This is a genomic window from Variovorax sp. HW608, assembly GCF_900090195.1.
Taxonomy (GTDB): domain Bacteria; phylum Pseudomonadota; class Gammaproteobacteria; order Burkholderiales; family Burkholderiaceae_C; genus Variovorax.
The window spans coordinates 1,335,965-1,446,122 of sequence record NZ_LT607803.1 but is presented as its reverse complement, the minus strand read 5'-3'; the positions used below and the strand labels follow the sequence as shown (position 1 = coordinate 1,446,122).

The 110,158-nt window shown below is 64.8% G+C and carries 113 protein-coding genes, 3 pseudogenes and 1 other annotated feature (2 of these 117 cut by a window edge); of the genes and pseudogenes, 57 read left to right on the top strand and 59 right to left on the bottom strand.

Translation table 11 applies throughout. The features are described 5' to 3' along the window. The 4 genes from VAR608DRAFT_RS06710 to VAR608DRAFT_RS06695 all read left to right on the top strand — a co-directional run. A protein-coding gene (locus VAR608DRAFT_RS06710; RefSeq protein WP_088953350.1) for an NAD(P)/FAD-dependent oxidoreductase crosses the window boundary here: on the top strand, positions 1-416 show its final stretch. It extends 985 nt beyond the left edge of the window; only the last 416 of its 1,401 coding nucleotides appear in the window; the start codon falls outside the window, past its left edge; its stop codon occupies positions 414-416. Positions 417-555: 139 nt separating this feature from the next. After that, positions 556-1,497 carry an ABC transporter permease gene (locus VAR608DRAFT_RS06705; protein ID WP_088953349.1) on the top strand — a complete coding sequence of 314 codons (942 nt, stop codon included), beginning with the start codon at positions 556-558 and terminating at the stop codon, positions 1,495-1,497. Further along, positions 1,494-2,375 (top strand): ABC transporter permease, encoded by an 882-nt coding sequence (locus VAR608DRAFT_RS06700; RefSeq protein ID WP_088953348.1) that lies wholly within the window; start codon positions 1,494-1,496, stop codon positions 2,373-2,375. The genes VAR608DRAFT_RS06705 and VAR608DRAFT_RS06700 overlap by 4 nt, the downstream gene beginning before the upstream one ends. Continuing rightward, a complete protein-coding gene (locus VAR608DRAFT_RS06695; protein ID WP_231973289.1) occupies positions 2,372-4,270 on the top strand; it encodes an ABC transporter ATP-binding protein in 1,899 nt (632 codons plus the stop codon). The genes VAR608DRAFT_RS06700 and VAR608DRAFT_RS06695 overlap by 4 nt, the downstream gene beginning before the upstream one ends. Positions 4,271-4,332: 62 nt before the next feature. Here VAR608DRAFT_RS06695 and VAR608DRAFT_RS06690 read toward each other — a convergent pair whose 3' ends face one another. From VAR608DRAFT_RS06690 to VAR608DRAFT_RS06680, 3 genes are read right to left on the bottom strand one after another with little or no spacing between them, the layout of a single operon-like run. Further along, positions 4,333-4,920, bottom strand: a complete 588-nt coding sequence (locus VAR608DRAFT_RS06690; RefSeq protein ID WP_088953347.1) for a TetR/AcrR family transcriptional regulator — start codon at positions 4,918-4,920, stop codon at positions 4,333-4,335. 57 nt (positions 4,921-4,977) lie between these two features. Continuing rightward, the gene (locus VAR608DRAFT_RS06685) at positions 4,978-5,292 is read right to left on the bottom strand and encodes a hypothetical protein (protein ID WP_088953346.1); all 315 of its coding nucleotides are present in this window, start codon (positions 5,290-5,292) and stop codon (positions 4,978-4,980) included. Beyond that, on the bottom strand, positions 5,258-6,388 hold the full coding sequence (locus VAR608DRAFT_RS06680) for an IS630 family transposase (protein ID WP_088953345.1): 1,131 nt from the start codon (positions 6,386-6,388) through the stop codon (positions 5,258-5,260). The genes VAR608DRAFT_RS06685 and VAR608DRAFT_RS06680 overlap by 35 nt, the downstream gene beginning before the upstream one ends. 215 nt (positions 6,389-6,603) lie before the next feature. Here VAR608DRAFT_RS06680 and VAR608DRAFT_RS06675 point away from each other — a divergent pair, with 215 nt between their 5' ends. Together VAR608DRAFT_RS06675 and VAR608DRAFT_RS06670 are read left to right on the top strand one after the other, a co-directional pair. Continuing rightward, positions 6,604-7,356, top strand: coding sequence for an SDR family NAD(P)-dependent oxidoreductase (locus VAR608DRAFT_RS06675; protein ID WP_088953344.1), 753 nt, complete (start codon positions 6,604-6,606; stop codon positions 7,354-7,356). Between the two features lie 181 nt (positions 7,357-7,537). Continuing rightward, positions 7,538-8,470, top strand: coding sequence for an MBL fold metallo-hydrolase (locus tag VAR608DRAFT_RS06670; protein WP_088953343.1), 933 nt, complete (start codon positions 7,538-7,540; stop codon positions 8,468-8,470). Between the two features lie 135 nt (positions 8,471-8,605). On the opposite strand, the gene VAR608DRAFT_RS06665 is transcribed toward VAR608DRAFT_RS06670, so the two are convergent. The 5 genes from VAR608DRAFT_RS06665 to prpC form a co-directional block, all read right to left on the bottom strand. Beyond that, a complete protein-coding gene (locus tag VAR608DRAFT_RS06665; RefSeq protein WP_088953342.1) occupies positions 8,606-9,463 on the bottom strand; it encodes an MqnA/MqnD/SBP family protein in 858 nt (285 codons plus the stop codon). A gap of 265 nt (positions 9,464-9,728) precedes the next feature. Further along, a complete protein-coding gene (locus VAR608DRAFT_RS06660; protein WP_088958651.1) occupies positions 9,729-10,589 on the bottom strand; it encodes an isocitrate lyase/PEP mutase family protein in 861 nt (286 codons plus the stop codon). 20 nt (positions 10,590-10,609) lie between these two features. Beyond that, positions 10,610-11,803 (bottom strand): 2-methylaconitate cis-trans isomerase PrpF, encoded by a 1,194-nt coding sequence (gene prpF, locus VAR608DRAFT_RS06655; protein WP_088953341.1) that lies wholly within the window; start codon positions 11,801-11,803, stop codon positions 10,610-10,612. Between the two features lie 14 nt (positions 11,804-11,817). Beyond that, positions 11,818-14,448 (bottom strand): Fe/S-dependent 2-methylisocitrate dehydratase AcnD, encoded by a 2,631-nt coding sequence (acnD, locus tag VAR608DRAFT_RS06650; RefSeq protein WP_088953340.1) that lies wholly within the window; start codon positions 14,446-14,448, stop codon positions 11,818-11,820. Positions 14,449-14,454: 6 nt separating this feature from the next. Continuing rightward, entirely contained in the window at positions 14,455-15,612 is a 1,158-nt protein-coding gene (prpC, locus tag VAR608DRAFT_RS06645; protein ID WP_088953339.1) for a bifunctional 2-methylcitrate synthase/citrate synthase, read from the bottom strand. A gap of 133 nt (positions 15,613-15,745) precedes the next feature. Between prpC and VAR608DRAFT_RS06640 the strand changes: the two genes are divergently transcribed. Next, positions 15,746-17,227 (top strand): short-chain fatty acyl-CoA regulator family protein, encoded by a 1,482-nt coding sequence (locus VAR608DRAFT_RS06640; RefSeq protein ID WP_088953338.1) that lies wholly within the window; start codon positions 15,746-15,748, stop codon positions 17,225-17,227. A gap of 49 nt (positions 17,228-17,276) precedes the next feature. Here VAR608DRAFT_RS06640 and VAR608DRAFT_RS36810 read toward each other — a convergent pair whose 3' ends face one another. The 6 genes from VAR608DRAFT_RS36810 to VAR608DRAFT_RS06615 form a co-directional block, all read right to left on the bottom strand. Then, the gene (locus VAR608DRAFT_RS36810) at positions 17,277-17,462 is read right to left on the bottom strand and encodes a hypothetical protein (RefSeq protein ID WP_157730685.1); all 186 of its coding nucleotides are present in this window, start codon (positions 17,460-17,462) and stop codon (positions 17,277-17,279) included. A 179-nt stretch (positions 17,463-17,641) separates the two neighbouring features. Beyond that, complete coding sequence (locus tag VAR608DRAFT_RS06635) at positions 17,642-18,265, bottom strand: nitroreductase family protein (protein ID WP_157730683.1); 624 nt, start codon at positions 18,263-18,265, stop codon at positions 17,642-17,644. Between the two features lie 116 nt (positions 18,266-18,381). Then, complete coding sequence (gene moaA / locus VAR608DRAFT_RS06630) at positions 18,382-19,419, bottom strand: GTP 3',8-cyclase MoaA (protein ID WP_088953336.1); 1,038 nt, start codon at positions 19,417-19,419, stop codon at positions 18,382-18,384. After that, positions 19,413-20,756 carry an FAD-dependent oxidoreductase gene (locus VAR608DRAFT_RS06625; protein WP_088953335.1) on the bottom strand — a complete coding sequence of 448 codons (1,344 nt, stop codon included), beginning with the start codon at positions 20,754-20,756 and terminating at the stop codon, positions 19,413-19,415. Before VAR608DRAFT_RS06625 ends, moaA begins: the two co-directional genes overlap by 7 nt. Further along, a complete protein-coding gene (locus VAR608DRAFT_RS06620; RefSeq protein ID WP_088953334.1) occupies positions 20,753-21,058 on the bottom strand; it encodes a ferredoxin family protein in 306 nt (101 codons plus the stop codon). The genes VAR608DRAFT_RS06625 and VAR608DRAFT_RS06620 overlap by 4 nt, the downstream gene beginning before the upstream one ends. A 37-nt stretch (positions 21,059-21,095) precedes the next feature. Next, entirely contained in the window at positions 21,096-23,222 is a 2,127-nt protein-coding gene (locus VAR608DRAFT_RS06615; protein WP_088953333.1) for a molybdopterin-containing oxidoreductase family protein, read from the bottom strand. Between the two features lie 169 nt (positions 23,223-23,391). Between VAR608DRAFT_RS06615 and VAR608DRAFT_RS06610 the strand changes: the two genes are divergently transcribed. The 5 genes from VAR608DRAFT_RS06610 to VAR608DRAFT_RS06590 all read left to right on the top strand — a co-directional run bounded on the left by VAR608DRAFT_RS06610 (position 23,392) and on the right by VAR608DRAFT_RS06590 (position 30,042). Further along, positions 23,392-24,276: an AraC family transcriptional regulator gene (locus VAR608DRAFT_RS06610; RefSeq protein ID WP_088953332.1), complete on the top strand. Its 885-nt coding sequence runs from the start codon at positions 23,392-23,394 to the stop codon at positions 24,274-24,276. Between the two features lie 159 nt (positions 24,277-24,435). Continuing rightward, on the top strand, positions 24,436-25,692 hold the full coding sequence (locus VAR608DRAFT_RS06605; RefSeq protein WP_088953331.1) for a helix-turn-helix domain-containing protein: 1,257 nt from the start codon (positions 24,436-24,438) through the stop codon (positions 25,690-25,692). Positions 25,693-25,872: 180 nt separating this feature from the next. Continuing rightward, entirely contained in the window at positions 25,873-27,381 is a 1,509-nt protein-coding gene (locus VAR608DRAFT_RS06600) for an aldehyde dehydrogenase family protein (protein WP_088953330.1), read from the top strand. Between the two features lie 95 nt (positions 27,382-27,476). Next, positions 27,477-28,319: a cupin domain-containing protein gene (locus tag VAR608DRAFT_RS06595; RefSeq protein WP_088953329.1), complete on the top strand. Its 843-nt coding sequence runs from the start codon at positions 27,477-27,479 to the stop codon at positions 28,317-28,319. A 25-nt stretch (positions 28,320-28,344) separates the two neighbouring features. Beyond that, a complete protein-coding gene (locus VAR608DRAFT_RS06590; protein ID WP_088953328.1) occupies positions 28,345-30,042 on the top strand; it encodes an AMP-binding protein in 1,698 nt (565 codons plus the stop codon). Positions 30,043-30,237: 195 nt separating this feature from the next. On the opposite strand, the gene VAR608DRAFT_RS06585 is transcribed toward VAR608DRAFT_RS06590, so the two are convergent. After that, entirely contained in the window at positions 30,238-31,179 is a 942-nt protein-coding gene (locus VAR608DRAFT_RS06585) for a LysR family transcriptional regulator (protein WP_088958650.1), read from the bottom strand. A gap of 112 nt (positions 31,180-31,291) precedes the next feature. Between VAR608DRAFT_RS06585 and VAR608DRAFT_RS06580 the strand changes: the two genes are divergently transcribed. Continuing rightward, positions 31,292-32,824, top strand: coding sequence for a CoA-acylating methylmalonate-semialdehyde dehydrogenase (locus VAR608DRAFT_RS06580; protein WP_088953327.1), 1,533 nt, complete (start codon positions 31,292-31,294; stop codon positions 32,822-32,824). A 59-nt stretch (positions 32,825-32,883) separates the two neighbouring features. On the opposite strand, the gene VAR608DRAFT_RS06575 is transcribed toward VAR608DRAFT_RS06580, so the two are convergent. The 17 genes and pseudogenes from VAR608DRAFT_RS06575 to VAR608DRAFT_RS06495 all read right to left on the bottom strand — a co-directional run bounded on the left by VAR608DRAFT_RS06575 (position 32,884) and on the right by VAR608DRAFT_RS06495 (position 48,418). Beyond that, positions 32,884-33,639, bottom strand: a complete 756-nt coding sequence (locus VAR608DRAFT_RS06575) for a sulfite exporter TauE/SafE family protein (RefSeq protein WP_088953326.1) — start codon at positions 33,637-33,639, stop codon at positions 32,884-32,886. A 77-nt stretch (positions 33,640-33,716) separates the two neighbouring features. Continuing rightward, a complete protein-coding gene (locus tag VAR608DRAFT_RS06570; RefSeq protein WP_088953325.1) occupies positions 33,717-34,715 on the bottom strand; it encodes a Bug family tripartite tricarboxylate transporter substrate binding protein in 999 nt (332 codons plus the stop codon). Positions 34,716-34,831: 116 nt separating this feature from the next. Continuing rightward, on the bottom strand, positions 34,832-35,746 hold the full coding sequence (locus VAR608DRAFT_RS06565) for a LysR family transcriptional regulator (RefSeq protein ID WP_088953324.1): 915 nt from the start codon (positions 35,744-35,746) through the stop codon (positions 34,832-34,834). Positions 35,747-35,795: 49 nt separating this feature from the next. Beyond that, positions 35,796-36,629 carry an amidohydrolase family protein gene (locus tag VAR608DRAFT_RS06560; RefSeq protein ID WP_088953323.1) on the bottom strand — a complete coding sequence of 278 codons (834 nt, stop codon included), beginning with the start codon at positions 36,627-36,629 and terminating at the stop codon, positions 35,796-35,798. A 66-nt stretch (positions 36,630-36,695) separates the two neighbouring features. Then, positions 36,696-37,376, bottom strand: a complete 681-nt coding sequence (locus VAR608DRAFT_RS06555; RefSeq protein WP_088953322.1) for a fumarate hydratase C-terminal domain-containing protein — start codon at positions 37,374-37,376, stop codon at positions 36,696-36,698. Continuing rightward, positions 37,370-38,305: a fumarate hydratase gene (locus VAR608DRAFT_RS06550; RefSeq protein ID WP_088953321.1), complete on the bottom strand. Its 936-nt coding sequence runs from the start codon at positions 38,303-38,305 to the stop codon at positions 37,370-37,372. The genes VAR608DRAFT_RS06555 and VAR608DRAFT_RS06550 overlap by 7 nt, the downstream gene beginning before the upstream one ends. Before the next feature lie 12 nt (positions 38,306-38,317). Next, positions 38,318-40,057 carry an L-aspartate oxidase gene (locus tag VAR608DRAFT_RS06545; RefSeq protein ID WP_088953320.1) on the bottom strand — a complete coding sequence of 580 codons (1,740 nt, stop codon included), beginning with the start codon at positions 40,055-40,057 and terminating at the stop codon, positions 38,318-38,320. A gap of 1 nt (position 40,058) precedes the next feature. After that, positions 40,059-40,403 carry a succinate dehydrogenase gene (locus VAR608DRAFT_RS06540; protein WP_088953319.1) on the bottom strand — a complete coding sequence of 115 codons (345 nt, stop codon included), beginning with the start codon at positions 40,401-40,403 and terminating at the stop codon, positions 40,059-40,061. Further along, positions 40,400-40,735 (bottom strand): succinate dehydrogenase, encoded by a 336-nt coding sequence (locus VAR608DRAFT_RS06535; protein WP_088953318.1) that lies wholly within the window; start codon positions 40,733-40,735, stop codon positions 40,400-40,402. The genes VAR608DRAFT_RS06540 and VAR608DRAFT_RS06535 overlap by 4 nt, the downstream gene beginning before the upstream one ends. Position 40,736: 1 nt before the next feature. Beyond that, on the bottom strand, positions 40,737-41,471 hold the full coding sequence (locus VAR608DRAFT_RS06530; protein ID WP_088953317.1) for a succinate dehydrogenase/fumarate reductase iron-sulfur subunit: 735 nt from the start codon (positions 41,469-41,471) through the stop codon (positions 40,737-40,739). 262 nt (positions 41,472-41,733) lie between these two features. Next, the gene (locus VAR608DRAFT_RS06525) at positions 41,734-42,654 is read right to left on the bottom strand and encodes a LysR substrate-binding domain-containing protein (RefSeq protein ID WP_088958649.1); all 921 of its coding nucleotides are present in this window, start codon (positions 42,652-42,654) and stop codon (positions 41,734-41,736) included. A 319-nt stretch (positions 42,655-42,973) separates the two neighbouring features. Then, positions 42,974-43,636 (bottom strand): SorB family sulfite dehydrogenase c-type cytochrome subunit, encoded by a 663-nt coding sequence (gene sorB / locus VAR608DRAFT_RS06520; protein WP_088953316.1) that lies wholly within the window; start codon positions 43,634-43,636, stop codon positions 42,974-42,976. A gap of 12 nt (positions 43,637-43,648) precedes the next feature. Then, positions 43,649-44,221, bottom strand: coding sequence for an Ig-like domain-containing protein (locus VAR608DRAFT_RS06515; RefSeq protein WP_088953315.1), 573 nt, complete (start codon positions 44,219-44,221; stop codon positions 43,649-43,651). A gap of 22 nt (positions 44,222-44,243) precedes the next feature. Further along, positions 44,244-45,445, bottom strand: a protein-coding gene (locus VAR608DRAFT_RS06510) for an IS3 family transposase (protein WP_088953314.1) whose coding sequence is annotated in 2 segments (ribosomal slippage) — positions 44,244-45,178 and positions 45,178-45,445 — 1,203 coding nt in all. Because the reading frame shifts where the segments join, the coding sequence is not laid out codon by codon here. Between the two features lie 54 nt (positions 45,446-45,499). Continuing rightward, positions 45,500-46,267: pseudogene (locus VAR608DRAFT_RS06505) on the bottom strand (molybdopterin-dependent oxidoreductase); the annotation flags it as partial. 100 nt (positions 46,268-46,367) lie between these two features. Next, positions 46,368-47,222, bottom strand: a pseudogene (locus tag VAR608DRAFT_RS38470) (sulfurtransferase). Positions 47,223-47,362: 140 nt separating this feature from the next. Beyond that, a complete protein-coding gene (locus VAR608DRAFT_RS06495) occupies positions 47,363-48,418 on the bottom strand; it encodes a YeiH family protein (RefSeq protein WP_088953312.1) in 1,056 nt (351 codons plus the stop codon). Between the two features lie 83 nt (positions 48,419-48,501). Here VAR608DRAFT_RS06495 and VAR608DRAFT_RS06490 point away from each other — a divergent pair, with 83 nt between their 5' ends. Then, entirely contained in the window at positions 48,502-48,828 is a 327-nt protein-coding gene (locus VAR608DRAFT_RS06490; RefSeq protein WP_088953311.1) for a hypothetical protein, read from the top strand. Between the two features lie 62 nt (positions 48,829-48,890). Here VAR608DRAFT_RS06490 and VAR608DRAFT_RS06485 read toward each other — a convergent pair whose 3' ends face one another. Beyond that, positions 48,891-49,097, bottom strand: coding sequence for a hypothetical protein (locus VAR608DRAFT_RS06485; protein WP_088953310.1), 207 nt, complete (start codon positions 49,095-49,097; stop codon positions 48,891-48,893). Between the two features lie 96 nt (positions 49,098-49,193). On the opposite strand from VAR608DRAFT_RS06485, the gene VAR608DRAFT_RS06480 reads away from it, so the two are divergent. The 5 genes from VAR608DRAFT_RS06480 to VAR608DRAFT_RS38225 all read left to right on the top strand — a co-directional run bounded on the left by VAR608DRAFT_RS06480 (position 49,194) and on the right by VAR608DRAFT_RS38225 (position 54,397). Beyond that, a protein-coding gene (locus tag VAR608DRAFT_RS06480; protein WP_443082920.1) for an IS3 family transposase occupies positions 49,194-50,452 on the top strand; the annotation gives its coding sequence in 2 pieces (ribosomal slippage) (positions 49,194-49,476 and positions 49,476-50,452; 1,260 coding nt in all). After that, positions 49,472-49,588 (top strand) — a sequence feature (AL1L pseudoknot). It overlaps the preceding gene by 117 nt. Before the next feature lie 1,483 nt (positions 50,453-51,935). After that, positions 51,936-52,151, top strand: coding sequence for a hypothetical protein (locus tag VAR608DRAFT_RS36800; RefSeq protein ID WP_157730682.1), 216 nt, complete (start codon positions 51,936-51,938; stop codon positions 52,149-52,151). 788 nt (positions 52,152-52,939) lie between these two features. Continuing rightward, the gene (locus VAR608DRAFT_RS36795; protein WP_157730680.1) at positions 52,940-53,113 is read left to right on the top strand and encodes a hypothetical protein; all 174 of its coding nucleotides are present in this window, start codon (positions 52,940-52,942) and stop codon (positions 53,111-53,113) included. Between the two features lie 102 nt (positions 53,114-53,215). After that, a complete protein-coding gene (locus tag VAR608DRAFT_RS06465) occupies positions 53,216-53,962 on the top strand; it encodes a hypothetical protein (RefSeq protein WP_088953306.1) in 747 nt (248 codons plus the stop codon). A 306-nt stretch (positions 53,963-54,268) separates the two neighbouring features. Further along, entirely contained in the window at positions 54,269-54,397 is a 129-nt protein-coding gene (locus tag VAR608DRAFT_RS38225; RefSeq protein ID WP_269458537.1) for a hypothetical protein, read from the top strand. Between the two features lie 265 nt (positions 54,398-54,662). On the opposite strand, the gene VAR608DRAFT_RS06460 is transcribed toward VAR608DRAFT_RS38225, so the two are convergent. Both VAR608DRAFT_RS06460 and VAR608DRAFT_RS06455 read right to left on the bottom strand, forming a co-directional pair. Beyond that, positions 54,663-55,487, bottom strand: coding sequence for a DNA adenine methylase (locus tag VAR608DRAFT_RS06460; RefSeq protein WP_088953305.1), 825 nt, complete (start codon positions 55,485-55,487; stop codon positions 54,663-54,665). A gap of 165 nt (positions 55,488-55,652) precedes the next feature. Next, positions 55,653-56,354 carry a hypothetical protein gene (locus VAR608DRAFT_RS06455; protein ID WP_088953304.1) on the bottom strand — a complete coding sequence of 234 codons (702 nt, stop codon included), beginning with the start codon at positions 56,352-56,354 and terminating at the stop codon, positions 55,653-55,655. A 1,870-nt stretch (positions 56,355-58,224) separates the two neighbouring features. On the opposite strand from VAR608DRAFT_RS06455, the gene VAR608DRAFT_RS36790 reads away from it, so the two are divergent. From VAR608DRAFT_RS36790 to VAR608DRAFT_RS06420, 8 genes and pseudogenes are all read left to right on the top strand, one after another. Beyond that, positions 58,225-58,899, top strand: a complete 675-nt coding sequence (locus VAR608DRAFT_RS36790) for a hypothetical protein (protein WP_157730678.1) — start codon at positions 58,225-58,227, stop codon at positions 58,897-58,899. A 321-nt stretch (positions 58,900-59,220) separates the two neighbouring features. Next, a complete protein-coding gene (locus VAR608DRAFT_RS36785; protein ID WP_157730676.1) occupies positions 59,221-59,742 on the top strand; it encodes a hypothetical protein in 522 nt (173 codons plus the stop codon). Between the two features lie 166 nt (positions 59,743-59,908). Further along, positions 59,909-60,577, top strand: a complete 669-nt coding sequence (locus VAR608DRAFT_RS06445; protein ID WP_088953302.1) for a hypothetical protein — start codon at positions 59,909-59,911, stop codon at positions 60,575-60,577. 192 nt (positions 60,578-60,769) lie between these two features. Further along, positions 60,770-61,123, top strand: coding sequence for a hypothetical protein (locus VAR608DRAFT_RS06440; protein ID WP_157730674.1), 354 nt, complete (start codon positions 60,770-60,772; stop codon positions 61,121-61,123). A 129-nt stretch (positions 61,124-61,252) separates the two neighbouring features. After that, positions 61,253-61,936 carry a TniQ family protein gene (locus VAR608DRAFT_RS06435; RefSeq protein ID WP_088953300.1) on the top strand — a complete coding sequence of 228 codons (684 nt, stop codon included), beginning with the start codon at positions 61,253-61,255 and terminating at the stop codon, positions 61,934-61,936. A gap of 566 nt (positions 61,937-62,502) precedes the next feature. Next, positions 62,503-62,655: pseudogene (locus tag VAR608DRAFT_RS38465) on the top strand (LacI family DNA-binding transcriptional regulator); the annotation flags it as partial. Between the two features lie 213 nt (positions 62,656-62,868). Beyond that, positions 62,869-63,456 (top strand): hypothetical protein, encoded by a 588-nt coding sequence (locus tag VAR608DRAFT_RS37830; protein WP_231973281.1) that lies wholly within the window; start codon positions 62,869-62,871, stop codon positions 63,454-63,456. A 511-nt stretch (positions 63,457-63,967) separates the two neighbouring features. After that, positions 63,968-64,867 carry an amino acid ABC transporter substrate-binding protein gene (locus tag VAR608DRAFT_RS06420; RefSeq protein ID WP_197700483.1) on the top strand — a complete coding sequence of 300 codons (900 nt, stop codon included), beginning with the start codon at positions 63,968-63,970 and terminating at the stop codon, positions 64,865-64,867. Positions 64,868-65,057: 190 nt separating this feature from the next. Here VAR608DRAFT_RS06420 and VAR608DRAFT_RS06415 read toward each other — a convergent pair whose 3' ends face one another. Continuing rightward, positions 65,058-65,435 carry a hypothetical protein gene (locus tag VAR608DRAFT_RS06415; protein WP_088953297.1) on the bottom strand — a complete coding sequence of 126 codons (378 nt, stop codon included), beginning with the start codon at positions 65,433-65,435 and terminating at the stop codon, positions 65,058-65,060. 115 nt (positions 65,436-65,550) lie between these two features. Continuing rightward, positions 65,551-66,636: an IS630 family transposase gene (locus VAR608DRAFT_RS06410; protein ID WP_088952391.1), complete on the bottom strand. Its 1,086-nt coding sequence runs from the start codon at positions 66,634-66,636 to the stop codon at positions 65,551-65,553. A 452-nt stretch (positions 66,637-67,088) separates the two neighbouring features. Here VAR608DRAFT_RS06410 and VAR608DRAFT_RS06405 point away from each other — a divergent pair, with 452 nt between their 5' ends. Beyond that, entirely contained in the window at positions 67,089-68,729 is a 1,641-nt protein-coding gene (locus VAR608DRAFT_RS06405) for a PEP-utilizing enzyme (protein ID WP_157730672.1), read from the top strand. Then, a complete protein-coding gene (locus VAR608DRAFT_RS06400) occupies positions 68,726-69,982 on the top strand; it encodes a PEP/pyruvate-binding domain-containing protein (protein ID WP_088953295.1) in 1,257 nt (418 codons plus the stop codon). The genes VAR608DRAFT_RS06405 and VAR608DRAFT_RS06400 overlap by 4 nt, the downstream gene beginning before the upstream one ends. A gap of 118 nt (positions 69,983-70,100) precedes the next feature. On the opposite strand, the gene VAR608DRAFT_RS06395 is transcribed toward VAR608DRAFT_RS06400, so the two are convergent. Then, positions 70,101-70,580 carry an Lrp/AsnC family transcriptional regulator gene (locus tag VAR608DRAFT_RS06395; protein WP_088953294.1) on the bottom strand — a complete coding sequence of 160 codons (480 nt, stop codon included), beginning with the start codon at positions 70,578-70,580 and terminating at the stop codon, positions 70,101-70,103. 130 nt (positions 70,581-70,710) lie between these two features. Between VAR608DRAFT_RS06395 and hppD the strand changes: the two genes are divergently transcribed. The 5 genes from hppD to VAR608DRAFT_RS06370 are packed head-to-tail and all read left to right on the top strand — an operon-like array spanning position 70,711 to position 75,113. Further along, a complete protein-coding gene (gene hppD, locus VAR608DRAFT_RS06390; protein WP_088953293.1) occupies positions 70,711-71,817 on the top strand; it encodes a 4-hydroxyphenylpyruvate dioxygenase in 1,107 nt (368 codons plus the stop codon). After that, entirely contained in the window at positions 71,814-72,122 is a 309-nt protein-coding gene (locus VAR608DRAFT_RS06385) for a 4a-hydroxytetrahydrobiopterin dehydratase (RefSeq protein ID WP_088953292.1), read from the top strand. The genes hppD and VAR608DRAFT_RS06385 overlap by 4 nt, the downstream gene beginning before the upstream one ends. 9 nt (positions 72,123-72,131) lie before the next feature. After that, on the top strand, positions 72,132-73,031 hold the full coding sequence (gene phhA, locus VAR608DRAFT_RS06380) for a phenylalanine 4-monooxygenase (protein WP_088953291.1): 900 nt from the start codon (positions 72,132-72,134) through the stop codon (positions 73,029-73,031). After that, positions 73,028-73,729 (top strand): SDR family NAD(P)-dependent oxidoreductase, encoded by a 702-nt coding sequence (locus VAR608DRAFT_RS06375; RefSeq protein ID WP_088953290.1) that lies wholly within the window; start codon positions 73,028-73,030, stop codon positions 73,727-73,729. The genes phhA and VAR608DRAFT_RS06375 overlap by 4 nt, the downstream gene beginning before the upstream one ends. A gap of 28 nt (positions 73,730-73,757) precedes the next feature. Then, positions 73,758-75,113 carry a class II 3-deoxy-7-phosphoheptulonate synthase gene (locus tag VAR608DRAFT_RS06370; RefSeq protein WP_088953289.1) on the top strand — a complete coding sequence of 452 codons (1,356 nt, stop codon included), beginning with the start codon at positions 73,758-73,760 and terminating at the stop codon, positions 75,111-75,113. A 33-nt stretch (positions 75,114-75,146) separates the two neighbouring features. Here the strand turns inward: VAR608DRAFT_RS06370 and VAR608DRAFT_RS06365 are convergent, their stop codons facing one another. From VAR608DRAFT_RS06365 to VAR608DRAFT_RS06285, 16 genes are all read right to left on the bottom strand, one after another. Continuing rightward, positions 75,147-75,356 (bottom strand): hypothetical protein, encoded by a 210-nt coding sequence (locus tag VAR608DRAFT_RS06365; protein WP_088953288.1) that lies wholly within the window; start codon positions 75,354-75,356, stop codon positions 75,147-75,149. Between the two features lie 932 nt (positions 75,357-76,288). Continuing rightward, positions 76,289-77,086, bottom strand: a complete 798-nt coding sequence (locus VAR608DRAFT_RS06355; protein WP_088953286.1) for an IclR family transcriptional regulator — start codon at positions 77,084-77,086, stop codon at positions 76,289-76,291. A gap of 50 nt (positions 77,087-77,136) precedes the next feature. Beyond that, positions 77,137-77,463 (bottom strand): (2Fe-2S) ferredoxin domain-containing protein, encoded by a 327-nt coding sequence (locus tag VAR608DRAFT_RS06350; protein ID WP_088953285.1) that lies wholly within the window; start codon positions 77,461-77,463, stop codon positions 77,137-77,139. Positions 77,464-77,501: 38 nt separating this feature from the next. After that, positions 77,502-77,801: a ferredoxin family protein gene (locus tag VAR608DRAFT_RS06345; protein WP_088953284.1), complete on the bottom strand. Its 300-nt coding sequence runs from the start codon at positions 77,799-77,801 to the stop codon at positions 77,502-77,504. After that, positions 77,798-79,108, bottom strand: a complete 1,311-nt coding sequence (locus tag VAR608DRAFT_RS06340; RefSeq protein ID WP_088953283.1) for an FAD-dependent oxidoreductase — start codon at positions 79,106-79,108, stop codon at positions 77,798-77,800. Before VAR608DRAFT_RS06340 ends, VAR608DRAFT_RS06345 begins: the two co-directional genes overlap by 4 nt. A gap of 19 nt (positions 79,109-79,127) precedes the next feature. After that, entirely contained in the window at positions 79,128-80,252 is a 1,125-nt protein-coding gene (locus VAR608DRAFT_RS06335) for an electron transfer flavoprotein subunit alpha/FixB family protein (RefSeq protein WP_088953282.1), read from the bottom strand. Continuing rightward, the gene (locus VAR608DRAFT_RS06330) at positions 80,249-81,097 is read right to left on the bottom strand and encodes an electron transfer flavoprotein subunit beta/FixA family protein (RefSeq protein WP_088953281.1); all 849 of its coding nucleotides are present in this window, start codon (positions 81,095-81,097) and stop codon (positions 80,249-80,251) included. Before VAR608DRAFT_RS06330 ends, VAR608DRAFT_RS06335 begins: the two co-directional genes overlap by 4 nt. Positions 81,098-81,110: 13 nt before the next feature. After that, a complete protein-coding gene (gene nifW / locus VAR608DRAFT_RS06325; RefSeq protein WP_088953280.1) occupies positions 81,111-81,449 on the bottom strand; it encodes a nitrogenase stabilizing/protective protein NifW in 339 nt (112 codons plus the stop codon). Positions 81,450-81,454: 5 nt separating this feature from the next. Then, complete coding sequence (cysE, locus tag VAR608DRAFT_RS06320) at positions 81,455-82,261, bottom strand: serine O-acetyltransferase (RefSeq protein WP_088953279.1); 807 nt, start codon at positions 82,259-82,261, stop codon at positions 81,455-81,457. Positions 82,262-82,269: 8 nt separating this feature from the next. After that, the gene (gene nifV, locus VAR608DRAFT_RS06315) at positions 82,270-83,427 is read right to left on the bottom strand and encodes a homocitrate synthase (RefSeq protein WP_088953278.1); all 1,158 of its coding nucleotides are present in this window, start codon (positions 83,425-83,427) and stop codon (positions 82,270-82,272) included. A gap of 276 nt (positions 83,428-83,703) precedes the next feature. Continuing rightward, positions 83,704-84,039, bottom strand: coding sequence for a 2Fe-2S iron-sulfur cluster-binding protein (locus VAR608DRAFT_RS06310; protein ID WP_088953277.1), 336 nt, complete (start codon positions 84,037-84,039; stop codon positions 83,704-83,706). 14 nt (positions 84,040-84,053) lie between these two features. Then, positions 84,054-85,943 (bottom strand): Fe-S protein assembly chaperone HscA, encoded by a 1,890-nt coding sequence (gene hscA, locus VAR608DRAFT_RS06305; RefSeq protein ID WP_088953276.1) that lies wholly within the window; start codon positions 85,941-85,943, stop codon positions 84,054-84,056. Between the two features lie 31 nt (positions 85,944-85,974). Continuing rightward, entirely contained in the window at positions 85,975-86,298 is a 324-nt protein-coding gene (gene iscA / locus VAR608DRAFT_RS06300) for an iron-sulfur cluster assembly protein IscA (protein ID WP_088953275.1), read from the bottom strand. A gap of 11 nt (positions 86,299-86,309) precedes the next feature. Continuing rightward, a complete protein-coding gene (erpA, locus tag VAR608DRAFT_RS06295; RefSeq protein ID WP_088953274.1) occupies positions 86,310-86,690 on the bottom strand; it encodes an iron-sulfur cluster insertion protein ErpA in 381 nt (126 codons plus the stop codon). A 50-nt stretch (positions 86,691-86,740) separates the two neighbouring features. Beyond that, a complete protein-coding gene (gene iscU / locus VAR608DRAFT_RS06290) occupies positions 86,741-87,196 on the bottom strand; it encodes a Fe-S cluster assembly scaffold IscU (RefSeq protein ID WP_088953273.1) in 456 nt (151 codons plus the stop codon). Positions 87,197-87,238: 42 nt separating this feature from the next. Then, a complete protein-coding gene (locus VAR608DRAFT_RS06285; RefSeq protein WP_088953272.1) occupies positions 87,239-88,474 on the bottom strand; it encodes an IscS subfamily cysteine desulfurase in 1,236 nt (411 codons plus the stop codon). Between the two features lie 370 nt (positions 88,475-88,844). On the opposite strand from VAR608DRAFT_RS06285, the gene nifA reads away from it, so the two are divergent. From nifA to VAR608DRAFT_RS06205, 16 genes are all read left to right on the top strand, one after another. Next, positions 88,845-90,551 carry a nif-specific transcriptional activator NifA gene (gene nifA / locus VAR608DRAFT_RS06280; protein ID WP_088953271.1) on the top strand — a complete coding sequence of 569 codons (1,707 nt, stop codon included), beginning with the start codon at positions 88,845-88,847 and terminating at the stop codon, positions 90,549-90,551. Between the two features lie 188 nt (positions 90,552-90,739). Next, complete coding sequence (gene nifB / locus VAR608DRAFT_RS06275) at positions 90,740-92,344, top strand: nitrogenase cofactor biosynthesis protein NifB (RefSeq protein WP_088953270.1); 1,605 nt, start codon at positions 90,740-90,742, stop codon at positions 92,342-92,344. Between the two features lie 51 nt (positions 92,345-92,395). Then, complete coding sequence (locus VAR608DRAFT_RS06270; RefSeq protein ID WP_088953269.1) at positions 92,396-92,590, top strand: 4Fe-4S binding protein; 195 nt, start codon at positions 92,396-92,398, stop codon at positions 92,588-92,590. A gap of 32 nt (positions 92,591-92,622) precedes the next feature. Next, positions 92,623-93,033, top strand: coding sequence for a HesB/IscA family protein (locus VAR608DRAFT_RS06265; RefSeq protein WP_088953268.1), 411 nt, complete (start codon positions 92,623-92,625; stop codon positions 93,031-93,033). Positions 93,034-93,077: 44 nt separating this feature from the next. Further along, positions 93,078-93,920, top strand: a complete 843-nt coding sequence (locus tag VAR608DRAFT_RS06260; protein ID WP_088958647.1) for a 4Fe4S-binding leucine-rich repeat protein — start codon at positions 93,078-93,080, stop codon at positions 93,918-93,920. Further along, positions 93,913-94,281 (top strand): nitrogen fixation protein NifZ, encoded by a 369-nt coding sequence (locus VAR608DRAFT_RS06255; protein WP_088953267.1) that lies wholly within the window; start codon positions 93,913-93,915, stop codon positions 94,279-94,281. The genes VAR608DRAFT_RS06260 and VAR608DRAFT_RS06255 overlap by 8 nt, the downstream gene beginning before the upstream one ends. Further along, entirely contained in the window at positions 94,278-94,565 is a 288-nt protein-coding gene (locus VAR608DRAFT_RS06250; protein WP_088953266.1) for a nitrogen fixation protein NifZ, read from the top strand. The genes VAR608DRAFT_RS06255 and VAR608DRAFT_RS06250 overlap by 4 nt, the downstream gene beginning before the upstream one ends. Then, positions 94,562-94,957: a DUF3024 domain-containing protein gene (locus VAR608DRAFT_RS06245; protein WP_231973279.1), complete on the top strand. Its 396-nt coding sequence runs from the start codon at positions 94,562-94,564 to the stop codon at positions 94,955-94,957. The genes VAR608DRAFT_RS06250 and VAR608DRAFT_RS06245 overlap by 4 nt, the downstream gene beginning before the upstream one ends. A 12-nt stretch (positions 94,958-94,969) precedes the next feature. Then, a complete protein-coding gene (locus tag VAR608DRAFT_RS06240; protein WP_088953265.1) occupies positions 94,970-96,118 on the top strand; it encodes a cysteine desulfurase family protein in 1,149 nt (382 codons plus the stop codon). Beyond that, complete coding sequence (gene nifT, locus VAR608DRAFT_RS06235) at positions 96,115-96,333, top strand: putative nitrogen fixation protein NifT (RefSeq protein ID WP_088953264.1); 219 nt, start codon at positions 96,115-96,117, stop codon at positions 96,331-96,333. The genes VAR608DRAFT_RS06240 and nifT overlap by 4 nt, the downstream gene beginning before the upstream one ends. 15 nt (positions 96,334-96,348) lie before the next feature. After that, positions 96,349-96,609 carry a hypothetical protein gene (locus tag VAR608DRAFT_RS06230; RefSeq protein WP_088953263.1) on the top strand — a complete coding sequence of 87 codons (261 nt, stop codon included), beginning with the start codon at positions 96,349-96,351 and terminating at the stop codon, positions 96,607-96,609. Positions 96,610-96,620: 11 nt separating this feature from the next. Further along, on the top strand, positions 96,621-97,784 hold the full coding sequence (locus tag VAR608DRAFT_RS06225) for a DegT/DnrJ/EryC1/StrS family aminotransferase (RefSeq protein ID WP_088953262.1): 1,164 nt from the start codon (positions 96,621-96,623) through the stop codon (positions 97,782-97,784). 17 nt (positions 97,785-97,801) lie between these two features. Continuing rightward, positions 97,802-98,647, top strand: coding sequence for an SIR2 family NAD-dependent protein deacylase (locus VAR608DRAFT_RS06220; protein WP_088953261.1), 846 nt, complete (start codon positions 97,802-97,804; stop codon positions 98,645-98,647). A 52-nt stretch (positions 98,648-98,699) separates the two neighbouring features. After that, entirely contained in the window at positions 98,700-99,020 is a 321-nt protein-coding gene (locus VAR608DRAFT_RS06215; RefSeq protein ID WP_088953260.1) for a 2Fe-2S iron-sulfur cluster-binding protein, read from the top strand. Positions 99,021-99,033: 13 nt separating this feature from the next. Next, entirely contained in the window at positions 99,034-100,644 is a 1,611-nt protein-coding gene (locus VAR608DRAFT_RS06210) for a flavin monoamine oxidase family protein (RefSeq protein WP_197700482.1), read from the top strand. 8 nt (positions 100,645-100,652) lie between these two features. Beyond that, positions 100,653-101,027, top strand: coding sequence for a hypothetical protein (locus tag VAR608DRAFT_RS06205; protein WP_088953259.1), 375 nt, complete (start codon positions 100,653-100,655; stop codon positions 101,025-101,027). A gap of 48 nt (positions 101,028-101,075) precedes the next feature. On the opposite strand, the gene VAR608DRAFT_RS06200 is transcribed toward VAR608DRAFT_RS06205, so the two are convergent. From VAR608DRAFT_RS06200 to VAR608DRAFT_RS06180, 5 genes are read right to left on the bottom strand one after another with little or no spacing between them, the layout of a single operon-like run. Then, complete coding sequence (locus VAR608DRAFT_RS06200; RefSeq protein WP_088953258.1) at positions 101,076-101,312, bottom strand: FmdB family zinc ribbon protein; 237 nt, start codon at positions 101,310-101,312, stop codon at positions 101,076-101,078. Positions 101,313-101,332: 20 nt separating this feature from the next. Continuing rightward, a complete protein-coding gene (locus tag VAR608DRAFT_RS06195) occupies positions 101,333-101,701 on the bottom strand; it encodes a thiosulfate sulfurtransferase GlpE (RefSeq protein WP_088953257.1) in 369 nt (122 codons plus the stop codon). A gap of 9 nt (positions 101,702-101,710) precedes the next feature. Continuing rightward, on the bottom strand, positions 101,711-102,250 hold the full coding sequence (locus VAR608DRAFT_RS06190) for an ankyrin repeat domain-containing protein (protein ID WP_088953256.1): 540 nt from the start codon (positions 102,248-102,250) through the stop codon (positions 101,711-101,713). 24 nt (positions 102,251-102,274) lie between these two features. Further along, a complete protein-coding gene (locus VAR608DRAFT_RS06185; RefSeq protein ID WP_088953255.1) occupies positions 102,275-102,883 on the bottom strand; it encodes a hypothetical protein in 609 nt (202 codons plus the stop codon). Then, a complete protein-coding gene (locus VAR608DRAFT_RS06180; RefSeq protein WP_088953254.1) occupies positions 102,880-103,359 on the bottom strand; it encodes a group II truncated hemoglobin in 480 nt (159 codons plus the stop codon). Before VAR608DRAFT_RS06180 ends, VAR608DRAFT_RS06185 begins: the two co-directional genes overlap by 4 nt. Before the next feature lie 400 nt (positions 103,360-103,759). Here VAR608DRAFT_RS06180 and nifH point away from each other — a divergent pair, with 400 nt between their 5' ends. The 7 genes from nifH to nifE all read left to right on the top strand — a co-directional run. Continuing rightward, positions 103,760-104,641, top strand: coding sequence for a nitrogenase iron protein (nifH, locus tag VAR608DRAFT_RS06175; RefSeq protein WP_088953253.1), 882 nt, complete (start codon positions 103,760-103,762; stop codon positions 104,639-104,641). Between the two features lie 89 nt (positions 104,642-104,730). Continuing rightward, the gene (gene nifD, locus VAR608DRAFT_RS06170) at positions 104,731-106,194 is read left to right on the top strand and encodes a nitrogenase molybdenum-iron protein alpha chain (RefSeq protein ID WP_088953252.1); all 1,464 of its coding nucleotides are present in this window, start codon (positions 104,731-104,733) and stop codon (positions 106,192-106,194) included. A gap of 45 nt (positions 106,195-106,239) precedes the next feature. Continuing rightward, entirely contained in the window at positions 106,240-107,799 is a 1,560-nt protein-coding gene (gene nifK / locus VAR608DRAFT_RS06165; protein ID WP_088953251.1) for a nitrogenase molybdenum-iron protein subunit beta, read from the top strand. A gap of 16 nt (positions 107,800-107,815) precedes the next feature. Further along, positions 107,816-108,136, top strand: coding sequence for a hypothetical protein (locus tag VAR608DRAFT_RS06160; RefSeq protein ID WP_088953250.1), 321 nt, complete (start codon positions 107,816-107,818; stop codon positions 108,134-108,136). A 43-nt stretch (positions 108,137-108,179) separates the two neighbouring features. Continuing rightward, positions 108,180-108,665 (top strand): hypothetical protein, encoded by a 486-nt coding sequence (locus VAR608DRAFT_RS06155; RefSeq protein WP_088953249.1) that lies wholly within the window; start codon positions 108,180-108,182, stop codon positions 108,663-108,665. 106 nt (positions 108,666-108,771) lie between these two features. Further along, complete coding sequence (locus tag VAR608DRAFT_RS06150) at positions 108,772-109,590, top strand: tRNA nucleotidyltransferase (RefSeq protein WP_088953248.1); 819 nt, start codon at positions 108,772-108,774, stop codon at positions 109,588-109,590. 146 nt (positions 109,591-109,736) lie between these two features. Further along, positions 109,737-110,158, top strand: partial view of a nitrogenase iron-molybdenum cofactor biosynthesis protein NifE gene (gene nifE, locus VAR608DRAFT_RS06145; protein WP_088953247.1) — the start only. Its footprint extends 1,039 nt past the window's final position; only the first 422 of its 1,461 coding nucleotides appear in the window; it begins with the start codon at positions 109,737-109,739; the stop codon falls past the right edge of the window.

The following is a 110,158-nucleotide window of genomic DNA, read 5'->3' as shown; positions in this document are numbered from 1 at the left end:
TGCGTGCTGGAAAACTCACACCAGAATCGGCGGCGGCGCTGGCTATCGCGTCTAGGGAAAAACTGAAGGCGCTGCTGCGTCTGCGGCCCATGCTCGATGCGCTGTATCCACCACGCGCGGCGATCTTCTCTCCGTCCGATGACACCGTCATCTGTCGATGCGAGGAAGTGACTGCGGGCGATATCCGCAAAGTCGCACGACTTGCGGAGCTGGGGCCGAACCAAGTCAAGGCCTACACGCGTGCCGGAATGGGCCCATGCCAGGGCCGCCAATGCGGCTACACGGTCGCCCACATCCTTGCCGAAATGCAACAGCGGCCTGTCTCGGAGGTGGGCTTCCACCGCATCCGACCACCTCTGAAGCCGCTGACCCTGGGTGAGCTGGCCTCTTTGGATATCCAGAAGGAAGACGTATGAAACCGAAAACAGGACGGCGGCGGATCGACATCATGCGGCAGCGCGCCGGCCGTCTTCTCACTCGCGCAGGCAGCTGGGTTGGACGCGGCTCATATGACGGTACGGCTATCGCGTCCGATTGGATGCGGGAGCAAGCGGCATGATGGGATACACCTTCAAACGGCTGCTGCTCGCGATACCGACGCTGCTGGCCATGTTGACGGCGGTATTCGTTCTGGTGCGCCTGGTGCCCGGCGATCCTGCGGCGGTGATGCTCGGGGACCAAGCCAGTGCGGAAGCGTTGAATGCGCTGCGCTCGCGATTGGGGCTGGACCAGCCCGCGCACGTCCAGTATCTGCATTTCCTGCGCGACATGCTGACCGGCAATCTTGGGGTGTCGATGGCCACCGGCAGATCGGTGCTGCAGGAAGTTGCACTCGTCTTGCCTTGGACCATACAGCTCACCTTGGCCTCGATACTGATCGGGGTTGTGTTCGGCCTGCCGCTTGGGATATGGGCTGCGCTGCGGCGCAACTCCTGGCCTGACTACCTGGGGCGTTTGCTGTCGTTGACGGGGCTGTCGTTCCCGGCATTCGTGTCGGCCATTCTCATGCTGTTGGTGTTTGCGGTGGAACTGCGCTGGTTCCCGGTCATCGGCAGCGCCAGCGGTGCCGACTGGCTCGAACAGCTGCGCGCGCTTGTGCTGCCGGCGTTCAATCTCGGATTCATCATGACCGCCTATGTCATGCGAGTCACGCGTTCGTCCATGCTGGGCGTGATGAGTGAGGACTACATCCGCACCGCCAGGGCGAAGGGGGTGCGGCCGCTGCGTCTGGTGCTGCGGCACGGCTTGCGCAATGCGCTCATTCCCATCGTCACGGTGGTTGGCCTGTATTTCGGAACGCTGATCGGAAACTCGGTGCTGACCGAGATCGTCTTTAACCGCCCTGGTCTCGGCAAGCTGATCCTGGGCGCTCTCAACGCACGTGACTACACCCTGCTGCAGGGGCTGATGGTGGTGTTCGCTGCCTGCGTCATCGTTGTCAATCTGCTGACCGACCTAGTCTACGGGTTGGTCGATCCTAGAGTGAAATTCAAATGAGCGCACCAGCCGCAACGGCCGCCCCTGTGGCCGCAAGTCCGAATGCCCTTTGGCAGGCCTTGCGCAAGAACCAGCTGTCCTGGATCGGAATCGGCCTGCTGGCCCTGATCGTATCGATCGCGGTATTCGCGCCATGGCTCGCACCCCAAGACCCATTGCAGCAGAACATCGCCTACCGATTGGAGCCGCCGTCCGCGGAATTCTGGCTGGGTACGGACACCTACGGCCGCGATGTGTTGTCCCGGCTGATCTACGGCGCGCGGGTCTCCCTGCTGGTGGGCTTTGTCGCCGTGTTGATCGCCATGATCATCGGCTCGTCGTTAGGTATTCTGGCCGGGTACGTCGGAGGCACCGTGGACCGGATGATCATGGGCTTGGTGGACGTCCTTCTGTCGTTCCCGACGCTCCTGCTGGGGCTGATGGTCGCCGCCATGCTGGGGGCGAGCCTGGAGAACCTGATCATTGCGATCGCCATCACAGAGATCGCGCCGTTCGTGCGTGTGGCACGTGCACCCACGATCGCCTTGAAGCAGCGGGACTTCGTTGACGCGGGCCGCGCGCTTGGATACGGCCCCATGCGGCTCATGGGTGTGCACATCCTGCCCAACATGGTTTCCGATGTTGTCGTGCTGGGATCTCTGTGGATGGCGTCGGCCATACGGACGGAGGCCTCGCTGAGTTTCATTGGCCTCGGAGTGCCGCCCCCCGCCGCCACCTGGGGCAGCATGATTCGGGAAGGCTTCGAGAACATCCTCGATGCATGGTGGCTGATGGTGTTCCCAAGCCTGGCAATCCTCCTAACCGTGCTGGCGCTGAACCTGCTGGGCGACGCCTTGCGCGACGCCATCGATCCCAAGACTCGTTCGGAGCGTTCATGAGTGCCGACCCCAAGCTTCAGCACCCCACGGAAAGCCAAAACTTCATGAACACCCCCGCCGTAGCGCCCACACAGTCACCCGATGTACAGGAGCCAGTGCTCGACGTAACCGGGCTCAAGGTATCGTTCCGCCGAGGCAAGGCGTGGAGCCCGGTCGTCAACGGTCTGGACTTCTCGGTGTCCCGCGGCCAAACCCTCGCGATCGTCGGTGAATCAGGGTCCGGTAAGAGCGTATCGGCCATGTCCATCATGGGGCTGCTACCACCGAACTCCAGTCGCGTGGAAGGCAGCATCCGGCTGCACGGCCGCGAACTGCTGGCGCTGTCCGAAGAGGACATGTCCGCCGTCCGCGGCAACGAGATCGCCATGATCTTTCAGGAGCCGATGACATCGTTGAATCCGGTGATGAGCATCGGCGAGCAGATCGCGGAACCGCTGCGCCAGCATCGCCGCCTGGACCGCGCTCAGGCGCGGGCCGAAGCGCTGCGACTGATGGACCGGGTGCACATCCCCGCTGCGCATCAGCGATTTGCCGACTATCCGCATCAGTTCTCGGGCGGCATGCGCCAACGCGTCATGATTGCGATGGCGCTGGCCTGCAACCCGGCCGTGCTGATCGCTGACGAGCCGACGACCGCGCTGGACGTCACCATCCAGGCGCAGATTCTTGCACTGATCCGGGAGCTGCAAACGCAGGAACGCATGGCCGTCGTTTTCATCACGCACGATATGGGCGTGGTTGCAGAAGTCGCTGATCGCACGCTTGTCATGTATCGGGGCGATCTGGTCGAGGAAGGCGCTACGACTGAAGTTTTCGCGCGGCCCTGTCAGCCGTATACGAAAGCGTTGCTGTCGGCAGTACCGGAGCTCGGGTCAATGAATGAGCATCCGCTGCCGCTGCGCTTTCCCATCTACAACATCGATACCGGAACCGCCTTGCAGCCAACCGAGGTGCGCGATAGCGTTCAGCGCACCACGCCGCCACTGCTGGACGTTTCGGGCTTGAGCGTGCGCTTCGATGTTCGTTCGACCGTGCTGCGGCGCGTGACCGGCCGGGTTCACGCCGTCGAGAACGTCAGCTTCAGCCTCCGGCGAGGTGAGACGCTGGCCATCGTCGGCGAGTCCGGGTGCGGGAAGTCGACCACCGGTCGCATGATCACCGGTCTCTTGCCGGCATCGGATGGTCGGATCCTGCTTGAGGGTGAGGAGGTGCGAGCGATCGCCCCGCTGAAGCGGGCGCGCAAGATCCAGACGGTCTTCCAAGATCCGTACTCGAGCCTGAATCCGCGCCAGACCGTGGGCGAGGCATTGAGCGAGCCGTTGCGTGTACATGGGTTGGCCAACAACCGCGACTGCAATGATGTGGTGGCGAAGCTGCTGCGACAGGTCGGCCTGCCCGGCGATGCCGCGTCCCGGTACCCGCACGAGTTCTCGGGTGGACAACGTCAGCGCATCTGCATCGCCCGCGCGTTGGCGCTTCAGCCCGGAACCATCGTCGCCGACGAGGCGGTCTCGGCACTCGACGTGTTGGTCAAAGTCCAGATCGTCAATCTGCTGCTCGAACTGCAAGAGCAGCTGGGTCTGGGCTTCATTTTCATCAGCCACGACATGGCTGTGGTCGAGAGGGTGAGCCATCGCGTGGCGGTCATGTACATGGGAGAGATCGTCGAGATTGGACCCCGGGCGGAAGTTTTCAGTAACCCTCGGCATCCCTACACGCGTCGACTGCTCGACGCAGTGCCTATGCCTGATCCGGCTCGCCGCAAGGTTCGACGGCTTTCGGTCAGGGAGCTGCAGACCCCGTTCAAGCCCCGCGACTACACACCTCCAGCGCGGACCTATCACCGGGCAACGGAGGATCACCTCTACATGGAGGCGGGTGCCGAATGGAACTGACACAAGCAAGAGCGCAGTCCCGTAGCGCGATGCCGCCAGTCGGGAGCCCTCCCATGCCCGATTCACCGCTTCGCGCCAAAACGCAGCCCGTCGAGAAACAGACCCACTAGCCTTCGGGCCTCGGGTGGATCGGGGCAATCGAGTGGTGAGCAAAGTGCACCCACGGCGCACAAGAGCTCGTCGGGCTTGACCCCGCCGCGGATTTCGCCTGCAGCGGTCGCTGCGTCCAGGAGACTCTGGACTACAGGTCGGAGTCGCTGGAGAAAATACGGGGGCAGGCCCTCGAAAGCTGGATCGCCTGATGTCAGGGCGCCGGCAAGTCCTCGCCGCGTTGTCACGAACTCGACATAGCGTTCGACCCATTCCACCAGCGCCTCGCCAGCACCATGTTGGGCGGCCAGTTCGGCCCCTGCGTCCGCGCAAGCATCCACTTCGCTGCGCAGTGCGGCCACGATGAGGTCGGCGCGCCGAGGAAAGTGACGATAGATCGTGCCGATCCCTACGCCGGCCTTCTCGGCGATCTCGCGGACGGGAGCATCGACTCCCGATGAGTCGAAAACTGCCAGCGCCGTCCGCAGAAGCGTCTCTATGTTGCGTTGCGCGTCGGAGCGTACCGGGCGCTGCGCAGCCGCGCTCGTGGACTTGCTCATTCTGACTGTCAATTGATCTCCTTCCATGACACCTAGTACAACATCCCGTAAATAGCTTTATGTAATAGGCTCGAAGTAGGGACCGAGCAGAGAGACGACCAAGTCGGCAACCGTGGCGAGGTCCCCCATGGCGGGCAAGGGCTCCCAGCGGCCAGTGTGGCTGCGGAATGCGGCGGAGTAGGAGTTGCGCGCGAGCTCGGTGAGGCGCGCGATGGTGTCAGCGCTGTCGTCAGCGTCGTCACCGCCCTCTCTGTGCATCTGGATCAGCAGATGCTTGCCGTAGGGCTTGACGCGGGCGCGCTGATGACCGGTGAGCTTGGCGAGTTGGCCCTCGAGCTCAGCGGCCTTTCTTTGTACTTCGAACGTTGGCATGGTGTTTGAACCTCAGGGGTTCGCCGGTTTGTAGCTCAAAGCCGGCGAATGTCCATTTGAACGGCTGGGGCGCCTGGTTGCGCTGCGCCATGAAGGCTTCGGTGCGCTCGCGCAATTGCGCGATGGACGAATGACTGGCGTGGCGCAGGACGCGGCGCGAGTAGATGCCGAACAGCAGTTCGATCTGATTGACCCAACTCGCATGCAGGGGCGTGAAGTGAAAGACAAACCGGTTGCCGTGTCGGGCGTTGAAATCGTCCCACACGGCCTGGGCGCGGTGGGTGTTCAGGTTGTCCCACACGATATGAACTCGCCCCTTCGGGTGAGCAAGCGCGACCTGCTCCATGAAGGCCACGAGATCGGCCTGGGTGCGTCGATCCGAGCAACTGCCGATCACGCGCCCCGTGTGCACGTCCAGCGCGGCAATGAGGGCCTGTGTGCCATGACGGATGTACTCGAACTCGCGCCGACGCGCTCGACCGGGCTGGGGCTCGCGGTCCGCGTGTTTGCGCTCGATGGCCTGGATTCCGGTCTTCTCGTCAATGGACAGCACGACCGACCCCTTGGGTGCCCGGCGGTACAAGGCGCAGATCTCATTGACCTTCTGGCGGAATTGCGGGTCGGGGCTGTGCAGCCACTGTCGCACGCGGTGCGGGCGCAGGTCGCCCGCTTGCAGAATGCGTTGCAGGTGGCTGCGGCTGATCTGCTGGACCACGCCGCGCTGGACGGCACGATCCACCAACTCGTCCAGCGTGGGCGTCGCACGTCCCTGCAGTTCGGCCGGCTCGCAGGCCAGGGCCAGCAGTTCCAGCCGTTGCGTCTCACCGATACGCCGGGGGCGACCAGGACGGGGCACCTCCTGCAATCCTTGAACGCCCTTGCGGGCCAGCCGCGAGCGCCAATGCGACACGGTCTGCACGGAAACGCCAACTGCCTCTGCGATCGCCGTCGTCGACGCCCCTGCGTGGCACATCAACGCGATCTGCGCTCGAACCACTTGGCGTTGCTCGGCGGTGCCTCGACGGGTCAATAACTCAAGGGACTTGCGATCTTCTCGCGACAGCTTGATCGCTTGCGCTTGTCGTCCTCGACTCATGCCCCCGAGACTACCTCACTTCCAATATCAATGAAAGCTATTTACAGGATGTTGTACTAGCCCGCAAAAGCCTCTGAACTCCGCGTGAGCGTTGAGCCCTGCACCCCTTGCAAAGCGGAACATTGTTCCGTATAGTGCGAAATCGGATCGATGTTCCGGTTTGATTCTACCTTGCCCCGCATCGGTTCTTCCCGTCGTCTTTTCAAGGAGCAAATATGCATAGCACCCCCATCGCGCTGGTCACTGGCGCAAACAAGGGCATCGGTCTTCAGATTGCCAAGGATCTGGCGTCGAAAGGCTTCAAGGTACTCGTCGGAGCACGCAAGCTGGAAGCGGGCGTGGCCGCGGCGAGGACCGTCGGGAAAGATGCCCAGGCGATCCAACTCGATGTGACAGATCCGGCTTCGATTGCCGCAGCAGCCAAGCAGATCGAAGTGACGCTCGGGCGCCTCGATGTCCTGATTAACAACGCCGGGATTTCGCATCCAGTACCACCGGGCGCACCTCTGGAAGAAATGAGGGAGTCGGGCAAGATGACCCGCATCTCAATCGACGACATGCGGGTCGTGTATGAGACAAACGTTTTTGGCGTTGTCGCCGTGACGCACGCGATGCTTCCGCTGCTGCGCAAGGCGCCGGCTGGACGCATCGTGAATATTTCGAGCTCGGGCGGATCCCTCACGTTAAAGGAAAACCCGTCGAGTTACTCACGAAGCTATGTCGGGGTCTATCAGACCTCGAAAGCCACGCTCAATGCGGTCACGCAAGCATTCGCCATTGAGCTGGAAGGAACCAACATCAAGGTCAACGCAGCATGTCCGGGATTCACCGCGACCGACCAGACTAAGTTCGCAGAGGGAGCAGGATCGGTCGAGGATGCTGCACGAGAACCGGTCCGCTTGGCTCTCCTCGATGCCAACGGGCCCAGCGGCACCTTCTCAAATGCGCAAGGTCCCCTTCCTTGGTAAGGCGGCTTGGTAAGGCGGCTTGGTAAGGCGGCCCCCACATCGCAAAAATCAAACTTAGAGCAGCTCCTGCAGCATCCGCTGAGAGCTGCAACGAGGTGCGGCTCCAAGCAAATCAGCTCAATTTTTGAATTGATCGACCTCGCTCGCTTCGTAAGACCCTCAACTACATTGATGAATTTTCATGTTCAGAAAAGCAGTGCTCTTGTTCATCGTCGCCGCGCTTTCTGCGTGTGCGCAATCGACCCATGAATCGGTGCCGGCGGCCCTCGGAAAGCCGATCAGCTCGGCGGCCATGGAGGCCGTGATCGATACCCCGGGACCGATTGATCTCAAGACGGTCGCCAGCGCAGAATATGTCGCCGATCTTTCTGGACTGCTCAATCTGAAAGATCCAAAAGCCGTAGAAGCGGGGCTAAGCGATCATGAGGAGCCGATTCAGATCTATACGCATCTCTTACGGCACCCTACGCAGGGGTTCTTCATGGTCGACACAGGCGTCTCAAGACGACTGGTGGAAGATCCCGCGGGAGTGGGAGTCGGACTGGTGGTGAGGAAGTTTGGAAAGATTGAAAGGATGCAGATCAGAGAAGATGCGTCGTCGGCCATGAAATCGGAAGGGGAGCCCCTCAAAGGGGTCTTTCTGACCCATCTCCATCTAGATCACATCTCCGGGATGCCAGACATTCCGAAGGACGTTCCCTTTTACACAGGTCCCGGTGAGGCTGCTGAGTCGAAGTTCGAGAACCTTTTCGTCCAGGGGATGGAAGATCGCTTCTTTGAAGGCCGGCCCGCAATTCAGGAGCTTCAGTTCAAGAAGGATCCGGACGAGAAATTCGAAGCGGTGATCGACGTCTTCGGTGACCGCTCACTGTTTGCAATCCTGACGCCGGGACATACTGAGGGCCACGTCTCCTATCTCGCCCGCACACCGACAGGGCCGGTGCTCCTCACCGGCGATGCTTGCCACACGCGCTGGGGTTGGGAGCATGGTGTCGAACCCGGAAGTTACACGTTCGATCGGGAACGCGAGCGCAAGAGTTTGCTCGCATTGAAGGCTTTGAGTGAGCGTCATCCGAAGATGGTCGTCAAATTGGGTCATCAGCCCTCGGTTTGAAGAAGCCGAGCGGCAGACCTGCCGTACGTCCACGGCGATTCCAAGGTCGTCGGTGAGCGTGACAACCCGCGCGGCCTCACGCGCGCGAGGCCGCAAGAACAGTCCTTGCGCCGTCGAGGCTGGCATGCGCTTGGCTCACTTTCGCGTTCCCAGGCCCACTTGCTCTTCCTCGACTTCAGGCAACACCAGGCTTTGATGATGCGCGATGTCGAAGCCTTCGACTCGTCTAGGAAGTATCGCGCGCATCCGATCGAGCCCGTAGGAGGCCTCTTCCTGCAGTTCGTACTCGAAGTTGCGGTGCAAGGCGACGATTTCTTCGATCGTTGAAGTCCACCTGAAGCGAGTGCGATGGGACGTCACTGCTGCCAAAGGGTCGGCTCGGTAGCGAGCCATCGAGTCTGCGAGCAATTGGCGCATCGCCTCCACGTCGCTCGGATCCACTGAGGCGTGATAGACCCACACCGCCGTCACCACCGGGGTGCCCTGCCATTCGTGCCATTCCCGACCAAGGTCGTATACGTAAGGGAACCGCTTCCGAGCGCGCTCCTCGACAGCTTCGTTTTGGATGAGGAGGCGAGGTGTTGTCGCTTCGTGGACGTTGACGTTGCGTCGCCAGGGACCGATTCCGAGGCCGTACTTCCCCTTTAGAAGTGCCTGAAGGATTCGAACCGAGGATGTCGTTTGGTCACAAATGGCGATCTCGGCCAGGTGGAGATCCTCGATCGGCCGCGGAGAGAACAGACACACGCTCTCAGCCTTCTCGCGAAAGGAGATGCCCCAATTGTCTAAGCGGCGCCACGAATCACCCATATCGAACCAATCGGCCACAGCCATGGGCGTGATGTCGACGCGTCCCTGAAGGGCAAGCTCGCGCACGCCGCTCGATTCGCAGCGTAGCAGCGAGACCGGCCAGGCATCGGCTCCGGTGTAGTTGGGAATCCAGGGCACACTGGCGAAGTGCCCGACGGCAACAGGAAGCCTTTGCTTGAGCATGTTTTTGGATGGTATCCAAAAACCGCGTGGCGTTGCCTGCTTCGACGATCTCCAGCTCCTTTGGGCGCGTGGCCGATGAAGTAGAAGCGGCACGAGACCATCGAACCACGGACATCATGTCAGATGCTCGCGCGCAAAAGGGCCGTCGCCGTGCTGCTTCGATACCTGGCGGAGGAGTATCGGCGTACGATGGACGTCGTCCCGGTCCGCCTCGGACCGCGCGGCATTTCCAAGCACATCTATCTCGGCGGCGCGCCCGCCGCCGTCACGCGTAGCGCTTTTCGAGCGCGTCCCATTCCGGCTTGCCGACCAGCCGCTGCCGTTCGGCAAAGGGTGCGACGAGCCCGCTCGATTCCTGCACTTCCTTCTCGTCGCGTAGCACGGTCAGTGCCTTCTGCATGCCGGCCACCGCACCTTGCAAGGCGGCGTTGGCATAGAGAACGATGCCGTAGCCGAGCTCGCCGAGCTGCTCGGCATTGAAGATCGGCGTGCGACCACCGATGACCATGTTCATCAACTGAGGCTTGCCCAGACGCCGGGGCAATGCGCGAACTTCCTCAGCCGTGGTCACGGCCTCCACGAACAGGATGTCGGCGCCGGCCTCGGCGAACTTCTGAGCGCGTTCGACGGCCGCTTCGAAGCCGTGAACGGCTGCCGCATCGGTGCGGGCCATGATCATGAGATCTGAGTCCTGGCGCGCATCGACGGCCGCCTTGATCTTGCTTACGGCTTCCTCTGTCGAGATCACCTCCTTGCCCGAGAAATGACCGCAACGCTTGGGCGCAACCTGATCCTCGAGTTGAATACAGTCGGCGCCGGCGCGCTCCAGCACGCGCACGGTGTGGCGCACGTTCAATGCATTGCCAAAGCCGGTATCGGCGTCGACGATCAGTGGCAACGCGACCGCATCACGGATGCGCGCGGCGTGATCGGCGATTTCCGCCAGCCCCATGAAGCCTTGGTCGGGCATGCCGAACCACATGTTGGTGACGCCGGCGCCGGTGACGTAGATTGCCTCGAAGCCGAGGTCCTCGATCACCTTGGCCGAGAGCGCGTTGAAGGCACCCGGCACCAGCGCGCCACGGCGCGCTTCGGCGAGGGATTTGAGTTGCTTGCGGGTAGACATGGACATACGTGAACTTCCAATCAGAAACTGTCGCCGGGCACGCGCACCCAGCCTTCCATCAACACACGGGCGCTTCGGCTCATGACGGCCTTGGTCACTTGCCACTGCCCATCGGCCCGCATGGCTTCGGCGCCCACGCGCAGCGTGCCCGAGGGATGGCCGAAGCGCACGGCGTTGCGCTCGCCGCCGCCCGCAGCGAGATTGACGAGCGTGCCGGGAATCGCCGCCGCGGTGCCGATCGCCACGGCCGCCGTGCCCATCATCGCGTGGTGCAGCTTGCCCATGGAGAGGGCGCGCACCAGCAGATCGACGTCCGCCGCCCGTACGGCCTTGCCGCTGGAGGCCACGTAATCCGCAGGCGGCGCGACGAAGGCGACCTTCGGCGTGTGCTGGCGCTTCGCCGCCTCGCCGATCTCCTTGATCAGGCCCATCTTCACGGCGCCCCACGCACGGATGGCCTCGAAGCGCGCCAGCGCCTGAGCATCGCCGTTGATCGCATCCTGCAGCTCGGTGCCCGTGTAGCCGATGTCGCTCGCATTCACGAAGACGGTCGGGATGCCGGCATTGATCAGCGTGGCCTTGAACGTTCCCACGCCCGGCACTTCCAGCTCGTCGACCAAGCGGCCGGTCGGGAACATGGTTGTGCCGCCTTCGCCTTCACCCTCGTCCGCCGGATCGAGGAATTCGAGCTGCACCTCGGCGGCCGGGAAGGTCACGCCATCGAGCTCGAAGTCGCCCGTCTCCTGCACCTGCCCGCCGGTGATCGGCACATGGGCGACGATGGTCTTGCCGATGTTGGCCTGCCAGATGCGAACGGTGCAGATGCCGTCCTGCGGAATGCGCTCGGCCGGCAGCAGGCCGTTGCCGATCGCAAAAGGTCCGACCGCCGCCGACAGGTTGCCGCAGTTGCCCGACCAGTCGACGAAGGCGCTGTCGATGGACACCTGGCCGAACAGGTAGTCCACCTCATGGTCCGGGCGACTGGAGGCCGACAGGATGACGGCCTTGGAAGTCGACGAGGTGGCGCCGCCCATGCCGTCGATCTGCTTGCCATAGGGATCGGGGCTGCCGACCACGCGCTGCAGCAAACGGTCGCGGGCGGGGCCCGGTTGCTGAGCCGAGTCGGGCAGGTCCTGCAGGCGGAAGAACACGCCCTTGCTGGTGCCGCCGCGCATGTAGGTGGCGGGAATTCTGATCTGGGGTGCTGCGTTCATGGGGCCGATTGTGGTCACGCGACGCACTCCTGTCCGGCCAGGAAGTCCTGCGCAAAGCGCTGCAGCACGCCGCCGGCCTCGTAGATCGAGACTTCCTCGGCCGTGTCGAGACGGCAGGTCACGGGCACATGCAGCGTCTCGCCGCTCTTGCGATGGATGACAAGGGCCAGACTCGCGCGCGGCGTGCGCTTGCCGATGACGTCGTAGGTCTCTGTGCCGTCGAGCCGGAGCGTCAGGCGGTTCGTGCCCGGCTTGAATTCCAGCGGCAGCACACCCATGCCGATGAGGTTGGTGCGGTGGATGCGCTCGAAGCCCTCGGCCACCACCGTTTCCACGCCGGCCAGGCGCACACCCTTGGCTGCCCAGTCGCGGCTCGATCCCTGGCCGTAGTCCGCGCCCGCGATCACGATGAGCGGCTGCCGGCGAACGAGATAGGTCTCGATCGCTTCCCACATGCGAACGACCTTGCCTTCCGGCTCGATACGGGCCAGCGAGCCCGCCTTCACGCTGCCGTCGGCGTTGCGCACCATCTCGTTCTTCAGCGTCGGGTTTGCGAAGGTCGCGCGCATCGCGGTCAGGTGGTCGCCGCGGTGGGTCGCGTACGAGTTGAAGTCCTCTTCGGGCAGGCCCATCCGGTGCAGGTATTCGCCGGCGGCGGAATTCATCAGGATGGCGTTGGACGGTGAGAGGTGGTCGGTCGTGATGTTGTCCGGCAGAAGCGCCAGCGGTCGCATGCCCTTGAGCGTGCGCGGGTTGGCCGCGAGCGCGCCCACGCCATCCGTGTCCCAGTAGGGCGGGCGGCGGATGTAGGTCGATTGCGGCCGCCAGTCGTATTGCGGACTTGCCCGTCCACCGTCATCCGCCCGGATCGCGAACATCGGCTCGTAGACCTGGCGGAAGTGATCGGGCTTGACGCTGGCGGCGACGATCGCGTCGATCTCCTCGTCGCTCGGCCAGATGTCCTTGAGCCGCACCTGCTTGCCTTGCGCATCGATGCCCAGCACATCCCGCTCGATGTCGAAGCGGATGGTGCCGGCGATCGCATAGGCCACCACCAGCGGCGGTGAGGCCAGGAAGGCCTGCTTGGCATAGGGATGGATGCGCCCGTCGAAGTTGCGATTGCCCGAGAGCACGGCCGTGGCGTAGAGGTCGCGATCGATGATCTCCTGCTGGATCTTCGGATCCAGCGCGCCGCTCATGCCATTGCAGGTGGTGCACGCAAAGGCGACGATGCCGAAACCCAGCTGCTCCAGGTCGCCGAGCAGATCCGCTTCCTTGAGATAAAGCTCCACCGCCTTCGAACCGGGCGCGAGCGATGTCTTGACCCAGGGCTTGCGCGTGAGGCCTCGCGCATTCGCATTGCGCGCCAGCAGCGCCGCCGCGATCACGTTGCGCGGATTGCTGGTGTTGGTGCAACTCGTGATGGCCGCGATGATCACGGCGCCATCGGGCATCAGGCCCTGTGCTTCTTCGGCACGGGCCTTGTCGAGATCGATCGCGATGCCGCGCGCCTGCAGCGCGGAGGTCGGCAGCCGTCGGTGCGGATTCGAGGGCCCGGCCATGTTTCGCACGACGGCGGACAGGTCGAACTTCAGCACGCGCTCGTACTGCGCGCTCTCCAGCTCGCTGGCCCAGAAGCCGGCCGTCTTCGCGTAGTGCTCGACGAGCTTCACCTGCTCGTCGTCACGGCCGGTGAGCTTCAGGTAGTCGATCGTTTGCTGGTCGATGTAGAAGAGAGCAGCAGTCGCACCGTACTCCGGGCACATGTTGGAGATGGTGGCGCGGTCCCCGATGGTCAGGCCGCGCGCGCCCTCGCCGAAGAACTCCAGGTAGGCGCCGACAACCTTTTCATTGCGCAGGAACTCGGTGAGCGCGAGCACGATGTCGGTGGCGGTGATACCCGGCTGGCGCTGTCCGGTCAGCTCCACGCCCACGATGTCGGGCAGGCGCATCCACGACGCGCGGCCCAGCATGACGTTCTCCGCCTCCAGTCCACCTACACCCACGGCGATCACGCCCAGCGCATCGACATGCGGCGTGTGGCTGTCGGTGCCCACGCAGGTGTCGGGGAAGGCCACGCCGTCCTGTACGTAGACCACCGGCGACATCTTCTCCAGGTTGATCTGATGCATGATCCCGTTGCCTGCGGGGATCACGTCGACGTTGGCGAAGGCCCGCTTCGTCCATTCGATGAAGTGGAAGCGGTCTTCGTTTCGACGGTCCTCGATCGCGCGGTTCTTGGCGAAGGCGTCGGGGTCGAAGCCGCCGCACTCCACGGCCAGCGAGTGGTCCACGATGAGCTGCACCGGCACCACCGGATTCACCTGCGCCGGATCGCCGCCCTCGGCCGCGATCGCATCGCGTAAGCCCGCCAGGTCGACCAGAGCCGTCTGGCCCAGGATGTCGTGGCAAACCACGCGGACGGGAAACCACGGAAAGTCGCGGTCGCGGCGACGTTCAATGATCTGCGTAAGGCATTCGTCGAGGATCGCGGGTTCGCAGCGGCGCACCAGGTTTTCGGCATGCACGCGCGCGGTGTAGGGCAGGGTGTTCCAGGCCCCGGGTCGAATGGCGTCCACCGCGGCTTTTGCGTCGAAGAACTCCAGGGTCGTGCCCTGCAACCGCTTTCTGTATTTCGTATTCATGGATTCTTACCCGCGCTCGCCGATCGGCACGTACTTCAGGTCCTCGGGCCCGACGTAGTTCGCGCTCGGGCGGATGATCTTGTTGTCCACGCGCTGCTCGATCACGTGCGCGGCCCAGCCGCTGGTGCGCGCGATCACGAACAGCGGCGTGAACATCGCAGTCGGCACGCCCATCATGTGGTAGCTCACGGCGCTGAACCAGTCGAGGTTGGGGAACATTTTTTTGGCCTCCCACATCACTGATTCAATCCGCTCGGCGATGTCGAACATCTTGGTGGATCCGGCCTCGACCGACAGGCGCTTTGCCACGCCCTTGATGACGACGTTGCGCGGATCGCTCACCGTGTAGACCGGATGGCCGAAGCCGATCACGACCTCCTTGGCCTCCACGCGGCTCCGGATGTCGGCCTCGGCCTCATCCGGGGTGTCGTAGCGTTTCTGGGTCTCGAAGGCCACCTCGTTCGCGCCGCCGTGCTTTGGCCCGCGCAACGCGCCGATCGCGCCGGCGATGGCCGAGTACATGTCGCTGCCGGTCCCCGCGATCACGCGTGCCGTGAAAGTGGAGGCGTTGAACTCATGCTCCGCGTACAGGTTCAAGGAGGTGTGCATCGCACGCACCCAGGCATCGGAGGGCTTCTCGCCATGCAGCAAGTGGAGGAAATGCCCGCCGATGGAGTCGTCGTCCGTCTCCACGTCGATCCGCTTGCCCTGTGTGCTCCAGTGATACCAGTAGAGCAGCATCGATCCGAGCGAGGCCATCAGCCGATCGGCAATGTCGCGCGCGCCAGGCAGGTTGTGGTCATCCTTCTCGGGCAGGATGCAACCCAGCGCCGAGACGCCGGTGCGCATCACGTCCATCGGGTGCGCGCCGGCGGGCAGTCGCTCCAGCGCTTCCTTCACGCTCGCGGGCAGGCCGCGCATGGCGCGCAACTTCGTCTTGTAGGCCCTGAGTTCGGCGCGCGTGGGCAGCTTGCCGTGCACCAGCAGGTGTGCGATCTCCTCAAACTCGCACACTTCGGCGATATCCAGGATGTCGTAGCCGCGGTAGTGCAGGTCGTTGCCTGTGCGGCCGACGGTGCATAGCGCGGTGTTGCCGGCGGTGACGCCTGAAAGGGCAACCGATTTTTTCGGCTTGAAGGATGCAGCGGTGGCTTGTGTCGTCATCGCGAGGTTCACTTTCGATAAGGTGCCAGGTTGTGTTTGCAATCTTCGCAATGGACAATCTCCTTGCCTAGGGCTGAAGTGGCGAATGTTTGCGAAGCCCTAGCCATCAATTTGCAATGTTTGCGAAGTACCGATGCACAAGACCTACATGGGCGTGAGACTGAAGACCCTGCGCGAACAGCGCGGGATCACGCAGGCCGCACTGGCGCAGGCCCTCAAGCTGTCGCCAAGCTACTTGAATCAGCTTGAGAACAACCAGAGGCCCCTCACGGTGCCGGTGTTGCTGCGGCTGCAATCGACGATGGGCGTCGACCTTCAGTTCTTCTCGGAAGACGAGGAGGCGCGGCTCCTCTCCGAACTGCGCGAAGTGGTTGCCGAGGCGGCTGGGCAAGACCTGGTACCGAACTCGGAGGTTCAAGCGTTGGTCGCTCAGCTTCCGGCGATTGCCCAGGTGTTGACGCGGCTTCACAAGCGCTGCAGGAGCGCCGAGGAGCGCTTGGCGCTCCTGGCGGGTGGCTTGGACGGAGATCGCAATCCTTCGTTTTTCGCTGCGCCTCTGCAGCCTTTCGAAGAGGTGCGGGATTATTTCTATGAACGCCACAACCACATGGCAGTACTCGACGAGCGGGCTGAGGAACTGTTCGAGAAACTGCGTCGCGACGAGGCCAGGCGGCGCAAGACAAACCCGGACGACGTGACTGCCGTGGGCGGCGACTTGGTGCCTCTTCTCGAGAGACACCTGGCAGCAGTGCACGGAGTCGCGACCCTGAAGACACGTCGCTTCGGCAACAACGCCGATGTCGTACGCGGATTCAATCCAACGGATCGCACCTTGAGCCTCTCGGCCGACCTCGAGCCCGGGCAAAGGGCCTTTCAACTCGCAACCCAGATCGCACGCCTTGACGCTGAAGACCTGATCGAGTCGTTTGCGAACCATGCGAGCTTTGGCAGCGATGAGGCACGTGCGCTGGCCCGCATTGGCTTTGCGAGCTACTTCGCGGGCGCTCTGTTGTTGCCCTACCGGAGATTTCTGGCAGAGGCCGAGGCCCTCCGGTATGACATCGAACTGCTCAGCCAACACTTCAGCGTCAGCTTCGAGACCGTGTGTCATCGACTCTCGACGATGCAGCGACCCGACGCGAAGGGCATTCCATTCTTCTTCGTGCGGGTTGATCGAGCGGGCAACATCTCGAAGCGCCAATCGGCCACGGACTTCCACTTCTCGCGCACCGGTGGTACCTGTCCGCTGTGGAACGTGTATGAGGCCTTCGCCCAGCCGGGCAAGATCTTGACGCAGCTCGCGAGCATGCCGGATGGCCGTACCTACCTCTGGATCGCGCGGTGCATTTCACGGCGACGCGGGGGGTTTGGTGCACCTGCGCGCACTTTTGCGGTGGCTTTGGGGTGTGACGTACGACACGCTCATCGGCTTGTCTACGCCACAGGGATCGATTTAAGCAATCCGGATGCAGCTACGCCGATCGGTGCTGGCTGCAAGATATGTGATCGCGAGAACTGTGCTCAGAGAGCGTTTCCGGCTGTCGGCCGGGAACTGCAGGTAAACGAAAATCTTCGACAGTTCGCTCCGTACGCGAGCGCCATCCTTCCGCAGTAGTCGTCGTCGTCGCCGCTGTCAGATCCGCAGCCGACAGGCCCTCAAACGGTCAGCGACCTGCCAGTTCTCGGCAGATTCCCCGCCAATGAGGCCGCCGATCGCTGCCGGCCAGCATGCACGCTAAATGCAGAGCGATACGTCCGCCGCGTGTTGTGGCGAGCCTGCCCGATATGTTGATCAGGATTGGATGGTCGATGAGATAGTTCATTGCTGTCATTGAGTTGGCGAATTTCATCGATGTGCCAAGGTTGCTTCGGCACCATTTGCGGCGCGCCTGCACCGCAGCCCGCTCGCGGCATGGGCCGCCATTGGCGTGACGAGAAGGTTCGCTGCATCCGTGAGGAACAACGCGGCGTGCGCTGCATTGGGGAAGTGGCCTGAAACCGACATGGGTCATGTCTGAACCGTCCCGGATCAGCGATCGAACGCGCGGGTGCCGAGGCAACCGTGGGGTGGCACCCAACTCTCAATGCGTACGTCGCCCTCGTCTCCCCGTTTGGCCCTCGGCACCTGCCCCGTTGTCCCCGCAATCACCCAAGTCAGCAGTGTCTCGCCCTCCGCGCAGAACGCTGCCCGGATTGCCGCATCGCGCACTGAAGGCCCACTGACGGCCTTTGCACCAAATCCCACCAGGTGCAGCGCGTTGAGAAAGTTCATCAACGCCGCCCCGCAGCACATCCATTGCTCCTGCACCGGCACGTCGTCGACGCCTTCGCGGAAGCGGCCGATCAGTGCCGCGAGGCCCGGTCCGTTGTAGGCGCGCTGTCGGGCACGCTCGACGTCTGCGGGCGACTGGCCGCGGCGCAGTGCGTCTTGCGCGAAGAGTTCGCTGAGCCGCGCGCGATGCTCATCACCGACGATCACAAACCGGAAGGGCCGCAGGTGGCCGTGGTCGGGGGCGCGAGCGGCGATGCGGGCGGCCTCGGCCCATTGCGCGTCGCTGGGCGCGGGCGACGCGAGCATCCTGGCACCGATCGAGTGGCGCGAGGCGAGCGCGGCAAGCGCTTCGTGCGCGTGTGGTGGTCGGGTCGTGCCCATCGCAACCGTCCAACCGCGTACACCACAGCCTGCTGCATGCGCGAGCTGAGGCTCAGCTTGCGCAGGATGTCTCGCGCATTGGGGCAGGCGCAAGGCAAGCGAGGACGAAGCCATGACTACCCGCCAGTCGCGGACATGTGGCGGACCAGCTTGACCGGCATGACGCGTCCCTGAAGCGAGAAGTCGTGGCCTTCGGGCTTGTGCGCGATGGCGCCGCCGATGGCCTGGTGCAGCCGCGCATCGCTCGCCCCGGTGCGCATCGGTTCCCGGAGATCGACGCCGTCTTCGTGTCCGAGGCAGGTATAGAGCATGCCGGCGGCCGTCACCCGCACGCGATTGCAGTCGCCGCAGAAGTGCTGGGTGAGCGGCGTGATGAAACCGAGCAGGCCACCGGTCTGCTCGACCCTGGCGTAGCGCGCGGGGCCGCCGCTGCGGTCCGCCACGTCAGAGAGGGTCCAGCGCCTGCCGATCTCGCGGCGCAGCGCGTCCAGGCCCAGGAACTGTTCCGTGCGGTCGAAGCCGGTCTCGCCCAGGGGCATGGTTTCGATCAGGGTCAGGGTCATGCCGCGGCCGTGCGCGAACCCGATCAGCTCATGGATCTCCAGGTCGGTGACGCCGCGCAAGGCCACGGCGTTGAGCTTCACGGCCATGCCTGCGTCCTGCGCCGCTGCGATGCCTTCCAGCACCTTGTCCAGCGCGCCGCCGCGCGTGATCTGCGCGAAGCGCTGCGGATCGAGCGTGTCCAGCGAAACGTTCACCCGCCGCACGCCTGCCGCCGCGAGGTCCTGCGCGAAGTGCGCGAGCCGCAGGCCGTTGGTCGTCAAGGTCAACTCGCGCAGGGAGCCATCTTTCAAGCAGCCGGACAGTGACCGGAACAGCTCGATGACACCCTTGCGCACCAGCGGCTCGCCGCCGGTGATGCGCAGCTTCTTCACCCCACGCGCAATGAAGAGGCGTGCGAGGCGGTCGAGCTCCTCGATCGTGAGCAGGTCCGGGCGGGAATGAAACTGCATGTTCTCCGACATGCAGTAGACGCAGCGCAGGTTGCAGCGGTCGGTCACCGACAGGCGCAGGTAGCTGATCTGCCGCTCGAAGCTGTCGACCAGCGGCGCCACCGATACCACCGGTGCAGTTCGGCGCAGGTCCATCAGCATGGAAGCTCCTCGCGCGCCGCCGCATACAGATGCTCGAGCGAGACGAACTTCTCCCTCGGCTTGCCGAGCGCGGCACCGCGCGCCACCTCGGCAGCGTCGATGCGCGCCCAGTCCTGGAAGTCGAGGTACTTCCCGACGTACTGCGCGGGCCTGGCGCCGCGCAGGGGGTGTTCAACCGCCGGCGTGCGATGCGCGAGGGCCGGCAGGTCGGCCAGCACCGCCTCGGCGGTTTCGTAGCTGCAGGCGCGGTTGGTGCCGATGGTGCCCTGGGGCCCGCGCTTGCTCCAGCCGCACACATAGAGGCCGCTCACGAGCCTTCCGCCGTCGATGACGCGGCCGTTGAGATTCGCATGCGTGCCGCGGCCCGCGTCGTAGGGAACACCCGCGATCGAGCACGACCGGCGTCCGATGCTGGAGAACACCAGGCCGCATTCGAGCTCGACGGATTCCGGGCCCGCCGGCAAGCCGTGCGGCCTCCCGAAACGAATACGCTCGATCGACGTGGCGCCTTCGATGCCCTGCGGCTCCAGGTGAAAGCGGAAGACGCAGCGTTTTTCCTTGGCAGCGCGAACGACTGCCAGGCGCTCCAGCATCGCGATGGCCGCCGCCTTCTCCGCATCGGTTCCGGCGGGCACCGCGAAGCTTTCGGCGCGGAGGTCGGCAGCGTCCACCAGCGTGTCGCACGAAGGCAGCTCGCCGATCTCGTGCAGTTCCTTGGGCGAGAAGCGGACATCCGCAGGACCGCGGCGCCCGACGATGTACACCTCGCGCACGCGGCTACGCGCCAGGGCGTCCAGCGCCTGGGCCGCGATGTCGGTACGGCGCAGCGCGTCCACGCCCTTCAGCAGGATACGCGCCACGTCGAGCGAGACATTGCCCTGGCCGACGATCACCGCGCGTTCGCACGACAGGTCGAAGTGGCAGTCCTTCTGGTCCGGGTGGCCGTTGTACCAGCCGACGAAATCGCTGGCCAGGTGGCTGCCGGGCAGGTCTTCGCCGGGGATGCCCATGGGCCGGCCCAGCGGTGCGCCTGTGGCCAGGATGACCGCGTGGTAGCTCGCCAGCAGCGCGTCGACCGAGACGTCCGCGCCGAGGTCGACGCCGCCGACGAAGCGAAAGCCGGGCATCGCCGCGATTCGGTCGAAGACGGCGGTCACCTGCTTGAGCTTGGGGTGGTCGGGCGCGACGCCGTAGCGCACGAGGCCATAGGGCACGGGCAGCCGCTCCAGCAGGTCGACGCGCATGGGCAGCGCCGAGCGCAGCAGGGCCTCGGCGGCGTAGAAGCCGCTGGGCCCCGCGCCTACGACGGCCACCCTGAACGGCGAGGCGTCGCTCATAGGCCCAGCTCCATGCGCCGCGCTTCGGCGGTGGGCAAGGGCGGCAGGCGTTCGGCGATCACCGGCGTCTCGGCCGACCGGAGCCTGTTGATCTCGATCCACGGCGCCTTGTCGGCGGGAAGAAGGAACGAAGCCTGGATGGCGCCCACCGGGCATGCGGTGGCACAGCCTCCGCAGTCGATGCAGTTCTCCGGATCGATGTAGGTCATCCGCTCGTCCATGTGGAAGCAGGTGACGGGGCAGACGGTGACGCATTCGGTGTAGCGGCAGCCGGTACAGAGGTCGGTGACGACGTAGGCCATGTTCGTGAAGGGGAAAAGGTTGGGGAGAGGCGCGGGCTCAGAGGGCGACGACCTGCACCAGCGTGTCGGAAAAGGTGGGCGCGCGGCCCAGGTCCGCGAAGGCCAGGGGCGTGAGCGCGTGCACCGTCGGGCCGGCGCGGTTCGACCGGTGCCAGTAGCCCGAGGGCGCCATCACCAGCCCCGGCGACACGTCGGCCGAGAGCGTGGCCTTGGCCTCGAAGGCGCCGCGGTCGTTGAAGACGCGGATCGGCGTTCCGGCGGCAATGCCGCGGGCGCTCGCGTCATCGGGATGCAGCAGCACCATCTGCTCCTCGCCCGCCTGAGCACGTTGGGCCGGCAGGTTCCCGTAGTTGGAATTGAGGAAGGCATGGCTCTTGGGCGAGATCAGGCTCAAGGGATAGCGCTGCGCCAGCGCGGTCGCAGTGGCCGGGCTTTCGTTGGGTGCGACGTAGTGCGGCAGCGGGTCCACCGGCTCGCCCGCCTGCTGGCCGCCATAGCCCTGCCTGAAGAGTGGCACCACGAAGTTGCCGCCCTCTGCCATGGATGACTTGAATTCGCACTTGCCGGACGGCGTCGGGAAGTTGCCTTCACGGTGCGGCGCCCAGTCGTCAGCCACGGGCATGTTCAGGCGCATGAAGCCCTTGCGCCTCAGTTCCTCCAGGGTGATGCCTTCGAGCACCGGGCTGCTCCAGTCCAGCGATGCTTCGATCATCTCGTCGTCCGAGCGATGGAAGAAAGGATCCTCGATGCCCATCGCCCGCGCCAGGCGGCGGAACAGCTCGGTGTTGGGCACCGCTTCGCCGAGCGGCTCGATGGCCGGGTTGTTGTAGGACAGGTACAGGTGCCCCCACGAGAACATGATGTCCTTCTGCTCCAACTGCGTCGTGGCCGGCAGCAGGATGTCCGCGAAGCGCGCCGTGTCGGTCATGAAATGCTCGCTGCACACGGTGAAGAGGTCTTCGCGCGCGAGGCCCCGTTCGATCCTGTCCTGGTCGCTGACCATGGCCATCGGGTTGGCGTTGTAGACGAACAGCGAGCGGATCGGCGGATCCAGCGACGTCTCGCCCGTGAGCGCCGGGCCCAGGCGCCAGGAGTTGATCACCCGCATCGATTCCGGCTGGAGGTCCGGCCGCATCAGCCCCGGCCAGTTCACCGGAAAGGCCCAGATCGGCAGCTGCAGCAGGCCGCCACCCACGTGCTTCCACGCGCCGATGAGCGCGGGCAGGCAGGCGATCGCCCGCACGGTCTGCCCGCCGCCCGCATGGCGCTCCACCGCGACGCCGATGCGCACCACGGCGGGTGGTGTCGAGGCGTATTCCCGCGTGAGCTTGAGGATGTCCTCCACCGGGATGCCGGTCTGCTCTGCGGCGAATTCCGGCGTGTACGCCTTCACCCGCTCGGCCAGCTCGTCGAAGCCCAGCGTGTGCCGGTCGATGTAGTCGCGGTCAATGAGGCCGTCCCGGATGAGGATGTGTGCCATCGCCAGGGCCAGCGCGCCGTCGGTGCCCGGCCGGATGGGGATGTGCCAGTCCGCCAGCCGCGCTGTGCGCGTGCGCACCGGGTCGATCACCACCAGCTTGGCGCCGTTCTTGCGCGCCTGCTCGATGAAGGGCCAGTGGTGCGAGTTGGTGCTCAGCGTGTTGCAGGCCCACAGCACGATGTACCTGGAGTGCACGAAGCTCTCGGGGTCCGCGCCCGGCGTGTGGCCGATGGTCATCATGTAGGCGGTGCACGAGGCCGAGTCGCAGAAGGTGCGCTCGCACACCGTGGCGCCCAGCTTGTTGAACAGCGGGTCGCCTACATTCAGGCCGTTGAGGATGCCCTGCGTTCCGAGGTAGCTGTAGGGCAGGATGGACTGCGGACCCTCCGTGGCAATGAGCGCCTTCCAGCGGCTGGCGATTTCGGCCAGCGCCTCGTCCCACGAGATGCGCTCGAACTGCCCGCTGCCCTTGGGCCCGCTGCGGCGCATCGGGAAGAGCAGCCGCTGGTCGCTGTAGGTCCGGTCCTGGTAGTTGTTGACCTTCACGCACAGCCGGCCGCGGGTGAAGGGGTGATCAGGATTGCCGCGCACCGCCACCGCCTTGCCGTCCTCGACGGTGGTCAGGATCGAGCAGGTATCGGGGCAATCGTGCGGGCAGGCGCCCACGACAACGTGTCGGGCCATAGGGGGTCCTTTCTCTCCAGTGCTTCACGTGGTGAGGCAAGTCTGGCGAGACCGGAGGCCAAAGCCCTTCTCCCAAAGCGACATTTACTTTTCCTGCCGTGCGGATGATGATTCGGCACGCTTCGTGCACCACGCCATCTGCAATCAATCCCATAGCCGGTCAAGCACCATGTTCGGGCATTCGTTGGACAAGTACGTCAACAGCACGATGCGCCAGACCTCCAGCGCGCTGGGCTGGTCGGCCATCCTGGCCGAGCGTTGGAGCCACGCGGCCGGGGAACTGCCCCGGCTGGTGCCGCGTGAAACCGAGGTCGCCATTCAACTGAGCGGGAAGACGCTGGTCGACCGCGCAGGCGGGGGCCGGCGAGAGCACACGCATGGCCATCGGGGAACCATCTGGCTGTGCCCCGCGGGCATCGAGGAGGAGTACATCAACGTGGTCGAGCCCATGGCCGACTGCCTGCACTTGTTCCTGCCCGGCCAACCGTTCTCCGAGACCGTCCAGCGCGAGTTCGACATCGATCCGGCCCGGGCCGGCCTGCGTTATCAGGCGATCGATCACGACCCCTTCGTGAGCATGATCGCGGACCAGATCGTGGGCGAGCTGTCCAACGAGACGGGGGTCGGGCGGCTGTTCGTCGAAAGCCTCTCGGTGGCGCTCAGCGCCCACCTCCTCAAGAACTATTCGGAACTGGGACTGGCCCGGCCGCTGGCCGACAAGATGCCCAAGCCGCTGGACAGCCGGCGCCTGTCACGCGTGGTCGACTTCATCGATGGCCATCTCGACCAGGACTTCACAGTGCTTGAGCTCGCGGGCATCGCCTGCATGAGCGTGGGCCACTTCACTCGCAGCTTCAGGGCTGCGACAGGTCGAGCGCCGCATGCCTTCGTGGCTGAGCGGCGGCTCATGCTGGCCAAGCGTCGTCTGCGCGACGAATGTTGCTCGATCGAGGAGATCGCGTTTTCGGCCGGCTTCTCCTCGCTGGCCAACTTCTCCAAGGCGTTCCGCCATTCGACCGGTTTGTCGCCCAGCCAGTTCAGGGCCCGTTCCTGAACCATCGCTCGCGGCTTTCGTCCGCATATCGCGGAATAGAGCGAATTGACATTGCGCCGGCGTGGCCATACAAGCGTGATCCTGCGCACGTAGGCGTAACGCGCGCTTGTCTGCCGGTCGCCGGCGAAGGACAAGGCGCATCGTCCCTGGATTCCCCGCATGGCCCAGTCCCAGCTCTTCTTTGGCACACCCGAGCAGCGCGCTGCGCTGGCCCGCGAGCGCTTCTTTGAATCAGGCGAGCGGCCGTCCGGCCTCGTCAGCGAGGCGGTCATCCAGTCCTGGTATCGCTGCGTGACGTCGGGTCGCAGCGCACGCGAGCCTCTGGTGCTTGACGCGGTCAGCAAGCTGAACATTGCAGCCGCGCTGCGCACCAGCCAGCAACTGCGGGAAGCCTCCGCGCCAGGCTTGAGCCGGCTCGAAACGGTACTGGCTGACACGCCCTGCCAGATCATCCTGACCAACCGCGACGGGATCGTGGTGTATGCGAGCCGCTGTCGGGACACGCACGAAGAGTTGCTGATGAAGGGGATCGCGCGGGTCGGTGTCGATCTTTCCGAACCCGCGCTCGGCACCACCGCACCTGGCATCGTGATGAAGACCGGGCAGGCCTGTGCCGTGCGCTGGGGAGAGCACTTCAACGAGGAGATCACCAACGTGCGGTGCACCGCGGCGCCGATTCACGACCTGGATGCCCAATTGGCCGGTGTACTGAATATTTCGGTCGAAGGGCGTTCGTTCGGCTTCGATGCCGCGACCCTGATCAGCACCTACGCAGGGATGATCGAATACCACCTCGTCGCGCGGCAGTCGCGCGGCATGTTGTTGTTGGCGTTCCAGGTCGAGCCCGGTTTGCTATCTCCGCCGCAGGCGGGATTGATGGTGGTCGACGAGAAGGGTCATCTAAAGTGGCTCAACGAAGTCGCCAGGCGCTTGACGGATGGCGCGATCGGGCAAGCGGTCGAGAGCGTACTCGGCTGGCCGATGCATACGCTGTGTGCGCTTCGCGAAGATCAACCGAAGCATCTGTGTCTGCCGAATGGACTGCGGGTTTGGGCGCTGGCGCATTGGCACCCGGACGATCGTACCGGTACCGGGCGAGCCGTTGCCGATACCGTCGGTGGCAGGACTGCCAGCCTCCCGGGCGACCGGACCGGCGGCTCGGTGAGCCATTCAACTTGCAAGTCGTCCGCAGATTTCGTCGCGACGTCCGCATTGCCGGATGATCCAGCGGCATCGCAGTCAGAACAGGCCGAGGCAGAAGATGCAGCGAACGCGGCACCGTCCACCCTGCGCGCGAGCCGGGACGAAAGGATCGCGCGTGCGCTTGCAGAAAGCGGCGGAAACGTGGCGCGTGCGGCACGCCTGCTCGGCGTCTCGCGCGGCCTGATCTATCGCCACCGCAAGGCGGCGGACTGAGCACGATCTTTCTGCGCAGTTCGCGCCGCGCCCGGAAAGTGTTCCGCGCTGGAACACTTTCCCGTCAGGGATTGTCCTGATCCAGTCGTGCGCCCAACGTCTCCCTACAGTGCCTCCAGGCCGTCGGAACACGGCCATTCCGACACGCATATCGCGTTCGGAAAATCATCTGGAGGCGGCATGGATCTTTCCGATATCCAACATTTCATATCCGAGCGCACGGCGGGCTTTCTCAAGCGCGGAACGCACCAACTGCTGATTGATGGCGAGTGGGTGTCTGCCGCGAACGGCGCGACCTTCGAGACGCGCAATCCGGCCACCGAGAAAGTCATCGCCAAGGTTGCGGCGGCCGGGGCGGAAGACATCGACCGCGCGGTGCGCGCCGCGCGCAAGGCCTTCGAAGAAGGCCCCTGGTCCGGCATGCGCCCGGTCGAACGTGAGCGGCTGATTTTGCGGCTCGCGGATCTTGTCGAGGAGCACGCGCAGGCGCTGGCCGAGATCGAGTCGATCGACAACGGCAAGGCTGTCGCGATCGCGCGCGCAGTGGACCTGGCGATGACCGTGGATTTCCTGCGCTACATGGCCGGCTGGGCCACCAAGATCGAAGGCTCGACGCAAGAGCACTCGGTGCCCTATGCGCTGAAGGCCGAGTTCGTGACCTATACGCGGCGCGAAGCAGTCGGCGTGGTCGGTGCCATCGTGCCTTGGAATTTCCCGTTGATGGTGGCAGTCTGGAAGCTCGGTCCCGCGCTTGCCGCCGGCTGTACCGTTGTGCTCAAGCCGGCAGAACAGACGCCGTTGAGCGCGCTGTACCTCGGCGAGTTGATCCGAGAGGCTGGTTTCCCGCCGGGCGTTGTCAACATCGTGACCGGCGACGGGCTGGGCGCGGGCGCACCGCTGGCACGCCATCCGGGCGTGAACAAGATCAGCTTCACGGGCTCCACCGAAGTCGGCAAGCTGATCGGTCATGCCTCCGTTGACAACATGACTCGCTTCACGCTCGAACTTGGCGGCAAGTCGCCGGTGATCGTTCTCGATGATTGCGACCCGGAAGCCGCAGCAGCCGGCGCGGCCAACGCGATCTTCTTCAACCACGGCCAGGTCTGCTGCGCGGGCTCGCGGCTGTACGTGCACAAGAAGATGTACGAGCGCGTGGTTGGCGAGATCGGCAAGATCGCCGATCGGATGACACTTGGCAGTGGCTTCGATGCGTCCGCACAGATGGGGCCGCTGGTCTCACAGGAGCAGCTCGACCGGGTTTGCAGTTACATCGAGGCGGGACGCGCCTCGGGTGCGGAGATCGTCGCGGGCGGGGAGCGGCAGCCGGGCGCGGGCTACTTCGTGCGTCCGACGGTGCTCGCGAATGTGAGCCAAAACGCACGAGTGGTGCAGGAGGAAATTTTCGGTCCGGTGCTGACGGCGCTGCCGTACGACTCGATCGAGGAAGTTGCCGCCTGGGCGAACGATTCACCCTATGGGCTCGGTGCGAGCATCTGGTCGAACAATCTTTCGAAGGTGCATCGCCTGATTCCGAAGATCAAGGCCGGCACGGTCTGGGTCAACTGCCACAGCGCGCTCGATCCTTCTATGCCCTTCGGGGGCTACAAGCAGTCCGGCATCGGCCGCGACTTGGGACGGAACGCGCTCGATGCGTATCTGGAAACCAAGTCGGTTTTCATCGCCGTCTAGCCAGCCGTTTCGCGCGGTTCGTTTCGACTCGTTCTTCATCGTCTCTGCCGCGAGGGGCTTTCACCAAGAGACGATTCAACACAGGAGCAGCAAGCATGACCAGCATCGTCAAGGACACCGTGCATGGCGGTACACAGAACCCGCAGCCGGAGCAATGGCATCCGTTTGAATGGGAGGAGCCACGCTTGGGCAAGCAGGTTCACGGAGAGATTGCGGTGATCCGTTCCGGCGGCACGTCCGGCTCTTTGCAGGCAGGCCTCTGGCGCACCGGGTCGAACTCGCGCGGCGCGGCCGCGAGTGGCGCGCATCGCCTGACCTATTCGTCGCCGCTTGGCGACGAAACAGCGGTGGTGCTCGAAGGCTCGGCCGTCATTACCGTCAAGGCCACTGGCAAGCAGTACCTCGTCGAGCCCGGCTCCGTCATCAGTCACCCGAAGGGCCTCGAAGTGGAATGGGACATCCGCGCGCCATACTTCAAGAAGTATTGGGTGATCTGGAACGGGTCGCAGGCCACGCGGAGTCCGCCGCAGGACTTCCAGGTCACGAACGTCAGCGACAACCCATCCGATTGGCAGGAGTATCACTTCACCGAGCCCAAGGAAGGCGCGCAGGTGGCCGGTGAACTGTTCTTCATCCGGACGGGTGGGTCGACGGGCACCTTTCTGAGCGGCATCTGGCGTTCAGGCAAGGGCATTGCCGGCACCAACGTCGATGCCAAGGGCACGTTGGTGACGCCCTATACGGGAACGCTCGGTGACGAAACGATCCTGCTGCTCGAAGGAGAGGTCGAAGTCGTCGAGACCGCGAGCGGGAAGAAGCAGAACTTCCGCGCAGGCGACATCATCGGGCTGTCGTCGGGGCAGCACATCACCTGGACCTCGAAGGGGCCGTTCACCAAGAAGCTTTGGGTGATCACCAAGGACGAACTGCCGTCCTGATTGGCAACAACCAGGAGACAAGGTCATGTCGAACCATATCAACAGCGACACCTTCGCAACCTTTGTCGCTGCGCGCGACTTCCTGCAGGCGCATCGCATCGACTACGAGGCGGCGTGCAAAGGGTTTGTCTGGCCGCGGCTGGAAACCTTCAACTGGGCGCTCGACTACTTTGACTACATCGCCGCTGGCAACGGGTCGCCGGCCCTGTGGATCGTCGAGGAGGACGGCCGCGAGGAGATCTGCTCTTTCTCCCAGATGAGCACACGTTCTTCCAGCGCCGCCAACTGGCTGCGGGCGCAAGGCGTGCGTCGCGGCGACCGCCTGTTGCTGATGATGGGAAACGAGCGCTGCCTGTGGGAGGCGATGCTGGCGGCGATGAAAGTCGGCGCGGTCGTGATTCCCGCGACCACGCTGTTGTCACACGAAGACCTGTTGGATCGCTTCGAGCGTGGCCAGGTGCGGCATGTCATCGCGTCGGCCGAATACACGGCCAAGTTCGATGACATTCCCGGTGGGTACACGCGCATCGCCGCCGCCGGAGCAGCCGATGGCTGGCTGCGCTTCGAAGATGCCTACGCCGCACCGACGCATTTCACGCCCGAGCAGCCGACTCGCGTCACGGATCCGCTGCTGCTGTACTTCACCTCGGGCACCACATCCAAGCCCAAGCTGGTGTTGCACAGCCATCAGAGCTACCCGATCGGCCACCTGTCCACCATGTACTGGCTGGGGCTCATGCCGGGCGACGTGCACCTGAACATCTCTTCGCCCGGATGGGCCAAGCATGCCTGGAGCTGCTTCTTCGCGCCGTGGAACGCGCAGGCCTGCGTCATGGTCTACAACTACCAGCGCTTTCAGGCGCGCGCCTTGCTGGACATTCTGCAAGCCCGGCCCGTCGCCACGCTGTGCGCGCCGCCGACTGTCTACCGGCTGCTGATGCAGGAGGATCTTTCGCGCACCCAGGTTCATCTGCGAGAGCTGATCGGCGCGGGCGAGCCGATGAACCCTGAGGTGATTGCGCGATTCCAGGAGGCTTGGGGCATCACCTTGCGCGACGGATTTGGCCAGACCGAAACCACCTGCCAAATCGGCAACACGCCTGGCCAGCCGCTCAGGCCGGGTAGCATGGGGCGGCCCTTGCCTGGCTACCGGGTGAACCTGCTCGATGTCGATGACCAGTCTGCGGCGGAAGGCGAGATCAGCCTGGACCTCGCCTCGGGGCCCATGGGCCTGATGGTCGGCTACGCCGATGATGCTGAACGCACCGCCGACGTGATGCGTAATGGTCACTACCATACCGGCGATCTCGCCAGCCGGGACGCGGACGGCTACATCACTTACGTTGGTCGCGCCGACGACGTCTTCAAGGCATCGGACTACCGCATCAGCCCCTTTGAGTTGGAGTCGGTGCTGATCGAGCATCCTGCCGTGGCCGAGGGGGCCGTGATCCCCAGCTTCGACCCAGTGCGCCTGGCCGTGCCCAAGGCCATCGTGACGTTGACTGCTGGGCGGGCGCCCACGGCCGATCTGGCCCAGGACATCCTGCGCTTTTGTAGCGAGCGCCTCGGGCCGTACAAGCGAATCCGCAAGATCGAGTTCGCCGACTTGCCCAAGACCATCTCGGGCAAGACCCGTCGCGCTGAACTACGGAAGCGCGAGGCCGGTCTGGATGCGTCGCCAGACGGACGCTGTCTTGAATATCCAGAGCAGTCAACGGCCTGAGCCATCCGAAGAATGCGCCACTCGGACTGACCACACATGTTGGGGCAATCAGGAAGGCTGAGGCCAAGCCATTGACTATTTCGCTGATCCTCTTCGGCTGGCTGGTCGTAGGAGGCGCATGCTCAACCAGGTTGTACTGATGTGGGCTGCCTGAAGGTCTATGGGCGGCGTCCGCGCTCAGGCTTCATCGAACGTTCAGTGACTCGGAGCGATTCCAGAGGAAAGCGCCTCCCTCAAGAAGACCGTGAACGCAGTCACAGTTCTCGGTACATGAGTTGTGTAGGGCCGAACCAGGTAGAGACGGTCGGCAAACCCGCCTACGATTCGCCATTGAGGCAGCACTGGTACCAAGGCGCCTGCCTGCAACTCTGACCTTGCGCTGAAGTCAGGGAGCAGGGCGATTCCTAGGTCACCGAGCGCGGCCTGCCTGAGCACCTCGCTGTTATTTGCCGCGAAGTTGCCACGTACGGCAACGATGAACTCCTCCGTCACCGCGCCTTCGCGTTCAAACGTCCAGCTCACTGATTCCGAGCGCCGGAAGTAGTGCAGACAACTATGCCGGCGAAGGTCAGACGGGTGCTCTGGTGTCCCATGCTTGCCCAGGTATTCGGGCGTCGCCACAAGGACGGAGCGGGTCTCACACAGGATCGAGGCAACGTGCGTCTCTGGCACTTCCGACACGTGTCGAATCGCGACATCAAACCCCTCGTTTGCAAGCGATGCGAGCCGGTCGCTCAATTCCATTTGAATCTGCACCTCGGGGTGGCGCGCCAGAAACTTCGGAATGAGGGGAGCAATGATTTGTCGCCCGAAGGCGACCGGCGCGGTCAAGCTGAGAACGCCTCGCGGGTGTTCGGAGAGATCCTTCACCCCAGTGAATATCTGTTCAATTCTTCCGAAGGCGTCTGCGGTGCCGTCCACCAACCGTTGGCCCGCCTCCGTGAGACGGACGCTTCGCGTTGTACGTCGAACCAGCGGAATCCCAGCGGCCGCTTCGAGTTCAGCTATTCGCTGGCTGACCGATGCTTTGCTGATGTGCAGGCGACTTGCGGCCGCGGTGAAGGTCCCACTTCTTGCGAGGATCGCCAGGCAGTGGATGTGGGACCACAGATCGTCCAGTCGTCTTGCTTTGGTCAAGATAGCCTCACTGTTCGATATCCTGAACACTGAATCTGAGCATCTCGTCTCGACGTGGCCCGGCAAAGCGGCGATATTTCCTTCGACACTTCAGCAACCTTCGGAGAGACATATGACCGCTCGAGAGCCATTTACCGATACACAAGATGCCTGCCACTTCATTCAAGGCAAAGTGACGCCGGGAACGGGAATGGGGCGCCAGCCGATCTTCAATCCGGCCACGGGGGAAGTCTCGCGTCACGTTGTCTTGGCCAGCGTCGACGACGTTGGCGCTGCAGTCGCTTCCGCTCAAGCAGCCTTTCCAAAGTGGGCTGACACGCCGCCGATCCGGCGTGCGCGGGTGATGTTCAAATTCCTGGAGCTGCTCAACCAGCACCGTGACGAACTGGCTCACATGATCACTGCCGAGCACGGCAAGGTGTTTACGGATGCACAGGGCGAAGTTGCCCGTGGCATCGACATCGTGGAGTTCGCCTGCGGCATTCCGCAACTGCTCAAGGGCGACCACACCGACCAGGTCTCCACAGGCATCGACAACTGGACGCTGCGCCAGCCGCTCGGCGTGGTGGCGGGCATCACGCCGTTCAACTTCCCGGTCATGGTGCCGATGTGGATGTTCCCGGTGGCGATCGCGGCGGGCAACTGCTTCGTGCTGAAACCGAGCCCGACCGATCCGAGCCCGTCGCTGCGCATCGCCGAGCTGCTCAAGGAAGCGGGGCTGCCCGACGGCGTGTTCAACGTGGTGCAGGGCGACAAGGAAGCGGTCGATGCGCTGCTCGAACACCCGGACGTCAGGGCGATCTCCTTCGTCGGCTCGACGCCGATCGCCAACTACATCTACGAGACCGGCGCGCGCCACGGCAAGCGCGTGCAGGCGCTCGGCGGTGCCAAGAACCACATGGTGGTGATGCCCGATGCGGACATCGAGCAGGCGGTGGATGCGCTGATCGGCGCCGGCTACGGCTCGGCCGGCGAGCGCTGCATGGCAATCAGCGTGGCGTTGCTCGTTGGCGATGTGGCCGACAGGCTGCTGCCCAGGTTGGTCGAGCGCACCAAGGCGCTGAAGGTGCTCGATGGCGAGAACCTCGCGGCCGAGATGGGTCCGATCGTCACTCGAGCGGCGCACCAGCGCATCACTGGCTACATCGAGCAGGGTGTGCAGGAGGGCGCCAAACTGCTGGTCGACGGCCGTTCGTTCGATGCAAGTGCTGCCGGTCCCGATTGCGGCGAAGGCTTCTGGATGGGTGGCACCCTGTTCGATCATGTCTCGCCGGACATGCGCATCTACAAGGAAGAGATCTTCGGCCCTGTCCTCGCTTGCGTGCGCGTGCACGATCTGGCACAGGCGGTGGACCTGATCAATGCGCACGAGTTTGGCAATGGCGTGGCCTGCTTTACTCGCGACGGCAACGTGGCGCGTGAATTCTCGCGCCGCATCCAGGTGGGCATGGTGGGCATCAACGTGCCGATCCCGGTACCGATGGCCTGGCATGGCTTCGGCGGCTGGAAGAAATCGCTCTTCGGCGACATGCATGCCTACGGCGAGGAAGGCGTTCGCTTCTACACCAAGCAGAAGTCGGTGATGCAGCGCTGGCCAGAGAGCATCGGCAAGGGGGCCGAGTTCGTGATGCCGACTGCGAAATAGTCCAGGCTGCGGGGCGAGGTCGGCTTGCCCGGTCGCCTCGTCCAAAGGGGCCTCACGGGTCATATTGTGGCAACCAGTCCACGATAGATGGCACCGAGGCCGGCGACAGACAAGAGCAGCAAGACCAGGCGCTTCAAGAAGATGGCCGAAAATCTGGTCCTGGCCCGCGAACCGACGAAAAGGCCAAGCAGGGACATTGGGAGGAGGACGATGGCCAATTCGAGGATCGAATCCTTGCCGTAGAGGCCTGCGGCTCCGAACGCTACAGCCCGGCTGATTCCACTCAGAAGGATTACGACCGCGATCGTCGCTCGAAAGCGATTCACGTCGGACAACCGCCTGGATAGATAGATGGTGTAGATCGGGCCACCAGTGCCAAAAAGCGCGCTGAAGACGCCGCCGGCCATCCCGAAGGGCAACGACCACGACTTGGGAATCTGGACATTTTTCGTCGAGTTGTCGACTACCAAGTTGCGGACGCTAACGCCTAGCACGAAGACGCCAAATCCAACCAAGGGCCACCTCGGCCCTACGTTGTGAAGCAGGACCACCCCTATTGCGATGCCGATGAGCATGGAAGGAAGAAGGCACTTCAGCTCGAGTTTGGCGACGCTACTCCAGTTCTTTCCGCCAACCAATGCTGTGGTAACAAGGTCGAAGAGGACTACGAGCGGCACCGCGACCTGGAGGGGGACGACCTGTACCAGCATCGGCATAGCCACCATCGCCGCACCGAACCCCGTCATGCCAAACACGGCGTACGCGACGAATATGATGGGCGCCGAGATGGCGAGAAGTTCAGGTGAGGGTGACATCGCTCTATCGCATTCGAAAAGAAAAGGACCGGGCTGCGCTCCCACGCACCCGGCCAATCAAAGGGAGTGCTGAAGTTCTAGTTGGCCGAGAGCTTCTTCTTCTCGACAAGCAATTTCCACTTGCTCGCTTCGCTGGCAATTTCCACCTTTAGAGGCTCCGGCGGAACGACGGCTGCCGACATTCCTTGGTCGGCCAGGTAGCGCTTCATCCCGGGCTCGTTGACTGCGGCTTTCACTTCAGCAATCAGACGATCGATGGCTGGCTTCGGCGTCCCGGCGGGCGCGACGAGAGCGAACCACGCCATGTATTCGAAGCCAGGAACACCGTCCTCAGCCGTTGTGGGAACGTTCGGAAGCAGCGGACTGCGCTCCTTCCCCGTCACCGAAAGCGCGCGAAGGCGGCCACCCTTGAGAAGCGGCGACATGGCATTGATGTTGGCGACAGCCAACTGAACCGTGCCGCCCATCAGATCCGCATAGGCGGGCCCTTCGCCCTTGTAAGGCACGTGCAGCAATTCCAGGCCTGCGGCGTCTGCCAAAGATTCGCCTGCCATGTGCGTCTGGCTGCCTACCCCGGCGGAAGCGAAGCTGACCTTTGCCGGGCGTTCCTTGATGTAGGCGATAAGCTCTTTTGTGTTCTTCACCGGGAGGTCAGAGTTCACCGTCACCACCATCGGTCCGCTGGCCACCTTGCTGATGAGAGCGAAGTTGTTCAAGGTGTAGCCCGGCTTGGCATAGATGAACTGATTGACCGTGAACATGCTTCCCGACGCGAGCAGCAGCGTGTAGCCATCGGGTGGCGACATGGCAACCTGTTGGGCGCCGAGATTGCCGCCTGCGCCAGGCCTGTTGTCTACGATCACGTTTTGCTTCAAGCTCTTGGTCAGCTCGAAGGCAAGCGCACGCCCGAGTGAATCAGTGGCGCCGCCCGCCGCAAAGGGAACCACCATCCGAATCGTCTTGTCCGCCGGCCAGTCGGCCAAAGCGGTCCCGGCAAATAGCGGGCCGCCAAGCAGTGCGCATGCGAGATGCAGAGCCCGGCGACGTGTTGGCTTTGATCTGAGCGAGATTCTCATCGTTAGTCTCCTTAGGTGATTGACTTGGTTGCTTGCGACGGGCTACCTACGAGCGGGCAATGGTTCGCCCTCAAGCCCATAGGCTCGATTCAGTGCGTGAAAAGTGGGAGGTGGCTTTAGAGGGTGGCCAAGGCGGAGCCGACCCTTCGCACCAACTCGTCAGGACCGGTGGTGACGGCCTGCAGCGCTTCCAGAAGTAGCTGGCACAGATGTGATCTCGGATTCTCCTTCGGAACCAGCATTCCCAATCGACGAGTCACCGTCGGATTTCCAAAGGGAATCACCCGAACTGTGGGCGGGAATTCGTTCCTCACCCCACGGGCTGGAACGACGGATGCGCCGAGGCCATTTGCGACCATGGCGATAACACCTTCGAGGTTGTCAATCTCCATGGTCGAGCGAACCGTGATCTGTCGGCGCATGATCTCCTCTTGGACAATATTGCCCACGCGGGCCGATCGATTGAACCGGACGTACGGTGTGCTCTCCAGCACCTCCTGGTCGCTAGACCCTTTGACGGACTTGTGGGCGATGACAACGAGCGCCTCTTCGACAAAGGGGAGAAAGTCGAGGCCACTTCTTGGAAGCTCCGGTTCGGTCACCAAGGCCACATCAAGCTGACGGTGGTAGACAGCCCTCTCCAGGTCGTGCGTCAGGCCAGTCGTCACGTGCACTTCAAGCCCATGGCCCTGTCGCTGCAGGTGGTGCAGCGCCAACGGCAATACCCCGGAGGCCACGGTGTGAACGCTCCCGAGTTTCAGCAGCCCGACGGACGTGCCCTTCTTGAGCGATGCGCTCATGCTCTCCCAATGAGAGATCAGGTCGCGTGCGCGGTGGACCAGCGCGAGACCTGCATCGGTCAGGACTGGTGGTCGACGGCTACGGTCGAAGATGGTCATCTCGAGTTCTTCCTCGAGGGCGCGCATCTGCATGCTTACCGCGGACAGCGAGAGGCCAATATTGTTCCCCGCTTCCGCGAAGCTCCCTCGATCCGCGATCGCAATCAAGGTGTACAGCGTCTTGATGTCCATGCGGCAAGTCCCTTCTTTGAAGTTGGCTCTGCGCGCCCGTGAGAGGTTGCTAAATGCCCAGCAGGCGGCGCGCATTGCCACCCATGACCTTGCGCAGATTTTCCTCCTTGATGGGGAGCGTCTCGAACCACTCCTTGTAGCCAAGGACAGGGCAAAAGGGGAAGGAACTGGCGTACAGCATGCGATCGGACAGGAAGCTGTCGGCTGCCTTGACGTACTCTTCCCAGCCGGGCATGCGCGAGAAGTACATGTCGGGGGAGAGCCAGAGATTGGGTCGACGGAAGCCCAGGTGCAGGATCTCGTTGACCCAGGGCCACCCGCCGTGCGCGACGACGACGTTCAGATGGGGGAAGTCGGTGAGAACGCGGTCCGTTCGGATCGGGTCGGAGTAGCTGAGGTCCGGGCCCGCAGTACCCCCCACCATCATGATGACGGGAACACCGATGTCCTCGCAGTGGCCATAGACGGGGTAAAGCCGACGGTCATCGGCGTACATCGGAACCGGGTATGAGCCCGGCTCGATGTTGATCAGCTTGAAGCCATCTTTCGCTGCCTGGTTGATGGTCTGGCAGGCTTGGCGGCGATTCGTCGGGTCGATGGATGCCGCACCGATGAACCGCTCAGGATGGTCCGTGACGAGGCGCCTGACATCGTCGTTTGACACGCTGCCGAGCACGCCGGCGAGACGGCCGACCACGACGCCGCGGTCGATCCTGGCTTCGTCCATCTCCTTGAGCAGCAGCTCCATGGACTGCTTCTGAGCAGCCTGGGATGGCTCGAATCCCACGGTGCGCGTGAACCCGTCGCGGCGTTCGCCTGCCGAGTACATGAGCGTGTTGAGGAAGCCGCCAACCGGCGGGCGCAGACGGAAGTCGATGATCATGACGTTGGCCCTATGAATGGAAACGAATCGAAGGCGGGCGGTCAGTGGGGCCCGCGTCACCGGTGACTACATCACCTCGTCCTTACGGTTGTCCGTTTCGCCGTAGCGATGGAGAGCTGGCGGCTTCAGACCGGCGTACAGAGCCTCGATCCCCGCATTGATCGTCTCGGCGTGCTGCGCGAACAGCGAGTTCCCCTCCAGGTCGCTTTCCACAATGAAGGGACCGAAGTTCTCCACTTCGAACAGCCACATGGCTTGGGCGATGCCCAGCTCATCCAGCCAGTGGACCTCGCGGACGCGCTTGATACCGCGGCCGAGCAAAGCGCCGGTGCCATAACCGACTGTCGTCAGATAGATGGCTCCGCCGGGCGCGAGGACCTTCTTGTAGTCATCTGCAGGCATGCCTCCCTTACCGATCAGAATGCTGCATCCCGTCTGCTCGAGCCAGCGAGGGATCCATTTCGAGAATCGGAAAGATGCCGTTGCAGTCACGGCGCCGACGTTGTAACCCCCATGCCCGTCTGGAGCTGCGGCCGGTGAGCAGTGAAAATTGACGTTGCTGATCGACTTTAAATCGACCGGCAGCTCCAAGCCCTCGTCCAGGACCTTCTTGTAGATGCCTTCGCGCGCGGTGTAGACCACGCCATTCAGATAGACCGCAGAGCCCAGTTCAAGCTTCGCGATGTCTTCCCGCTTCGCCGGCAGGTCGAGGTGGAAGACCTTGATGTCGTCGTTGCTGTCTACCATTCGACTGTCTCCCGACGGTGATAGGGGGTGAACCATTCGGGATCGGTTCGGTACTCGATCTCGCCGCTGGCATGGATGCGTGCAGTAGCGCGCCGCGATGAAAGACAGAAGGTGTGGATGCTGATGGGCATGCCGCCGGTGTGCGTGTAGCCGCACTCGATGTGGCAGTCCACGACCATGCCGGATCCGACAAAGCCCATCGCGCCCATGCCGATAGAGTTTCCGAGCTTCATCAACTCGAGCTCGAGCTCGGCGACCTTCGGGTCGGGATTTCGGTCCCCGACAGTGCGCAGGCAGGCCGCCTGCTTGCCCAACTGCATGCAGGTGTCCTTGGACCCGCCCAACCCGATCCCGACGATCGCGGGTTGGCAGGCCAAGCCACGCTTACCGAAGGCGATCAGCGTGTCCAGGACGAAACGCTTGATACCGTCGATGCCATCCCCAGGGAACAGCATGCGGTAGTCCGTCCCGAAGAGACCGCCCTTGTGGACAGTGGTGATGTCGATCCAGTCAGCATCCGGCTCAAAAGACCACTCGACTTCCGGCGCATTGAGGCCGACGTTGTTGTTGTGATCCGTGCGCCACAGCGGATGCACGCGATTGGGTCGGAGGGGAATGGTGACCGTTCCTTCAGCCGTCGCGTGCCGAAGCGCTCGCTCCACCGCGACGAATCCCGATTCGATGGACGCGTTGTTGCCGACCTTGACGTAGTAGCGCGGCAAGCCCGTATCCGCGCACATGGGCCGCCGGTCCTGGTCTGCCGCTTCCCAGTTGTCGACCATTGCGTGGATGACGAACCGTGGCAGCTTGCCGGTCTCCTTCTTCTGCAGTTCCTGAATTCCCTTTTTGTAGTCAGGAGGAATCTCGATTGCAGCGCGCCGCATGATCTCCAACGCGGCTTCTTCAACTTTCTGGATTGGAATCTTCATCTGGGTATGCCCTCAGGTTTGGGGTGTGCCTGCTTCGCCGGTGATGAGCGACTCACCGGGCTTCACGATGTCAAAGGAAACGGGAACCATCTCGAGCTGCACGTCGTCGTTCTGGGCGCTCACACGCGTGTAGCAGCTGGTGTGCAGGTCGCCGGGCTCGGGAAAGTCCTCGCGGAAATGGGCGCCGCGACTGTTCTCGCGCGCAAGTGCGGAGATGGTGATGACCTTGGAAATGTCGACGAGGCTTTGGAGGTTCAACCAGTCGTGCCAGGTCACGTTGTATCGACGGTCACCATCCGCGACGCCCATCCCTGATAGCGCGGAGCGGTGAGTGGCGACCGACTGCAGTCCACGCTCCATCGCTTCCCGCGTGCGCAACACGCCAACGTCGTCCCACATCGTTTGAGCCAACGCGTCCCGCAGCTCATGGATACGACCCGCGGGCTTCGAGAAGGGGTACTCGGCACGCTCAATGCCACTTGCGATCACTCGCTTGTCCGGGTCGCGCCACTTGCCGCTCTTTGCGACGTAGGCGGCCATCGAGTCACCTGCGATGCCGCCAAACACGGTCGAGTTCGCGACGCCATTGCCGCCCAGGCGATTGGCCCCGTGCAGGCCGCCGCAATCTTCCCCGGCGGCGAACAGCCCGGGGGATGCGGTTGAGCCATCGACGTTGAATTCCACGCCGCCCATCAGGTAGTGCGCGGTCGGCACCACCTCGACCTTGCCGCCGGCCAGGTCAAAGCCGCAGTCCTTGCAGCGATTGACCATCCCCGGAAATGTCTTGGCAACCTTCTCAGGCCCCAGATGGCTCATTTGGATGTACACGCCACCCATCGGCCCCGTGCGCTTGGCGCGCATCTCGGCATAGATGCCCCGGCTGACAACGTCGCGGGTCGCTCGCTCGCCGCGCTTGTCATAGTTGGTCATGAAGCGGTCGCCATTGCCGTTGAGCAGATAGCCACCTGCGCCGCGCAGTCCCTCCTCGAGGACGGTGCCTGTCATGCGTGTATCCGGTCCCCCGAGAAGTCCCGTCGGATGGAACTGCACCATTTCCATGTCGCGCAGCTTCAGGCCGTAGCGCAACGCCATCGCAAGGCCGTCGCAGGTCTTGTCGCCGGATGGGGTGTGATAGCGGTACATCGTGGGGCCAGCGCCCGTGGCAAGGAGCACCGCTTTTGCCTGCACCAATCGATAGGTCCCGGCCCGCATGTCGATGAACAGGACACCGGCGATCCCCGAGCCGTCGGCAGCCGGGATGAGTTCGATGGCGCGATGCTCCTCAAGCTCCTCAACGTCCAGTGCCCGCACCTGCTCCATCAGGCGATTGATGATCTCGATACCGGTCAGGTCGGCCTTGTGAACGGTTCGGTCGAAGCTCTGGCCGGCAAAGGCTTTCGAGTGGAGCGATCCGTCGGGATTGCGGTCGAAAAAGCAGCCGATCTCGTTTTCAAGTTCGCGTACGCGCTCGATGGCTCCTTCCACGAGGCGCCAAGCGAGGTCCTGGCGCGGCAGCCACTTGCCGCCCTCGATCGTGTCCATGAAGTGCCGCTCGACTGAATCCCCAGACGACAGTGCGACGTTGTAGCCACCCTGAACCATGCGAGTGCAGCCGCATTTGCCCAGCAGTCCTTTGACCGTGACCGTCACGCGCAGGGACGGATTTGCCTTCTTGGCATGCAGCGCTGCGAACAGGCCGGCGCCGCCGGTTCCCAACACCAGGATGTCGGTCTTGTAAGTGTCGAAGTTCATTTCAGATCACCCCCGCGATGAACACAAAGCCAAACGCCATCGATGCCGCGAATCCCCAGCCGATCCAGGCTAGGCGAGCGTCGCGGGTAGAGCTCCAGGGAAGCAGTTCAAGTGCGAGCAGACGCAGTCCGAAGAACATGTGCAGGCTCAGCAGCGAGACAAGACCCCATTCGCCGAACTTCATCGCAGGCATCTCTGCAAGCTTCAGGAAGCGGTCGAGCCTGGCTGCATCGAGGGCCATGCCGAGCACGCAGAAGTGGGCGGGCAAGAAGAGTGCAAGTGCCAGGCCCGAGAGGCGGTGACCCAGGAACGCCCAGTACGCTTGGTGGCTGCGAGCGGTTTTCATTGAATCAGTCCTCCCACCGCCGCGACGGCGCGAAGGCCCAGGTAGAGCAACCCGATGCCAAACGCGAGGCTCACTGCGGACGCTGCGCTTCGTCCAAGGCGCAGCCATTCGATCAGGATGTTGCGGATGCCAATTGGAACGTGAACGGCCACGCTGATTGCAAAGAGGCCGTAGAACGCGATCCACACCCAACTGCCTTGCGTGCGAGAGAGGAGCGCGCTGGCGGTCAATCCGCTGTGAACGGCGTAGATGATGAGCCCCACATGCGTGAAGACGAATGGCGCAATGACCATCGCCGTGAGGCGCTGAAGGGCGAAGAGACGCGCTTCCATGTCAGTCTCGCTTGAGGAAGCTGAGGAGCGCACTTCGCTTCAACCCCGCGATGCTCCCGGTTGGGCTCAGACTGACCGGGCAGTGCTTCATGCAACTGCCTTGCGTATGACATGAGTTGCAGCCGCTTCCCGAGGTCGCTTTGTGCAGAACATCCTTCGGGTCAGCGTGCCGTTCGTCGTTGTAGAGGGTCCATGCCCGATTGAGCGCTGCCGGCCCGAGGTACTCCTTGTCCCAGGACACGACGTCGCAAGCCGCGTAGCAAACGCCGCAGTTGATGCACTCGATTGCTGCATCTGCCAGCTTGCGCTTCTTGCTCTGCGGCGACACCGTCGCCGGCGGGTCGCTTCGGGTTGCCGTGCCAACGAAGGTGTTGCCGGCTTTTCTCCACTTCTGGAAGAACTCGCGCATGTCGACCACGAGGTCCTTGATTCGCGGCATGTTGCGAAGCGGCTCGATGACGATGACTCCGTCCTCTTCTACGCCGCTCACGTGGGTCCGACAGGTCCAACGGGGCTTGCCGTTGACCGTCATTGCGCAGGAGCCGCATACGCCAACGCGGCATGCAAATCGATACGAGAGTTTCGGTTCTTGGGTGCGCTGGACTTCTGTGACGACGTCCAGGACGGTCTGGTTTTCGCGCCAGGGAACGGAGTAGGTTGAGAAGGAACCGTCATCGGCTCCTCGCGAGATTCGAACTGTGAGTTGTCTCTGCTTCGTGGGGTTATCGGTATCCATTTCTGCCTCGCTTCAGCGACGAATCGCCATGGAGGAATTCTAGAAATCCCAATTTTCTGAAGCAATATTAAATAGATTGATATTTTTTGAAGTTATTTTTTCCTACCTAGAGGGGGCAGCCGCAGCAGAGCCTCTTGCTTGCTTGGGAAGTTCAAATTCCTTTGAGTTGCACGGTCCTCTGTGTGTGCTCCGAAGGTCCTGTGCCGCTCGAGATTGATTGCCTCGATACCTGGTCCACTGCGGGCTTGTGGGATAGTTTTTTTCAGTGGGTGCGGCAGACCGACATGCAGTGCTCGACAAAGGCTTCGGACGTGGGGCCCATTCGCTTGGCGGCGTGTGTGACGATGGACAGCCTCCGCTGGGAACGTGGCAGCGCGGTATTCAGCACGGTCAGTTCCCCGGCTTTGGCCAGGCGAGCTACGGCATGACGGGGCAGGCACGCGAGCGTGTCGCAGGACGCGACCAGTGTCGCGATCGCCTGCGGCGTGCCGAGTTCAAAGTCGATGGAGATCGATCCCAGACGCTCGATGAGCCATCGCTCTGCCGCCTCGCGGGTGCCGGAACCTACCTCGCGCAGCGCCCAACTTGCGCGTTTGAGTTGTTCGATCGAGGCCTGCTGTGTTGCCAGGGGATGACCTGTGCGTGCGACCACAACCATCTCGTCGGTAAGCCAGGTTTGCGCCGTGATGCCGTTGCGGGTTTGCAGGCCTTCGACAAAGCCAATGTCGGCCTCCAGGTTCGTGATCGCGTCCAGGACTCCGCTCGTGTTCATCACGAGCATCTTGACCGGGCTACCTGGGCGCTTGGCGTGCCACCGACCCAACAAATCGGGCAGGATGTGCTCCCCGATGGTCATGCTGGCGGCGATGGAAAGCGGCGCGTCGGAATGGTCGTCGAGCATGCATTCCAGCTCAGCCGCCTGCTCCAACAAGGAGCAAGCCACCGGCAGCAGCCTCAGACCGTGCTCGTTGAGGATTAGACGGCGCCCCATCCTGTCGAACAGGGAGCGACCGATCGTTGCTTCGAGTTCTGCCAGTGCACTGCTCGCCGCCGACTGTGAGCGTGCCACCGTGTCTGCGGCGGCACGCGTGGAGCGTTCCTTGGCAACGGCGACGAAGACCTCGAGCTGGCGAAGTGTGACGCGCAGGCGCCTCGACCCGATGCTGGCGGAGATGTCGTTCATGGCGGCTTGTACCAGCCCGCGCGCGGCGGATTGGGCATCTGATCGTGCCTCGCGCGCGGTGCCCATCACAGCGCCTTGGTTAAGAAATTGTAGAATTCATACAATTCAACTTCAATTGAAGTTTGTCTCAATCATGGAGATGGGATACCCAACAGGGCCGCGGCCCGACGTTGCGGCAACTCGAATTGCTCTTGACGCTTGTGTCTTCGGACGGCATTGCGAGCGCTGTTGCGCGCCTGGGGCTGACTTCGGCCACCAGCCACGCACTCAAAGTGCTCGAGGACGCTGTTAGTACTGCTACCGGAATCTCCCCTGACGCTCATTGCTTCATGACGAATGCGGCAAGTTCCTTGATTTGCGTATCCGTTAGTTGCGCGAAGGGCGGCATTGGCGCCGTGCCCCATTTGCCAGAGCTGCCGCCTTTGATGCTGGCCGCAATCTTCGACAATCCTGCCGGGTCGGCCTTGTACTTGTTCGCGACGTCGTGATACGCCGGTCCGACGATCTTCTGTGCCACGGCGTGGCATCCGAGACATGCATTCGCGTTGAGTAGTGCTTGTACGTCGATCGCAGCGGTCGACGCTGGCCGATCAGGCATCGGCGCCGAGGCTTCCGCAGTGAGTGCGCGGTCGGCGGCGGTCACGCTATTGGCGTCACCGTAGGTCGCGGCGAGGTAGACGCCCAGGACTTTCACTTCCACGTCGCTGATCGGAGCGCCGTACAAGTGTTGCATCTTGGTCATCTCGGCCGTCCACTGAGCGACAGTCATGCCCGGTGGCTGATAGGCGATGTAGTCGGCCGAGTGGCACATCGCGCACTTTTGCTGCGCGACAACGTAGCCGGGGAGGCTCGATGGCTTCAACTTCACGGTCTCGGCGGGGAGTTGAATTGGCTTGGCCGGCGCCGCTGACACTGCCGCGGCGGCCATTGCCGCCAATGCGGCGAGCGCGAATGCGAACGAGGATGCGCGACTTTGATTCATTGCAGGCGCCCTTCAGCCAATCATCACGGTCGTGGACTCGATCACATGCCGCCTATAGCCGGCCGGATTCCAGTCAGCGATTGCCGGTTGCCCCTCGCCATTCCGGTTCGTGGCGCGCACCATCAGTACCGCCTTCCCCTTGCGTGCGAATGTCACCATTGCCTTCCATTCGCGAAACGAGAAGCGCCCGAGGTCTTTCCCGAGGACGGCCTCGCGCCATTGAAGGCCCCCATCGACTGATACCTCCACCTTCCTGATACCGGCACCGGCATCAAAGGCGATGCCTTTCAGCTCCACAGACCGTCCAGCCGGAAGCGTGCCGCCGTTGGCCACGCTGGTAATGAAGCTGCGTACGGCCAACGTCGAAATAGGTCGCGTCTTCGCTGCCACTGTGCCCGGGGCGACGCATTGGCAGTCGTTGTCCGGCACGCGATAGGCCGTTGTCATGAAGGCAGCATCGTGACCAGTGAATGCATGGTCAAGAACTTCAATTGGACTTGACCCTGTTGCGCGGATGGGTTGGGGCTTGATTCTCAAGTCGGATTGATTGGCTGCGAAGACTTGTCCACCGGCGGCGTGGCGCATGCCACGCAGACGCCGACGGTGGTCAAGTCGTGTTCGAGGCGAGGCGGTCTACTTGGATTGCGTCGTGGTGGTTCCTTTCAAACGTCGCCGGCGAGATCTGTCCGAGTGCGCTGTGACGCCGGCGCGGGTTGTACCAGCCCTCGATGTAGGTGAACAGTGCCAGCCGTGCCTCGGTCTTGGACTGCCAACTGCGCCGGTCAATCAGTTCGCATTCGAGCGTGGCGAAGAAGCTTTCGGCCATCGCGTTGTCGTAAGCATCGCCGACGGTGCCCATCGACGGGCGCACGCCCATCTTCTTGCACCGTTCGCCGAAGGCGATGCTGGTGTACTGGCTGCCTTGGTCGCTGGGGTGGATCACGCCGTGGGCCTTGCGCTGTTGCAGCGCCATGTTCAGCGCCGCAAGCACCAGATCGGCGGTCATCTGCTCACCGATGGCCCAGCCCACGATGCGTCGGCTCCATACGTCCAGCACGATGGCCAGGAAGATGAAGCCCGCCCAGGTGGGCACGTAGGTCATGTCTGCGACCCACAGCTTGTTGGGTCCACCGGCAATGAACTCGCGCTTGACCAGATCGGGTGCCGGGCGTTGTCGCTCGTCGCGCCGCGTGGTCACGACGAAGCCGCGGCGTCGACTGACGCCTCGAATCGCATTGACACGCATCAGCCGAGCCACGCGCTTTCTGCTGATGCGTGTCCCTTGGTCGATCAGTTCGGCGCGCACGCGTGGCATGCCGTAGGTGGCGTCGGATTCGGCGTGGATGACCTGGATTCGCTCCACCAGCACCGCGTCGTCGATCAAGCGCCTCGACGGCGGTCGATCTCGCCACGCGTAGTAGCCACTCGCGGAAACCTTGAGCACGCGGCACATCGTATGCACTGGAACCTTGGCCTGGTTCGCACTCACGAGTTCGTAGACCCGATGGATGTCTTCTCGCCTTTGCCGGCGAACCAGGCCGTAGCCTTTGCCAAAATATCCCGCTCAAGCTTGAGTTGTCGGTTCTCTCGGCGCAACCGCACGAGTTCCTCGCGCTCGGCGCTGCTCAAGACGTCCTTGCCGCGTGCGGGCTTGCCACTGTCGGCGGCCGCTTGCGCCACCCAAGTCGAGATGCTCTGGGCAGTGCAGCCGAACTCACGCGCGAGCTGCGAGGGCGTTCGGCCAGCTTGGACCAGCTCGACCATCTGACGGCGGAATTCCGCCGGGTACGGAGGCTTCGATGCAGGCATATCGGACTCCTTCTTCCGTAAGGATCGGGTGTCCGCGAAATCGGGTCAACTTCAAATCTCTGATAAATGCTTGACCCAGTATGTCCCGAAGTAGCCCGGTACGACCAGCTTGAGCGGATAGCCGTTGAGGAGGGGGAGGTCCTTGCCGTTCATCGCCCATGCCAGCATCGGCTCGCCGTTCAACGCGTGCTCGATGTCGAGTGCCTTGCGAAAATCGGGCGTGCTAGGCAGAACAGGGGTGTCCAGGCCGTTGAAGACTACCTGCAGGGCACCCGCCCCAACACCGGCCTTCTGAAGAACAGCTTTCAGTGGGACGCCGGTCCAACGCGCATTGCCCATCGCACCGTTTGCCAGCTGTGCTCCGAAGACGCGCGGCGAAGAGAAGCCGCGGCTGTTGCCGGAACACTGGTTCACCGCGACCACGTCTACAGGCTCGCCGATTGCCTTCAGGTCGGTCAGAGAGAGGCTAAGGGGTGTGCTGACCACGCCTTTCACGCTCAATCGATATGTTGCTGTATCGACCGCCAGCGGGATATTCGCAAGGTGGTAGCGCACGAAGAACGCGTCGTTTGGAGTGAGCGGTCCCTCGTTGAACACCTCGAAGGGGGTCTCCAGGTGAGGAGGGCGGGTATGCACCCGGATCAGCGGTCGCTTGCCTGGGTACTTGACAAGAGGGCGCGGGCCATCGGCGAAGGTCACTCCTTCACCCGTGTCCAGCGCCAGTGCGCCAAGTGGCGAAGCGGCAAGAGCAAATAGACCGGCGCTGCGGACAACTCGGCGTCTTTGCGGGTCGAAATTTTCGTGGTAGTTGGAAGGGCTCATAGTGATCTCTCCTGAATTGCGAGACTGGATCTTCAGAGTGATGAGCGCTTAGCGCCCAGGTCCTACGCGGGTTTCACGCGACGCTGAAGTCGCCGCAACGCTAGTCTTCGTCGACCGCAATAGGAAAATTCGGCTTCGAGCACCATTCACTCCACGATCCCACATACATCGCCGATCCGGAAAGTCCCACCAGTTCCATTGCCAAGCGGTTGTGGCATGAAGTGACCCCGGAGCCGCATTGGTGGATGATGTCTTCCGGTCTGCGTCCCTCCAGCAGCCGGTCGAACTCGCCGCGAAGGTCGGCTGCATCGCGGAACGTCCCATCACCCTTCAGGTTGTCGCGATAGGGCCTGTTCTTCGCCCCGGGGATGTGGCCGGCGACGGCGTCCAACGTTTCATTGCGTCCGAGAAATCTGTCCCGTGCTCGTGCATCGAGAAGAAGGGCCCTTTGGGTTTCAAGGTTGGCGCGAACGTCCTCATAGTCTGCGACGCGTTCCAAGCTCGCGCGGGCGGAGAAGCTTCCTGGTGTCCGGTCGCGAGGCTCGCCGATCTCGAGCGGCAGGCCCGAATGCCGCCATTGGCGCCATCCCCCATCTAGGACGCGGACAGCGGCGTGCCCAGCCCACCGGAGGGTTCACCACAGACGTGCCGCATACCGACCGTCTACGTTGTCATAGACCACGATCGGCGCGTCGTCGTTCGCGCCAAGTGCGCACATAGCGGTCACGAAGTCGGCCAGGGCCGGCAACGGATGCCTACCGTTGAGCCCCGTCCTCGGGCCTGACAAGTCGTTCTCTAGATGGATGTATGCCGCGCCAGGAATATGGCCAAGCTGAAAGGCGCTCCAGCCCGCGATCGAGTCGGCAAGATCAAAGCTACAGTCGATGACCACTACCGACGATGGGCTGCGCGTGAGAAGCACGGATAGGTCGTCGCAAGAGATCAAGGGTGACATGTCGTTCCTTCAGACGTTGTGCGAATGCCAATTTGTTGTGATCACTGTGAAGTCAGCCTCCTCCGCAGACACGGTCTTATCCGGCAGGACGCGTTTCCCACGGGCAACAGGATGCGGCGAGGCAAGCCGCTACCTGGTCGCTACTTCATCATCAGCGCGCAGCCGAGGACGAACACGGCGAGCCAAAGGGTCTCGGCAACCAGCAGCATCATGGGCTGCCACCCAGCGCGCGCCAGCTGCATGAAGGAGGTTTTCATGCCCAACGCGGAGATGGCAACCACCAGGCACGCGCGCGAGACGAAGTTCAGGGAGTCTTGGACTGGCTGTGCGATGAATCCCAACGAGTTCACCGCCACCATCGCGATGAAGAGCCATAGGAACCATGGCACGAGTGGCTGTCGGCCCGTCCCCGAAGTCTCCGAGGTCGACTCGCTTGCAGTCTTGGATCGCTTGAACGCCGCGGACACGGCGACGACGACGACGGTCAACATCGCGACGCGGAAAAGCTTGACGACGGTGGCGACATCGCCGGTGTGTTGGTCGATTGTGTAGCCGGCTCCGACAACCTGCGCCACATCGTGAATTGTCCCACCCAGAAAGAGACCGGCGAGTTCCGGCGGCAGATGGAGCAGCTTCGCGATCAGCGGATAGACAACCATGGCAATAGTGGACAGAACCGTCACCGTGACCACGACCATCAATGTGAACCGATCGCTCTCCTTGTCTCGCGGTAGAACAGCGGAGATTGCAAGGGCGGCCGATGCTCCGCAGATCGCGACGGCCCCTCCGGACAGAACGGATTGAGGCTTTGTCATACCCAACCGGCGCCCGAACACCAACGCCATTCCGATTGTTGACGTCACTCCAAGGATCACGACCGCGGCCGTGGTCCACCCGAGACCTGCGATCTGTGCCGCAGTAATCCGCGCTCCGAGCAGTCCGACACCCAGGCGCAGCAACGTGCGAGAGCAGAATTCGATGCCTGACCTACTTTTGGCTTCGCCGCTCAGATGATGCAGCGCGACGCCGAAGAACAAGGCGTAGAGCAGTTGCGGTCCCCCATGCATCGTGGAGACAAACGTCGCTGCCATGGCCAAGAGCGCGGACAAACTGAACCCCGGCCATAGCCGCGACAGATGGCCGGCACCGCTGCCGAAGCGCGCGACAAGGCTTGTAGCAGAAGAGGTATCAGACATCCCACGGGATCGTAGAAAGGTCTCGCCAATCTGAAAAACGCGAAATATCTATTCGGACGAACCGAAAAATCGATCATTGGTCCATGTGGGCAGCCGTGTGCCAGCCAGGCCTCTATACCTACAGCATCGGCATGATCGACCAACCGATGTTCATGTGCGAGGATGACTTCGACTCCGGCGAGGACTGCCTGCGGGATGCTGGCAACTTGCGCGGCAAGTACTTCGACGGCGTAAGGATTTGCCATGCCGGCAATGCGCTCGGTCTGATTGCTGTGAAGCGCCTCAGGAACGAGCCGGCGCACCTGTTCGATGAACCGATGGACGCCGTGCTCGCGGGCTGCCACACGCGAAAAGGAAGCCAATCGCTTCGCGGGCAGTCAGATGAAGCCGCTGGATCCCAGGCCGGATGATCGGGGCGCATAAGACCGACACTACTGTGCGCTGCAGGCCGAGCTGTCGCGCGCCTACTTGCTTACTTGGCCTGTGCATCCCGATGTTGTTGCCAAACCGCCGAAGTAACGTCCTCCCACGACGTGATCGAGTTCACCGCAGCCCATTGTTGCCAGACATACTCCGCATCCAGATTGCTGCCCGGTCGGCCTTTGAGGAGATAGATCCGGCCGGTTCCCGTCTTGATCTGGAGCGTCCGAACATCGACTTCGCGCACCACTGAGCTCACACGTCCCTCCTTGTTCTCAACGCAATAGCCCACGAGGTGACGGTCTGAACCGCCCCGAATTTTGAGGAGGCTCCTTCGATTGAGAATGGAGCCAAGATGAGGAAGTCCCCGAAGTTTTCCCCCGAAGTTATGGAGCGCGCGGTGCGCATGGTCTTCGACGCCAAGGACCAGTACCCGTCGCAGTGGTCGGCGATCGAATCGATCGCCGGCAAGATCGGCTGCACGTCCGAGACGCTGCGGCGCTGGGTGCGCCAAGGCGAGCGAGACAGCGGTGTGCGCGCCGGTGCGACGACGCTCGAGCAAGAGCGCATCAAGGATCTGGAGCGCGAGGTGCGCGAGCTGCGCAAGACCAACGAGATACTGAAGCTGGCCAGCGCATATTTCGCCCAGGCGGAGCTCGACCGCCATCACAAGAAATGAATGCCTTCATCGACGAGCATCGCGCTCGCCTCGGGGTCGAGTCGATCTGCCGCGCATTGCAGGTTGCCCCATCGGCATACCGGCGCCACGCGGCGCGCCGGCGCGACCCGGCCCTGCTGTCGGCGCGCGCCCGGCGCGATGCGATCCTGCTGCCACAGGTGCAGCGTGTGTACGAGCAGAACCTGCGGGTCTACGGCGCCGACAAGATCTGGCGCCAACTCGGGCGTGAGGGCACACGCGTCGCGCGCTGCACCGTGGAGCGGCTGATGCGGCTGCTCGGCCTGCAGGGCGCGCGCCGCGGCAGGTCGGTACGCACGACCGTGCCCGATGCCAAGGCAGTATGCCCGCTGGATCGTGTGAATCGGCAGTTCAAGGCGCAGCGTCCGAACGAGCTCTGGGTGGCGGACTTCACCTACGTCTCGACCTGGCAGGGCTTCGTCTACGTGGCCTTCGTCATCGATGTCTTCGCGAGGCGTATCGTCGGCTGGCGAGTCAGCAGCTCGATGCAGACAGACTTCGTGCTCGACGCGCTCGAACAAGCGCTGTACGCCCGCCGCCCAGAGCGTGATGCAGCCCTGGTACACCACAGCGACCGCGGTTCCCAGTACGTGTCGATCCGCTACAGCGAGCGGCTGGCCGAGGCGGGCATCGAGCCCTCGGTGGGCAGCACCGGCGACAGCTACGACAACGCCCTGGCCGAGACCATCAACGGGCTGTACAAGGCCGAGATCATCCATCGGCGCGGACCGTGGAAGACGCGCGAGGCGGTCGAACTGGCGACGCTGGAGTGGGTCTCGTGGTTCAACCACCACCGCCTGCTGGAGCCCATCGGCTACATCCCGCCGGCCGAAGCCGAAGCCAATTACTGGCGTGAGCAGGCTCGCTCGATGACCCCAGGCAAGCCCACGCAGCAAGCTACGCTGCAGGAGGGTTGAACCATGAGTACATGGCCCAACCGGGGGCCTCCGGCGGCCCCTGCGGGGGGCTGAATGAAGGAGAATCCAAACAGCCAACACCCCCACACTTCAGTCAGACCACTCCGGTCTGACTCAAGCCAACAGGCCTCCTCGAAAGCCGGTACGGGTCAGTCGCCGTCGGGAAGCTGGAGCACCTGCCAACTCCTCAAGGTCAGGCTACGTTGCTCTTGAACGGGCCGTGTGCGCCAAACGGGCATGTAGGAGTCCTCAGGGGCTGCTGTGGGGGCATTCAGCCTAGCGCACTTGAAAGATCCGACACTGGGTGATTGCGTGCTACTAGCTGCCTCCAAGGCGATCCCGTGCTGTGCCCTGTGCGAATGAACCTATCGTCGGTGTACCAGTTGCCACTTCGGATGCATCTCTGCGCCTCATGTGACGCAGGAGGAATGGGGTGATTCCAGATTTGCTAGACATGTTTCTTTCACCATCATCGGCGGACGATGACCGGCGATGATGCGTTTCTGAATCACTGATGTCGTGACAGCCACGAAAGACTTGATTGAACTCGCCGAACTTGCTCTCGTCGGGGCGCGAGAGGTCGAAGCAGGTCTCATCCTCGACGAAGCCGAGTTTCCTCCCGCCGTCCGAGGACCCGGGATGTAGGAGACCTTGCCATGCCGGGCGTGACTTCAATCTCCCAAAGCACGTGGCAGGAGGCCGAGCTCGCGCGCAAGTTCCCTCGGCAATGCCAGTGTCAACGATGCGCCACCTCCGACAAGTGTCTCCAGCTGAAGGTATACGCCGACAAGGTCGAGGTAGACCATTGGCTCCGGGCCGCCGCCTTCGGCGACCCAGGAGTCGACCACATCTTCGTAAAGATGGAACCAAGCGCGACCTCCAGCTGATTGACTGGACCTAATGCTCATTTTTGTGCTCAACTTTGCGCTCTCCGGACGTAGGCTATCGGAAATTGCTGGGGTGACGCCGATCATTACTCGCACAAATCCATTGAGGCTGGGCGCCCAGGTGCTCTTGCCAGAGGTCAGCAGTGACGTCTGTCCAGCATGTCGCGGAGTTCACCGCAGCCCAATGTCGCCAAACATATTCGGCGTCGAGGTTCCCACGAGGTGACGGTCGCCGTCGGGAAGCTGGAGCACCTGCCAACTCCTCAAGGTCGGGCTACCTTGCTCTTGAACGGGCCGTGTTCGCCAAACGGGCATTTCTGTCGAGATCCTTTCAGACGATTGCTGCCGGGACAATCAGGGTAACGCGCTCGAATGATCCGACACTGAGTGATTGCGTGCTACTTACTGCGTCCAAGGCGATCCCGTGCTGCTCCCGATGAGAATGAACTATCGGTCCCCAATTGCCGCCTCGGGTGCATCTCAGCGTCTCGTGCGACGCAGCAGAAACGGTGCATTTCCCGATTTGCTGGACACGGTTTTTCCTCCATCATCGGCGGACGATGACCGGCGATGATGCATTTCTAGGGGAGAACTGAGTGACAACCCCGCCACCAAGACGCCACCTGTTTGGCATGCGTCTCTCCGAGGCGGCCTCTATTGATGTGGCGGGAGATACGCCAGAACATGAGCAAGACTTGATTGAACTTGCCGAACTCGCTCTCGCCGGGCTGCAAGAGGTCGAAGCAGGTCTCATCCTCGACGAAGCCGAGCTCGATGCAGAACTGGGCATTCATCCTGCACCAAAAAAATGATGAAAAACGGCCCTCTTCGCATGCCTACCAACGGTGGCGTTGACATGTATCGCCGATCGCTGTCTGAGGAGACAGTAGAGCCGCGCCGCGGGGCAGGGGACCGAAATCACCTAGGACGCCTGTCGCCAGAACCTCCAGATTGACCGCCGCATCTTTGCCTGCGGAGGCTCCAGCGATGCCGCTACGGTGGTCGTCCCATTCCCGAAACGGCGGCGCACCTCGCGCTCGTGCTCATGAGCCGGGCCACGCGCATCCGCATGACCTCGCAGCGCTAGGAGTCGTAACTGGTGGGCGCGATCCAAGAGGTCTTCGTCTGAGAGGGTGGCGGGTTCGGTCATCATCGTCTCAGGATTTTGCCTCGGATGGTGCGGTATGCCGAAGCCGCCCAGAGCTACACGTCCGACCGAGGGCCCGGCCGCTCGTCCGACTTCAGGCCCAGCAGACTTCATCATGCATTGCGCGCCGAGGTGCGCCCGGCTGCTTCGTTGCCACAAGTTGCACGGGAGGCCTGCATCCAGCTTTGGGCGAGAAGGTGATGGCAGCTGTGGAAGATTCGGTGCCTACGGGCTATCTCGAAGCAGATGCAAAAGGGCTGAGCGGTGAGCGAGGGCATCATCGCCGGTCATCGCCGCCGATGATGCGAAGGAGACCTCATCCTTTAAATCGGAAATCACAGCATTGCTACTACTCGCCGGGCGAGGCGCGGATGCGTCTGAAGCAGGGGCCCGGATGCAAGCGACGGCCTCGCGACTGTCATGCTGCAAGCGGCCCAACGAAGAGGCTGACCAATGATGCGCATCTGGAGCTTCTTCAGCAAGAAGGCCGCCTGCGGCATCGGCGCGGCTGAGGTCCTTCGCTCGACGGTTCCCTTCCAAGACGAACGATCCGCAATGGCCGTTGCCTGCCAGCGCTGCAAACGGGGCGATCAACTTGCATCGCCTTCGCTGTTCTGCTTTAGCTAAAACGTATCGGGCAGGGCGCTTTGCTTCCGGTTGCTTTACTCAGAGTGAGCCACCTGTTCGTTGGCCAACGACATCCGGCTCGCGCCAACCTTGAGGACAGAAATGAAGACCAAACAGACCAAGAGCAAGCAGAAGCACATCAAGACCACGAAGCACATGAACCGGTGGCGGCGCGATTTCGCGACCGAACTTCCGGCCATCCCTCAGGGCGCATTCGTTCCGGCTTCAGACTGCACGAGCGACGATGGCTCCCATCGTTCTAAGACCAGCCTGGTACTCAGGGGAGACTTTGACGCCAGCCGCTTCGACATCTCGACCCCCGACCTGCCCGGAAAAATCGAGGTCGGCTGGGACCTTGTCGGCCGCGCAGTGACCCTGGTGTTTCGTGTACAGCGAGGTGCGGACATGCTGTGCTGGTACGCGAACCCTGCCGACCCGCATATCTGGGAGGCGCTCGACATCTGGGGTGCGGAAGGGCGCCTGACTCTCAGTTTTCGGTTGCCCGACGGGGGGCCGGAGGCGCTCTTCGGCACGAGCTATGAGCTGCACCAGAAGCTGCAGGAGATTCGTTTTCCCTCGGCGTTCCCGAAGGAGGCGAGGGCCACGCTCACAGCCGCCTACCTTGAGAACGTGTGCCCGGCGATTGTCAGCGGGGAAATTAAACGCAAGACCAGGAGCATCGTCCCGGAGTACCCGCGTCTCAGGAATGTGCAGGCATGCATCGTTCAGACGGAGGAAACCGGCGGCGTTGTGGTCAACATGGTCGACGAAAAGCCCGGGGAGAGCTTCCTGGATGCGGTTCTGAGGCGAGGTGTGGAACTCGCAGTCCCTGCCGGTACGCGCCACTGAGGACCGGTGAACTAGACTGATTTGTCGCGGCCTATGGGCCGCGACTTCCTTTGCGCACGGGTAGCAGGAACGTCACCTGCCAACGGCTGGCGTCGGCATGCGTCGGCCGCTCGCTCGCCGCCTCAGGGGGCAGCAGACCCGCGCTGCATCCGGCAGGGGACGGAATCATGATGAAACCCGTTGCGTCTAGGACGCCTGTCGCCAGAATCTCCAGACGGACCGCTTCTTTGCCGGCAGGGGCTCCAGCGACGCTGCAGTGGTGGCCGTCCCACTCCCGAAACGGCGGCGCACCTCGCGCTCGTGCTCATGAGCCGGACCACGCGCATCCGCATGACCTCGCAGCGCCAGGAGGCGCAATTGGTGGGCGCGATCCAAGAGGTCTTCGTCGGAGAGTTCGGCTGGCTGGGTCATCATGGCCCCTGGATTCTGCCTTGAATGCGAAGTTCGGGACCATTCGGCTTCCGTGCCACGTGTCATCCAGCGCTGCGCGACAAATCTGCGAACGTAACGTGCGGGTACCGCGCCACGCCCAGGCCGTGCGCGCCATCCCGCAGGCACGTGCCTGGCGGCAGCCCCCGGTCCAAGTTCCAAACGACATGGCGGACGCCCGCCAAGTCCAAGGGGGCGATGTGCGATGGACTCCTGCTGCGAAGGGCGGTTCGAGGTCGTGCACAGTGCTTGAATCGTGTATCCCCGACTATCAGCCACGGAGAATGGCGAGAAGCTCCCCGCAGGCACCTCTTCCTGCGTTGCTGGCAGAGATGCTGCGCTCAACCTTCAGCGGGTGAAGTTCGAGCCCCCGATATAAGTCACGTGTTTCTTCAGTGTCGTGATTCGAGATGAGCACAGTAGCACGTCGAGAAGCGGCGCGCTTCGCTGCCACGACTAGGCGTTGGTGGTCCTCCAGACTAAACCCCTCCGCTGTATAGGCCGTAAATGAGGCGCCCGACTCGGAGTCGAGGTACGGTGGGTCGCAGTAGATGACATCGCCGGGCCGGGCCATCTCGATGGCCGCTGCGAAATCTCCGCCGAGCACGACGGCACGCTTTAGACGTTCCGCGGCGACAGCAGCGGCGTCAAATGGGAACAGCGGGAGGGATGCCGGCTTTCCGTACGGCACGTTGAAGCCGCCGGCTCGATTGACGCGGTACAGGCCGTTGAATCCGAACTTGTTCAAATATGGCAGAAGCACGGCGCGTCTATACCTGTCAGCGGAAGCGTTGAACTCGTCGCGTAGCTCTAGGTAACGCGCCTGGCTGTGGTTTGCGTCGCAGAAGAGGCTGCTCGCATCGCGGATGTACTGTCGTGGACGCTCTCTCAAAGCCACCCAAGTCGCCACGAGGTCCGGATTGGCATCGTTGAGGACATAGGCGGGGTAGTCTGTCGCCAGGAACACAGAGCCGGCACCGACAAACGGCTCAATGAGCCGGGCGCCGGTTGGGAAGTAGGGGAGGAGGGATTGGAGGAGGCGGGTCTTGCCGCCGGCCCACTTGAGGAAGGGGCGCGAGAGTTTGGGGTTTCGCATTCCCAGTGAAGGGAATGCTGTTTATGCAGGCCTGGTCCCAATCGAGACCTGCTCAGCTTCCGGAGCGGGCAAGCCGGAGAACGGCTGTTTTGGCGGAAAGCAAAGAGCGGCCACTGGGGCCGCTCGGCAACCGCCGCGAGGCGGTTGAATCAGGTTAGAAAATGCCTATTCCCGGGCAGACATGAACTTCGGAGGGCTGGCCTCGTCCACCAGGAATCTCGCCGGTTCTAGTGTCCCTTCGATATCCGCCGCTGGGCCAGAGATGCGCGGGGTGAATGGAGTCGAAACCATGCAGCCCTGAACATGGGTCAGCTTGGGATAGGCCGGGATATCAGTTGTCGCCACGTGACGAATGTTGCCGGTGCCGATGATGTCGAAGACGGCCTCCCGAAAACGCGGAGTCCTCGTCGAAGCTCGCGAGACATCTGACCTCAACGCCTGAGTCCGCGGAATCAGCTCGAACGACCGGCTCGTGAGAATGTGCTCTCCGTTGGAGAACTCTGCCATCAGGACCAGCGCGCCCGCCGCAGCCCATAGGTCCAGAGCTTCCCACACGCATGGGTCTGCGGGGTTGGCCAACCAGTACAGCATGTTGGGGCCGCGCTGAAGACGGAAGGTCAGGATATTGGTATCACTGGTACCGGTCTGCCCATAGCCAACGTACGCGGGAAGACTGGGGTTGAAGTCATGGAGCTCGTGATTGAAGAAGCCATGCAGCACCGGCAGCTTGCGTAGACGTGCTGGCAACTTGGAAATGGCGTCCTTGGGGAACTGAATGAAGCGTCCGTAGGGGACGATTGCCTGCGGCGCTCGGTCGGACGAGTTCGCGTTGAAAGGAGTCTGCGTAGAAATGAATGATGCGTTCACGGTTATGGAAGGTCTAGCTTTGCCAACGCGTTCGAGAGATTCGGTGCGTGTACAGGTCGTATAGCAACCCCGCTGAAAGGGATTTACGTCTATAACGCTCGCTAACGGCGAGCAGATCCTGAACGTCCGCATTGAGACTCGCTTGCGCGCCCGGCGGGTTCTCCTCGACCTTTAAAGCGTCGACGCCTCATGTGTGAACGCAACATCAGCAGGGCGTTTGCGACTGTGGGGTGAACCCGCAAGGAGCCATTTCGGGTACGGGCGGCGCTCGCGAAGCTATTTCGGTCGAGGTCGTCACAACCTCATCTAAACTGCTTCGGGATCCCTATAGACGTCGGGCGCCTTCCTCTTTAGAGTCTGACGATGCCCAATGGGGCCCCAGCTATTCACAAACGCGGCCAGGGTCAAGGCTTCGTTTCGAAGGCGCGAAGATCGCGCATGCGGTGCATCATGTAGCGGGCTTCCCCGTGCGGAGGTGTGGCAGATGTGAAGGTAAGGTCGGCTCAACGACTCATACCTCGATGCTTCAGCAATCCACTCTCTCCCAAACTCGGCCATCCAGAAGGCACGACGACACGACAGGGATCTTTGGCGCGCCAGGACGCATGGTGTTCTCGCTCAACGGCCCCCTTTTTCCGGCAGGCGCCGCCGGCGAAATGCGCGATTTCGTTCAGCTGCCAATCGCACTTTGCGGGTCCTTGAAAGGCGGTCTGACGAAACGTCTGTGCCCAGGAGCCGCATCTGTTATCCCGTCACCAGCTGCAGAATCCCCGAGCCATTGGGGGCAACGAGCAGCGATGCCCAATACTTCGTGGCGACTTGAGACCAGCCGGCGCGGTCATCTTCGGCCATGGCGGCGTCAAGCCCTTGCGAGCAGGTACCTAGACAGGTGGCAGAGGCCATCTCTGCGAGCAACAGGGTAACGATGAAACGAAGGACAAGTCATGAGAAGACTGCCGCGGCCGCGGGTAAGCACCGAAGTAAAGCAAAACGGAGTTCAGCTTCCGAGTCACCAACATACGGAGCCGAGCTTCTCATCTCAGCACTGGAGGACGAGGCCGTTCTGCGGAGACACAGCGCAAAGCTTCTCGCCCATGCGTTGGGCATCCATCCTGCGCACTGGTATCGCCTGCGTGCAAAACCAATGCATTTGGCTCGCTGCGAGCGCGAGACCCTTGAGAGTATCGCTGACTACCTAGGGTGGCCCATCGGAAGGGTGTTGCTTGCAAGCGGTGTCATCACGCAGGGAGACTTTGCTGTGGTGCTAGGGGGTGAAGAGGCTATCGCGGAGGTCATCTCCCGAATCGAGGGTGGTCCCTTCGGTGCGGGACTGGTCACACCGCTGAGCGAGGCAGGGCAAGACCATCGGCTGTTGGTTGCCGAGCTCTTCGTCACGCTATGCCTGGAACGGGTGCGGGCGGTGAGGAGGGATTCGAAAGGCTCGGTTTAGAAAGCGATTTTAGGGGCCGATTTAAATCGGCCACCTTTTAGATAGTGATAAAGCATCGGTGCATGCAAAACTACTCGACGTCCGTCCGGGAGGCTATAAAAAAACCGGGGCGGATCGGGGTACGCTAGAGATATCGCGGCAACCCTTTCTATACGATTGCGCTGAAGACAGAAGGTGATGGAACTGGAGCCTCTAGGCGTATGGATCGGCGGGGCCCAAGGGCCGGCGCTTTTAGGGATTTAGCCTGGGGCGGCGCGTGCTTTAAGCTATAACGGCTATAACGGAGCTGTGCGTTATAAGGCCCAGTCGTGTGGCAAATTCGGGGATATCTCGCGACAAGAGAGACGAAGCAGACATATACCCATAGACACCTCTCACTGTTAAAGACGAAGCTGTGCTTCCGATTTCGAGGTGTCCGAAATGACTGCATTTGTTCGCATCAGGGTCCTGGAAGGCGAAGCACAACGAACGCGTCATGATTTCGCAGGCGAGATCCGCTCGATGGGTACCCGCCTCGTGGGTCGCGAGCTTCTTGTAGATTCGGGAACGGGAAAAGCGATTGCCGAAGTTTCCGGCTATCCCCGACGTGTTGAACCCCCTTTGGTTCTGCTAGCCCGTTTGGTCCTCGCTGTGGCTGACGGGTCGTTTCTCGGCGAACGCTTCTCGCAAGGCATGGCTTTCGCGCTGGAGCTCAGGCCGCATCAGAGTCTGGTGCTGGCCTCGGACGTTTTGCAGGTCAGCTTCGGCAGCTACGGCCTCAACATCAACCTACTGTCCGGGACTTGCATTGCTGCAGGGCATCGCGTTCAGGTGAATCGCCGGATCAATCTCGCGGAAGCTATTTGCCTAGCGCTCAGGGCGACATTGGGCTGGAGGCGAAATATTCCGCCGCTACCGTGCGCTCTGACTCAAGTTCGAATTCGGAAGACCGCCGATCGCGAAGCCCAGGTATTCCTGGCGGACGTTCCGCCAGTTGCCCGCCATCAACTCCGAAAATCGTACGGACTCAGCCCCTTGACAGATCGGGTGGATGCTGTATTTTGGGCGGATTTTTTGCTTTCGCAGGGCGCCGAATTGCGGGCAGGGCGATTGTAACTGAATAAAACTATCGTCGTTAAAAGGGCCAAAATCCTAACAGTTGGCGAACTGCCAAGAGAGGAATGTAATTCGCCGGACCTTCTCCCGCGCCGCCGTGCTGATGAGGCATGACGACCGAGAGCCGATCAACTTTCAACCGTCTGGGGGTACTTCACACCAGCTAGCACCAAAAAAGCAAACGCCGATCCTTCTCGCGAAAAATCGGCGCGCCGACAGCTCTTTAAGAACCGTCTGAGGTTTGGACACCCTGCAGACAGTTTCTCCCAAATGAGCCAAGGCGTCAAGCAAGTTCGCGCCCAACTCTTTTTGGAGGCATAAATGCCATCAGTATCTATCAGCTCGCCGCGCAAACTGCGGATTGAGCAATCGCCCCGACAGATTCAGGGTCAAGGGCACCGCACCGATGCCCTCTCCATCGAGGATTTGACGACCCCATGGCTTCGTCTCTTGCCGAAGAAAAATTCCAATAAATCAAACTCCAAGCCCTCGGCAATTGAGCGGGGAAAGGCTATTGAGTCCCGCATGCCCGTGAAGCCATCTGATCCACCGCCGGATAGCCCGGAAGCATTGATTCGCAATGTGCGGAAAGGACTCTTCGAGCTCGAAGTTCTTTTTCTCAAGCGAGAGGTGGAATTCGCCCGCAAGATTGCCAATTTGCAATTCGAACTGCGAACGAAGCGCCGGGTTGAGTTATTCGAATTGCTTCGTTCTCCCTTGCGGAGCGTTCCGGGAGGAAGTGATGCGGCCCGAACTCGACTGGTCCGGCCGCTGGAACCGGCGATGGAACTCGTGAGCCGTGAACGCCGTAAAGGCGGACCCGCTATCGGTTCGCGTTCCTAAGGCTCCACCTAGGGGCTCACGAGCGGACTAGAGCCTCCGAGCCTTGCTCGGAGCGCCTGCCATCGCAACTGCATAGGCCCGCTGACACGCATAGCGACCAAGTCGGGATTGTCGCCCTGGATTGGGTGCTCTCGAACCCCTGCAAGCCATTTTAAGGAGTACAGCTTTGGAAAAAGCTATAGCAGAGGCGCGCGCGATTTCCTGGAACACCACCGGGGTCATGCACCTTTTAAACGGTGAACTTGGAAGCTTTGACAGCGTTACCGAGCGCTTGGCATTCGAAGTTCTTCGAATGGCGTCTGACATTCTATCCTTGAGTTCAAAGCCGCCAAAGCTGACCTGGTTCGATTCGCAAGGAAGAAAGCGTACCTATACCGGGGATGCCGAAGCCCGGACGAAAGATGAAAGGTGGGTGCTTATAGAGGTAAAAGTTGCCGGAAAACTTTCGCTCCAAAGCAAGCTGCGCCGGAAATACGAGGAAATCGGCATCTATCTGCGGTCCTCGGGCGACCGGCAATTTGCCTTGATCGAATGCGAGCCCCGAACCGTTCTTGCCCGCAACGTCGCCAAATTGACGCGCTATTGGACTGTGGATCCCGGAACGGTGGCCCGTGATGCCTTTGCGGCATTGGGGGCGACTACCACCTCGCTCGCGCAGATCTTAGGCGTGGTCGGGCCAGAGCGGCGCAAGCACATCTACGCGGCGCTCGCCCATCAGCAGCTGCTGATGGACCTTCGCCGAACACAGCTGTCGTCAGAGTCACTCGTGTGGCTGCCCAGCGATGAACGCCCACCGTTTTGCCTCGCCGATCTGGTGAGCACATGGTGGGCCTGATCGTCGCGTTGGATGACGGCCTCTACCACGTCGAGATTGCCATTGGCCCTGTACTACGCCTTCGCAGGCTGGCCGACGGTCGGATTCGATGTGCAGCCGATCAATCACTCCGCCTCCTGCTCCGAGCCGGTCGCGCCCTCATTGTGGCAAAGGGCCCAGGTCGATTCTCGGAGATGACTTCGCAGGAGCTGAGTGCCTTTCACTCCCGACTGCCACTTGCCAAAGGAGAAGAAGATGATGTTTCAGCCTACCAAGGGGGCCTTGGTCTCGTTCCGTGGCCGGGCGCTCCTCTACCACTCGGGGACGGCGGGATACGTCCAGTTCGAGGAACTGGAGACCGGCGCGATCCGCAGATGGAACCGGGGGAAGTTCAAGAACGAGATCAGCGCCGGCAGGATCCGACCACTTCCGACAGTCGCGAGTAACGCCGAGACCCAGGTGATCCTGAGTCGCTTCCAGGCGGGGCGCGCTCTCGCGTATCGAGCCTTCCAAGCTTCGCAACTCAGCCTTCGCAAAGGCAAGGCGGCCAGCTTGATCTCAGGTTGACGGCATCTGTCACGTCGAGCTCGCCACGGTCCGGTACTACGGCTTCGTAGGCTGGCTGGCCGACGAATGGATTCGATGTGTAGTCAATCACTCCCGCCAGAAGGAGTTTGGCTTATCGGCGCGCCGGGGATGGGCAAGACCACAGCCTTGGCCGAGGCCTCCAAGCGGGTGGAACTTACCTGCGGGGGGACCAAACGTGCCACGCTCGTCCTTGCGTTGTTGCCGGCCCCCACCAAGCTGTCTATGACGATTGCCAAGGTGCACGATCGTTCATGGAAAGCCATGCGCGATTTTTTGAAGCTAGGCGTCCACGAGGACCCGGACTTCTGGTGGCCGTGGAAAAGAAGTCCGACCTCGCATCTCCTAGCAACGCCATCGGAGCAGCTCGCCGAGCTGTTCTCTTGGAGTGGCAGCTATGTCGCTCAAGCTCGACCTCCCGGCATCGTGATGGGTGATGTTCAACACCCGTTCTTCAGGTTGTGCTGGAAATGCGTGGCGGAAGCGCACGTCGTGCACTACCGCGCCGAGTTCAGGTTCACTTTCTTGCGCTTCTGTCCTCGACATCAGGTCGAGTTGGTGACCCCTGACTGCTGGCTGCTGGAGGACGTTGGCGATGGCTGGAGCGACATCGCACATGGGCGCAGTGCGCCGACTGCGCCACCCACCTCTCCGCAGCAGCTCGCTCGCTGGGAGTTTGAAAGGAGGATGTGTCGCCTTCTCAAGTTTGGATATGAACGCCACCCTCAGTACGGGGTCGTGCCGGCTCAAGCGATTATTTCGCAGCAACGATATCGCCTTGCGCACGGTCTTTAGACAACAGTCTTGGAGACGAGCACAACAGCCCTCCGGCGCGCTACGTGATGACCGATGGCCAGGCGCGAGCGTGATGGAGGTCTTCATTGGAGAACCCTATGCTGCACTTCGATCTCACCTACGATAGGGATCGCACCAATTCGCGAGGCATGCGGAGTCCCTGCCACTTCAGGGCGATCGACGACGTGACGGGCATTCGATTTTCTGTACCTCTTTGGGACGAAGAGGCTGACTTGTTTCCCTTGTTCCACGAGGCGGTTGCCTACTACGAGCGGAAATGGATCCGGGTCCGGGAAGTGCATGTGCCCCGACGGCTGGTAACCCTTAGCTTCCTGGAACACTGTTGTCGGACGGAAATTAAGTACGCTCATCATCCCGACGACGAGTGCTACCGATGGGTGGTGACGACGACTTTCGTAGGGGTCAGAGCCTATCGTTTGACAAGGCGAGGGAGACCCACTAAGTGCGAGAGCCAATGACATGGGAACCAACTTACACGTGTAAGCTATCCGTGACTTACCCGTGTAAGTTCGTGTTCGCGAAGCAAGCCCACGAGGGATGGCCCTATGAAGCTCCAGCAACGGGTGACCACGGCTGAGATAGCGGCGGCGGCAGGCGTTTCCCGGGCAGCCGTTAGCTATGTGCTGAATGACAAGCCAGCGCACGGAATCCCCCTCTCGACTGCTGAGCGAATCAGAGAGGCGGCGCGCTCGCTGGGATACGTACCGTCAGCGGCTGCCCGGATGCTTCGGTCGGGTGCAAGCGACCTGGTGCTTGGGGTCCTGCCGCCATGGGATCTCGGTCCCACCTATTCGGAGATTCTCCGGGGCCTAGTGGATCGCTTGGGACGCATAGGGTACGAGTTGGTGCTCCACCCACCAGGCGCAAGCGCTACTCGCACTGGACAGCTTCTTCGAAGCGTAACCCCGTCATTGATCATTACGCTGCAAGAGTTCTCGGTCGACGAGCGAAAGCTCTTCGGTGACGCGGGGATTCCTGTGCACGACCTAGGTATGGCCGCCTTGATGGGTCTTATCGGGCGAACTCAGACAAATTATCTGATCGATGCCGGGTATGAGCGTTTGGTCTACGTGCAGCCCGATTGCCATGTGCCCGAGGTGCTGTCGGTGCCGCGAGTTGCAGCGATGTGCGAAGCCGCTCGAATGAGGGGCGTCGCATTGCCTCACCTGGTTCGATTGCCATACACCGCCAAGGGGCTCAAGGAATTTGTACGGGACGATGTGGGAGATCGATCCGGAATTTGCGCTGATACGGACGAACTTGCAGCTGTCCTGTTTGCTTCAGTGGGAAGGGACAGGTTTGGTGGCAACACGGGGCTCGGGCTGATAGGCGTGGGAGACAGGCCGGTGGCAAACCTGGGAATTTCCACAGTTAAGGTCGATGTGGAATATTGGGCGGATGCTTGGTTTGAGCCACTGGAAGCAATCTTGATTTCTGGCAGGGAGCCGTCGAAACGACGTAATCTCGCTATGGAAGTGATTGCTCGCTTATCAACGTGAGGATCCTAGCGGCGGGACGGGGTCGCCGAGAATCCGGTCAGCGCTGCAGCTTGAGCGCGGGCTCTGTCTCCCAAATTGGCCTCAAGCCCTCTAGGCTCGGTCATGCTTCGCCGTGATGTCGGGTTTATTGACGCAAATCGGCGCAAAGCAGGGAGTTAATGACGCAGTCGAGGTGCGCGTGCGTCAGTATTCGCGCCTAAGTGGCTGTCGCGTCCAGCTTGGAAATTCAAGAGATTCTGTCGCGTGACAGCCACCGACTCTGCAGGAGCGACAGCATTACTTGTTGAGTGCGACGCCATTCCCGGTGCGAGCTCACGGTCGCGAACCCGCCGAGTAGGCCAGCAGATCGCGCCTAGACTGCCGCTCCCGGGCCAGGAGCGGACATCGCTGCATGACGGCTGCCAGCAGCAGCGAAAGCTGGTGAGAGACCCCTGCTGGCGCTTGCGTTGCCAGCCCGCCGGCCGCACAGTGCCGGACCCCAATCCTTGCTTCGCGGCTCTGGAGCACGATCATGAGCATGGTAAAGAGAGCTGCCACGTTCGCGGCGCTGGCCGCATTGGCGCTGAGCGCATGGGCCCAGCAGGGGACGCTCGACAAGATCAAGGCCTCGGGCGCCATCGCGATCGGCCATCCCATCGCGATCCCCTTCGCCTACATCGCGGACGGGCAGCACGTTGGCTTCGCGATTGATCTGTGCGCCCGCGTGGTCGACGCGATCAAGGCCGAGCTGAACCTGCCTGTGCTGAAGGTCACCTATCTGCCGACATCCCCGAGCGACCGTATCCCGCTGCTGGTCGCCGGCACCATCGACATGGAATGCAGCTCGGCCACCAACAACGCCGAGCGCCAGAGGCAGGTCGCCTACACGATGACGCACTTCCTGGCGGTGAGCCGCTTTCTTACCAGGAAGGCCGACAACCTCACAAAGCTGGAAGACCTCAAGGGCAAGACTGTCGTATCGCGGGCGAGCACTCCGAATCTCAAGCAAATCACCGAGCTGAATGCGGCGCGGAACCTGGGCCTCAACATTCTTGCCGTCAGCAATCTAAATGAAGGGTTGCCGATGGTCGAAAGCGGTCGCGCCGCGGCCTTCGTGCAGGACGACGTCATGCTGGCCGTTCAGGCCGCCAATCACGCCAACCCGGATCAGTGGCAAATCTCGAGCGAGGCGCTGTCGCTGCCCGAGCCCTACGGGATCATGTTGCGAAAGGACGATCCGGCCTTCAAGAAGGTGGTCGACGCGGCGATGGTTGCCACCTACAAGAGCGGAGAGGCGGCCAAGCTCTACGCCAAGTGGTTCCAGAGCCCGATCCCGCCCAAGGGCATCAACCTCAACATGCCGCCGAGCGCGGCGATATCGAACCTTTTCACCAACCCGTCCGACTCACCGGACCCGGCCGCGTACAAGTGAGGGCTGACCGGCCCCGCGACCCGTGGCCACCCTGAGGGCGGAGTCCGCTCTTGGGTCGGTCATCGCCCATGCCCGATGACCGCAACGGGCGCACTGCCGCCGAGCTCGGCAGGCAGCGGCAGCTTACTGGCCGGGGATTTCTTTTTCTGGCGCGCGCCTGCTGGCCAGCCGCCGGCCGAGCCAAAGCCGCCTAAGGCGACCCGCCGGCCGCCGTCTGGATGGCCGACCAGGTTTCCTCGGTATGGGCGATCGCCGCGTCCAAGGCGGCCACGACCGGCATAGCTGCCGCCCGATCCTCAGCCGCAAGGGCTGGCGCGAGCTCCAACTCCAGGAGTTCGTTAATCTGCCCCAGCTGATCGGACATCAGTGCGCGCAAAGACTCGATCGAGGCCGGATCGGCGTGGCGCCTGAGGATGAGCGCGTCGATTTCCTCAAAGAGATCAAGCACGTGCCCCAGTCGCTCGGCGAAGTCGAAGGCCGACTCGCGCGCCCAGGACAACTTCGAGCCCTCGACGCTGTGCTGCACCTCCTCAAGCTTGCTGCGAAGACGCGAGAGCGAGGCTTCCATCTGCACCTCCAGTTGCACCCAGAGATTTGCCCGTCGGGAGGCTACCGCGGCGCGCGGTGCCGCACAAGCCGTTGCTTGCAGCTCGAAGCGAAACAGAGGTTCGTTCGGGAGGGCTCTAGTGTCGTGAGTTAGAAGTTCGCAAACAAAATCTCTCGACACTTGCGAGGATGTTGTCGGCGGTCTTGGACCAGACGAACGGCTTGGGGTCGTCATTGTTGTGCTTGATGTAGTGCCTGATCGCCTGTTCGAGTTGTCGTGTGGAGCGATGAGTGCCGCGGCGGATGTACTTTTGCGTCAGGGTGGCAAACCAGCGTTCGACCTGGTTCAGCCAAGACGCAGAGGTCGGCGTGAAGTGCACGTGAAAGCGCGGATGCCGGGCAAGCCAGTTCCTGATTGCAGGAGTCTTGTGTGTTCCGTAGTTGTCCATCACGAGGTGGATGTCCAGCACTTGCGGCACGTTGGCCTCGATGGTGCGCAGGAACTGCAGGAATTCGGTGCTTCGATGGCGGCGATGCAAGTCCCCGATGACCGAGCCGGTGGCAATGTCCAACGCCGCAAACAGCGTGGTGGTGCCATGGCGCTCGTAGTCGTGGGTACGCCGCTCGGGGATGCCTGGCGCCAGCGGCAGCAAGGGTTGCGTGCGATCGAGTGCCTGAATTTGGCTCTTCTCGTCCACGCACAGCACCATCGCCTTGAGCGGCGGATCAAGGTAAAGCCCGACGATGTCGCGCACCTTCTCGACGAACAGTGGATCGTTGGAGAGCTTGAAGGTCTCCTGGCGATGAGGTTGAAGTCCGAAGGCACGCCAGATGCGAGACACGGCCGTTTGGGACATCCCGGTTTCGCGCGCCATGGTGCGGGTGCTCCAATGCGTCGCCGCGACGGGGGTGCTCTCCAGCGTCTTGGCGATCACGGCGTCGACGCGCGCGTCGTCGATCGTTCGCGGTGCGCCAGGCCGAGGGGCGTCCAGCAGCCCGTCCAGCCGATGCTCGACGAATCGGGCACGCCACTTCGAAACCGTCTGCTGCGTCACGCGCTGGCGGCCTGCAACCACCTTGTTGTCCACTCCTTCGGCGCAGGCCAGAACAATGCGAGCGCGCAACGCCAGCGCCTGTGCGGTCTTACGCCGCAGCGTCAGCGCCGTGAGTTGCTCGCGTTCGGCTTCGCTCAGCACCAGTTCTGCCTTGGGTCTTCCTCGCATGGTCGCCTCGTCGTGTGTACACGGTACACGATCGATTCGACGCCATCAGATTAGTTCAATGAACTTCTAACTCACGACACTAGCCACCCTCGCGTGGTGCCACTAGGGCTGCTGACCCTGGAGGGTGGCCATGCTGGCCGCAGTGAAGATCATTGAGTCGCACCGTCCCCACGCAGCGCCTGCCGCTGGCGTACCGGGTGGAATGGCAGGTGCCGCATTCGCGCGAACTTTAGCGATTGTCGCTGCGCCGTTCTACGCCGCCACTGAGCGACCGCTCCTCGCCAGAAGGAGGGCGCCCAGGTAAACGCCCACGTCAAGCACCCGGGCTGGGCTCAAGCTTGCTACGGCGCGTCAGAACATGGATCACCGCGCAGACGCCGCCGCGGGAGTATCCTTTCCGAGTCTACGGCATGGTCGTAGGCACGGGCGGATCCTCACAAGGAGATAGCACGATGACAGCACACGACCTGAGCATCAAACTGCCCATCGAGCCGCCCGGGCCCGGCCCGTGGAAACAGGACGGCGTGCACTTCCCGCGGCCTATGACGCGCTACTTCCAGGAGATGCACCCAGACCCGTTCCGCGCCGGCACGCAAGCCTTTGCGCGCTACTACGGCATGCTCATCGATGGCCTGCAGATGGCCTACGTGCAGGGCTTCGGCTACAACCAGGTGGTGCCGGCACCGGAATCCGAGCTGCCCGAACGCTTCCGGCGCGCCGAGCAGGTCTATGCGCAAAAGCTCTGGCGCGAGCAGCTGCGCGAATGGGACAACCAGTGCAAGCCCGCGGCAATCGCGATGCACCGCGAGCTGCAACTTGTCGACGCGGACGCGCTGTCCGACGCCGAGCTGGTGGCCTATCTGCGGCGCTGCCGCGACCATCACGCGGCGATGATCACGCAGCACATGCGCTTCACCGGCGGCGCTGTGCTGCCGGTCGGCGACTTCCTCGCCCATGCGGGTGACTGGACCGAGCTGCCAACGTCGGAGCTGCTGGGCCTGATGCGCGGCTCGGCCGAGGTCTCGTCCGGCGGATCCGACGAGATGGTGCGCCTGAAGGGCGCCTTCGCCGCGGACGCGGCGGCACGCACGCTGCTAGCCAGCGACGGCGACCCGGTGCAGCTGCTCGAACGTCTGCGCACGCTCGGCGGCGAGGCCGGCGCGGCGGTGCGCGGCTATCTCGACTTGGTCGGTCACCGACTGATCGACGGCTTCGACATCGCCGAGCCCACGGCACTCGAGCTGCCCGAGCCGCTGCTGCGCTCGCTGCGCATCGCGTTGTCGGGCGAAGCCGCGGTCGCGTCGGACCTGGACGTGCGCGTTGCCGAGGTGCGTGCCCGCGTGCCGGCGGCGCACCAGGCGCAGTTCGATGAATTGCTGGGCGAGGCCCGCTTGATGTACCGGCTGCGCGACGAGCGCGGTGTCTACAGTGACATCTGGGCCTCTGGCCTGATGCGGCGCGCGGCGCTGGCGGCCGGCCGGCGCGTGTCGGCGCGCGGCCGCATCGCCACCCCATTGCACATGCTGGACGCCGGCATCGACGAGATGTGCGCGCTGGTTGCCGCCAGTGGCGGCCCCATGGCCGAGGAGCTGGCACAGCGCGCCGCCTATCGCGCGGCGCACACCGCCAAGGACGTGCCGCCGCTGCTCGGCCCGCCGCCCCCGCCGCCGCCGGACCTGGCGGCGCTGCCGCCGCATGTGGCCCGCCTGATGCGCGCGACCTTCATCGCGCTGGGCCATGTGTTCGGCAGCGCCCAGGCCACCAATGAAGACAAGATGCTCTACGGGCTGGCCGCCAGCAAGGGGGTCTATGAAGGCCCGGCGCGGCGCGTCTCGGGCCCGTCGGAGTTCGGCCGCATCCAGCAGGGCGACGTGCTCGTCACCGAATCGACGACCGAGGCCTTCAACATCCTGCTGCCGCTGCTGGGCGGCATCGTCACCGACAATGGTGGCTTGCTGTCGCATGCGGCGATCGTCGCGCGCGAATACGGCATACCCGGCGTGGTCGGCACGCGCGAGGCCACCGAGCGCATCAGCGACGGCATGCGCCTGCGCGTCGACGGCGATGCCGGCGAGGTCACGGTGCTCGGGTGAAGCAGCACGTCGTCCCTTTTGCGAAGGCGCGCGACGCTGCGCTCTTCGGCTCCAAGGCGGTGGGCCTCGGCGATGCCGTGCATCACGGCCTGGCGGTGCCGCCGGGCGTGGCGCTGTCGGGCGACTTGGTCGAGGCCGTCGCCGGCGGCGACGAGAAGGCCATCGAGAGGCTGGCAGCGGCAATTGCCGAGCTGCCGGCGCCGTTCGCCGTGCGCTCCTCGGCCGTCGATGAAGACGGCGCTGCAGCCAGCTTTGCCGGCCAGCACCTGACGGTGCTGAATGTGCACACGCGCGCCGACGTGCCCGACGCAGTGCGCGAGGTGTGGTGGTCGGCCAATTCGGATTCGGCCATCACCTACCGCCAGAAGGTGGGGCTGTTCACCAGGCCCAGTGTCGGCGTGGTGGTGCAGACGCTGCTCAATCCCGATGTGGCCGGTGTCATGTTCACCGAACACCCCGTCACCGGCGCTGACGAGCGCCTGATCGAGGCCAGCTGGGGCCTGGGCGAAGCGGTGGTTGCCGGCCTGGTGGTACCCGACCACTTCCGCCTCGACCGCGCCGGCCTGGTGCTGGAGCGCAAGCCCGGACGTAAGCGCATCGCCGTGCGCTCGCTGCCCAACGGCGGGACCTTCGAAGAGCCGGTGCCGGCGGCGCAGGTGACGCAGTTGTGCCTGGACGATGCGCAGCTGGCATCGCTCGGCGGCTTGGCGCTGCAGTGCGAAAAGACCTATGGCCCGCGCCGCGACATCGAATGGGCGATGCAGGACGGCGCGTTGTACCTGCTGCAATGCCGCGCCGTGACCACCGGCCAGTCACGCAGCGGGGCTGCACCGCCTGGCCCACCGCCGCGCGACCCGGTGGGCGCGCTGCAGCGCGTGCGCTTCTTCGCCGATCTGGACCGGCGCCAGACCGAGCAGATTGCGCGGCTGCTGAAGCAGCGCCATTTCGCCCAGGGCGAGACCGTCATCCGCGAGGGTTCGGGCGCGGCTGCATTCTTCATCATCGAGTCCGGCGAGGCCACGGTGTCGAGCAAGGGCGTGGCGATCAACACGCTGGGCGCGGGCGATCATTTCGGCGAGATCGCGCTGATCGACGGCGGGCCGCGCTCGGCCACCGTCGTCGCCACCACCGAGTTGGTGTGCTACGGCCTGACCTTCTGGGAGTTCCGCCCTCTGATCGAACGCAACGGTGCCATCGCCTGGAAGCTGTTGCAGGCGCTGGCAAAGAGGCTGCGCGTGGCCGAACAGGGCTGAACCCGGGCAGGTGCGCGGTCAGCGCGCCGTCGCCCGCGCCAGCAGGCAGCTCTGGTGAACTACGTTGCTGACGTCATACCGGCCGGAGGGGTGCCGCCCGCGCTGGAATCATGCGCCACTAGACCATCGAAACGCCCGATTTGAGCGGGCGCATGACAAAGCTCGTGCGGCAATCCTGCACGCTTGGGTGCTTCAGGAGCGTATCCATGACGAACCGGGTGTAGTGGTCCATGTCCGCAACCACCACCTTGAGCAGGAAGTCCATGTCACCGCTCAGGGAAACACATTCCACCACTTCAGGCCATGTCGCTATTTCTGCGGCGAAGTCGTCCATGGGTGTTCGTTTGCTCCGGCCACTGTGCTTTTCCAGCCTCACGTTGATGTAGGCGGTCAGATTGAGCCCCACGCGGCGCGCACGAACCAGCGCCGCATAGCCAACGATGACGCCCGTTTCTTCCATCCGCCTGACACGTCGCAGGGCTGCGGAGGCCGACAGCCCGACTTGGCTGCCGAGTTCATCGAACGAGATCCGCCCGTGTGTCTGCAGGACAGCCAGTATGCGCCGATCAAGAGAATCAAGCTCGATGGATTCTTCCATTGGCTCATCTTCGCATGAATCATGTGCGTTTGGCTGCAATGCGCCTTGAAATCGCAAGATAAATGCGTCAAGGAATGCCTACAGTCTGTCCATCCCCCAGCCGATGGCTGCTCACTTCTGGAGACGATGTATGACCGACCTGTTCGAGAATCCGATGGGCCTTTGCGGCTTTGAGTTCGTGGAGTTCGCCTCGCCCGCCCCGGGCGTGCTGGAGCCGCTGTTCGAGAAGCTGGGCTTCACGCTGGTGGCGAAGCACCGGTCAAAGAACGTGTTGCTGTACCGCCAGGGCGGCATCAACTTCATCGTGAACAACGAACCGGGCCAGGCCGGTTACTTCGCCGCCGAGCACGGTCCCTCGGCCTCTGGGCTGGCCTTCCGGGTGCGCGACGCCCACAAGGCTTACAAGCGGGCGCTCGAGCTGGGCGCCCAGCCTATCGATATTCCCACCGGCCCGATGGAACTTCGCCTTCCCGCCATCAAGGGCATCGGCGGCGCGCCGCTGTACCTCATCGACCGCTTCGAAGACGGCAAGTCGATCTACGACATCGACTTCGAATTCCTCCCGGGCGTGGAGCGCCACCCCGAGGGCCACGGCTTCCAGGTCGTCGACCACCTCACGCACAACGTCTATCGTGGGCGCATGGCCTACTGGGCCGACTTCTACGCAAAGCTCTTCAACTTCCGCGAGATCCGCTACTTCGACATCAGCGGCGAGTACACCGGGCTGACCTCCAAGGCCATGACGGCACCCGACGGGCTGATCCGCATCCCGCTCAACGAGGAGGCGAAGCAAGGTGGCGGCCAGATCGAGGAATTCCTCATGCAGTTCAACGGCGAGGGGATCCAGCATATTGCGCTCTTGACCGACAACCTGCTCGACTCGATCGACCAGCTTCAGATGGCCGGCATTCCCTTGCTGACCGCGCCCAACGACATTTACTACGAGAACCTGGAAAAGCGTCTGCCCGGCCACGGCCAGCCGGTGGGTGAGCTGCAGGCACGCGGCATCCTGCTGGACGGCACCACGGAGGGCGGCCAGCCGCGTCTGCTGCTCCAGATCTTCTCGGAGCCGATGCTGGGGCCAGTGTTCTTCGAGTTCATCGAGCGCAAGGGCGACTATCGCGAGGGCTTCGGCGAAGGCAACTTCAAGGCGCTGTTCGAGTCGCTCGAAAGAGACCAGATCAATCGCGGCGTGCTGGCGGCCCCGGACAAGGCGGTGGCGAAGGAGCCGGCATGAAGCTCGGCGTCGAGGCGCTCGCGGCGCAGCTACCAATGCTCGACGGTTGGGCTCACGTCGCCGATCGGGGCGGCATGCTCTCGAGGGAGTTCCGGTTCGAGGATTTCGTTCAAGCCTTCGGCTTCATGGCGCAGATGGCCTTGCATGCGGAACGAATGAACCACCACCCCGAGTGGTTCAACGTCTACAACCGCCTGTCGGTCACGCTGACCACGCATGACGTCGGTGGCATTTCGGCCAAGGACATCGAGATGGCCTGCTTGATGAATCGCACTTTTGCGGCCCGGGCGGCCGCCCAGGCCTAGGAACGCACCATGCTGCAGCAACTCAAGGAAACCGCCAAGCACGGCCTTGCCGCCGGGGAGAGTCACGTGCCCGAGCGGCGTGACTGGACCATTGATCAGGGATGGTCGAACTACACGAGCGAAGAGCACGCCGTGTGGCGCACGCTGTTCGAACGGCAGTCGAAGCTGCTGCCCGGCCGGGCATGCGACGAGTTCATCCGCGGCATGCAGGACTTGCCGATCGGGCCCGAGCAGATTCCCGACTTCGAGCAGATGTCCAAGGTCTTGAGGAAGCGCACGGGCTGGGAAGTGGTCGCCGTGCCGGGCCTGGTGCCCGACGATGTGTTCTTCGAGCATCTGGCCAACCGCCGCTTTCCCGCGGGCCACTTCATCCGGAAGCCGCATGAGCTGGACTACCTGGAAGAGCCCGACGTGTTCCATGACGTCTTCGGCCATGTCCCGATGCTGATGAACCCGGTGATCGCGGACTACATCCAGGCCTATGGCGAAGGCGGTCTGCGGGCCAAGCGGCTGGGTGTTCTGGAGAAGCTGGCGCGGGTCTACTGGTACACGGTGGAATTCGGACTGGTCCGGCAACCCGACGGCCTGAGGATCTATGGTGCGGGTATTGCCTCCTCGGCGAGCGAGACCCGCTTCGCAGTTGAGGACGACTCGCCGAATCGCGTCCGCTTCAAGCTCGAGCGGGTGATGCAGACGCGCTACCGCATCGATGATTTCCAGGAGACCTACTTCGTGCTGGGCCATCTGGACGAGCTGCTGGAGCTGGCGCGGATCGACTTCGCTCCGCTCTACGAACGCCTGGCGGGTACGCCTGAATACGAGGCGGGGACGGTGCTTTCCACCGACGCCGTGGTGACGCGAGGAACGGGTCGATACCACGCTGCCAAGCGCCAGGAGACCCCGACATGAGCGGCGTTGCGCAGACGATCTTGATCACGGGCGCCTCAGGTCACCTTGGGCGGGCTGTGGCAAAGGCCTTCCACACGCAGGGTGCCCGATTGATCCTGCTTGACCGCCAGAAACCCCCGGCCGATACGATCCCGGGCAGCACGGACCAAACGCTTTTCCTGGAAGTCGATCTGCTCGACCGCCAGAAGGTGTCGCAAGCCATCACTCGCGCGTGCGAGCAGTTCGGCGACATCACGGCGGTGTGTCACATCGCTGGCGGTTTCCGCATGGGTGAAGCCGTGCATGAGACGAGCGAAGGGACGTGGGACTTTCTCATGGACCTGAACGCCCGCTCGTTCATCAATGTCGCGGCGGCCACTGTGCCAGTCCTGCTGCGGCGCGGCGGAGGAAAAGTCGTCACCGTGGGCGCCGGCGCGGCCACCCGTGGCGGGGCCCATATGGGCGCCTACAGCGCGTCCAAGAGCGCGCTGATTCGCCTGACGGAATCGATGTCTGCCGAGCTCAAGGACAAAGGCATCAACGTGAATTGCGTGCTGCCATCCATCATCGACACGCCCGACAACCGCAGCGCCATGCCCGACGCGGACCCATCGTCCTGGGTTGCCCCCGACGCTTTGGCCGATGTGATCGCTTTCCTGGCCTCGGATGCCGCGCGGGCGATCCATGGGGCGGCGATTCCTGTCAGCGGGATGGTCTGAAACCGACGGCTGGTCTAGCATCGTGGCCATGCAGCATTGGTCCGCATCCTCCTGGCGCGAGCGCAAGGCGCTGCAGCTGCCGACCTATCCCGACGCCGGCGCGCTCCAGGCGGTGGAAGCCCGCCTGTCGTCGCTGCCACCTCTGATCTTTCCGGGAGAGATCACTCAACTCAAGGAGCGACTCGCAGCCGTCTCCCGTGGGGAAGCGTTCCTGCTGCAAGGCGGTGATTGCGCGGAAAGTTTCGACGAACTGGGGCAAATGCCCGTCGAATCGACCTTCCGCGTGATCCTCCAGATGGCGGTTGTGCTCACCTACGCGGCTGCCTGTCCAGTCATCAAGGTCGGGCGGATCGCGGGGCAGTTTGCCAAGCCGAGGTCTTCGGATACCGAGACCGTGCAAGGGGTGACGCTGCCTTCCTACCGCGGCGACATCATCAATGGGGCCGAATTCAGCGCCGCTGTGCGATCGCCGGATCCGCAGCGCCTCCTGACGGCCTACTCCCACTCGGCGGCCACGCTCAACCTGCTGCGCGCCTTGGCACAGGGCGGCTTCGCAGACCTGCATCGGGTGCATGGCTGGACGGCGGATTTTGTCCGGCGCAGCCCCCAGGGCGAACGCTTCGAGGAACTGGCCGATCGCATCGATCAGTCCCTGGCGTTCATGGAGGCCTGCGGGTTCGACGCAGCCAAGGCGCCTCAACTGCACGCGGTGGAGTTCTACACCTCGCATGAGGCGCTGCATCTGCATTACGAGGAAGCGCTGACGCGCCACGATGAAAGCCGCAATCGGTCCTACGGTGCATCGGCGCACATGCTCTGGCTGGGCGAGCGCACCCGAGGCATCGAAGGTGCACACGTGGAGTATCTGCGCGGTATCGACAACGCCGTAGGCGTCAAGCTGGGCCCAACCGCCCGGCCCGAGGACGTGCTTGCCCTGCTGGACCGCCTGGATCCGGACCACGAACCCGGCCGGATCGTTCTGATCGCCCGCATGGGAAGCGACAGGATTGCCGATGCCCTCCCCCCATTGCTCCGCACCGTACGGGATGCTGGCCGCACGCCGGTGTGGTGTTGCGACCCGATGCACGGCAACACGGTGACCTCGTCGAATGGCTACAAGACGCGCGACTTCGAGCGCATCCTTGATGAAGTTCGGGGGTTCTTCGTGGCGCATCAGAAAGAGGGCACCTACCCAGGCGGTCTTCATTTCGAAATGACGGGGCAGGACGTCACTGAATGTCGCGGTGGTGCGCAGGCACTTGGGGATGAAGCGCTGGCGCAGCGCTATCGGACGGCGTGCGACCCGCGGCTCAATGGATCGCAAAGCCTGGAGTTGGCATTCCTCGTGGCTGATGTGCTCCGGACACGTAGAAGGCGAGTCTGAGGAGGTCGGCGTCGCTGCTGCTCTTCTTGGCGCTCAAGCCATATTGACGCTGGGCGCGGCGAATTCACGGCCGACCATGGAGCGGGCGAAGAGGTAGTTGCTGCGGCCGCGCTCGGACAACGATTCAAGATTCACATGGCCGGCCGCGTCGCAAGGAAACGCGAAGCCCCGACCTTCGCGAAACAGCGACCGGAACCGGATCTCGAAACGCGGGCCGGACTCGATATGACTCAGCTGGGACATGGTGCCTTTCTCCGAGGAGCTGTCATGCCTCCAATCTAGTCCTGGGTGTCGCCTTGAAAAAGCCGTCCCCGAGCAACACGGCGTTCCATTCCACGAAATAGTCCGCGACGGCGCTGCTTGGTTGTCGAAGCTGCAACAGCGTTTTGTGGCGCATCGCCTTACCGGACGGCAGCGATTTTCTAGAGTGCCTCCACCGTTCGACATGCATCCGGCTCATCGATAGGCCCCGCCGGCTAAACCTTCCTGCCGCTCTGCGCCCGAGCGAGGTAAGGTGCGAGCGGAGCACATGCGAGTGCCACGGCGACCGCTCTGCGCAACTTGGGCCAGGCGCCCCGCATCCACTTCAGCGAGCGCCGCGTCTTGGCCACTGCCCCGAACGACCAGATCGGCATCGGCCCCGCGCGCCGGTCGCCGGCTGGCAGGCCTACGACGCCAGGACTTTCAGATTGAGCAATCCGTCTGCCGTCTGAAAAGTGTCGGCGCCCGTCCGCACGACGCTGCGGCCTGCTTCGAGCCGGTATTCGCTGGCCTCTGTCGTTCGCCGGTGCGTCTCCAGGGTCGAACTCGTCTCCACCTCCACGTATCGCAAAACGACGTGTCGCTTTCCGACCTGGTCCGTCACGGGGATGCGTTCAGCCGGTGCCTTTCGTTTCATCGCGCAGTCCATCTATGCTGCAATGCAGCAATTCTCTCGCTAACGCGTCGCCACGGCCAGGGCATCCCCATGTCCGACGCGGTGGAGCGTGACAAAAAAACGCCCCTGCCATTCCAGTCGGCAAGGGGCGAAGAAGGTCGGTGGTCGACCTTGGAGAACCTGAACGTGGTTAGTGGATGCCGGCGGCAAGCAAGTTCCCGCGCACGTTCATGGGCGAGCAGGCGGCCGGCGCAGCCGATGCTCAAGCGGAGCCCTCTTCGCAATCCGGATTCGTATTTCAACCGGCGACCTCGGCCGAAGGGGCCAACCGGGCAGGATCTTGCGCCGGCGCCGGCGCCGGCGCCGGACCCGGCTCGGGGAAGGCGCCGCCGAGTTGCCGGCTGAGTTCGCGCGCGGCGGCCAGCACGGTCCCGGCCCAGGCCGGCTGCAGGCGGGTGCGCGGCATGGTGAGCGTCAGTGCGCCAAGGAGTGCGCCGCGCGCATCGAAGACGGGTGCCGCGATGCCCGCGAGTTCGGGGTCGCGGTCGCCGGCCAGCACCACCACCTGCCGGTGGCGGATCTCCTGGCCGAGGCGCTCGTCGCCTGCGCCGCGGTAGGCCTGCAGCACCCGGCCTCCGGCGCCGCGCGCCAGCGGCAGCAGGTCGCCCTCGCGTGCATGGTCACGCACCGGCTGCGGCGAGTTCACGCGATAGAGGCACAGCCGCTGGTCGGCTTGCGGCACGTGCAGTGCCGCGCTTTCGCGCGTGGTCGCGGCGAGTTCACGCAGCACCGGCATCACGACCGGTTCGAGGGCGAAGGCATCGGTGTACGCGGCGTAGAGGCGTGCAATCGACGGGCCCAGCGCGTAGCGGCCGTCGCTCTGGCGCTGTACCAGCCGCGCATGCTGCAGCGACGCCAGAAGGCGCAGCACCGTGCTCTTGTAGAGGCGGGTGCACTCGGCCAGCGACGCCAGCGTGAGCACCGGCGTGCCGTCGCCGAAGGCTGCCAGCAGGGAGGCCGCGCGATCGACCGCAGCCACGCCGCCGGCCGCCGACTGCTCGTCGGCCAAGGAGGCAGTGGCGGGGCGCCGGGGCATCGCTCGTCCGCGAGCGTTTCAGGCCGGCTCGCGCAGCAGCTTCTCGGGATTCACCAGACTTCCTCTGCGGCGATCAGGCGTTCCAGCGGCGCGCCGTTCTCGAGGTGGCTCGTGAAGATCTCCGCGACGTCGTCCGGTGTCACGCCGCTGTAGAGCACGCCCTCCGGATAGACCAGCACGTTGGGTCCCCGGTCGCAAGGGCCCAGGCAGCCCGAATAGGTGACGGCCACCTGCTCGTAGGTCTGGCGCTTCTGCTGCTCGGCCCAGAAGGCCTGCAGCAGGGCGGTCGATCCCTTGCTGCCGGCGCAGGAGCCGCGCGGATGCTGGGGCGGGCGGTTCTGGGTGCAGACGAAGACGTGTCGTGTGGGGCGGCTCATGACGGGGTTCCTTGTTCGTGGTTCGTGGTGTGGCTCGCTCAGCCGAACTTGAAGAGGATGCCGTGGCCGCCGCGCGGGTATTCCCACTCGATGTTCGCGTGCTCGCTGCACAGGATGCGGCAGCTGCCGCATTCGAGGCAGCCGTCGGTGATGAGGGTCACGCTGCCGTTGCCTTCGGCCTTGTAGCAAGAGGCGGGGCAGACGTAGGTGCAGCTCTTCTGGCCGCACTCGTTGGTGCAGACCTCGGCGTTCTTGATCCTGATGTGCGGCCGCCCCGTGTCGACGCGGTAGCGGTTCTGGAACAGTTTCTCTTCGACATTGACGGTGATGGGGATCATCGGAAGGCCCTCCAGAGTTTGTAGGCGTCGCCCACGAGGCCGCTCAGACGGCGGTGCTTGCGGAAGCTCGAGAAGATCTCGCGCTCCTTGGTCTTCTTGTCCACGCCGTCCACGGTGATCATGGTGCGCGCGGCGCGGCCGATGAGGTCGGGGTAGCTGGTGAAGAACTGCGGGTTCCTGTGCAGCACGCCCGGCATGTCGCGGTACTTGTGCAGGTCCTTCATGACGAAGGAATCGTCCAGCGCGTCCTTGTAGGCTTTGAGCGAAGCGGCGCGCCAGCCCTTGCCTTCGGCCTTGGCGCGGATGGCGGTCTCGGCGGCCAGCCGGCCGGTGGTCATCGCGAGGTTCGAGCCTTCGCGGTGCGCGGCATTCACGAAGCCGCCCGAATCGCCCACGATCATCCAGCCGTGGCCGTAGACCTGCGGAATGGCATGGAAGCCGCCCTCGGGAATGAGGTGCGCGCAGTACTCCTTCATCTCCCCGCCCTCGATCAGCGGCGCGATCGACGGATGGCGCTTCATCTGCTCCAGCAGCGTGTAGGGGCTGGTGCGGTTCGGGTTGGCCTTGAAGTCGCCGAGCATGCAGCCCACGCCGATGGTGAGCGACTCCTTGTTGGTGTAGAGAAAGCCCGTGCCCATCATGCCGTCGGTGATGCGGCCGACCATCTCGATCACCACGCCCGATTCCTCGCCGACGTTGAAGCGCTGGCGGATGGTTTCCTCCGGCATGAAGAGGATTTCCTTGACGGCCAGCGCCACGTTGCCGTCCTTGATCTCGCCGTGGAATCCGGCCTTGCGCGCCAGCGTGGAGTTCACGCCGTCGGCCAGGATCACCACGTCCGCGTACACGTCGCCGTGCTGGCGGTCGCAGCTCACGCCCACCACCTGGTCGCCGTCCATGATGAGCTCGTTGACCGTGGTCTCGCAGATCAGCAGGGCGCCGGCTTCGCGCACCTTGGCGCTGAACCACTTGTCGAACTGCGCGCGGATGATGGTGTAGCGGTTGTAGGGCGGCTTGTTGTAGTCCTCGCTGCGGATGTGCGTGCCGACGAAGGAGTTCTCGTCCAGCATCCACAGGCGCTGCTCGATGATGTGGCGCTCCAGCGGCGCGTCGTCGCGGAAGTCGGGAATGATCTCCTCCAGCGCCTTGGCATAGAGGATCGCGCCCTGCACGTTCTTGCTGCCCGGGTATTCGCCGCGCTCGATCTGCAGGACCTTCAGGCCCGCCTTGGCCATGGTGTAGGCCGCGGCATTGCCCGAGGCGCCGGCACCGACCACGATGGCGTCGAATTGCGATGGTTTCTTCATGATGCGGCTCCTTCTTTCATCAGGCGGCGAGCTTGCGGTGCTGCGCCAGGTGCTGGGCGAAGGCCTGCGTCAGCGCTGGCAGGACCTGCAGGGCGTTGCCGACGATGCCGTAGTGCGCGAAATCGAAGATCGGTGCATTCGGGTCGGTGTTGATGGCGACGATCGCGTCCGACGCCTCCATGCCCACGCGATGCTGGATCGCGCCCGAGATGCCGGCCGCGATGTAGAGCTTGGGCCGCACGGTCTTGCCGGTCTGGCCGACCTGGCGCTCGGCCTCGACCCAGCCGGCCTGCACGCAGGGCCGCGTGGCGCCGACCTCGCCGCCGAGCACGCGCGCCAGCTCGAACACCAGCTTGAAGTTCTCCGGATTCTTCAGGCCCTTGCCGCCGCTGACGATCACGTCGGCATAGGGCAGGTTGATCTTCTGGCTCTGGGCGTCGGCGATGAAGTCGAGCAGCTTGGTGACGATCTGCGTCTCCACCATGCCGAGCGTTTCCTGCACGATCTCGCCGGTGCGGCCGGCATCGGCCGCCGGCATGGCCATGACGCGCGGGCGCACGGTGGCCATCTGCGGCCGGTAGGCCAGGGTCATGATCGTGCACAGCAGCGAGCCGCCGAAGGTGGGCCGCGTCGCCGCGAGTGCACGCGAGCTGGGGTCGATGTTGAGCTCGGTGCAGTCCGCCGTGAGACCGGTGAGCAGCGTGGTCGCCACCGAGCCCGCGAGGTCGCGGCCCATGGAGGTCGCGCCCAGCAGCAGGATCTCGGGCTGGTACTTGTTCACCAGGTCGGTGAGGCCCTTGGTGAAGGGTTCGTTGCGATAGCCCAGCAGCACCGGGTCGTGCACGATGTAGGCCTTGTCGGCGCCGTAGGTGAAAGCCTCGGCCGCGAACTTCTCCAGCGCCTCGTCCGGGCCGCCGAGCACCACCACGCCGACACCGCTGCCGAGCTTGTCGGCCAGCTTGCGGGCCTCGCCGAGCAGTTCCCACGAGACGCTGTGCACATGGCCCCGGTCGTGCTCGATGAAGACCCAGACACCCTTGTAGGCCTTGAGGTGTTCGGGCAGTTCCAGGTTGCGGCCGCGGCCGGCAGGTCGCTTCACGGGGGCGGCCGGCGTCGCCGGGGCGGCTTGGGGGGCTTCGCTCATGACATCTCCTTCATCAGCAGGTCGCCTTCCAGCGTCGGATGGCGCGTGAAGATCTTCTGCAACAGGTTGAGCGACACGTCGCGCAGGCTGGAGGTCTCGGGATCGAGCATCTCGGCCTTCTCGCTGCGCGGTGTCGGGCCGAACACCTTGCTCACCACCGTGGGCGAGCCCTTGAGGCCGATCTTCCCCAGGTCCTCGATGCCGGCCTGTTCCTTGTTCCACTTGCGCACCGGATGGCCGGCGGCATGGATCATCGCGGGCATCGACGCGAAGCGAAGCTCGTTGGTGTTCTCCAGCATCGTGATGAGGCAGGGCAGGGCCGTGGTGAGGACCTGCACGCCGCCCTCGGCACGCCGCTCCACCGTGATGCGGCGATTCACCGGATCGGTCTCGACGATGCGCGAGACGTAGGTCAAGAGCTGCAGGCCCATGCGCTTGGCGATGCCCGGGCCGACCTGGGCGGTGTCGCCGTCGATGGTCTGCTTGCCGGTGAACACGATGTCCACCGCCTGCTCCTTCGCGATCTGCCGGATGCCGGCGGCCAGCGCATAGGAAGTGGCCAGCGTGTCGGCGCCGGCGAAGGCGCGGTCGGTCACCAGCACCGCGTCGTCCGCGCCGTAGCTGATGCACTTGCGCAGCGCGTCCTCGGCCTGCGGCGGGCCCATGCACAGCATGGTGACCTTGCCGCCGAACTTGTCCTTGAGGCGCAGCGCCTCCTCCAGCGAGAAGAGGTCGTAGGGATTGACGATGGCCGGCACCCCCTGGCGCATGATGGTGTTGGTGACCGGATGGACGCGGATCTGCGCCGAGTCCGGCACCTGCTTGATGCAGACGACGATGTGCATGGCGGCGCTCCCTTCAGGCCGCGGCACGCATCGGCATCGAGGCCTTCAGGCTCTCGAGCGAGACATGCTGCTTGCCGTCGACGTCCTGGAACACCTTGAACACCTTCTCCTGCGCCGGCGTCGACTTCACGAAATCGCCGTAGGCCCGTTGCAGCAGGCCGCGGTAGAGGGTGAACATCTGCAGCTCGTCGCCCGCCTTCAGCGAGGCCTCCTGCCGGATGTACTGGAAGAAGCGCTTGAGGATGTGCAGCCGGCTGACGTTGACCACCTTCTGCTCGTAGGGCACGCCGAAGAAGTTCAGGAAGTCCTCGGCGGAGGACAGGGACTTGAGTTTCTCAAGGAAGTTTTCCATCGTGCTTACTCCTCGGTGGAGGTGGTGAGAAGGGTGTCGAAGGCAGGATCGGTGCAGGCGCCGTCGCAGGTGCCGCAACTGCCGCCTGCGGCGGCATCGCGATTCGCCAGGGGCTGTTGGCGCTCCAGTTGCGCCACGCGGTCGAGCAGGCAGGCGATGGCCTTGCCGACCGGGTCGGGGATCAGGTGGTGGTCCAGGTCGAAGCCGTGCCTCGTGAGGCGGCGCCGGCCGACCACGCGGCCCGGGATGCCGACCACGGTCGCATCGGCCGGCACCGCATCGATGACGACCGAGTTGGCCGCGATGCGCGCGCGGTCGCCGACCGTGATCGGCCCGAGGATCTTCGCGCCCGCGCCCACCACCACGCCGTCTCCCAGCGAGGGATGGCGCTTGCCGGCCGACCAGCTGGTGCCTCCGAGCGTCACGCCGTGGTAGAGGGTGACATCGTTGCCGATCTCGGCGGTCTCGCCGATCACGACCCCGGTGCCGTGGTCGATGAAGAAGCGCTCGCCGATGCGCGCGCCCGGATGGATGTCGATCTGCGTGAACCAGCGCGCGGCAAAGGAGATCCAGCGCGGCAGGTAGCGCCAGCCGCGCCGCCACAGCGCATGCGCCAGGCGGTGCGAGGCCGCGGCCTGCACGCCGGGATAGATGGTCCAGACTTCGAGCAGGTTGCGCGCGGCCGGGTCGCGCTGCAGCACGCAGCGCACATCCCCTCGCAGCAGCGCCCACCACGAGGGCGCGGCGGCGGCCGCCGCTGCCGCTTCTGCCGCATCGCGCGGCACGGACAGGGCTTCGTGCTGGGACTGCATGCCGGGCCTCATGCCGCCATCCGGTCCGCGAGGGGCCGCGAAAGGCGATGCGCTTCGAGCAGGAAGTTGCGCAACTCGCCGGCCGTCGGCGAGCGCTTGGTGCGCATCGCATGGTCGCGGACTTGCGCCAGCAGACGCTGCGTGAGGCCGTCGTCATCGAGCAAGAGGCCCAGTTCGCCATAGGCCTTGCGCACCCCCTGCGAGCCCGAGTGCTTGCCGAGCACGGTGCGCCGTTCGCGGCCCAGTTCGGAGGGATCGAAGCCCTCGTAGGTCGATGCGTTCTTCAACAGCCCGTCGACATGGATGCCCGACTCGTGCGTGAAGACCGCCTCGCCCACGATGCTCTTGTTCGGCGCCACGCCGCGGCCGGAGGCGCGCGCGACGAGATGCGAGATCGGCACCAGGGCCTGCGTGTCCACGCCGCAATCGGCGTGGTGCAGATGGCGCAGGCCCATCACCACTTCCTCCAGCGCCGCATTGCCGGCGCGCTCGCCCAGGCCGTTGACGGTGGTGTTCGCATGCGTGGCGCCGCCGCGCAAGGCGGCCAGGGTGTTGGCCGTGGCGAGGCCGAGGTCGTCGTGCGCGTGGATCTCGATCTCCATGTCCACTGCCTCGCGCAGTCGCGCGATCCGCTCGTAGGTGGTGAAGGGATCGAGCACGCCGAGCGTGTCGGCGAAGCGCACGCGCATGGCGCCGCAGCATTCGGCGCGGCGCGCGACCTGGCGCAGGAAGTCAGGATCGGATCGCGAGGCGTCTTCGGCGCCCAGTGAAACCTTGCGGCCGGTGGCGACCGCGGCCTCCAACACCCGCGTGACCTGGTCCAGCACCCATTCGCGCGAGCGGCGCAGCTTGTGCGTGAGGTGGATGTCGGAGACCGGAATCGAGAGATGGACGATGTCGGCACGGCAGCGCATGGCGCTCGCGAGATCCTCCCCGGTGAGCCGGCCCCAGACCATCAGATCGGCGTCGAGGTCCAGCGCTGCGATCGCGTTGATGCAGGCGATTTCCTCTTCGCCCATCGCCGGAATGCCGACCTCCATCTCGCGCACGCCGGCACGTGCCAGCGCGGCCGCGATGTCGCACTTTTCCTCTACCGTGAAAGCCACGCCGGCCGTCTGCTCGCCGTCGCGCAGCGTGGTGTCGTTGATGACCAGACTCGATGTCATGTGGGGCCGTCCTTTGATGGGTTCATCGCAATTGGCGTGCCACTGCGATCCGGGGCCTTGCGCCGCTGCGCGAGGCGGTTTGCGGACGTGTTTGTCGCGATTGCGAGGCCCTTTGCGCATCGCGTGCGATGCGGCGCTGTCGGGAATGTGTTGTTTCGAACAGCGCCCTGTTGATGTCGATGCCGAAGGCCCGCGTGCACGCATGCACGCAGGGACGCGCGCATGCGAAACCACGACGGCGGTCGTGGCGTGGTGAAGGAAGAGTGAGCCGGAGGCTCAGTGTTCGCGCGCGTGATTGCGCGTGTGGCGCGGCAGTTCGAGCGTGAGGTCGGCGTCGCGCAGCTTCACGCAGCAGGCCAGCCGCGATTGCGCGTCCAGGCCCCAGGCGTTGTCGAGCTGGTCGCTCTCTTCGTCGTCGGGCGCGGCCAGCGAATGGCCGCCTTCGCGCACATGCACATGACAGGTCGCGCAGGCCGCGACCATCTCACAGGCATGCTCGATGGCGATGCCGGCCGCCAGAAGGCTCTCGCACAGGCGGGCGCCGCGCGGCAGTTCGATCTCGCGTCCTTCGGGACACAGATCCGGATGAGGCAGGACGCGAACGCTCGGCATGGGCAGGCGCCTGTTCAGACCAGGCTGTCGAGCACACGCCCGGCCAGGGCACGGCGGATCGACGCGTTCATTCGCCGCGCGGCGAATTCCTCGGTGGCCGCGGCCAGCGCGCGCATCGCGGCTTGCAGCGCGTCGGCGTCGGCTTCGGTCTCCAGCCCATCGGCCACTGCGAACATCGCCTTGCGGACATCGCCGAGCTCGGCCGGCGAGAGCAGACCCGCGTCCTGTGCCAGCGCGCTCTCGGTGGCGTCGAGCAGGCGCCGCGCATCGATCTGCGCCTCGCGCCAGGTGCGCAGCTGCATGTCGGCTCTGGACGAGCCGATCGCGCTTTGCAGCATCGAGGCGATCTCTTCGTCCGCAAGGCCGTAGGTCGGCTTGACCTCGACATGCGCTTCCACGCCGGTGGTCTCTTCGCGCGCGGTCACCGACAGCAAACCGTCGGCATCGACCTGGAAGCTCACGCGGATGCGCGCCGCGCCGGCGACGGCGGGCGGAATGCCGCGCAGTTCGAAGCGCGCCAGCGAGCGGCAGTCGGCCACCGACTCGCGCTCGCCCTGCAGCACGTGCAGCGACATCGCGGTCTGGCCGTCCTTGAAGGTGGTGAAGTCCTGCGCCCGCGCGATCGGCAGCGTGGAGTTGCGCGGAATGATCTTCTCGACCAGCCCGCCCATGGTCTCGAGGCCCAGGGACAGGGGGCAGACGTCCAGCAACAGCCAGCCGTCTTCACCGTCAGTGCCGCCATTGCCGGCCAGGATGTTGGCCTGCATGGCGGCGCCGAGCGCGACCACCTGGTCGGGGTCGATGTCCGACAGCGGCTCGCGACCGAAGAACTCGCGCACCGCGTCGCGCGCGAGCGGCATGCGCGTGGAGCCGCCCACCAGCACGGCGCCTGTGATGTCGGCCGGCGTGAGCCGGGCATCGCGCAGCGCGCGGCGGGTGGCCGCGATCGTGCGTGCGATCAGCGCGGCGCCGAGCGAGGCGAACTGCGCGCGCGTGAGGGTCGCGCCCAGCGCCGCCGGTGTCGTCGCGTCGCGTGTCAATTGCAGCGTGGTCGCCTCGTCCTGCGACAGCGCTTCCTTGGCGGCCCTGGCCGCCGTGAGCAGGCGCCGCTGCGCGCCCGCATCCAGCGCCGACAGGCCGCCGAGCGCATGCCGTTCGCAGAACCATTCGGCGATGGCGCGGTCGAAGTCGTCGCCGCCGAGTGCCGAATCGCCGCCCGTGGCCAGCACCTCGAACACCCCCTTGCTGAGCTGGAGGATCGAGATGTCGAAGGTGCCGCCTCCGAGGTCGTAGACCGCAAAGATGCCTTCGGCCGCCTTGTCCAGCCCGTAGGCGATGGCGGCGGCCGTGGGTTCGTTGAGCAGGCGCAGCACCGTGAGCCCCGCGAGCCGCGCCGCATCCTTGGTGGCCTGGCGCTGCGCGTCGTCGAAATAGGCCGGCACGGTGATCACCACGCCCGACAGCGGGCCGCCGAGCGTGGCTTCGGCCCGCGTGCGCAGCGCCGCGAGGATCTCGGCCGACACCTGCACCGGCGAGCGTTCGCCGGCGACGGTGTCCAGGCTCACCATGCCGGGCTTGTCGACGAAGCGGTAGGGCAGGGCCCCGGCTTCGCGCAGGTCGGCCAGGCGCCGGCCCATGAAGCGCTTGACCGAGACGATGGTGTTGTGCGGGTCCTCGGCCTGCAGCGCCTGCGCCGCGTGGCCCACCGTCGAGCCGCCGTCGGCCTGATAGCGCACGACCGAAGGCAGCAGCGGCGCACCGCCCTCATCGGGCAGTGCGCGTGCCACGGCGCTCTGCACCGTGGCGACGAGTGAATTGGTGGTGCCCAGGTCGATGCCGGCCGCCAGCCGGTGCTGGTGCGGTGCCGCGCTCTGGCCGGGCTCGGCGATCTGCATCAATGCCATGGGTGGACCTCCTTGGACGCCGCGGCCTGACTCAGACCGCGAAGCTTTCGCCGCAGCCGCATTCGGCGCGGGCGTTCGGGTTGTTGAACTTGAAGCCCTCGTTGAGGCCTTCGCGCACGAAGTCGAGTTGGGTGCCGTCGAGCATGCCGAGGCTGCGCGGGTCGACCACGATCTTCACGCCGTGGGTCTCGAAGCACTGGTCGTCGTCGTTCATCGCGTCGACGAATTCCAGCGCATAGGCGAAGCCGGAGCAGCCGCTGGTCTTGACCGCCAGGCGCAGGCCCAGGCCGCTGCCGCGTTTGGCGAGGGACTTCTCCACGTGGCGTGCGGCGGCGGGTGTCAGTGACACGGACATGGCGCGGCCTTTCAGACGGAGAAGGAACTGCCGCAGCCGCAGGTGCTCTGCGCATTGGGGTTGTGGATCACGAAGCGCGAGCCTTCGAGCCCGTCCTCGAAGTCGACGCGCGCACCCAGCAGGTATTGCTGGCTCATCGCATCGACCACCAGCGCCACGCCTTCGGTCACGACCGTGGAGTCGTCCTCGGCGACCTGGTCGTCGAAGGCGAAGCCGTACTGGAAGCCCGAGCAGCCGCCGCCGGTGACGTACAGCCGCAGCTTCAGCGCCGGGTTGCCTTCTTCCTCGATCAGGGAGGCCACCTTGGCGGCGGCGCGGGATGTGAACTCCAGCAGGGCGGGCATGACGCCCGGCGCGGCGGCCGCGGCCGGAGTTGTCTCGGTTGCTTGCATCGGATGACCTTCTTTCTTGCGAGCGGATGAGGGGAAGGGCGTGCTGCGCGTCAACGGGCGTCCGACGCGCAGACCGGCTGCTCGCCGAGCGTGTCGCCGGTCTTGTCGGCAGGGGCTGCCGCCTGTGTGGCGTGCCGTGAGCGGAAGTCGGCCACGGCCGCCTTGATCGCGTCCTCGGCCAGGATGGAGCAGTGGATCTTCACCGGCGGAAGGGCGAGCTCCTCGGCGATCTGCGCGTTCTTGATGGAGAGCGCCTCGTCCAGCGTGCGGCCCCGGACCCATTCGGTCACGAGAGAGCTCGACGCGATCGCCGAGCCGCAGCCGTAGGTCTTGAATTTCGCGTCCTCGATCACGCCCTCCGCATTGACGCGGATCTGCAGGCGCATCACGTCGCCGCAGGCCGGCGCGCCGACCATGCCCGTGCCGACGTTGTCGTCGGAGGCATCGAAGGCGCCGACATTGCGCGGGTTCTCGTAGTGGTCGATGACCTGGGTGCTGTATGCCATGGAAGCGGCTCCGTTTCTCGGGGAATGGAGGAAGAAGTGAACTCAGTGCTCCGCCCACTGGATGGACGAGAGGTCGACGCCGGCCTGCACCATGTCCCACAGCGGGCTCATGGCGCGCAGGCGGGCCACCACCTCGGTGACCTGCGCGATCGTGAAGTCGATGTCGGCCTCGGTGGTGAAGCGGCCGATCGAGAAGCGCACCGAGCTGTGGGCGAGTTCATCGCTGCGGCCCATGGCGCGCAACACGTAGCTGGGTTCCAGGCTGGCCGAGGTGCAGGCCGAGCCGGAGGACACCGCGACGTTCTTGATGCCCATCAGCAGCGATTCGCCCTCGACGTAGTTGAAGCTCGCGTTGAGGTAGCCGGGTGCGCGGCGCTGCGCGTCGCCGTTGAGCTCCACGGCTTCTATCTTCGTGAGGCCGGCCCACAGGCGCTCGCGCAGCGCCAGGATGCGCGCGTTGTCCTTGGCCATGTTCTCGCGCGCCAGCCAGAAGGCCTCGCCCATGCCGACGATCTGGTGCGTGGCGAGCGTGCCGGAGCGCATGCCGCGCTCGTGGCCGCCGCCGTGCATCTGGGCGTCGATGCGGATGCGCGGCCTGCGCCGCACGTAGAGCGCACCGATGCCCTTGGGGCCGTAGATCTTGTGCGCCGACAGCGACATCAGGTCCACCGGCAGTTGCTCCACGTCGATGTCCACCTTGCCTGCGGCCTGCGCGGCGTCGACATGGAACAGGACGCCCGCCGCGCGGCACAGGGCGCCGAGCGCGGCGATGTCCTGGACCACGCCGGTCTCGTTGTTGACGAACATCACGGAGGCCAGCACCGTGTCGGGACGCAGCGCGGCCTTGAACACGTCGTGATCGACCAGGCCGCTGGGCAGCACCGGGATCACGGTCACCTCGAAGCCCTCGCGCTCGAGTTCGCGCATGCTGTCGAGCACGGCCTTGTGCTCGGTCGCCACCGTGACCAGGTGGCGTCCCTTGGCGCGATGGAAGTGCGCCGCGCCCTTGATCGCGAGGTTGTTCGATTCGGTCGCGCCCGAGGTCCAGACGATCTCGCGCGGATCGGCATTGATCAGCGCGCAGACCTGTTCGCGCGCCAGTTCCACCGCTTCTTCGGCGGCCCATCCGTAGGCGTGCGAGCGACTGGCCGGATTGCCGTAGACATCGGTGAGATACGGAATCATGCGTGTCGCCACGCGCCGGTCCACCGGCGTGGTCGCCGCATAGTCCAGATACACGGGGCGGGAGGTGGCTTTGTCGCGAACGGCGTCCGGCATGGCAGGCTCCTGGCAATGAACAGTGGCCGTGGCAACGATGCCGGCGGCGGGTGCACTGCTTTTGCAACTTCGGTGCCACGCCATTGCGGGCCTCGAGAGCGGCATTCCATGCGTCGTTTGTTGCGTTTGTGCGGCCCTGCGCGGGCTCTGCGACGGCGCTCGTGTCAGGTTTGTCGCGAATGTCCCCGCGAGGCCATGGCGGCGACCGGCATCCGGCCCATGCGCCGGTTTCGCACTCCTGCGCGCCGGCAATGTAACGGGGTGTCCATGGGTACGTTTCTTGCGGCGAAAACGCAGGGTCTGTTGCGTCGTGCAGGGATTCGGATGTCGACGACGCACCGGGCGATATCGCACGAGATGCGGGGTCCTCATGGTGAATACACAAGCGACACAGGCACGACGCGAGCTGGATGCGGTCTATGAAGTCGGCAAGACGCTGGCGACATCCCTCGATGTCGCGAAGACGTTCCGCGAGGCCCTGAACTACCTGCTGCACGCTTTCGACTGGCGGCGCGCGTTCGTGGTGCTGGCCGATGCCTCCAACAGCCGCCTGCTCGGCCTGTGCGCGGTGGGACTGTCGCCCGACGAACAGCTGCGGCTCGCTTTCATGCCCGGCGAAGGGGTGGTGGGGCGGGTGTTCGCGAGCAGCGTGCAGGCGCTGGTGCCCGACGTGCACACCGAGCCGCTCTTCCTCAACCGCACCGGCGGCGCCGACCAGACGCCGGGCACGGCGGTGGCGATGCTCGCCACGCCCATCCGCGCCGACCGGCGCACGGTCGGGGTGCTGGCGGTGGACTGCCTCAATCCCGGCGAGAGCCGGGTGTTCGCCGACGACCTGCGGGTGCTGAAGATGGCGGCCACGCTGATGGGCCAGGCCCTGCTGCTGCAGCGCAGCGTCAGCGCAGGCCATGCGGCCATGCAGGACGAAGTGCGCCGCATGCACAAGGCGCTGAAGACCAGCCACCAGATCGAACACGTGGTCGGCGTCTCGGCGCCGATGCAGGAGGTGTTCATGCAGGTCCATCAGGTCGCGCCTTCACGCACCACCGTGCTGTTGCGCGGCGAGAGCGGCACCGGCAAGGAAGTCATCGCGCGCGCCATCCACGGCCTGTCGCCGCGCAAGGGCGAGGCCTTCGTCTGCGTGAACTGCGCGGCGCTGACCGAATCGCTGCTGGAGAGCGAGCTGTTCGGGCACGAGAAGGGCTCCTTCACCGGCGCCCAGAGCCAGCGCAAGGGCCGCTTCGAGCTGGCCCACGGCGGCACGCTGTTCCTCGACGAGATCGGCGACATCTCGGCCTCGTTCCAGGCCAAGCTGCTGCGCGTGCTGCAGGAGCGCCAGTTCGAGCGCGTGGGAGGCAGCACGCCCGTCAAGGTCGATGTGCGGCTGATCCTCGCCACCAACCGCAACCTCGAACGCATGGTGCAGGCCGGCGAGTTCCGCGCCGACCTGTACTACCGCATCAATGTCGTCAGCATCCAGCTGCCGCCGCTGCGCGAACGGCGCGAGGACATCCCGGCCATGGCGCAGCATTTCCTGGACCGCTTCAACCGCGAGAACGGAAGCACGCGGCGCTTCAACCCGGCCGCGCTGCGCGTGCTCAGCAGCTGCTACTGGCCCGGCAACGTGCGCGAGCTCGAGAACTGCGTCGAGCGCACCGCGACCATGGCGCAGGACGAGGTCATCAGCGACCTGGCTTTTCCGTGCCAGGGCAACCGCTGCCTGACGCAGGTGCTGCATCACATCGACCGCGAGGACGCCGTGCGGCCCGGCCGGCTGGCCTCCATCCCGATCACCGAAGTGCCGGGCGCTCCGCCGCGCGCGCCGGCCGAGGAACCGGCGACTGCGCAGGCCGAGCCCTGGCCGCCGGATGCCGCGCCGGCCGCGGTGGGCGCCGCCGGCGAAGCGCCCGAGCACGACGCCTCGGACGGCAAGCCGGAAGGCGAGCACGACCGCCTGGTCTGGGCCATGGAGCGCTGCGGCTGGGTGCAGGCCAAGGCCGCGCGCCTGCTCAAGATCTCGCCGCGGCAGATGGGTTACGCGCTGCGCAAGTACGGCATCGAAGTGCGCAAGTTCTGAGGGCGGCGCGCGGCGCCGCTGTGCGCTTTGTCGCAAGCCTGACAGCGGCGCTTCGCTTTGTCCGTTCTGTGCGCTGTCCAACACCCGACAAATCGTTCAAGCCATTGATTTTCAAGGACTTTCGCGATGGCATGGAATTGGCTTTGAGACCTCGGTGCGGCCGCTCCCGGCCGCGAGGAAAGGTCCACATGCAAGCCAGTACGCACGCCAGTTCGATGCCAGCCATGACCTATGTGGGCATCGGCCAGATCAAGCCCCTGGGCGCCAAGCTCGACATTCCCGAAGCCGGAGGCGGCTGCGGCACGCACGGCGGCGAGGGCAAGGCCAGTTGCGGTTCGTCGGGCGGTCCCGACGACATGCCGCAGGAGATCTGGGACAAGGTGAAGAACCATCCCTGCTATTCGGAAGAGGCCCATCACCACTACGCGCGCATGCACGTGGCGGTCGCGCCCGCGTGCAACATCCAGTGCAACTACTGCAACCGCAAATACGACTGCAGCAACGAGTCGCGCCCCGGCGTCGTGAGCCAGAAGCTCACGCCCGAGCAGGCGGTGAAGAAGGTGGTGGCCGTGGCCAGCGAGATTCCGCAGATGACGGTGCTGGGCATCGCCGGCCCCGGCGATTCGCTCGCCAATCCGAAGAAGACCTTCGACACCTTCCGCATGCTGCAGGAGCAGGCCCCCGACATCAAGCTGTGCCTGTCGACCAACGGCCTGGCGCTGCCGGACCTGGTGGACGAGATCTGCCAGTACAACATCGACCACGTCACCATCACCATCAACATGGTGGACCCCGCGGTGGGCGAGAAGATCTATCCCTGGATCTTCTGGGAGCACAAGCGCGTCACCGGCTACGAGGCCGCCCGCATCCTGCACGAGCAGCAGATGAAGGGCCTGGAGATGCTCACCGCGCGCGGCGTGCTCACGAAGATCAACTCGGTGTTGATCCCCGGCATCAACGACGAGCACCTGATCGAGGTCAACCGCGAGGTGAAGAAGCGCGGCGCCTTCCTGCACAACATCATGCCGCTCATCAGCGAGGCCGAGCATGGCACCTACTTCGGGCTGAACGGCCAGCGCGGCCCCTCGGCACAGGAGCTCAAGGCGGTCCAGGATGCGTGCATGGGCGGCGCCAACCTCATGCGCCACTGCCGCCAGTGCCGCGCCGACGCGGTCGGCCTGCTCGGCGAAGACCGAAGCGAGGAATTCACGCTCGACAAGATCGAGCAGATGGAGGTGGTCTACGACCTCGACCGCCGCCGCGAATACCAGAGCCGCGTCGAGAACGAACGCCAGGCCCAGCATGCCGCCAAGCAGGAAGCGCTGGCCGCGGCCCGGACCCTCGACGTCGCCGAAGACCTGAAGGTGCTGGTGGCCGTGGCCACCAAGGGCGGCGGCCGGGTCAACGAGCACTTCGGCCACGTCACCGAGTTCCAGATCTTCGAAGTCGGCGCGGCCGAGGCGCTGTTCGTCGGCCACCGCCGCGTCGACCTCTACTGCCAGGGCGGCTACGGCGACGACGAGCAGCTGCCGTCCGTCGTGCGCGCCATCAACGATTGCCACGCGGTGCTGGTCGCCAAGATCGGCGCCTGCCCGAAGGATGAACTCGCGCAGGCCGGCATCGAGCCGGTCGACCAGTACGTCGGCGAATTCATCGAGAAGGCCGCGCTCGCCTGGTTCAACGACTACCGCGGCCGCATCGCCAGCGGCGCCGTGGTGCACCAGGACCGCGGCGACGCGCAGATCCGGCAAGGCGCCTTCACGGGCAGCGCCGAGGCGGCCGCGGCTGCCTGAGTCTTCCATCGCCCCCGCAAACCCCCACGCCATCCGACAAGGAGAGCCACCATGTCCCTCAAGATCATCGCCTCCACCTGCACCGGCTGCTCCGCCTGCGAGCCCGAGTGCCCGAACGTTGCCATCCGCGAGAAGGGCGGCGTCTTCATCATCGATCCCGCCAAGTGCACCGAATGCGAAGGCCACTTCGACGAGCCGCAATGCGTGGCCGTGTGCCCGGTCGACGGCTGCATCGTCAAGGCCTGAACTTCACCACCCACCCCAGGAGACCGCCCATCATGCTTCCCGCCCTCACCATCACGCCGGCCGCCGACAAGTTCATCCGCCGCATCCTGTGCTTTTCCGGACTTCCCGCCGGCGCCGGCCTGCGCCTGGTCGTGAGCGCGGGCGGCTGCTCGGGCTACAACTCGGCGTTCAGTGCCGAGGCCGGGCCGCAGCCGGGCGAGGAGACGCTGGACATCAACGGGCTGCGCATCTTCCTGCCCGCCGAAAGCCGCCTCTTGCTCGACGGCGTGACCATGGACTTCGTGGACACGCCGACCCAGTCGGGCCTGCAGTTCATCAACCCCAACCAGGCGGCCTGTGCCTGCAGCAGCAGCGGCGAATCGGCGAAGGCGCCACCCGGGGTGGCGAAGATCGAGATCGGCGCCATCGGGCGCGGCCGGCCTGCGGCCCTGCTGGCCTCCTGAGGCCGGAGCGCTGCGGTCCGCTGATGGGCGTGCACATGACAGCCATGGCCACCTCCGCCACCGCCAGCCACGCCGTCCGGGCGCCGGCCGGCGACATCCCGCCGCTGCACTGGCAGGGCGGGGCGGTGGATTGCGGCGCCTGCGAATACAGCTCGCTGCGCGACCAGCCGGGCGAGGCGGGCTGCGAGCCGGGCCATGCGTGCCTGCAGGATGCCTATGCGCGCCGCATCGACCGCTTCTTCCGCTGGCATCCCGAGCTCGGCGATGCGCAGCTGGGCCATCCCTATTTCGAGGTCCGCGCCATCGCCGCGCGCCACGCCAGCGTGTTCCGCCTCGCGGCGCTGGTTCGCGATCCCGACGAGACGGTGCGCCTGCAGGTCGCGCTGCGCCTGCCGCTGGCCCAGCTCGCACGGCTGGCCGGCGATCCTCACCGCGAGGTCCGCATCCGCGTGGCGCAGCGCGTGGAAGCTGCGGCGCTCGCGGCGATGCGCGGCGATCCCGACTACGGCGTGCGCGAGCTGGTCGCGCGCCGCCTGCCGCTGGCAGTGCTGCCGACCATGGCGGGCGACAGCGACCGCGCGGTGCGCATGCGCGTCGCGCAGCGCCTGGAGATGCCGGCGCTGCTGGGCATGGTCGAGGATGCCGAGCCCGAAGTGCGCCGCATCGTGGCCGAACGGCTGCCCGCGCCGCTGCTCGCGCGCATGGTCCATGACAGCGACTGGCGCGTGCGCTGGGAAGTGGCCCGGCGCGGCGACACCGCCGTGCTGGCGCAACTGCGCCACGACGAAGACCCCGAAGTGCGCCGCGCCGCGGACGAACGGCGGCTGCCGGCGCTGTCGGTCGCATGCGGCGCTGAGCAGTCCCCCGAAGGAGCCGCCCATGGCTGACATCAACCGCGACGACGACGTGATCGAGGTCGCCTTTCCGCCGCGCTTCCACTATGGCGAGCGGGTCATCGCCCGTTCGGTGATCCGCAACGACGGAACCTACAACGGCAAGGACATCGGCGAGGTGCTGGTGAACAAGGGCGAGATCGGCTACGTCACGAACATCAACACCTTCCTGCAGCAGTTCTACATCTACGCCGTCGACTTCGTCGCGACGGGCCACCGCGTGGGCATGCGCGCGAAGGAACTCTGCACCCTGGACAACCTGCCCGAGGACGTGCTGGAACGCCTGGGCGAGAAGGCCGCCGCGCTGAGCCAGCTCGGCAAGGGCCAGGCCCAGGCCCACGGAGAGGGCGCATGAACAAGCACTTCGCGGAGCCGCGCAGCGCCGCCTATGGGTGGGGGCTGCGCGTGATCGCGCTGGACGACCTGATCAACGACGGCAGCTATCCGGATCGCGCGATCGACGCGGTGCTTGCGGCCCGCGGCGCGCTCGGCGAGATCGTCAACGTGGGCCACGCGACCGAGCAGAACGAACCGGTGTACCTGGTGGATTTCGGCAGTGCGGTCGTCGGATGCTTCGAGGAAGAGATCGCGCCCGCGCCGGCCGGCCTGTTGCCGGAGACGCTGGAGGAAGCGCCGTGACCCCGGCCACCGATCCGCTGCGCGCATCGGCCTTGCCGCCGGCAGCCGGGCAGCTGCTCGATGTCACGCGCGTGCGGCTGGAGCGCGCGCTGCGCCAGCGCGTGCGCTATCGCTACGTGCAGCCGAGGGTGCTGCGCGAAGGCGAGGCCTTCCGCATCGAAAGCCCGTGCTGCTCGCGCAACGTGGACCCGGCCGGCGGCGTGATCGACATCGCGCTGCTGCAGCCTTGCTCGTCGCCCGGCAGCGGGACCGGCGCGACGCGGCCGCATGGCTGGCGTCTGCATGCGCGCGATCACGCGCGCGCCGCCTGGGTGCTGCGGCACGAGGGCGCGCCGCTCGACGAGCTGCTCGACCTGCTGTGCGTCGATGCCGATCGCGTGTTCTGGCCCTGAGCTGAACCTCTCATGATCTACCTCGACCACAACGCCACCACGCCGCCCTCGGCCGCGGTGGTCGCGGCCATGCTGCCGGTCCTCACCAGCGTGTGGGCCAACGCCTCGTCGCAGCACGGACCGGGACAGGACGCCCGGCGCGTGCTGGCAGCGGCGCGTGCCAGCGTGGCCAAGGCGCTCGGTTGCAAGACCGCCGAGGTCGTCTTCACCAGCGGTGCCACCGAGGCCAATCACCTCGCGGTGCGCGGCCTGCTGGGTGCGGCGCCGGCCGGGCGTGCGCGGGTGCTGTTCAGCAGCGTCGAGCACGCGGGCCACCTGAAGCTCGCCCGTGCGCTGGCCTCGGCCGGCACGCCGGTGGAATTCCTGCCGGTGTGCGCCGACGGCACGCTCGACATCGACGCCGCCGCACAGCGGATCGGTCCCGACGTGGCCCTGGTCTCGCTCATGGCCGCCAACAACGAGACGGGCGTGCTCATGCCGGTGGCCGGGGTCGCGGCGCTCGCGCATGCCGCCGGCGCGCGCCTGCATGTGGACGCGACCCAGTTCATCGGCAAGCAGCCCTTCTGCTTCGCCGATTCGGGCGCCGACGCCGTGTCCCTGTCGGCGCACAAGCTGCACGGTCCCAAGGGTGTCGGTGCCCTGCTGCTGCGCCAGGGCGTTGCGCTGGCACCGCAGGTGCTGGGCAGCCAGGAGCGCGGCCGGCGCGGCGGCACCGAGAACCTGGCCGGCATCGCGGGCCTGGCGGCGGCGCTCGAAGAGCTGGGCGACATCGCCGCCGAATCGGTGCGCCTGTCCGGCCTGCGCGATGCGCTCGAAGCGGGCCTGGCCCGGGCGTTGCCCGGGCTGCATGTCTGGGGGCAGCGCGTGCCGCGCCTGCCGGGCACCAGCTACCTGCGCTTCGGCCAATTGCCGGCCGAGGTCGTGCTGCAGAGGCTCGAGCGCCTGGACGTGGCCGCATCTTCCGGCGCGGCGTGCTCCTCCGGCGGCAGCGAGCCTTCGCATGTGCTCTCCGCCATGGGCGTGCCGCCCGAGGAGGCGCTGGCGGCGGTGCGCCTGTCGCTCGGCCGCGGCACGCAGGCGGCCGACATCGAACACCTGCTGGCAGCCTTGCCGCCGCTCTTGGCACCGCTCTTTCTCACAAGTCCCCTGGAGCCGACATGAAAGTGATGATCCGCAAAGACAGCAAGGGCGCGCTGAGCGCCTACGTACCCAAGAAGGACCTGGAGGAACCCATCGTCTCCATGGTCCAGCCCGGCATGTGGGGCGGCCTGGTGACGCTGGCCAACGGCTGGCAGCTCGATCTGCCCGCCATGCCCGAGGGCACGGCCCTGCCGATCACGGTCGAGGCGCGCCGGATTGCCGGCGACGCGGACTGAACACGCAACGACGCCATGGCACTCACGAGCGAACACCTGGGCACGCTCAGCGACGTGGTCGGCAGCGCAGCCACGCTGCGCGATGCGGTGACCCTCTGGCGCGCCCGCCATCCCGAGGTGCGCACCGTGGTGGTCGACGCGCTGGACATGCGCGATGAAGAACCGGCGCTGACGCTGGGCGCGCGCCGCGTCTACCTGGCCACGAGCAACGGCCACTGCTGGCACGTGACCTCGGAGCCCGGGGAAGCGACCGCGCTCATCCTCACGCAGCAATAGGCGAGGCGACCATGGACATCGAAGCCATCGCGCTGTGCGAACCCGAATGCGGCGAGCGCGAGATCGAACTCGTCAACGCCGTGCTGCAGGCCGCGCGATGGGGCGACGGCCCGATGCTCGAATCCTTCGAGCGAGCCTTCGCCGGCTGGGCCGGCCGCCGGCACGCGGTGGGCGTGGCCAGCGGAACGCTGGGCCTGTGGATCGCCTTGCGCGCGTGGGGCATCGGTCCGGGCGACGAGGTGGTCTGCGCCGCGCACACCTGGCACCAGATCGCGCAGGCCGTCACCCTGGCCGGCGCCACGCCGGTCTTCGCCGACATCGACTACTGGAGCGGCTGCCTGTCGGCCGAGAAGGCCGCACCGAGGATCGGGCCGAAGACGCGCGCGCTGCTGGCCGGCAACACCAACGGCCATCCGGCCGCCTGGGGCCCGCTGCGCGCGCTGGCGGACGCGCACGGCATCCGGCTCATCGAGGACAGCACCGAGGCCCTGGGCTCGCGCTACCAGGGCCGCAGCGTCGGCAGTTTCGGCGACGTGTCGGTGTTCGATTTCTCCCAGCCCGCGGCCCTGTGCACCGGCGAAGGCGGCATGCTGGTGACCGACGACGACGCGCTGGTGCATGAGCTGCGCTATCTGCGCCAGCGCCGCATCGCCGACCGCGGCTCGGTGTCGGTGGGCTCGCGCGTGCCCCTGCAGGCCGGCATGAGCGAACTCACGGCGGCGCTGGGTCTCGCGCAGCTGGCGGGCCTGGACGAGCGCCTGGCCCGGCGCAAGCAGGTGGAAGCCTGGTACCACGAGCAGATGCAGAGCTTCGAGGGCATCAAGCCGCCCTACCTGGCCGAGGACGTGGACGAGGTGCACTGGATGCTCTACGTCGTGCACCTGGGCAAGCGCTTCACCGCCAGCGCGCGCACCCAGATGATCGAGGACATGCATGCCTGCGGCGTCGAGACCGCGGCCTACAGCCACCCGCTGCACCAGCAGTTCTTCTACATGAACACGAGCGACGCCATCGGCCGCAAGCGCGGGGTGCTGCCCGACACCGATCGCATCGGCGACCGCGCGCTCGCGCTGCCGCTGCATGCGCAGCTCGACGCCGACCAGGTCAAGTACATCGTCAAGACGCTCAAGGACACGGCGACCAACGTCGGCGCCGGCGCCGCCATCTACCTCTGAAGCCCGAAGGACACCGAATGACAGCCGACCTCCGCGACATCGCCCGCCAGCTCGAAGCCGGCGGCATCGTTCCCTACCTCGGGCCCGGCATGCTCGCGCTGTGCGAGGGCGCCAGGCCGCCCGCCGACGCGCTGACGCTGGCCTCACTCATGACCGCCAAGGTCAGCGTGCCGCACAAGATCCGCAAGCGCCTCACGCAGGCGGCGCAGTTCATCGAGAACTTCAAGCACCGCAAGTCGGTCGTGAACCTCATGAACGAGGCCTTCGCCGAGTCGCCCGCGCCGTCGGCGCTGCATCTCGCGCTGGCCGCCGGCGGCGCCGGCCTGTGGGTCGACACCTGGTACGACGACACCTTCCGGAAAGCGCTGGCGCAGGCGCGCCCGCAGGGCGACTGGGTGCAGATCCAGGGCCTGTCGCAGTCCGAGCACTTCGGCCAATGGACCGGCGTCTATGCCGACGACGGCGAAGCGCTGGCCGAGCTGCCGGCGGATGCGGGGCGCATCCTCTACAAGCCCATCGGCAGCCGCTGGCCCGCGGGCAACTACCTCGTCTCCGACAGCGACTATGTCGAGGTGCTGACCGAGATCGACATCCAGACGCCGATCCCGCAGGCCGTGCAGGCGCACCGCGGCGGACGCAGCTTCCTGTTCCTGGGCTGCCGCTTCGACGACCAGCTCACGCGCAGCTTCGCGCGCCAGATCATGAAGCGTTCCTCCGATCGCCACTGGGCCGTGCTGCCCGATGAGCCCACCCGCATGGAGGCGCGCTTCCTCGACGAGCAGGGCATCCGCCGCATCGACATGACCCTGCCGGCCTTCGCGGACGCACTGCTCGAACTGCAGCCGTCCGCGCTGGCGGCCTGAGCCCACCTCCCTTTGCCTTCCCAACCACCCCGACCTTCAACGAGACGCGACCATGAGCGAAGCCACCACCACCACGACCGTTGCCCTGACCGTGCTGCCCGAGGGCAAGACCTACGACGCCGAGACCGGCACCACGCTGCTCGCGGCGCTGCGCCGCGCCGGCGTGCTGCACCACGAGTGCGACGGCGGCCCGAAGTGCACCGACGCCTGCCACCTGTTCGTGCTCGAAGGCCGCAAGAGCCTGTCGAAAGTGCAGCGCGAGGAGAACGAGCGGCTCGATGCCATCGTCGGCGTCGGCTCCAAGTCGCGCCTGGCATGCCGCGCCGTGCTGGGCGACCAGCCGGTGACGGTCGAGCTCCTGACCTTCGTCTGAGCGGAGACGGGCCATGGCGTTGGTCGAGGCCCTGATGGCCGACGTGGCCATCGTCGGTGCCGGACTGTGCGGCCTGGCACTGGCGCGCACGCTGCACGCGCGCGGCATGCGCATCGCGCTCTTCGAAGCACGCGAGCGCATCGGCGGCCGCGTGCTGACGCGGCGCTGCGAAGCGACCGGCCAGCCGCTGGATCTCGGTCCTGCGTGGTTCTGGCCCGACACCGAACCGCGCATCGCGGCGCTGCTGGATGAACTGGGGCTGCCCAGCGTCGCCCAGCACGATCCCGGTGATTCGCTGTGGCTCACCGACCCCAACCGGGAGCCCGAACGGCGCGACGACGGGCCCGGCGGTGTGCACGCCGGTGCAGGGCGCATCGCCGGCGGCGCGGCGCGACTCGCCGACGCGCTCGCGGCCACGCTGCCGCCGGGCTGCCTTCGGCTGGGGCAGGCGGTGCGCGCCGTGCGAGACCGCGGCGCCTTCATCGAGCTCTTGCAGGACGGGGGCCGCCTGCTGCGCGCCCGCCGCGTGGTGCTGGCGCTGCCGCCGCGCCTGGTGCAGGCGCGGATCCGCTTCGATCCAGCGCTGCCTGCGGGCGTGTCGGACGCACTGGAAGCAACGCCCACCTGGATGGCGGCCCAGGCCAAGGCCGTCACCACCTTCACGCATTCCTTCTGGCGTGATGCCGGCCATTCGGGCAATGCCTTCGTGCAGCACCTGCAGGCCGTGCTGGGCCAGGTCTATGACGCCAGCGAGGGCGCCGATGGCGGCGCAGCGCTCGGCGGCTTCCTCGCACTGGATGCGGCGCAGCGCCGGAACTTCCAGCGCGGCCTGCCGATGCTGATCGACAGCCAGCTCGCCCAGCTCTATGGCCCGCAGGCGCAGCACGGACACCAGCACTTCATGGACTGGGCCGAAGAGGTCTGGACCTGCGCCGAGGCCGACCGCGACGGTCCGCCGGCGCCGCCGCAGCCGGACCCGCTGCTGCGCCAGCCGCAGTGGGCCGGCCGCCTCTTCTTCGGCGGCAGCGAGACCGCCGCGCATGGCGCCGGCCACATGGAAGGCGCGCTCGAAACGGCCGACCGCATCGCGCACACGATCGGCGGGCCGGCCGCGCGACACGCGCCGCCCGCCTCGGCCATGGCACCGGGGTCTGCCGACGACGCGCTGGCGGCCTTCGGCGCCACCGTGCGGACGCTGCGCGCGCTCGCGCCCGAACGCTACCGGCAGCACCTGACACGACGCCTGTCGGGCCAGCAGTCCGAGCAGCTCACCCAGCGCGCGCTCCTGGCCAGCGCGGACCAGACCTACAGCGAGGCCCTGGCCCGGCTGGATGGCCTGCTGCCGATGCTCGCCGCCGGCGCCGGCGCGCTCGAGCGCGGCGGACGGCATGCGTTCACCGAGCGCCTGCTGGCACCCTTCGCAGGCTGGAACAAGGAACTGATGGAGGCCGCGCTGCACTTCAACGGCACGTCGTGCGCGCTCTCGAACTTCCCGCACGAGCACCGGCCCGACGCGGCGATGCTGCGCGCCGTCACGCTCGACCTCGCGGCGGCCTGGCGCGAATTCGCGCTCGAACTCAATGCCCGGCTGCTCGCGGCCGCGGCGCCCCAAGAACCTGCCTGAGATCGCCGATGCAAGCCACGTCGAACATTGCCACCAGCGCGCTGCTGTCCATCGTCGAGCACGCCGGCACCGCCGTCACGATCCTGATCGAAGGGCTGGCGCAGGAAGAGCTGATGCGCTCGCGCCTCACGCGTCCCGAGGTCCTGCGGCAACTGAAGTCGCTGGCCGACAGCCTGGCCCGGATCGCGCCGGAGGTCCGGCGGGACATGCCCGAGCTGGACTGGGCCGGCTGGGACGCGATGCGCGATCGCCTGCGCCGCCGCTCCGGCGAGGCCCTGGACGAGGCGCTGTGGTTCGCCTGCGAGTCGCTGGTGCCGGCCACGCTGTTGTGGCTGCGGGTCTACCGGCAGAGCCAGCCCGGCCTGTTCCTGATGCGCTCGTGAGCGCCGGGCTCGGGCGGCCTGCTCACGCGGCGACCGTTGTGTCACGCGTCAGCGCAGCAGCCGGCCCTGCTCGGCCTTCGAGTAGTTGCTCAGATGGCCTTCTCGCGCCGCCTGCCGGCGTGCCGAAGCGATGATGGCCTGGCTGCGGCCGGGCGCGACCGGCGCGCTGATCTGGCGCTCGGGCGCGGCGCCGCAGTGTGGACAGTCGGGCGCGGGCCCGGCGGCGCGGACCAGTGCCTCGAAGCGAAAGCCGCAGGCGGGGCAGCGGTAGTCGAAGAGGGGCATGACGAATCTCCGGGGACGGTTCAAGAGGCTGGCGGGGTGTTGCCATGCAGGTCGCTCGACTTGGGATCGTCGAAGCCTTCGCGAGCCAGCCACGCAGCATGGCCGCCGATGAGGTCGCACACCTCCGTGAAGCCGAAGTCCGCGAACATCTGCGCCCAGGTCTGGCTGGCGCGGCCGTGGTAGCAGTAGATCAGCACCGGGCGGCGGCGCTCGGTGCGCAGCAGCAGGCTGTCCTGGTTGTCGCTGGACAGCCGCAGTGCGCCGGGCCAGCCGTCGCGCGCGTGGCTGGCGGCATCGCGCGCATCGAGCACCAGGGCATCGGGGTGCCGGGCCTGCCAGCGGCCGAGCTCGGCAACGGTGATGCGGCGAAAGGTGCGCTGGCCGGTCATCGCGTGCACCTATCCGTGCCCGAGGCGCCGCGCCGCGCGCAGCAGATCCCGCCCGCGGTCGGCGGCCATGTCGAAGGCGCTGCGACCGTCCGGCGCGCTGAGGCCAGGTGTGGCACCCAAGGCCATCAGCAGTTCCAGCACTTCCACCCGCCCGCTGGCCGCTGCCTGCATGAGGCAGGTGATGCCGTCGTCGTTGGCATGGTCGAGCAAGACACCGGCATCGGCCAGCCGCAGGATGGTCGCCGGTGCGCCATGCAGGCAGGCGAACCACAGGGCGTTGTTGCCTTCGTCGTTCACCGCCTCCGGCTCGGCGCCGTCGGCCAGCAGGGCCTCGACCACGGCATCTTCGCCGTGCCAGGCGGCGCGCATCAGCGGCGTCTCCCCGTTCAGGCTGCGCGCCGCGATGCCGGGAAAGTCCTGCTGCAGCAGCCAGGCGCCGAGCTCCACGTGCGTGGGGATTCGCGTGGCGGTGTTGGCCGCCTCGGCGCGCGCCTTCGACGGCCCGTGCAGGGCGAGCTCCGTGGACGGCACGGACAGGCGGGCGCTCATGGCGGACTCGCAGCCGCGCCGGCCTCAGACCGGGCGGTTCTCGTTCGGATTGCGCACCGGCCCCATCAGCGCCAGCCCTTCGCTGTAGGTGATGGTGTCGAAGGTGACGTCGAACTTGATCGCGGCGTCGGCCACGGCGTCGAGCTTGCCCGCCGTGTCCTTCTTCTTGAGTTCGTTCTTCTCCAGGTACAGCAGGTCGAGCAGCTCGTTGTAGACCGTGGACTCGTCGATCGGCAGCACGTAGAACATGGCGCCCTTGCAGGGCACCTGGTACTTCCTGCTCAGGTCGATGTTGTTGCAGAACAGGAAGTACTTGCCGCCCGCACTGAGCGTGTCGCCCAGCACTTCGGCCACGTCCTTCAGGTGTTCGAAGCTCAGCAGGTAGCCGGCGAAGAAGGGCAGGTGCTTTTCGCCGACGGTCGCGATGGCCATGACCTGGTCGCAGCTGAGCTCGGGCGGGCGGGCCTCGTCGGCCAGCTTGGGCGAGAAGCGCAGCGCGAGTTCGCCGCGAAATCCCACGCGGCCGAACTTGTTGGTGGGTGCCTTGAGCACGGCGTTCAGCAGCCGGCCCTCGTGTTCGAGCCGGGCGAACGCGGTCTCTTCGATCTCGCGCTGGGTCAGCGTGGCGGTCATGGGGAGTCCTTGGTGGTGATGGAGTGAGGAACGGAAGGCGCCGCGGCATCGCCGCGCGTGACGGTGTTGCGCATCCAGTCGGCGGTCTTGAAGAAGGCCGTCATCAGTTCGGCCTGCAGTGCTGCGTCGGCGCCGACCTCGATCAGCGCCGCGCGCATGCAGGCCAGCCAGGCATCGCGCTCGGCCTCGCCGATGGCAAAGCCGGCATGCCGCATGCGCAATCGCGGATGGCCGCGCTCTGCCGAGTAGTCCCTGGGGCCGCCGAGCCATTCGCGCAGGTAGAGCACGAGCACGGCCCGCGTCGACGACAGGTCCGGCTCGTGCATGGTGCGAATGCCGCGCGCATCGGGCCGGGTGTCCATGTGGCGGTAGAAGGCTTCCACCAGCCGCGCCACGCCGGCATCGCCGCCCAGCATCTGGTAGTGCGGCGGCCGTGACAGCAGTGGCGGCGATGACGTGGGGGCGGCGGCGTTCATGCGCCATGCTCTTGCAATCGCCGTACCAGCCGGGAACAGGCCGGCGCGCGCGCCGAAGACTTCGAATGGCGCTTCAAAACCAACACAAACCGGCGGCGAAGCACTTCGCGGCGAGCGTTTCGCGACGTGCCGTGCAGCGTTTGTCGTGAAGCGGACAAAGTGCGCGAAGACCTGCGGGCGAGGTGCCGGCGATGCCGCTTTCCCTCTGAAATGAGGGCCCTCCACAGGCCTCGCGACACGGGCCGGAGTGCATGGCATGGAAGCTGCAGAGAAGGGCTGCGCGGACACAGGTCCGGCCGATGCGTGACCCCCAAGAAGAAGACCTACAGGCACCACGACAGGCTGACATGGGCGCGGCTACGCAACCTTGTTTTCAACCCTTTCTGATTGGAGTAATGCAATGTCCAAACTTCGGCAAATCGCCTTCTACGGCAAAGGCGGCATCGGCAAGTCGACCACCTCGCAGAACACGCTGGCGGCGCTCACCGAGCTCGGCCAGAAGATCCTGATCGTCGGCTGCGACCCCAAGGCCGATTCGACGCGACTGATCCTTCACGCGAAAGCCCAGGACACCATCCTCTCGCTCGCGGCCGAAGCCGGCTCGGTGGAGGACCTCGAGCTCGAGGACGTGATGAAGATCGGCTACAAGGACATCCGCTGCGTGGAGTCCGGCGGTCCGGAGCCGGGCGTGGGCTGCGCCGGCCGCGGCGTGATCACCTCGATCAACTTCCTGGAAGAGAACGGCGCCTATGACGGCGTGGACTATGTCTCCTACGACGTGCTGGGCGACGTGGTGTGCGGCGGCTTCGCCATGCCGATCCGCGAGAACAAGGCGCAGGAGATCTACATCGTGATGTCCGGCGAGATGATGGCCATGTACGCGGCCAACAACATCTCCAAGGGCATTCTGAAGTACGCCAACTCCGGCGGCGTGCGTCTCGGCGGCCTGGTGTGCAACGAGCGCCAGACCGACAAGGAACTCGAACTGGCCGATTCGCTGGCCAAGATGCTGGGCACCAGGCTCATCCACTTCGTGCCGCGCGACAACATCGTGCAGCACGCCGAGCTGCGCCGCATGACGGTGATCGAGTACGCGCCGGAATCGAAGCAGGCCAACGAATACCGCCAGCTCGCCACCAAGATCCACAACAACGCGGGCAACGGCACGATCCCGACCCCGATCACGATGGACCAGCTCGAAGACCTGCTGATGGAGCACGGGATCATGAAGCAGATCGACGAGACCCAGGTCGGCAAGGCCGCCGCCGAACTCGCCGCCTGATCGACCCCGCGCCGGCGCCGGCGCTTCGCCTCATGCAGGCGAAGCGGCCGCGCCGGCCCGACGCAACCCACACATTCTGGAGTCCCCCCATGACCGCCACCGTTGAAGAGCGCAAGGCCGCGAACAAGGCCCTGATCGATGAAGTGCTGAAGGCCTATCCCGAGAAGATGGCCAAGCGGCGCGCCAAGCACCTGGGCACGTTCGAGGAAGGCAAGCCCGACTGCGGCGTCAAGTCCAACATCAAGTCGCTGCCCGGCGTCATGACCATCCGCGGCTGCGCCTATGCCGGCAGCAAGGGCGTGGTCTGGGGCCCGATCAAGGACATGATCCACATCAGCCACGGCCCGGTGGGCTGCGGCCAGTATTCGTGGGCCGCACGCCGCAACTACTACATCGGCACCACCGGCATCGACACCTTCGTGACGATGCAGTTCACCTCCGACTTCCAGGAGAAGGACATCGTCTTCGGCGGCGACAAGAAGCTGGACAAGATCATCGACGAGATCCAGGAACTCTTTCCGCTGAACAAGGGCATCTCGATCCAATCCGAGTGCCCGATCGGCCTGATCGGCGACGACATCGAAGCCGTGAGCAAGAAGAAGTCGAAGGAGTACGAAGGCCACACCATCGTGCCGGTGCGCTGCGAGGGCTTCCGCGGCGTGAGCCAGTCGCTGGGCCACCACCTGGCCAACGACGCGATCCGCGACTGGGTGTTCGACAAGGTCGACCCGAACAAGCGGCCCGAGTTCGAATCCACGCCCTACGACGTGGCGATCATCGGCGACTACAACATCGGCGGCGACGCCTGGTCCAGCCGCATCCTGCTGGAAGAGATCGGCCTGCGCGTGATCGCGCAGTGGTCGGGCGACGGCTCCATCGCCGAGCTGGAGAACACGCCCAAGGCCAAGCTCAACGTGCTGCACTGCTACCGCTCGATGAACTACATCAGCCGGCACATGGAAGAGAAGTACGGCATCCCGTGGGTCGAGTACAACTTCTTCGGCCCGACCATGATCGAGAAGAGCCTGCGCGAGATCGCCAGCCACTTCGACGACACCATCAAGGCCAATGCCGAGAAGGTGATCGCCAAGTACCGTCCGCTGATGGACGCGGTGATCGCCAAGTTCAAGCCGCGCCTGGCGGGCAAGAAGGTGATGCTCTTCGTCGGCGGCCTCAGGCCGCGCCACGTGATCGGCGCCTACGAGGACCTGGGCATGGACGTGGTCGGCACCGGCTACGAGTTCGGCCACAACGACGACTACCAGCGCACCACCCACTACGTGAAGGACGGCACGCTGATCTACGACGACGTGACCGGCTACGAGTTCGAGAAGTTCGTCGAGCAGGTCCAGCCCGACCTGGTGGGCTCGGGCATCAAGGAGAAGTACGTGTTCCAGAAGATGGGCGTGCCTTTCCGCCAGATGCACAGCTGGGACTACTCCGGCCCCTACCACGGCTACGACGGCTTCGCCATCTTCGCGCGCGACATGGACATGGCGATTTCCAGCCCGGTCTGGAGCCTGGCCAAGGCGCCCTGGAAGAAGGCGGCCTGAAGTCCGCGACAACCCTCGCACACGAAACCATCCAAGGAGCCTGACATGCCTCAATCAGCCGACAAGATCCTCGACCACGAACTGCTGTTCCGCGAGCCGGAGTACCAGGAGATCTTCCGCACGAAGAAGGAACAATTCGAGTTCAACCATCCCGACGAGACGGTCAAGCAGATCGTCGAGTGGACCAAGACCGAGGACTACAAGGAAAAGAACTTCAAGCGCGATTCGCTGACCGTGAATCCCGCCAAGGCCTGCCAGCCCCTGGGTGCGGTCTACGTGGCCAACGGCTTTCACAAGACCCTGAGCTTCGTGCACGGCAGCCAGGGCTGCGTGGCCTACTACCGCTCGCATTTCTCGCGCCACTTCAAGGAGCCGACCTCCTGCGTCAGTTCCTCGATGACCGAGGATGCGGCGGTGTTCGGCGGCCTGAACAACATGATCGACGGCCTGGCGAACGCCTACAACCTCTACAAGCCCGAGATGATCGCGGTCTCCACGACCTGCATGGCGGAGGTGATCGGCGACGACCTCGATGCCTTCATCAAGAACAGCAAGCAGAAGGGCAGCGTGCCCGAGGCGTACGACGTGCCCTTCGCGCACACGCCGGCCTTCGTTGGCAGCCACGTCACGGGCTACGACAACGCGCTCCTGGGCATCCTCAAGCATTTCTGGGACGGCAAGGCCGGCACCACCGCGCCGCTCGTCCGCGTGCCGGACGAGAGCATCAACTTCATCGGCGGCTTCGACGGCTTCGTGGTCGGCAACATGAAGGAGATCCGCCGCATCTTCGATCTGTTCGGCGTCAAGGTGAACGTGATCTGCGACCCGTCGGAGACCTGGAACACGCCCACCGACGGCGAGTTCCGCATGTACGAGGGCGGCACGACCAAGGAAGAGGTGGAAGCGGCGCTCAACGCGAAGGCCACCATCGTCTTCCAGGAATACTGCTGCGAGAAGACCAGCAAGTTCATCGCCGAGCACGGCCAGGAGGTCGTGGTGCTCAACGCCCCGATGGGCGTGAAAGGCACGGACGAGTTCGTGATGGCCATCTCGCGCCTGACCGGCAAGCCGGTGCCCGCGCAACTGGAGAAGGAGCGCGGCCAGCTGGTGGACGCCATGGCCGACAGCCAGGCGCACCTGCACGGCAAGCGCTTCGCGCTCTACGGCGATCCCGACCAGATGCTGGGCACCACCCAGTTCCTGCTGGAACTGGGCGCCGAACCGGCCCATGTGCTGGCGACCAACGGCAACGAGGACTGGGCGAGCAAGGTGCGGGCGCTGTTCGACGCCTCGCCCTATGGCGCCGGCTGCAAGGCCTATCCCAAGCGCGACCTCTGGCACATGCGCTCGCTGCTGTTCACGGAGCCGGTGGATTTCCTCATCGGCAACACCTACGGCAAGTACCTGGAGCGCGACACCAGGACGCCGCTGGTGCGCATGACCTTCCCGATCTTCGACCGCCACCACTACCACCGTTACCCGACCTGGGGCTACGAGGGTGCGCTGCGCACGCTGGTCATGCTGCTGGACGAGTTCTTCGAAACGCTCGATGCGAACACCATCGTGCCGGCGAAGACCGACTACAGCTACGACATCATCCGCTGAGACGGAGCCGTCGACCATGCCCGACGCAGTCCTGGTCAAGCTCACGCAGGACGGCCGGCGGGTCGAGGTGATCGATGGCTGGGTGTGCCTCGCCGGAGCGCGCGAGGCCGACCACCTGGTGCCGATCCTCGAACACCCGAACCGCCAGGCCATCGTGCGCGCGGTGCCCGGCGCCACGCATGTGGCAGGCCGGCTGCCGCTGACGCACGCGGAGGCAGCCATCGCCCAAGGGGCGATGGCCAGCGCCCAACGCGAGTTCGACGCCAGTCCTGCGGGCATCACGCAACGCCTGCGGCATGCCACCTGGGCCAAGGCGGCCGCGGAAGGCGTGGAATAGCGCGCCGCCGACGCAAGGCCATGCAACGCAAGCGGAGCCTGCCGTGATCCATGTGGTGGAACTGCCCGAACAGGACCCGCCGCGCGCCTGGTTCGCCTACGACGACGCGGATCTTGCACGCAAGGTGGCGGCATCGGATCCGTTCGAGGCCTGGGAGATCCACGACGAGCTGACGGCGCGCGAGCTGCTCGAAGCGGCCGGCCACACCATGCCCGACGAAGCCGCGCGCCGCGCCTTCCCGGCCATTTGCGGCCTGGGCGATGCGCATGGCTGGGACACGCGGCTCTACCGGGCCGACCACCTGCTGGGGCGCGGTGTGCTGCGCACTGAAGCGGTCGGCCTGCGCGATGCGCTCGCGGCCGCGCTGGCGGCGCGCTGCGGCAGCACCTGCATCTATTGGAACGACAGCGACGCCGTGGCCGCCTTCGAAGGCGCCGACCCGCGCCTGGCCGGCGAGGCACGCTGGTGGGCGCGGCGCGCGCTCTACGAGCAGCTGGTGGAGCTGGAAGTGCTCGCGGACGACAACTGAGGCACGAACACCATGCTGCCCCGCATGCAATGCGAGCACCTGATCGAGCAACTGCGCCGCGTCGAGCCGGTGTGGTTCGAGATCGCCTACTGAATCCGCCGCCATCATGATGCCCATGGGACAGCAGTTGTTCCGTCTCGCCCTGGGTGCGGCGCAGAGCCGGGGCGCCGTGCTGGACGCGGCCGACCAGGCGCTGATGGTGAGCGCCGTGCAGATGGACCTGATCGAGCGCCTGACACCGCAGCAGGCGGGCGAGGTGTTGCGGCGGGCGCTGATGTCGCCCTACCCGGAGGGCTTCTTCCGCGCGCTGCGCGACTGCGCCGGCCTGCGGCGTTTCCTGCCCGAGCTCGAGGCCCTCTTCGGCGTGCCGCATGCGAGCGACCAGCCGGAGCCGGTCGACGTGGGAGAGCACCAGCTGCGCGTGCTGGCCCAGGCGGCACGGCGCGGCGCGCGGCTGGCGGTGCGATTCGCGGCGCTCGCGCACAAGATCGGCATGGCCGACACGCCGCGCCACTGCTGGCCGAGCCATGTGGGTCACGAGGCACGGGGCCGGGCACGGCTTTCCGCGCTGGGCGCGCGCATCGCGATGCCGGCCGAAGCGCTCGAGCTGGCGGCCCTGGCGATCGCCGAGTGCGACCGCGTGCACCGCGCGAGCGACCTGCGCGCGGGCCCGATCGCCGAGCTGCTGGCGCGCGTGCAGGCATTGCAGCAGCCCGAGCGCTTCGAGCAGCTGCTCGAAGTGTGCGTCTGCGACTACTCGGCCTACGCGGGGCACAGCGAGGCCGACTACGCGAAAGCCCCGCGCCTGCGCCGCGCGCTGGCGGCCTATGCATCGGTGCCCGACGCGCCGGTGCCGGCCAATCCGCATGCGAGGGCGGAGGCCGTGGCCCGGGCCTTGCGACCCGGAGGCGGCGAGCACGTGTAGTGTCGCAATCCCTCCAAACGCGCCAGTCCCGTGCTTCCGATCCATCCAAAGGCTGCAAAAACGCCCCCGGACGCGGGCTGAATGTGGGCTTTGTCGCTGGCATCGAATCTGCAATGCAAGGCTTCCACACGTGCAAGGAGCCTCCGATGTCCGTCTCCCTCAAAGCCAAGATCGCCGAAGTGTTCGACGAACCCGGATGCGACAAGAACCAGGGCAAGAGCGAGAAGGAGCGCAAGAAGGGCTGCACCAAGCAGCTCTCGCCCGGCGCGGCAGCCGGCGGCTGTGCCTTCGACGGCGCCAAGATCGCGCTGCAACCGATCGTCGACGTGGCGCACCTCGTGCACGGGCCGATCGCCTGCGAAGGGAACTCGTGGGACAACCGGCATGCGGCGTCGTCGGGCTCCACGCTCTACCGCACCGGCTTCACGACCGACATCAACGAGCTCGACGTCATCTACGGCGGCGAGAAGCGCCTCTTCAAGAGCGTGCGCGAGATCATCGAGAAGTACGACCCGCCGGCCGTGTTCGTCTACCAGACCTGCGTGACCGCGCTGATCGGCGACGACAT

Bases quoted from the DNA above. Each gene is read 5' to 3' on its own strand.
- VAR608DRAFT_RS06395 (WP_088953294.1), bottom strand. From the start codon at position 70,580: ATGGAAGAATCCATCGAGCTTGATTCTCTTGATCGGCGCATACTGGCT.
- VAR608DRAFT_RS06180 (WP_088953254.1), bottom strand. From the start codon at position 103,359: ATGAACGCCGCCGCCCCCACGTCATCGCCGCCACTGCTGTCACGGCCG.
- VAR608DRAFT_RS06545 (WP_088953320.1), bottom strand. From the start codon at position 40,057: ATGAACTTCGACACTTACAAGACCGACATCCTGGTGTTGGGAACCGGC.
- VAR608DRAFT_RS06405 (WP_157730672.1), top strand. From the start codon at position 67,089: ATGACAGCACACGACCTGAGCATCAAACTGCCCATCGAGCCGCCCGGG.
- iscA (WP_088953275.1), bottom strand. From the start codon at position 86,298: ATGTCCGTGTCACTGACACCCGCCGCCGCACGCCACGTGGAGAAGTCC.
- VAR608DRAFT_RS06615 (WP_088953333.1), bottom strand. From the start codon at position 23,222: ATGGCCCGACACGTTGTCGTGGGCGCCTGCCCGCACGATTGCCCCGAT.
- prpC (WP_088953339.1), bottom strand. From the start codon at position 15,612: ATGACGACACAAGCCACCGCTGCATCCTTCAAGCCGAAAAAATCGGTT.
- VAR608DRAFT_RS06635 (WP_157730683.1), bottom strand. From the start codon at position 18,265: ATGGGCACGACCCGACCACCACACGCGCACGAAGCGCTTGCCGCGCTC.
- VAR608DRAFT_RS06465 (WP_088953306.1), top strand. From the start codon at position 53,216: ATGAAGACCAAACAGACCAAGAGCAAGCAGAAGCACATCAAGACCACG.
- nifD (WP_088953252.1), top strand. From the start codon at position 104,731: ATGACCGCCACCGTTGAAGAGCGCAAGGCCGCGAACAAGGCCCTGATC.
- VAR608DRAFT_RS06435 (WP_088953300.1), top strand. From the start codon at position 61,253: ATGGGCAAGACCACAGCCTTGGCCGAGGCCTCCAAGCGGGTGGAACTT.
- VAR608DRAFT_RS06340 (WP_088953283.1), bottom strand. From the start codon at position 79,108: ATGAAGAAACCATCGCAATTCGACGCCATCGTGGTCGGTGCCGGCGCC.
- VAR608DRAFT_RS06265 (WP_088953268.1), top strand. From the start codon at position 92,623: ATGCTTCCCGCCCTCACCATCACGCCGGCCGCCGACAAGTTCATCCGC.
- VAR608DRAFT_RS06535 (WP_088953318.1), bottom strand. From the start codon at position 40,735: ATGGAAGCGCGTCTCTTCGCCCTTCAGCGCCTCACGGCGATGGTCATT.
- VAR608DRAFT_RS36810 (WP_157730685.1), bottom strand. From the start codon at position 17,462: ATGAAATTCGCCAACTCAATGACAGCAATGAACTATCTCATCGACCAT.
- VAR608DRAFT_RS06675 (WP_088953344.1), top strand. From the start codon at position 6,604: ATGCATAGCACCCCCATCGCGCTGGTCACTGGCGCAAACAAGGGCATC.
- VAR608DRAFT_RS06680 (WP_088953345.1), bottom strand. From the start codon at position 6,388: ATGAGTCGAGGACGACAAGCGCAAGCGATCAAGCTGTCGCGAGAAGAT.
- VAR608DRAFT_RS38225 (WP_269458537.1), top strand. From the start codon at position 54,269: ATGAGCCGGACCACGCGCATCCGCATGACCTCGCAGCGCCAGGAGGCG.
- VAR608DRAFT_RS06330 (WP_088953281.1), bottom strand. From the start codon at position 81,097: ATGCACATCGTCGTCTGCATCAAGCAGGTGCCGGACTCGGCGCAGATC.
- acnD (WP_088953340.1), bottom strand. From the start codon at position 14,448: ATGAATACGAAATACAGAAAGCGGTTGCAGGGCACGACCCTGGAGTTC.
- moaA (WP_088953336.1), bottom strand. From the start codon at position 19,419: ATGCTGATGGACCTGCGCCGAACTGCACCGGTGGTATCGGTGGCGCCG.
- cysE (WP_088953279.1), bottom strand. From the start codon at position 82,261: ATGCAGTCCCAGCACGAAGCCCTGTCCGTGCCGCGCGATGCGGCAGAA.
- VAR608DRAFT_RS06595 (WP_088953329.1), top strand. From the start codon at position 27,477: ATGACCAGCATCGTCAAGGACACCGTGCATGGCGGTACACAGAACCCG.
- nifK (WP_088953251.1), top strand. From the start codon at position 106,240: ATGCCTCAATCAGCCGACAAGATCCTCGACCACGAACTGCTGTTCCGC.
- sorB (WP_088953316.1), bottom strand. From the start codon at position 43,636: ATGAATCAAAGTCGCGCATCCTCGTTCGCATTCGCGCTCGCCGCATTG.
- prpF (WP_088953341.1), bottom strand. From the start codon at position 11,803: ATGAACGCAGCACCCCAGATCAGAATTCCCGCCACCTACATGCGCGGC.
- VAR608DRAFT_RS06385 (WP_088953292.1), top strand. From the start codon at position 71,814: ATGAAGCTCGGCGTCGAGGCGCTCGCGGCGCAGCTACCAATGCTCGAC.
- VAR608DRAFT_RS36785 (WP_157730676.1), top strand. From the start codon at position 59,221: ATGCCATCAGTATCTATCAGCTCGCCGCGCAAACTGCGGATTGAGCAA.
- VAR608DRAFT_RS06345 (WP_088953284.1), bottom strand. From the start codon at position 77,801: ATGATCCCCATCACCGTCAATGTCGAAGAGAAACTGTTCCAGAACCGC.
- nifW (WP_088953280.1), bottom strand. From the start codon at position 81,449: ATGGAAAACTTCCTTGAGAAACTCAAGTCCCTGTCCTCCGCCGAGGAC.
- VAR608DRAFT_RS06415 (WP_088953297.1), bottom strand. From the start codon at position 65,435: ATGGAAGCCTCGCTCTCGCGTCTTCGCAGCAAGCTTGAGGAGGTGCAG.
- VAR608DRAFT_RS06560 (WP_088953323.1), bottom strand. From the start codon at position 36,629: ATGATCATCGACTTCCGTCTGCGCCCGCCGGTTGGCGGCTTCCTCAAC.
- VAR608DRAFT_RS06490 (WP_088953311.1), top strand. From the start codon at position 48,502: ATGTGGGCAGCCGTGTGCCAGCCAGGCCTCTATACCTACAGCATCGGC.
- VAR608DRAFT_RS06270 (WP_088953269.1), top strand. From the start codon at position 92,396: ATGTCCCTCAAGATCATCGCCTCCACCTGCACCGGCTGCTCCGCCTGC.
- VAR608DRAFT_RS06225 (WP_088953262.1), top strand. From the start codon at position 96,621: ATGGACATCGAAGCCATCGCGCTGTGCGAACCCGAATGCGGCGAGCGC.
- VAR608DRAFT_RS06685 (WP_088953346.1), bottom strand. From the start codon at position 5,292: ATGCCAACGTTCGAAGTACAAAGAAAGGCCGCTGAGCTCGAGGGCCAA.
- hscA (WP_088953276.1), bottom strand. From the start codon at position 85,943: ATGGCATTGATGCAGATCGCCGAGCCCGGCCAGAGCGCGGCACCGCAC.
- VAR608DRAFT_RS06690 (WP_088953347.1), bottom strand. From the start codon at position 4,920: ATGAGCAAGTCCACGAGCGCGGCTGCGCAGCGCCCGGTACGCTCCGAC.
- VAR608DRAFT_RS06605 (WP_088953331.1), top strand. From the start codon at position 24,436: ATGGCCCAGTCCCAGCTCTTCTTTGGCACACCCGAGCAGCGCGCTGCG.
- VAR608DRAFT_RS06575 (WP_088953326.1), bottom strand. From the start codon at position 33,639: ATGTCACCCTCACCTGAACTTCTCGCCATCTCGGCGCCCATCATATTC.
- VAR608DRAFT_RS36790 (WP_157730678.1), top strand. From the start codon at position 58,225: ATGACTGCATTTGTTCGCATCAGGGTCCTGGAAGGCGAAGCACAACGA.
- VAR608DRAFT_RS06530 (WP_088953317.1), bottom strand. From the start codon at position 41,471: ATGGATACCGATAACCCCACGAAGCAGAGACAACTCACAGTTCGAATC.
- VAR608DRAFT_RS06600 (WP_088953330.1), top strand. From the start codon at position 25,873: ATGGATCTTTCCGATATCCAACATTTCATATCCGAGCGCACGGCGGGC.
- VAR608DRAFT_RS06150 (WP_088953248.1), top strand. From the start codon at position 108,772: ATGATGCCCATGGGACAGCAGTTGTTCCGTCTCGCCCTGGGTGCGGCG.
- VAR608DRAFT_RS06215 (WP_088953260.1), top strand. From the start codon at position 98,700: ATGAGCGAAGCCACCACCACCACGACCGTTGCCCTGACCGTGCTGCCC.
- VAR608DRAFT_RS06310 (WP_088953277.1), bottom strand. From the start codon at position 84,039: ATGCCGAGCGTTCGCGTCCTGCCTCATCCGGATCTGTGTCCCGAAGGA.
- VAR608DRAFT_RS06580 (WP_088953327.1), top strand. From the start codon at position 31,292: ATGACCGCTCGAGAGCCATTTACCGATACACAAGATGCCTGCCACTTC.
- VAR608DRAFT_RS06515 (WP_088953315.1), bottom strand. From the start codon at position 44,221: ATGCGCCACGCCGCCGGTGGACAAGTCTTCGCAGCCAATCAATCCGAC.
- nifA (WP_088953271.1), top strand. From the start codon at position 88,845: ATGGTGAATACACAAGCGACACAGGCACGACGCGAGCTGGATGCGGTC.
- VAR608DRAFT_RS06350 (WP_088953285.1), bottom strand. From the start codon at position 77,463: ATGAGCCGCCCCACACGACACGTCTTCGTCTGCACCCAGAACCGCCCG.
- VAR608DRAFT_RS06190 (WP_088953256.1), bottom strand. From the start codon at position 102,250: ATGAGCGCCCGCCTGTCCGTGCCGTCCACGGAGCTCGCCCTGCACGGG.
- VAR608DRAFT_RS06665 (WP_088953342.1), bottom strand. From the start codon at position 9,463: ATGCTCAAGCAAAGGCTTCCTGTTGCCGTCGGGCACTTCGCCAGTGTG.
- VAR608DRAFT_RS06620 (WP_088953334.1), bottom strand. From the start codon at position 21,058: ATGGCCTACGTCGTCACCGACCTCTGTACCGGCTGCCGCTACACCGAA.
- VAR608DRAFT_RS06705 (WP_088953349.1), top strand. From the start codon at position 556: ATGATGGGATACACCTTCAAACGGCTGCTGCTCGCGATACCGACGCTG.
- VAR608DRAFT_RS06200 (WP_088953258.1), bottom strand. From the start codon at position 101,312: ATGCCCCTCTTCGACTACCGCTGCCCCGCCTGCGGCTTTCGCTTCGAG.
- VAR608DRAFT_RS06540 (WP_088953319.1), bottom strand. From the start codon at position 40,403: ATGAAAACCGCTCGCAGCCACCAAGCGTACTGGGCGTTCCTGGGTCAC.
- VAR608DRAFT_RS06565 (WP_088953324.1), bottom strand. From the start codon at position 35,746: ATGGACATCAAGACGCTGTACACCTTGATTGCGATCGCGGATCGAGGG.
- VAR608DRAFT_RS06610 (WP_088953332.1), top strand. From the start codon at position 23,392: ATGTTCGGGCATTCGTTGGACAAGTACGTCAACAGCACGATGCGCCAG.
- VAR608DRAFT_RS06370 (WP_088953289.1), top strand. From the start codon at position 73,758: ATGCAGCATTGGTCCGCATCCTCCTGGCGCGAGCGCAAGGCGCTGCAG.
- VAR608DRAFT_RS06625 (WP_088953335.1), bottom strand. From the start codon at position 20,756: ATGAGCGACGCCTCGCCGTTCAGGGTGGCCGTCGTAGGCGCGGGGCCC.
- VAR608DRAFT_RS06160 (WP_088953250.1), top strand. From the start codon at position 107,816: ATGCCCGACGCAGTCCTGGTCAAGCTCACGCAGGACGGCCGGCGGGTC.
- nifT (WP_088953264.1), top strand. From the start codon at position 96,115: ATGAAAGTGATGATCCGCAAAGACAGCAAGGGCGCGCTGAGCGCCTAC.
- nifV (WP_088953278.1), bottom strand. From the start codon at position 83,427: ATGACATCGAGTCTGGTCATCAACGACACCACGCTGCGCGACGGCGAG.
- VAR608DRAFT_RS06695 (WP_231973289.1), top strand. From the start codon at position 2,372: ATGAGTGCCGACCCCAAGCTTCAGCACCCCACGGAAAGCCAAAACTTC.
- VAR608DRAFT_RS06335 (WP_088953282.1), bottom strand. From the start codon at position 80,252: ATGAGCGAAGCCCCCCAAGCCGCCCCGGCGACGCCGGCCGCCCCCGTG.
- VAR608DRAFT_RS06365 (WP_088953288.1), bottom strand. From the start codon at position 75,356: ATGTCCCAGCTGAGTCATATCGAGTCCGGCCCGCGTTTCGAGATCCGG.
- VAR608DRAFT_RS06355 (WP_088953286.1), bottom strand. From the start codon at position 77,086: ATGCCCCGGCGCCCCGCCACTGCCTCCTTGGCCGACGAGCAGTCGGCG.
- VAR608DRAFT_RS06550 (WP_088953321.1), bottom strand. From the start codon at position 38,305: ATGAAGATTCCAATCCAGAAAGTTGAAGAAGCCGCGTTGGAGATCATG.
- VAR608DRAFT_RS06410 (WP_088952391.1), bottom strand. From the start codon at position 66,636: ATGCGAGGAAGACCCAAGGCAGAACTGGTGCTGAGCGAAGCCGAACGC.
- nifB (WP_088953270.1), top strand. From the start codon at position 90,740: ATGCAAGCCAGTACGCACGCCAGTTCGATGCCAGCCATGACCTATGTG.
- VAR608DRAFT_RS06255 (WP_088953267.1), top strand. From the start codon at position 93,913: ATGGCTGACATCAACCGCGACGACGACGTGATCGAGGTCGCCTTTCCG.
- phhA (WP_088953291.1), top strand. From the start codon at position 72,132: ATGCTGCAGCAACTCAAGGAAACCGCCAAGCACGGCCTTGCCGCCGGG.
- VAR608DRAFT_RS06230 (WP_088953263.1), top strand. From the start codon at position 96,349: ATGGCACTCACGAGCGAACACCTGGGCACGCTCAGCGACGTGGTCGGC.
- nifH (WP_088953253.1), top strand. From the start codon at position 103,760: ATGTCCAAACTTCGGCAAATCGCCTTCTACGGCAAAGGCGGCATCGGC.
- VAR608DRAFT_RS06240 (WP_088953265.1), top strand. From the start codon at position 94,970: ATGATCTACCTCGACCACAACGCCACCACGCCGCCCTCGGCCGCGGTG.
- hppD (WP_088953293.1), top strand. From the start codon at position 70,711: ATGACCGACCTGTTCGAGAATCCGATGGGCCTTTGCGGCTTTGAGTTC.
- VAR608DRAFT_RS06590 (WP_088953328.1), top strand. From the start codon at position 28,345: ATGTCGAACCATATCAACAGCGACACCTTCGCAACCTTTGTCGCTGCG.
- VAR608DRAFT_RS06375 (WP_088953290.1), top strand. From the start codon at position 73,028: ATGAGCGGCGTTGCGCAGACGATCTTGATCACGGGCGCCTCAGGTCAC.
- VAR608DRAFT_RS06640 (WP_088953338.1), top strand. From the start codon at position 15,746: ATGCACAAGACCTACATGGGCGTGAGACTGAAGACCCTGCGCGAACAG.
- VAR608DRAFT_RS06555 (WP_088953322.1), bottom strand. From the start codon at position 37,376: ATGGTAGACAGCAACGACGACATCAAGGTCTTCCACCTCGACCTGCCG.
- VAR608DRAFT_RS06210 (WP_197700482.1), top strand. From the start codon at position 99,034: ATGGCGTTGGTCGAGGCCCTGATGGCCGACGTGGCCATCGTCGGTGCC.
- VAR608DRAFT_RS06670 (WP_088953343.1), top strand. From the start codon at position 7,538: ATGTTCAGAAAAGCAGTGCTCTTGTTCATCGTCGCCGCGCTTTCTGCG.
- VAR608DRAFT_RS06660 (WP_088958651.1), bottom strand. From the start codon at position 10,589: ATGTCTACCCGCAAGCAACTCAAATCCCTCGCCGAAGCGCGCCGTGGC.
- VAR608DRAFT_RS06420 (WP_197700483.1), top strand. From the start codon at position 63,968: ATGAGCATGGTAAAGAGAGCTGCCACGTTCGCGGCGCTGGCCGCATTG.
- VAR608DRAFT_RS06700 (WP_088953348.1), top strand. From the start codon at position 1,494: ATGAGCGCACCAGCCGCAACGGCCGCCCCTGTGGCCGCAAGTCCGAAT.
- VAR608DRAFT_RS06285 (WP_088953272.1), bottom strand. From the start codon at position 88,474: ATGCCGGACGCCGTTCGCGACAAAGCCACCTCCCGCCCCGTGTATCTG.
- VAR608DRAFT_RS06185 (WP_088953255.1), bottom strand. From the start codon at position 102,883: ATGACCGCCACGCTGACCCAGCGCGAGATCGAAGAGACCGCGTTCGCC.
- erpA (WP_088953274.1), bottom strand. From the start codon at position 86,690: ATGCAAGCAACCGAGACAACTCCGGCCGCGGCCGCCGCGCCGGGCGTC.
- VAR608DRAFT_RS06260 (WP_088958647.1), top strand. From the start codon at position 93,078: ATGGCCACCTCCGCCACCGCCAGCCACGCCGTCCGGGCGCCGGCCGGC.
- VAR608DRAFT_RS06570 (WP_088953325.1), bottom strand. From the start codon at position 34,715: ATGAGAATCTCGCTCAGATCAAAGCCAACACGTCGCCGGGCTCTGCAT.
- VAR608DRAFT_RS06525 (WP_088958649.1), bottom strand. From the start codon at position 42,654: ATGAACGACATCTCCGCCAGCATCGGGTCGAGGCGCCTGCGCGTCACA.
- VAR608DRAFT_RS06220 (WP_088953261.1), top strand. From the start codon at position 97,802: ATGACAGCCGACCTCCGCGACATCGCCCGCCAGCTCGAAGCCGGCGGC.
- VAR608DRAFT_RS06250 (WP_088953266.1), top strand. From the start codon at position 94,278: ATGAACAAGCACTTCGCGGAGCCGCGCAGCGCCGCCTATGGGTGGGGG.
- iscU (WP_088953273.1), bottom strand. From the start codon at position 87,196: ATGGCATACAGCACCCAGGTCATCGACCACTACGAGAACCCGCGCAAT.
- VAR608DRAFT_RS06205 (WP_088953259.1), top strand. From the start codon at position 100,653: ATGCAAGCCACGTCGAACATTGCCACCAGCGCGCTGCTGTCCATCGTC.
- VAR608DRAFT_RS06195 (WP_088953257.1), bottom strand. From the start codon at position 101,701: ATGACCGGCCAGCGCACCTTTCGCCGCATCACCGTTGCCGAGCTCGGC.
- VAR608DRAFT_RS36795 (WP_157730680.1), top strand. From the start codon at position 52,940: ATGATGCGCATCTGGAGCTTCTTCAGCAAGAAGGCCGCCTGCGGCATC.
- VAR608DRAFT_RS06495 (WP_088953312.1), bottom strand. From the start codon at position 48,418: ATGTCTGATACCTCTTCTGCTACAAGCCTTGTCGCGCGCTTCGGCAGC.
- VAR608DRAFT_RS06460 (WP_088953305.1), bottom strand. From the start codon at position 55,487: ATGCGAAACCCCAAACTCTCGCGCCCCTTCCTCAAGTGGGCCGGCGGC.